We start from the raw sequence: 83,927 nt of genomic DNA, 5'->3' as shown, positions 1-83,927 counted from the left end.
CCTGCGGAAACGATGGTTCGACGACTGCTGGCCCGGATCGACGGCGACGCACTGGACCTGGCGGTCGGCCGCTGGCTCGCCGACCGCCGCAACCGAGCCGAGGGCCAGCTGCGTGGCTTGGCGGTCGACGGCAAGAGCCTTCGAGGAGCGGCCAGGGCCAACGGCCGCAAGATCCACCTGCTCGCAGCCCTGGACCACACCACCGGCCTGGTCCTGGCCCAGCTGGACGTGCAGGAAAAGACGAACGAAATCACCTGCTTCCAGCCGTTGCTGGAGACCATGGCCGACCTGGCCGGGGTGGTCGTCACCAGCGACGCCATGCACACCCAACGCGAGCACGCCGACTACCTCCTCGGCCGCGAAGCCCACTACATCGTGATCGTGAAAGGCAATCAGAAGAAACTCCGGAAGCAGCTCAAATCCCTTCCGTGGACAGAGATCCCGCTGCAGGGCCTCGTGAGGGGCACCGGCCACGGACGCGCGGAGATCCGACGGATCAAGGTGGCCACGGTCAACAGCCTGCTCTTCCCCGGAGCCCGGCAGGCCGTCCAGATCAAGCGCCGCCGCACCGACCGTAAGACCGGCAAGACCACTATCAAGACCGCCTACGCCGTCACCAGCCTCACCCTGAGCAAGCCGACCCCACTCAGCTGGCGACCCTGGTCCGTGATCACTGGCAGATCGAGGCCCTGCACCACGTCAGAGACACCACGTTCACCGAAGACGCCTCGCAGCTGCGAACCGGCAACGCGCCCCGGGCGATGGCCACCAGGCGCAACCTCGCCATCGGCACCCTGCGGCTGGCCGGCGCTACCAACATCGCCGCCGCTCTGCGACACAACGCCCGCAACGCGGACCGCCCGCTCGCCCTGCTCGGGCTCAAGTGATCACAAAACGGACGCCCGTTGACTACGCCGAAGCCCTGTGCGTCGGGCCCGATCGGGATTCAAGACACGCGACTCCCGGCGCGCGGCCCAGCATCAGGAGATTGCCCCAGCGTTAGTGGGGTTGGCCGCCTTCCTCATCTTCGCAGACCCCAGTGACAGGCCAACGGGCACGCTCGACTTGTCCGTTCTACCTCCGGCCGGGCGGTGAGGCATAACCCGGCGTGGTGTGATCCACATACCGCGGCCGTGCAACTGGCTGAGGGCACTCGCCACTGGTTTCCCCAGTTCTGCCGACAGACGCCATGGGAGCTCAACAATACGTATGACGGTCTGGGCAGCTCACTCATACAGAAGTATTCCGGCGGAAGAAATACTCCTCGCAACGCGCCGATCCTGCGTGCGGCGGCGCAGGGAAAATCGGCATTCGGTTCCCCGGGCCAGGTCACTGACTTCACTCAGGTCCTTCTACGCGGGCTGCGCGGCGCCGGGGCGAAGGAGGAGGGCAACACCGACCATTGGTTCGTTCCGTACACAGGTCTCCTCCATGCTCTTCACGTACTGCTTGAGAACGACCCGCCAGCCGGGGTCCGTCGACAGGAATTCAGATGGGGTGGCGATGCGAGCGAGGTGAACCTGACACATCTTCGCAACCCGCCCCGTGTCACCGTACAGATCGACTGTCTCCCCCCGGACACCGCTCAATATGCGACGCTGAAGCTCAGCTCCCAGCTGTGCAATTTCACGCGCTCCCGCCAGCCGTCCGTTGGTCCCTGGCGAGAGAGAGACGTGCCGGTCGACTATGCCTACCAGCTGGCCGCGAAGTACGACAACGGACGCTACCCGGCGTCGGCGCTCAACGTGTCGGTGCTGCCGCCACTACAGCGTTTGCATGTACCGGTGACGCCATGAACAGCCTCAGCATCTACGTCGACGTCCCGGACACACCGCGTGGTGCGGTGGTGCCGGTCGAGCTCGTCCACCTGGAATCCAGGCATACTGTCCGCGCCCTGGCGCGTATGGGTCTTGTAACGCTTGTAGACGCCTTCGCGGGTCCACTGTACGTTCAGGCGATACTCGTCGGCGGGCAGGTACTCAGCGCATTCGCCGACACCGAGGATGCCGAACCCGTCGTCCTTACGCTGGAGAGCGCAGCGTCCGAGGTCGGTGAAGGGTTCCCGATGAACGAGGCCCCACGGGTAGAGGGCGAGGTTCCCTCCCCACCATCCGAGCCGTACCGCGGCGCGTGGGCATGCCTGTGGCGCTCCATGCCGAGCGCGGGCTTGGAGGCGTCCTGGGAGCCCGTGCACTTCGAGCCCCACTCCGTTCGCTTCGAGCCGTCCGGATTGCAGTGGGACATCCAGAACAACTACAGCGACAGAGGATTCGCACTGCAGGTTGGTGGCGAATTCATACCGCAACGCTGTGTGCTGCTCCCCCCTACAAGCATCGTCACCGTGACGCTGACCTACACCGGACGGGGCGTCCATGACTTCGGCGCTGGATACACCCTGACCGCGCGTAGCGACGATGAGCACGCTGAGGCTCTCCTGGCCTACTCCGCAGCAGGCGAGCTCCCGGCTGCGCAGACCATCGCGGACGAGTACCTCGCGACGGAGAGGGACGTTTTCAGGAACGCTCTTGGCGCCATCGTCGGCGGTTACTACCTGCTCCGTACGCGTGCGCTGAGCCCGACGGACGACGGGCCAGGCGATCTTGCCGACGGGTACCCCGAGCTACCCGACGCGGCCGCCGTGCGCATCGGTCAGCTACTGCACTCGCCCAAGCCGGATCCTGAGGAATTGCGCAGCCGGGTCGATGATGCCGTGCACGCCGGCCTTCCCACCTACACTGACGGACTTCGGTTGTTGTACCGAGCCGTCGAACTGCTTGCTATCGACCACGACGACGAGCGGCTACAAACTACGCATGCGTGGCTACGCAGGTACGCGGACTGTACTGATTGGGACGCGGTCCTTACCAGCTTCCGAGGGGATCCGACCAACCCAACCGTTGAACCGCTGGTGGGACGTCTCAGCGAAGAATGCGTCGTGTCACTGACCGAGGAGGCGCACGTGGCTCCTCGCATCACCCGCCGGGAGGCGGTTGTCGTGGCCGGAATCGTGCGCAAGACCTTCGACTCCCCGGATGAGACGCGTCCCTTCGCGGAGGGAACGGGGAGGCTCGACCTCATCTCCACTGAAGGCGGTCCGCCGGTCGGGCGGGCCGTGTTCGAGCCTGGCTGGCAGTGGTCCAAGCACATCAAGCCCATCGCCGGTACTGACAGCTGCCAGTCGCACCATCTGGGCTATGTCCTCACCGGCCGGATGAAGGTCGTCATGAACGACGGTGAGACCGACGAGATAGGCCCCGGCGACTTCATTGACATTCAGCCCGGCCATGACGCCTGGGTGGTGGGCGAGGAGCCCTGTGTCGTACTCGGCTGGGTCGGTTTCGTCGACTACGCCAAGCCTTGAGCGGCCTCGGTTTTTCCGGACAGGCATCTGGCCGTTAATTTCACGCCGCGATTCGCAACCTCTGGTACTCGGCGTGGATTGCCCGAACCCAGGACATCAAGCTCATCGGCAAGACAGGTCTGGGAGACTGGGCCACTTGGGGCGTCCACTTCTCGAAAGTCCTGGACTCCGCGCGACGAGCCGCATGGTGTGACACCCGTCACGTCGACTCTCTCGAAAGAGACACAGCGACCTTGCTGGTTCACCGGACTGCCGAAGCCGCCCCCTGCTGTAAAGCGACACGACACGGGCGGGACACAGCAAGTGTCGGAACAACGTCGGCGAGGCAGGCGCCGAGGCCCAGCGAGGTCATCCGGGCCAGCCAGCGCAGGCCGCGCAGCTGGTAGTCGCGCAGGGTGGCCCGCAGCTGCGGCGGTGCCTCCAGGGCGTCGGGGCCTTCCTGCGGGTCGGCGGCCAGGCGCGCACGCAGTCCTTCCAGCGGACCGGTGGCCTCCACGTCGACCCGCTTGCCGTCGATCTCCGCCGACCCGGTCAGTACGGCGGCCAGCGCGTCGGCGGCCGCGATCTTACGGTCCTGGCGGGCGCGCGCCCGGCGGGCCTCGGCCGGATCGACCAGGACCCACCGGTCCCGCAGCCGGACCAGGGGGCGCTTCGCCTCGGCGAGGCAGTCGAGCTCGGCGCGGGTCAGATCGCCCTGGTCGCCGAGGGCGTGGCGCCAGCTGAAGGAGAGCAGGGCGCCGGGGGACAGCAGACCGGAGGAGCGGGTGTGCACGGCCTTGTCGTCGGGGGAGCCGAGGACGGCGCGGGCGCTCAGGTCGCGCAGGAGCCCGCGCGGCCAGTGCACGTGGACCCCGTCGGCGGCCAGGGCGGCGGCGGCTTCGCCGAGCAGCTCCGTGACCTCCTCGTCGGCGAGCTCGACGGCGTCCGGGACGCCCGTGCCCAGCAGCGGGGCGAGCGGGGGCCACAGCCGGGCGGCGCGGCGCAGGGCGCGGAGGGCGTCCATCCGGGCGCCGGGCGGGAAGGCGGCCGCGGCGGGCCCGGACCCGGCCCACACATCGGCGGCGTCGGCGACGAGGGCGGAGTCGGCGAGGCTGTGCATCTGGAGGACGGCCCGGAAGGCGGGAGCGGCCTCGGCCGGGGCCTCGGCGCCGGTCCAGTCCTCGGCCTCCGCCTCCGCCTCGGCTTGTGCGGCGGCCTCGGGGTCCCGTTCGAGCTCGATCCGCAGGGAGATCCGTACGCCGGCGTCATGGCCGGCGGCCACCTCGGCGGCCCAGCCGCGCAGCTCGGGGTGCATGTGGGCGGGCCGGGCGGCGTAGGCGGGCCCGCCGGCGGCCGCGGTGGCTGCGGGGGAGCGCGGGAGGGTATCGGCGACGGCGTCGAGGAAGGCCCGCAGCAGCGGCTCCGGCGCGGGCAGCCGGGGCGGCCCGTCGGCGTTCAGCGGTACGCAGTGGGCGGCGGGCGGCATCGCGGTGGCCAGTTCCCGGACCTCGTCGAGGTCGGAGGCCTCCAGCGGTCCGATCCGCCAGGCGTCGTGGCCAGCGGGGCTCAGCCCGGGCAGGAGCTGCCCGCGCGCGGCGAACCGCAGGGCGAGCAGCGCGGCGGCTCCCCAGAACGCCGTGGCGCCACTGCCGGCGGCTTCGACCTCGGCCTCGGCCCCGACCGCTGCGGACCGTGCGCGGGTGAGGAGCGGCAGGGCCTCGTCCACGGGCAGCACGAGCGCGACCACGCTGACCCGGTGCAGGTCGGGGGTGATGACCGTGAGCTCTTCATAACGGCCGCTACCACTACCGGCAGCCGAGCCGGTGTCCGCTTCGGTGTCGGCGTCGGGAGCCCGGCCGTCGGCTGGCCACAGGGCGATCCGGCCGCTGCGGGCCGGGTCGGCGGGAAGAAAGACGGCGCAGTGGTGGAGGAGGCCGGAGATCTCGGAGAGCACGCATTCCTCAAACTTGACTACCGGGTACAGGGCGGCCGACAGTACCCCACCGAGGGTGCCCGATGACGGTGGCGCGGCCGTGACCCGGGTCACTTTCCGGACGGTTCGGGTATGGGGGAACGCGCGGTCGGGGCGGCGCGTTGAGGGGGGTAGTGGTCGACGGCAGGAGGAGGTGTCCGCAGATGTCCACGAGCGGAAAAGTCGCGGTTGCCGGAGTGATGGCAGCCATCGTGTTGTTCTGGACCGTCGGGTTCTGGGCGGGGCTGCTGGTTCTGATCGGCGTGCCGGCCGCTGCCTACCTCCTGCTGGACTCCTCGCAGCGGCGTCGCCTGCGGGGTATATCCCGGAAGCAGATCGGCCGCTGACCGCGCTGAAGGCGTAGGACCTGTCCGGGCTCCGTTGGCGGTGCGGAGCCCGGCAGGCATGACCGTGGGACGGGCGCCCCGGGCGCGGTCGCCGGGCGGCGGTGGCGCCGTAGGGGTGTGGCCCACACGGGCGGCGGACGGGTCAGACACCCCATGTCGTTTGGTGTCAAGCGGCTTGGGGGTGGGCGTGGTGGGACCAGGCGGTTGCTTCGTCGTAGAGGGTGCGGGTTTTGAGGCAGCCGTGGAGGATGCCGACGAGGCGGTTGCCGACCTGGCGGAGGGCGGGGTTGTAGCCGACTTCGCGGGCGCGTTGCTTGTCGTAGTACTTGCGGGCTCCGGGTGAGGCCCGCAGGGCGGAGAACGCCTGGGCCTGGAGGGCGTCGGCGAGGCGGTTGTTGCGGACGTAGCGGGCCTGGACGTGGTGGCTCTTGCCGGAGGCCCGGGTGATCGGGCTGGTGCCGGCGTAGTTCTTGCAGGCCTTCGCGCTGGCGTAGCGGATGGGGTCGTCTCCGAACTCGGCAAGCACCCGGGCGCCGGTGATCTCGCCGATGCCGGGCATCGAGAGGTAGATCTCGGCGTCCGGGTGCGCCAGAAAATGCGTCTTCACCTGCCCTTCCAACGCGGCGATCTGCTCGTTCAGCGCGATCAGCAGCCGTGCGTGGGCCTCGGTGGTGGCCGCGTAGGCGGCGGTGACCGGCTCGGGCAGGCCGAGCTGCGGCTCGCGTAGAGCGATGCGGATCGTGGCGGCCTTCGCGTCGCGGTTGTGTCGTCGGTGGCGGGCCAGAACGGCGGTGATCTGGGTGCGGGTCAGTTTCGCCGCCGCTGCCGGTGTGGGTGCCTTGATCAGCAGTTCCAGCGCATCCGTGCTGGTCAGGGTCAGGTCGGCGTAGGCGGTCAGAGCGGCGGGGAAGTACTCGCGCAGCGTGGTGCGCAACCGGTGGAAGGTGCGGGTTCGTTCCCAGATCAGGGTCTGGTGGGCGCGGGCGACGACCTTGACGGCCTGCGCCTATTCGCTGTCTCCGGCCACCGGCCGCAGCTGGGCCCGGTCGAGGCGGACCATGTCGGCCAGCGCGTGGGCGTCGCCCTTGTCGCTCTTCGCGCCGGAGGATGCGTAGCGCTCCTTGAAGCGGACGACCTGGCGGGGGTTGATCGCGTAGACCTGGTAGCCGGAGGCTATCAGGGCCTGCACCCACGATCCGCGGTCGGTTTCGATCCCGACCACCACATCTTCCGGTTCCAGGTCATTGCCGCCGTGGCGGGCGATGAGTTCGTGCAGTCTGGCGATGCCCACCACCCCCTCGGGCAGGTTCGCGGTGGCCAGCCTCCGGCCGGCCTCGTCCTGGAGCTCGACATCGTGGTGATCCTCGGCCCAGTCATCACCGATAAGCAGCAACAGACCCTCCCCAGTCACGTACTTCACACAGCGGTGCAGCCTGCGGAAGGCGCGGCACGCGGCCTAATGGATCCAATGCTCACGCCCCGTGGGGCGGGCACGCCACCCCATCAGCGGTCTGGCCTCCCGGCCGACCAGCAAGGGCACGGTCTGACCCCAGAACTCGAACGGCTCCGGCGGCGATAGTGCTCACCTGCTGGCGGCTACGGAACCGAGCATTCCCCGGTTCCGTAGCTCCCATTAGGCGGCGCCGCTCACGACGGCCGGGGAGAGTTCCGGTGCGAGCAGCATGCCGGACGCGTGGTCCACGAGGTGCCGGAGCGCCCGCAAGTAGGTCTCGTCGCCACCCAGTTCGTCCAGGATGCGGTACGCCTCGGTGCGCAACGCCTCGATCTCCGTCCTGTACCGGTCGAGGGCGATGGATGTCCTCAGCAGGCCCGCGAGTTCGGATCTTGCGTGATGCGAGCGTCCGGCGGCGGCGCACAGGCTCAGGATGTGCTCCCTCGAGCCGGGCGAGGCGTCCTCGATCACCGAGGCGAGGAGATAGGTGACGGTGCCGTTGAGCAGGTCCTCGTGGCGGCCGGAGAGAATGTCTTCCTGGTCGTTGAAAATCTGCCACAGGATGCCGAAGAGGAAGCCGAATTCACGCCACAGTTCGATCTTCTCTTCCGGCGCGCCCGAGAATATCGCGGCCATTGCCGTGATCATTCCGAAGGGTGCGCCGGACTTGCTGCGATAGGTTTCGATCACCGATGTGCGCGAGGCGTCTCGGGCGCCCCCCCGCATGTCGTCGATCTGGCCGTCGACGCTGACGATCCAGCCGTTCAAGATCTCGGTGATGAGCGCGCTGCGTGTCGATGCCGGAAGATCCAGCTCCAGAAGGATCTGAATGGGCATTGCGTTTCCTGTGATGACGGACGCGAGCAGTGTCTCGTTCTCCGTGAGCTCACCGCAGAGGGTCGTCCCGTTGGCGTCCGCCAGGTCGTCGAGGTAGCAGGCCGAGGTCCACCACAGCAGGTGGACGGCGGACAGCGGAATGGCCGGCCTCGGGTTTCCGGTCTCTATGGCGTGGGCGAGCAGCGGCAGCACGGACAGGGGATGTCTCAGTTTGCGGTGGTCCAAGAGCTTGGCCACTGAGTCTCTGGTCGTGTTCGCCAGCGGACCGAGGCGCTCCAATGCCGTTTCGATCTCCGCGTCGATGTCCTGCGCGACTTCCCGATGCAGGTCCAGGTAGGACATGGAATTCAAGAATGGCCTCCGTCATGGAATGGGCCGTCGGGGCGGGGTCGCACCTTTGAGCCGCGTGACTGGCCGATTCGATCATTCCGGAGGGAGGGGATCCAGAGCGATTTCCAGCCCAATTGGCCGGTTCCATCTGGTCGTGGGGTCGAAGTGGCGCGGTGCCCGGAATCCGGGCACCGCAGGGCCGATCAGTAGTAGTCGCGCATCAATGCCGTCGCCCACTCCGGCTGCCGCCGTTCGCCGCGAGGCCCGAACTCGTCCATGTACGGCTTCAGATCGAGGACGGGCGTGCCGTCGACGGCGTCGAGGCCCTCCACGTGGACGTCCAGCCCGTCCACCTTCACCACCCGGCACCGCGAGACGCCCAGCCGGTTGGGCCGGTTCTTGCCGCGCTGCGCGAAGATGCCGACCAGGGGCCAGTCCGGATTGCCGCGGGGGTGCCGCGCGCCCGTCTCGATCTTCTCCACCGGCACCCGGTCGAAGTGGTAGACGACCTCGACGTGCGAGAACTCCTCCAACCCGTACAGCGCCTCCGGGCCGAACAGGCGGCGGTCCATGCGGATCACCGCCGTCTCACGCCCCCAGTCGTCATCGACCGCCTCGGCGCGGGCTCCCACGACCACACCCACCGGCTCGCACTCCACGACTGGCTCCACGACTGACTCCCCCCAGGTTTCGCCGCCCGCGCTCACGACGGGCGGACCGCGATGCGGTCCAGCTCCGCCAGCAGCTGCGGCAGGTCCGGATCCCCCTCGTGGGGGACCGTGAGCACCTCGCTCGGTTCCTCGTCCAGCAGCACGAAGGCCGCCTCGCCGGTACGCGCCACCAGCGACCACCCCGGCCCGTCCACCCGCAGCGTCCGGGCCCCCTCGCCAGCGAACGAGGACCGTACCCGGCCCGGAGGCGGTGGGGTCTTCGTGTACCCCGCGGCCTCCTCCAGAGCCCGCGTGAGCCCGGGGTGCGCGGCGGCCGCCGCCCCACCGTCCGTCGCGACGCGTTCGCGCCAGTCGGCCCACTCCCGCGCGATCTGGTCCGCGCCCATCCGCCGCTGCACCGGCCCCCAAGCCTCCGCCGAGGGCGGCGCGAGCGGAACGCGACCCGTACCGTCCGCGCCCTGCTCCGGATCGTGCGGCTCGGGAATCCCCGACGCGGCCACCGACAGCTCCAGCGGCCAGCCCGCCAGCGACACCACGATGGTCCGCTCGTCGGGGGACAGGTCGTACTCCATCCCGCAGTCCCAGGAGGCGATGGCCGTCGCGACGAGCGAGACATCGTCCACGACGACCGTCCAGCGCGCGCCCTCCTCGTCCTGGCCGAGCACCAGTCCGTACCCGTCCCCGTTCGGAGCCACTCCGAGCAGGGAGCACGCCTCGGGGAAGTCGTTCCCCAGGATGCTGGGGAACTGTGCCGGGGTCAGCAGCACAGCGGTCAGCACGTACAGCGAGCCGCCACCCTCGTCGTCGGACACCTGGCCTCCTGGTAGCTCTCTCGTCGGCGCACCTTAACCAGCGGGTAACCCGCACGTCGAGAGCTTGCGGGGCACGATTTCCAAGCCTGCTACCTGCACGTAGAGTTGGTGACCCGCCACAGAAAGGGACACCCGGTGCAGCGTTACGACCGGCTGAGGGAGATCCTCCGTCTCGACCCCGACAAGGATTTCCTCGCCATCTACCGGCTCACCGCCACCTATGAGTTTCCCTGGGACTTCGCCCGCGCCCTGGAACTCGCCCTGTTCCGGACCTACGCCGTCCCGAGCATCGGTGGCCTGCTGGCCGAGACCGCCGAGTTCACCGACCGGGCCCAGAAGCGCTACGACGACACGGCGTTGCTCCTGGACGCGGTCGTCGAGCACGGCTTCGAGGACGACATCGCGCGCACCGCGATCCGCCGCGTCAACCAGATGCACCGCAGCTACGACATCTCGAACGAGGACATGCGCTATGTCCTGTGCACGTTCGTGGTGATTCCGGCGCGCTGGCTCGACGCCTACGGATGGCGCCCGCTGACCCACCACGAGCGCCGGGCCGGCGCGAACTACTACGCCACCCTCGGCCGCCATCTGGGCATCACAGACATCCCGGGCTCCTACGAGGAGTTCGAAGCCACCCTGAACGCCTACGAGGAGGCGCACTTCGGCTGGGACGCGGGGGCGCGCACGGTCGCCGACTCCACCCTCGACCTGATGGCCTCCTGGTATCCGGCGCGCGTCGCCCCCGCCGTGCGGCGCGCGAGCCTCGCCCTCCTCGACGAGTCGCTGCTGGACGCCTTCCGGTACGAGACCCCGCGCCCGCCGGTCCGGCGGCTGGTCCGGGGTGCCCTGTGGCTGCGCGGTCGCGCGGTACGGCTGCTGCCCCCGCGCCGGGCCCCCCATTACGCCCGCCAGAACCCGGAGATCAAGGGCTACCCCCACGGCTACGACGTGGGTGAGCTCGGCACGTTCCCCGTGCCCGGCTCGGGCGGCTGCCCCGTCCCGCATCCGCGCCGGCCCGCCGGAGCCGAGGCCCAGCCTCCGGCCTGATCCCGGGCACCTCCGCGGACCCCGGGCGAGGGGCCGACGTACAGGTGTGTGTCACGGGTGACCGCGACGAGCGGCCAGGACCAGGAAACGGTCGTCGTCGTCGGCGTACGAGGTCATGTCCCAGCCCGAACCGGACAGCAGCGGGCCGAGGTTGTGCTCGGCCCGCATATCGTCCGCGGTCAGCTCGCGACCGTGGCGGGCGGCCAGTGCCGCTCGCCCGATCGGGTGAAACAGGGCGAGCCGGCCGCCGGGGCGGACCACCCGGGCGAGTTCGCGCAGATTCGCCCCCGGGTCGGGCAGATGGGCGATGAGCCCGGCGGCGAACACCGCGTCGAGCGCTTCGTCGCGCAGGGGCAGCCGGGCCACGTCGGTGAGCAGCAGGGCGCCCTCGGCGTCCCGCCCCGCCCGCCGCGCAGCGGCCAGCATCTGCGGGGTGACGTCCGCGCCGAGCACGATCCCGTCGGGTCCGACGGCGGCCCGCAGTGCGGTCATGGCCCGACCGGTGCCGCAGCCCGCGTCGAGCACGCGGTCCCCGGGCCGCAGTCCGAACGCGGACACGGCGGTGGTGAAGGCGGGCCCGTCCCCGGGAAACTTGCGGTCCCAGTCGGCCGCGCGCGCCCCGAAGAACTCCTGCACGTGCGTGTGGTCGTCGCTCATGTGCCCATGATCCCCCACGGGCGCTCACCCGCGTCCCTGCGGACCGTGCGCAAGCTGGCACGTGGTGTGATCGGAGATGAACGTAGCTCTGTCATATTCCAGCAGTTCCAGCTGCTTTCGAAATGCGCCCCCTGTTCGCGCCCTCACCCGGACTAGCGTTCCGTGGCCATGGGACACCTGGGACATCTGGACCACGCCGCCTATGGGTGGCTGACACCCGCGCTGTCATACGTGATGGCATCGATCGGCGCCGCCCTCGGGCTGCGCTGCACCGTCCGCGCGCTCGCCACGACAGGAGCCTCCCGCCGCAACTGGCTCCTCACCGCGGCCTCCGCCATCGGCACCGGCATCTGGACCATGCACTTCGTCGCGATGCTCGGCTTCGAGGTCACGGGCACCGAAATCCGCTACAACGTGCCGCTCACGATCCTCAGCCTGCTCGTCGCCATGCTGGTCGTCGGCGCCGGAGTCTTCGCCGTCGGCTACGGGAAGGACCGCCGGCGGTCCCTCGTACTGGGCGGCCTCACCACCGGACTCGGCGTCGCCAGCATGCACTACCTGGGCATGGCGGCCCTGCGGCTGCACGGAGAGGTCTCCTACGATCCGCTCGCCGTCGGACTCTCCGTCGCCATCGCCGTGATCGCGGCGACCGCCGCCCTGTGGGCCGCGCTCAACATCAAGTCACCGGTGGCGGTCGCCGTCGCCTCGCTCGTCATGGGCGCCGCCGTCAGCAGCATGCACTACACGGGGATGATGGCCGTCGCCGTCAGCGTGAGCCCCGCGGACTCGGCCCTGCCCGGCGCCACGGCCATGCAGTTCATCTTCCCGCTCGCCGTCGGGCTGGGCTCCTACCTGTTCATCACCGCCGCCTTCGTCGCGCTCTCCCCGACGGTCGGGGAGAGCGCCGCCTCCTCCGCCGTCCGGCATCTGGGGGAGCCCACGGTGACCGCCCACTGAGCGGGCCGGAGCCGCGGCGCCGCACCGCCGCGCGCCCTCCTTCCCCGCAGCCCCTCCCGCCCCCCACGCCCGCCGCGTCCCCGTAGCGCCCCACTCCGTCCCCCCACATCACCGCGTACCGCATCCGTAAGCACCGCCCCGGAACGAGGAGCCCATGCGCACACCCCGCAGAAAACCGGAAGCAGCGGCGCCGCGGCTGCCCGCGCCCCCGGCACGCGGCCGCCGGGCCCACGCCGGGCCGCCGGCCGAGGAACCCGCGGAACTCGGGTCCCACCAGCCCCACCCGGCCGCCGCACGCGCGAGCGGGCCCCGGTTGCGGCTCCGTCCCGCCACCGTCCGCGCGAAGATCGTCTCGCTGCTGATGGTCCCGGTCGTCTCGCTCCTCGCCCTCTGGGCCTTCGCCACCGTCAACACCGCCCAGGACATGGCCCGGCTCAGCCGCATCCACCAGGTCGACGCCGAGATACGCACCCCCGTCGTCGCCGCCGTCACCGAGCTGCAGGCCGAACGGCGCGCCGCCGTCCGCCTCCTCGCCGACCCCGCCACCGCAGACCCGGGCGCCCTGGACCAGCAGGCCCGCCGCACCGACGAGGCCGTCCAGCGGCTGCGGCTGGGCGAGCGCCACACCGTGGCCGACTCCGGTGAGTACCGCTCCGACATCGTGGTCCGGCTGGAGGAGTTCGTCGCGGCGGCCGAGGGCCTCGGTTCCTCGCGCAAGGACATCACCGACCGCCGCGCCTCCCCCGAGGCGGCCTACGCGATCTACACCCGCGTGGTCGACTCCGCCTTCGCCGTCGGCGGCGCCCTGACCGGCGGGGGCGAAGCCGAACTCGGCCCCGACGCGCGGGTCCTGCTCGAATTCGCCCGCGCCGCGGAACTGCTGTCCCGCGAGGACGCGCTGCTCGCCGCCCCGGGCCCGCGCACCGCCGAAACGCTTCGGCAGCTGACCGGCGCCATCGAGTCCCGCCGCGCGCTCACCGACGCCGCGGCCCGCGACCTCCCGGCCGCCCAGCAGGCCGCCTGGGAGTCCGTCGCCAAGAGCGCCGCCTACGCCGACCTCACCGGCGCCGAGGACCGGGCGCTGGCCCTCGGCACCTCCAAGGAGAGCCGCGGGGGGCCCGTCGGATGGGAGGGCGCCCACAACGCCATCGCCTCCTCGATGCGCGAGATCGAGCAGACCGCACACGCCGCGGCCGCCGAGCAGGCCGACCCGTTCACCGAGGGGGCGCTCACCCCGGCGGGGGCCGCCGTACTGCTGGGCCTGGCGGCCGTCGCCGCCTCCCTCGTCATCTCGGTCCGGATCGGCCGGGCCCTGGTCGTCGAACTCGTCTCACTGCGCAACACCGCCCTGGAGATCGCCCGCCGCAAACTGCCGCAGGCGATGGAGCGGCTGCGCGCCGGCGAGGAGATCGACGTCGCCGCCGAGACCCCGCCCGGGCCGCCGGCCGAGGACGAGATCACGCAGGTCGGCGAGGCGCTCGGCACCGTCCACCGAGCCGCGCTCAGCGCGGCCGTCGAGCGGGCGGAACTCGCCAGCGGGATCTCCGGCGTGTTCGTCAACCTCGCCCGCCGCAGCCAGGTCCTCGTGCACAAGCAGCTCACCCTGCTCGACTCGATGGAACGGCGCGCCGACGATCCGAACGAGCTCGGCGACCTCTTCCGCCTCGACCACCTGACCACCCGGATGCGCCGGCACGCGGAAAGCCTGATCATCCTGTCGGGGGCCGCCCCCGGCCGGGCGTGGCGGATGCCGGTCCCCCTCACGAACGTCGTGCGGGCCGCCGTCTCCGAGATCGAGGACTACCCGCGGATCGAGGTCCGCCAGCTCGCCGAAGCCGCCGTCGTCGGGGGCGCCGTCGCCGACCTCACCCACCTGCTCGCCGAACTGATCGAGAACGCCGCACAGTTCTCCCCGCCGCACACCAAGGTCCGGGTCAGCGGCGAACCCGTCGGCGCCGGCTACGTCCTGGAGGTCGAGGACCGCGGACTGGGCATGGGCCGCGAATCCCTCGGCGATGCGAACCGCCGCATCGAGCAGTCCGAGTCGCTCGACCTCTTCGACAGCGACCGGCTCGGGCTCTTCGTGGTCAGCCGCCTCTCGGCCCGCCACGGAGTGAAGGTGCACCTGCGCACCTCGCCCTACGGAGGCACCACCGCGGTGGTGCTGCTGCCGAACGCCTTGCTCCAGGGCGCGATCACGGCCGGCTCCGCCCCCCGGCCGGCCCACGCCGCCGCCTCCGCGACGTCCCCCGAACCCGAGGCGGCGCCCGCGCCGCAGACACCCGCCGAGGCCCTGTCCGCAGCGCCGAAGGCGGCATCGAAGGCGGCATCGAAGCCAGCACCGAAGGCAGCACCGAAGGTGGTCGTCATGGCCGAACAGCCACCCGCCATGAGCGTCGTACGGGAGGACGCGCGCGCCTCCGTACCGACCGCGGCCCCGGCCCCGGACCCCGTACGCGAGGAGCCGCGCCCGGCCCCGGTGGCGTCGCTGCGGCCGCGCACTCCCGGTGGCGCGGCAGCCCGTACCCAGGCGGCCGCGGCGCCCCCGGCCTCGGTGACGGAACTGCCGCGCCGGGTGCGCCAGGCCAGCCTCGTCCCCCAGCTCAGGGAGGCGCCCGCGGCCAAGGATCCGGCCGCGTCCCGCCTCCCCGAGGAGCCGCCGGGCCGCAGCCCCGAGCAGGCCCGGGACCGGATGGCGGCCTACCGGGCCGGCTGGGCCCGCGGCGCGCAGGAGAAATCCCCCCACGCAGGCAGCGAAGGAGAAGTGTGATGATCGAACACCAGAGAATCGACCTCGACGGTGGCCGCAGGTCCGGCGAACTGGACTGGCTGCTCGACGACCTGGTGCACCGGGTCCGCGAGGTCCGGCACGCCGTGGTCCTCTCCAATGACGGCCTGGCGGTCGGTGCCTCCAGCGCACTCAGCCGGGAGGACGCCGAGCACTTGGCGGCGGTGGCATCCGGCTTCCACAGCCTGGCCAAGGGCGCGGGTCGGCACTTCCACGCCGGGGGCGTGCGCCAGACGATGGTCGAGATGGACGAGGGCTTCCTCTTCGTCGCGGCCGCCGGCGACGGCTCCTGCCTGGCCGTGCTCAGCGCCGCCAGCGCCGATATCGGTTTGATCGCCTACGAGATGGCCCGGCTCGTCAAGCGGGTCGGGGAGCACCTCTACACGCCGCCCCGGTTCGCGGCGCGGCCGCCGGCCGCCGGCTGAGCGCGGCGGTCCGGCACATGAACGGCCAGTGGTACGACGCCGAGGCGGGCCCGCTCGTCCGTCCGTACGCCATGACCGGCGGGCGTACCAGGCCGGGACCCCACGGGGTCCGCTTCGACCTGATCGCGCTGGTCGCGGTCGACCCGGGGGGCGCGGACGAGGCGGCCGAGTCCTTGATGGGTCCCGAACACCGGGCGCTGCTCGGGCTCTGCCGGTCCGAGACCCAGTCGGTGGCCGAACTCGCCGCGGACGCCGACCTGCCCGTGGGGGTGGTGAGGGTGCTCCTCGGCGACCTGCTGGAGGGCGGGCACGTCAAGGTCAGCAGGCCGGTACCGCCCGCTCAACTGCCGGACGAGCGGATTCTGCGTGAAGTCATCGAGGGATTGCGAGCGCTTTGATGGGACAGCATGACGACCGATCTGCCGGAGTGGTGCCCGACGCGGACCCCGATGCCGGGGAGGACCCCGAACTGGCCGCCCTCGCGCTGAAGATCCTGGTCGCGGGCGGCTTCGGGGTGGGAAAGACCACCCTGGTGGGCGCGGTCAGCGAGATCCGGCCGCTGCGGACGGAGGAGTTGCTGAGCGAGGCCGGCGAACTGGTCGACGACACGGGCGGCGTGGACCAGAAGACGACCACCACGGTGGCCATGGACTTCGGCCGGATCACCATCCGGTCCGGCTTGTCCCTCTACTTGTTCGGCACCCCGGGGCAGGACCGGTTCTGGTTCCTGTGGGACGAGCTGTCGCAGGGTGCGCTGGGCGCGGTGGTGCTCGCCGACACGCGGCGGCTGGAGGACTGCTTCCCGGCGGTGGACTACTTCGAGCACCGGCGCATCCCGTTCGTCGTGGCCGTCAACTGCTTCACGGACGCCCGGAGCTACGGGGCGCACGACGTGTCGCGGGCGCTGGACCTGGAGCAGGGGACGCCGGTGGTGCTGTGCGACGCGCGGGACCGGGACTCGGGGAAGGAAGTACTGATCAGGCTGGTCGAGTACGCCGGGCGGGTGCACACCGCCCGGCTGCTGGACTCGGTGGATCCGCAGGCCGATTCCGTGTGAACCGGCGCGGTCGGCGGGGGCCCGTGTCAGTCGGCGATGCCGGCGCGCGCGATCACCTTGGCGATCGGGACCCTGACGAGGAGTTCGGTCGGGACGGCGTTGCGGCGGCCGAAGGCCTCGCCCTGGTCCTCGCCCATGTAGCGGGCGCCGATCCGGGTGGCCCAGGTGAGCAGTTCGTCCGCGTCGTCGCTGTACCCGGTGAGTTCGGCGCGGCCCTGGAGGACGACGTAGGAGAAGGGCGGCCGGTCGTCGTCCACGCAGAGCGCGACGCGGCCGTCGCGGGCGAGGTTGCGTCCCTTGACGGTGTCCTTTCCGGTATTGAAAACGAAGGAATCTCCGTCGAGTACGAACCAGATGGGAGCGATGTGAGGGCTCCCGTCCTCGGACACGGTGGAGAGCTTTCCGGTGCGGGTGGAGTGGGAGACGAAAGCCCGCCATTCCTCTTGAGTCATCTTCTTCGCCATGGGGACATCCTCCTTGCCCGAAAGGCGCTGGTGGGGAAGGCTTGCGGCACGAGTACACGGGGCGGGGCGCGGCGGCCGTAGGGCCGCCGTCGACGGGGAGGGCTGGGAATGGCACTGGACAAGCAACTGGACTGGCTGCTCGACGACCTGACACGCAGGGTCCAGCAGGTGCGGCACGCGGTGGTGCTGTCCAATGACGGCCTGGTCACGGGGGCGAGCGCGGGGCTGGCGCGGGAGGACGCGGAACATCTGGCGGCCGTCGCGGCCGGCCTGCAGAGCCTGGCGAAGGGGTCGGGCCGGCACTTCAGGGCCGGCGAGGTGCGCCAGACCATGGTCGAGTACGACGAGGGAGTGCTGTTCGTCATGGCGGCGGGCGCGGGCAGCAGCCTGTGCGTGCTGAGCGCTGCCGAGGCGGACATCGGTCAGGTCGCGTACGAGATGACGCTGCTGGTCAACCGGGTGGGCGAGCACCTGGGAGTCGCGGAGCGGCGCATCACCGGCGGCTGATCGGGCACCGGTTCCTGGTGGCGTTCGGACGCCGTTCGGGAGGTTGTCCACAGGCCTCGCGGGGCGTCGTCGCGTTGAGTTACGGTCTTCACACAGAGTAATCACTGCTCGTGGGGGAGGACCGTGATGATGATGCAGACCGTGAGCGTGACGGTGACCGCGCTGCGGGACGGCGTGGCCGACGCGGCTGCCGGCGCAGCTGCGGAGGTGCTGGTGGGCGGTGTACAGGCCGCCGGTGAACTGGGTTTGAGCCGGAGCGAGTTCGCCAGGGCCGTCCAGTTGGGGATCGTACGGGCCGGGCCGCGGACGCTCGGCGGGGCCGCGCGCTACGCACGGGCCGAGCTGGAACGGGTCAGGTCCGCGGCCGGGCCGCCGCAGGCGCTGCGCGAGCGGGTCGAGACGGTGGCCGGGGCGCAGGCCGCGGCCGAGGTGATGGAGGTCGGCCCGAGCCGCTTCACGCGGCTCGCGCGCTGCGGTCATGTGACCCCGGTCGGCTATCGGATCAACCGGTACCGGGCGGTGGTGTGGCTCTATCTGACCGCGGAGCTACGGGGCTTCGCCGCGCGGGAGCCCGGAATGCTGCGCGGGGTCGCACCCCCGGCGGACCGGGAGCTGATGACGGCCGGGGCGGACCTGCGACCGCGCAAGTGGCGCGGGCGGCATGTGGGCCTCCTGCTGAGACGAACCGCCGACCCCTGGGAGCGGGCCGCCGTACTGGCCTCCGTGCTCCCCGAGGACGAGCTGGGGGAGGCAGTGCCGGATCCGGCGGAGCGGATCGTGCTGGCCGCCCTCGCCCCGCCCCCGCCGTACGGCCATCCGCAGGTCCCGGCAGCCGCGGCGGTGGCGCTGCGGCTGCTGAGGGCCGGGCCGCCGGACGAGGTCCACTGGTACCGCACCAGCCTGGACTTCGCCCTGACGGGGGCGCGCGGTCAGTCGAAGTCGACGGGGGAGAGGGGGCCGACGTAGACCCAGGCCCCGTCCTCGCGGGAGAAGCTGCTCTGCTCGTGCAGCGAGCCCGTGTGGCGCCCCTCGCGGTAGTGCGCCCGGAACTCCACCGAGCCCTCCGTCTCGAACATCCCGCCGCGCTCGGTGGCGAGGATCTCCAGCCGCTCCCAGCGCTGTTCGGGATCCAGGTCCAGGCGGGCGGGACGGGTGGAGGGGTGCCAGGAGCGCAGCAGGTAGGCGGTGTCGCCGACGGCGAAGGCACTGAACCGCGAGCGCATCAGCAGCTCGGCGGTGGGCGCCGATCCGGCACCGGAGTGGAAGCGGCCGCAGCACTCCGGGTAGGCGGCGGGCAGCCCGCAGGGGCAGGGGAGGGCAGGGGTGGGCATGGGTGTGCTCAGTTCTCCGGGGCGGGCTCGGACGGCAGGGCCGGCTGGGCCGACCGGGACGGCTTCGCGGGGTGCGGGCGGAAGAGGCCCTCCTGGACCACGGACACCAGCAGCCTGCCCTCCACGTCGTAGATGCGGCCCCGGGCAAGCCCCCGGCCGCCGTGTGCGATGGGCGACTCCTGGTCGTACAGGAACCACTCGTCCGCCCGGAAGGGCCGGTGGAACCACATGGCGTGGTCCAGCGAGGCCATGTCGAAACCGCGCATGCCCCACAGGGGTTCCACCGGGATGCGCACGGCATCGAGGAGGGTCATGTCACTGGCGTAGGTGAGGGCGCACGTGTGGACGAGCGGGTCGTCGCCCAGCGGGCCGACCGCGCGCATCCACACCGCGCTGCGGGGATCGGATCCCTTGAGCTCCTCGGGAGTCCAGCGGAGCCGGTTGACGTACCGGATGTCGAAGGGCTGGCGGCGGGCCATCCGCTCCAGAGCCTCCGGCAGCGCCCCGAGGTGCTCGCGGATCTCGTCCGCCAGCTTGGGGAGCGTGTCCGGGTGGGGGACGTGGTGAGGAGGCAGCTGGTGCTCGATGCCGCCCTCCTCCGGATGATGGAAGGAGGCGGTGAGATTGAAGATCGTCTTGCCCTGCTGGACCGCGGTGACCCGGCGCGTGGTGAAGGAGCGCCCGTCGCGCACCCGCTCCACCTGGTACACGATCGGCACCCCGGGGATGCCGGGGCGCAGGAAGTACGCGTGCAGCGAGTGGACCGGGCGGTCGCTCTCGAGCGTGCGCCCCGCGGCCACCAGCGCCTGGCCGGCGACCTGGCCGCCGAAGACGCGCTGGAGGGACTCCTGCGGGCTGGCGCCGCGGAAGATGTTGACCTCGATCTGCTCCAGATCGAGCAGATCGACCAGTCTTTCGGCGGGGTTCGTCATCAGAGGATCTCCACTGTGGGGTCCGGCGGATCGGGCGGGTCGGGCGGTTGCGGCGGGCGGCGGCAGAGGGTCAGAGCACCCCGAGCTCGCCGACCGAGGTGACCCGGATGACCGCCCGGCCCTCCTCGTCGGAGGCGGCCAGGTCCACCTCGGCGCTGATGCCCCAGCCATGGTCCCCGTTGGGGTCGGCGAAGGTCTGGCGGACGCGCCACAGGCCGTGCGCCGGGTCCTCCTCGATCTGCAGCAGCTTCGGGCCGCGCGCGTCGGGGCCGGTGCCCAGGTCGTCGTACTCGTCCCAGTACCCGTCCATGGCCTCGCCCCAGGCGTCCGCGTCCCAGCCGGACTCGGAATCCAGCTCGCCCAGCACGTTGACGTGGTCCAGGGCGGCCAGCTCCACGCGGCGGAACATGGCGTTGCGGACCAGGACGCGGAAGGCGCGGGAGTTCGCCGTGACCGGCTTGACCTGGTCGGCCTTCTCCTGGGCCTGCTCCGCCGTCTCCACCTCCGGGTTCGCCAGCTGCTCCCACTCGTCCAGCAGGCTGGAGTCGACCTGGCGGACCAGCTCGCCGAGCCAGGCGATCAGGTCCTCGAGGTCCTCGGACTTGAGGTCGTCGGGGATGGTGTGGTCCAGCGCCTTGAACGCGCCGGCCAGGTAGCGCAGCACGATGCCCTCGGTGCGGGCCAGCTCGTAGAAGGAGGTGAACTCGGTGAAGGTCATCGCGCGTTCGTACATGTCGCGGATGATCGACTTCGGGGAGACCGGGTGGTCGCGCACCCACGGGTGGCTCTTGGCGTACACGTCGTAGGCGTGGGAGAGCAGCTCTTCGAGCGGCTTGGGATAGGTGACGTCCTGGAGCCGCTCCATCCGCTCCTCGTACTCGATCCCGTCGGCCTTCATCTGGCCGACCTGGATGCCGCGTTCCTTGTTCTGCTGGGCGGCCAGGATCTGGCGCGGGTCGTCGAGCGTGGACTCCACGACGGACACCATGTCCAGCGCGTAGGAGGGGGACTCCGGGTCCAGCAGGTCGAAGGAGGCCAGGGCGAAGGTGGACAGCGGCTGGTTCAGTGCGAAGTCCTGCTGGAGATCGACGGTGAGCCGGATGCTGCGGCCCTCCGCGTCCGGCGTGTCGAGCTTCTCCACCACACCGCCGTCGAGCAGCGAGCGGTAGATCGCGATGGCCCGGCGGATGTGCCGCAGCTGCGCCTTGCGGGGCTCGTGGTTGTCCTCAAGCAGGTGGCGCATCGCCTGGAAGGCATCGCCCGGCCGGGCGATGACCGACAGCAGCATGATGTTGGTGACCTTGAAGCGCGAGGTCAGCGCCTCCGGGTCGGCGGCGATGAGCTTCTCGAAGGTGATGTCCGACCAGGCGACGAAGCCCTCGGGAGCCTTCTTGCGCACCACCTTGCGGCGCTTCTTCGGGTCGTCGCCGGCCTTCGCGAGCGCCTTCTCGTTCTCGATGACGTGCTCGGGCGCCTGCGCGACCACATAGCCCGCGGTGTCGAAGCCGGCCCGGCCGGCGCGTCCCGCGATCTGGTGGAACTCGCGGGCGCGCAGCGTGCGCACCCGGCTGCCGTCGTACTTGGTCAGGGCGGTGAACAGCACCGTGCGGATCGGGACGTTGACGCCGACCCCGAGGGTGTCCGTACCGCAGATGACCTTCAGCAGACCGGCCTGGGCGAGCTTCTCGACCAGGCGCCGGTACTTGGGCAGCATGCCGGCGTGGTGAACGCCGATGCCGTGCCGGACGTAGCGGGACAGGTTCTGGCCGAACTTGGTGGTGAAGCGGAAGTTGCCGATCAGTTCGGCGATCTTGTCCTTCTCCTCGCGCGTGCACATGTTGATGCTCATGAGCGACTGCGCCCGCTCGACCGCCTGGGCCTGGGTGAAGTGCACGATGTACACCGGGGCCTGCCGGGTCTCCAGCAGTTCGGTGATCGTGTCGGTGATCGGCGTCGTGACGTACTCGTAGGAGAGCGGGACGGGCCGGGTCGCGGAACGGACCACCGAGGTGGGCCGGCCCGTGCGCCGGGTCATGTCCTCCTCGAACCGCTTCATGTCGCCGAGGGTCGCCGACATCAGGATGAACTGTGCCTGCGGCAGCTCCAGCAGCGGGATCTGCCAGGCCCAGCCGCGGTCCGGCTCGGCATAGAAGTGGAACTCGTCCATCACGACCTGGCCGATGTCGGCGTGCTTGCCGTCGCGCAGGGCGATGGAGGCCAGCACCTCGGCAGTGCAGCAGATCACCGGGGCGTCCGCGTTCACGGAGGCGTCGCCGGTCAGCATGCCGACGTTCTCGGTGCCGAAGAGCTTGCACAGGTCGAAGAACTTCTCCGACACGAGGGCCTTGATCGGGGCGGTGTAGAAGGTGACCTTGTCCTGGGCCAGGGCCGTGAAGTGCGCACCGGCCGCGACCAGGCTCTTGCCGGAGCCGGTCGGGGTGGAAAGGATCACGTTCGCCCCGGAGACGACCTCGATCAGAGCCTCCTCCTGAGCCGGGTACAGGGTGATGCCCTGTTCCTCCACCCACGAGGAGAAAGCCTCGAAGAGGGCGTCGGGGTCGGCGTTCGGCGGGAGCTGATCAATGAGGGTCACACCCCCCATCTTGCCTGGCTTCCCCCCGGATCAGGGAACCGGCGGACGCAATGAAGATCACCAACGGTACGCTGTGCCGTCGATGCGGCCCGAACGAAACAGTCAACCGGGCCCGACCACACACCAGCGGGGCGGGAAACGACCATGATGGGTCCGGCGCACTCACTGTCCGGGGCAGCGGCCTGGCTGGGGGTGGGTGCGGCCACCGCGGCCGCCGGGCACCCCATGCCCTGGCCCGTCCTCGTCGTCGGCGCGCTGATCTGCGCCGGGGCGGCCCTCGCCCCCGACCTCGATCACAAGTCGGCGACGATCTCACGCGCCTTCGGCCCCCTCTCCAAGGGGCTGTGCGAGGTGGTCGACAAGATCTCCTACGCCGTCTACAAGGGGACCCGCTCCACGAAGGACACGCGCCGCACCGGCGGCCACCGCACCCTGACGCACACCTGGCTCTGGGCCGTCGTGATCGGCGGCGGTGCCTCCGTGCTCGCCGTCACCGCCGAGCGCTGGGGCGTGCTGGCACTGCTCTTCGTGCACCTGGTGCTGGCGGTCGAAGGCCTGCTGTGGCGAGCGGCCCGGATGTCCAGCGACGTCCTGGTCTGGCTGCTCGGCGCGACCAGCGCGTGGATCCTGGCCGGCGTACTGGACCAGCCCGGCAACGGAGCGAACTGGCTCTTCACCGCCCCGGGGCAGGAGTACCTGTGGCTCGGCCTGCCGATCGTGCTCGGCGCCCTGGTCCACGACATCGGCGACGCGCTCACGGTCTCCGGCTGCCCGGTCCTGTGGCCGCTGCCGATCGCCGGCAAGCGCTGGTACCCGATCGGACCGCCGAAGGCGATGCGCTTCCGGGCCGGCAGTTGGGTGGAGCTGAAGGTCCTCATGCCGGTCTTCATCCTGCTGGGCGGCTTCGGCGGAGCCTCGGCCCTCGGCTTCTTCTGAAACGGGCCGGGCGGCGGAGGGGACCCGGTCCCCTCCGCCGCCCGGTGCTTCCGCGGCCCCGCTCAGCCGTGCCAGGACCGCCACAGGGCCGCGTAGGCCCCGTCGGCCGCGACCAGCTCGTCGTGCGAGCCGAGTTCGCTGATCCGGCCGCCCTCGACCACCGCGATCACATCCGCGTCGTGCGCGGTGTGCAGCCGGTGCGCGATGGCGATGACCGTACGGCCGTCCAGCACCCGGGCCAGCGAGCGCTCCAAGTGCCGGGCCGCACGCGGGTCCAGCAGCGAGGTGGCCTCGTCGAGCACCAGCGTGTGCGGGTCCGCCAGCACCAGCCGGGCCAGCGCGATCTGCTGGGCCTGCGCCGGGGTCAGCGCCGTGCCGCCGGAGCCGACCTCCGTGTCCAGGCCGGCCTCCATGGCCCGTGCCCAGCCGTCGGCGTCCACCGCGGCCAGGGCCGCCCACAGCTCGGTGTCCCCGGCTTCCGCCCGCGCGAGGCGGAGGTTGTCCCGCAGCGTGCCCACGAAGACGTGGTGCTCCTGGTTGACCAGGGCCACGTGCTCGCGCACCCGGTCCGCGGGCATCCGCGACAGCTGCGCCCCGCCGAGGGTGACCTCGCCGGTCCGGGGTGCGTAAATGCCCGCGAGGAGCCGCCCCAGGGTGGACTTGCCCGCGCCCGAGGGCCCGACCAGCGCCATCCGGGTGCCCGGCGGTACGGACATCGACACCTGGTGCAGGACGTCCACGCCCTCCCGGTAGCCGAAGTGGACCTCCTGCGCCCGCACGTCCCGGCCCTCGGGCGCCACCTTCGCGTCGCCCGCGGCCGTCTCGATCTCCCGTACGCCCACCAGGCGGCCCAGGGAGACCTGGGCGACCTGCAGTTCGTCGTACCAGCGCAGGATCAGACCGATCGGGTCGACCAGCATCTGCGCCAGCAGCGCACCCGTGGTCAGCTGCCCGACCGTCATCCAGCCCCGCAGCACGCAGAAGCCGCCAATGAGCAGCACCGAGCCGAGGATCGTCACGAAGGTGACGTTGATGACGGGGAAGAGGACCGTCCGCAGGAACAGCGTGTACCGCTCCCAGGCGACCCACTGCGAGATCCGCCGCTCCGACAGCGCGATCCGCTCCGGCCCGAGGCGGTGCGCCTCGATCGTGCGCCCCGCGTCCACCGTCTCGGTGAGCACGGCCGCGACCGCCGCGTAGCCGGCCGCCTCCGAGCGGTACGCCGACGGGGCCCGCCGGAAGTACCAGCGGCAGCCGATCACCAGCACCGGCAGCGCCACCAGCGCGGCCAGGGCCAGCGGCGGCGCGGTCACCGCGAGCGCCCCGAACAGCAGCCCCGCCCACACCACGCCGATGGCCAACTGCGGCACGGCCTGGCGCATCGCGTTCGCCAGCCGGTCGATGTCGGTGGTGATCCGCGACAGCAGATCACCGGTACCGGCCCGTTCCAGCACGCCCGGGGGCAGACCCACCGACCGCACGAGGAAGTCCTCGCGCAGATCGGCCAGCATCTCCTCGCCCAGCATCGCCCCGCGCAGCCGGACCAACCGGACGAAGAACGTCTGGACCGTCAGCGCCGCCGCGAACAGCAGCGCCACACGCCCCAGATGCAGCTCGCGCGCGCCCGCCGAGAGATCGTCCACGATCTGCCCCAGCAGGTAGGGGCCGACCATGGAGGCGATCACCGCGGCCGCGTTCACACTCACCAGCACCGCGAAGGCCCGCCGGTGGCGCCGGAACAGTCCGCGCACATAGCCCCGTACGGTCGCCGACGTGCCCACGGGCAGGGTCGCGGCCGACTCGGGAGAGGCCGGATCGTACTCCGGCGGCGCCACGCCGATCATGCGGATTCCTCGATCTCTGTGAGTGCTTCTGTCAGCTCTGTCCGTTCCAGCCCGCCGAGCCGCTGCTCCTCGTCGGTCTCGCGGGTGACCACGGCCCGGTAGCGCGGTTCGCGGTGCAGCAGCTCGCGGTGGGTTCCGACCGCCGCCACCGTGCCCGCGTCGATGAGTACGACCCGGTCCGCCCGGTCCAGTAGCAGTGGCGAGGACGCCAGTACCACCGTGGTCCGCCCGGTGCGCAGGGCCGCGATCCCGTCCGCGATCCGTGCCTCGGTGTGCGAGTCGACCGCAGAGGTCGGCTCGTCGAGCACCAGCACCTCCGGGTCGGTGACCAGGGACCGCGCCAGCGCGAGACGCTGGCGCTGGCCGCCCGACAGGGAGCGGCCGCGCTCGGTGATCCGGGCGTCCATCGCGTCCTTGACCCCGTCCGGCGCCGACTGCAGCAGCGCGTCCAGGACGTCCGCGCACTGGGCCGCGCCCAGAGCGGCAGCCGACTCGACGGCTCCCGAGGCCGGTACGTCGAACAGCTCCCGCAGGGTCCCGGACAGCAGGACCGGATCCTTGTCCTGTACGAGCACCAAGGCGCGCGCGGTGTCCAGTTCGAGCTCGTCCAGCCCGACCCCTCCGAGCAGCACGGACGGCGCCCCGGCCGTGTCGGCCGTCGTACCGGTCCCGGCCTCGGCCCCGGCATCCGACGCCGGTGCCTCGTCCATCGGGTGGCCGCCGAGGCGTTCGGCGAGCCGCCCCGCCAGGTCCGGGTCCCCGCAGACGACGGCGGTGAACCGGCCCGCGGGGGCCAGCAGTCCGGTCTGCGGGTCGTACAGGTCCCCGCCCGGGGCCGGTGCCTTCACCGGCTCGCTGCGCGCGGGAGCCTCGGCGGCTTCCGTCCGGGTCAGCGACAGCACCCGGGCGGCCCGCTTGGCGGAGGGACGCGAGAAGGAGTACGCCATGGCGATCTCCTCGAAGTGCCTGAGGGGATAGAGCAGGGTGGCCACCGCGCTGAACGCGGCGACGAGCTCACCCACCCCGATGCTCCCCTGTGAGACGAGCGTGGCGCCGTACCAGACCACCGTGATCATCAGCGCGCCCGGGAGCACCACCTGGATCGCGGAGATCAGCGCCCACATCCGCGCGCTGCGCACGGCGGCCTTGCGGACCTCCTGCGAAGCCTCGCGGTAGCGGCCGAGGAACAGCTCCTCACCGCCGATGCCGCGCAGCACGCGCAGGCCCGCGACGGTGTCGGAGGCCAGCTCCGTGGCCTTGCCCGCCTTCTCCCGCTGGACGTCGGCGCGCCGGGTGGCGCGCGGCAGCAGCGGCAGCGAGGCCAGAGCGATCAGCGGTACGCCGATGGCCACGACCACACCGAGCTCGGGGGCGAAGAACAGCAGGCCCACGCAGACGAGGACGACGGAGAAGACGGCGGCCAGGAAGCGGGAGACCGCCTCGACGAACCATCCGATCTTCTCCACGTCGCCCGTGGACACCGCGACCACTTCACCCGCGGCGACCCGTCGGGTCAGCGCGGAGCCCAGCTCGGCCGTCTTGCGGGCGAGGAGCTGCTGCACGCGCGCCGCGGCGGTGATCCAGTTGGTGACGGCCGTGCGGTGGAGCATGGCGTCGCCGACCGAGATGGCGACACCGATGACCAGGAGCAGCGCGCCGACGAGCAGCAGGCGCTTCGGCTCGCGGTCGACGACCGCGTCGACGCCGAGGCCCACGGCGTAGGGCAGTCCGGCGATGCCGGAGAAGTGCAGCATCCCCCAGCAGAAGCTCTTGAGCTGTCCGCCGAGTTGACCGCGCCCCAGCCACACCAGGAACCGGGGGCCGGAACGAGCGTCGGGTACCCCTGGATCCGGATACGGAAGATCGCTGATCTGCATGACGCCCCATGACTGGTCGAGTGGTCCAAACCGTGCAAGGTTCGCCTTCCGGTCCAGTGCCGGGCAATCGATTTTACGTGGGCCTCGTGCTCGGGCCAGCAGGTTTGCGGTCCGGGGCGGCGGCGTGGCGGCGACGCGGCGCCTGGTCACGGGGGTCGCACGCCCCGGCGCTCACGGGCGGGTGGCGTGCTCCAGTTCGAGCAGAGCCGAGTAGTAGCTCCGCCCCGTGGCCCGGTCCATGCCCACCTCGCACATCCGGTTCGCCGACAGGTGCGCGTCGAAGGGCCGCGCGGTCACCTCGGCCGCCTCGCGCGCCGTCGCCGAGGCCGTCAGCTCCGGGTGCAGCATGCCCCGGTCGCCCGCGAAGGCGCAGCAGCCCGCGTCGTCGGGGACCACCACCTCCTCGGCGCACGCCTCGGCGACCGCGCGCAGCCGGTCCTCGTCGCCCAAGTGCCGCATCGAACAGGTGGGGTGGAGCACCGCCGAACCGACCGTGCGCCGGATCTCCAGGTGCGGCAGCAGCTCCTCGGCGGCCCACACGATCGAGTCGAGGACCGACAGCTCCGCGTGGAGGGCCCGGTTCTGCGGCGTCAGGTACGGGACCACCTCGCGCGCGATGCCCAGCGTGCAGGAGGAGGCGTCGACGACGAGCGGCAGTCGCCCGCCGGCCGTCCAGCCCCAGGCCGCCTCGACGATCCGGTTGGCCATCACCCGGGCGCCCGCCTCGTAGCCCTTGGACTGCCAGATCGTCGCGCAGCAGGTGCCGCGAACGTCGCCGGGGATCCAGACGGGCCGTCCGGCCCGCTCCGACACGGCCACCACCGCCTCCGGCAGGGAGGGGCCGGGCCGACCCTGCGGGCCGCCGAAGATCCGGTTGACGCAGGCCGGGTAGTACACGGCCGCGGCGCCCACCCGCCGGGTCGGCGGCAGCCGCCGCGCGGCGGCTCCGGGGAGCCGCGCCGACCACCGCGGAACCAGGTCGGGACGTACGGCTCTGCGCGCGGCCCCGGTGACGGCCTCCAGCAACCGGTCGCCGACCTTCGGGGGGAGCAGGCCGGCGGTGGCCACGGCCAGCCGGGCGGCGGACTCCGCGGTCCCGAACCGCCGTGCGGCGAGCGCGGCGGCGGCCTCCTCGCGCGGGCCGTGCCGGCGGTGGCGGAACTCCTTCATCAGAGCCCCGGTGTCGATGCCGACGGGGCAGGCGAGCCCGCAGGTGGAGTCGCCGGCGCAGGTGTCCACCGCGTCGTAGCCGTAGGCGGCGAGCAGCCCGTCCAGCACGGCGGAGCCGGGCTGCTGGCGCAGCATCTCGCGGCGCAGCACGATCCGCTGGCGCGGAGTGGTCGTCAGGTCCTCGCTGGGGCAGGTCGGTTCGCAGAAGCCGCACTCGATGCACGGATCGACCACCGCCTCCACCTGCGGAATCGTCTTCAGGCCGCGTAGATGGGCGCGCGGGTCACGGTCGAGGAGGACGCGCGGGGCGAGCACCCCGTCCGGGTCGACCAGTCGCTTGGTGCGCCACATCAGCCCGGTGGCGACGGGACCCCATTCCAGCTCCAGGAAGGGTGCCATGTTGCGGCCCGTGGAGTGCTCGGCCTTCAGCGAGCCGTCGAACCGCTCCACGGTGAGCCGGCAGAAGGCCTCCATGAAGGCCCCGTACCGCTCGACGTCGGCGGGGTCGGTGGCGTCGAAGGCGAGCATGAAGTGCAGGTTGCCGTGGGCCGCGTGACCGGCGACGGCCGCGTCGAAGCCGTGCTCGGCCTGGAGTGCGAGGAGCGCCTCGCAGGCTTCGGCCAGCCGGGCCGGCGGCACCGCGAAGTCCTCGGTGATCAGGGTGGTGCCGTGGGCGCGGGCTCCGCCGACGGCCGTGACGAAGGCCCTGCGGGCCTGCCAGTAGCCGCCGACCGTCCTCGGGTCGCTGGTGAAGGTGTTGGTGACCGAGGCCACCGGGGCGACGAGGTCGAGTCCGGCGAGGACCCGGGCGGCCCGCCGCGCGCAGGCGTCGCGGCCGGCCGGGTCCGGCGCCCGGAACTCCACGAGCAGGGCTGTCGTCGGCCGGGGCAGGTCCGCCCAGTCGGCGGGCACCCCCGGGACGCTGACCGAGGCGCGCAGGGTGTTGCCGTCCATCAGCTAGCGCACCAGGTCGGAGACCTTCCACAGCACCTTCTCCGCGCCGAGCAGCTCGGCCAGCTCGGTGCGCAGCGGCTCCGGGGTGCCGGCGGCCCGGTGCACGGGGACCCGGTCGGGAGCGGGGCCGCTGATGCTGTGGGGCCGCAGGGCCCCCGGCTTCGGTTCCAGCAGCGGCATGTGGGACCCCTCGCATCGTCCCGGCCCGCGGGCGGACCGGTCAGCAGGCGCGCTCCGCCGGGGCGTCCGACAGTGCGTTCAGCAGACCGCCGAGCACGTCGCGCTGGTCTGCGGTCAACGGAGCCAGGATCTCCTCCGCCGCGTCGGTTCGCGCGTTGCGCAGACGGCGCAGCGTGGCGCGGCCGCCGTCGGTGAGTTCGATCCGGATGACGCGGCGGTTCGCGGGGTCGGGCGCGCGCCGTACGCACCCGGCCGCCTCCAGGCCGTCCACGAGGGTGGTCACCGCGCGGGGGACGACTTCGAGACGGGCGGCGAGATCCGCCATCCGGGGTGCCTGCTCGCCCTCGTAGTGCGAGACGAGGCGCAGCAAACGACCCTGGGCGGGAGTGATCCCGAGCGGCACCATGTGGCGCTTCTGGATCCGGTGGAGCCTGCGCGTCAGGCGCAGGAGCTGTTCGGCGAGGAGGCGATCGCTGTCGGAGGCGGAGCTCATGCGGGAACAATATCAGGATGCCGTTCATTGTGAGCATAGGTAACAATGACCTATGCTCCAATGACCCCGACCGTGCCGAAGGGGACTTCCGTGCCGACCCCGACCGACCCGACCGCCGACTTCCGACCCTGACTCCTGACCCCTGACTCCTGACTCCCGAGAGGGCGCCCATGCGCGACGAACCGAAGTGGATCCCATCGAAAGACCCCCTCGACCCCACCCGCCCCTCCCCGGCCGAGCAGCCGAGGGAGCTGCGCCGCATCGTGGGGCTGTTCCGGCCCTACCGCGGCCGGCTCGCCGTCGTCGGCCTGCTGGTCGGCGCCTCCTCGCTGGTCGGCGTCGCCTCGCCGTTCATGCTCCGCGAGATACTCGACGTCGCGATCCCGCAGGGGCGCACCGGGCTGCTCAGCCTGCTCGCGCTCGGCATGATCCTGACCGCCGTCGTCACCAGCGTCTTCGGCGTGCTCCAGACCCTGATCTCCACCACGGTCGGCCAGCGCGTCATGCACGACCTGCGCACCGCCGTCTATGCCCAGCTCCAGCGGATGCCGCTGGCCTTCTTCACGCGAACCCGCACCGGAGAGGTGCAGTCCCGCATCGCCAACGACATCGGCGGTATGCAGGCCACCGTCACCTCCACGGCGACCTCGCTCGTCTCGAACCTGACGGCCGTCATCGCCTCCGTGGTCGCCATGCTCGCGCTCGACTGGCGGCTCACCCTGGTCTCGCTGCTCCTGCTCCCCGTCTTCGTGTGGATCAGCCGGCGGGTCGGCCGCGAGCGCAAGAAGATCACGATGAACCGGCAGAAGCAGATGGCCGCCATGGCCGCGACCGTCACCGAGTCGCTCTCGGTGAGCGGCATCCTGCTCGGCCGCACCATGGGTCGATCCGAGTCCCTGACCTCCTCGTTCTCCGTGGAGTCCGAGAAGCTCGTCGGCCTGGAGGTGCGCTCCAGCATGGCCGGGCGCTGGCGGATGTCCACCATCGGCATCGTGATGGCCGCGATGCCCGCCCTCATCTACTGGGCGGCCGGCATCGCCCTCCAGACGGGCACCCCCTCGCTCTCCGTCGGCACCCTCGTCGCCTTCGTCACCCTCCAGCAGGGCCTGTTCCGGCCCGCGGTGAGCCTGCTGTCGACCGGCGTGCAGATACAGACCTCGCTCGCCCTGTTCACCCGAATCTTCGAGTACCTCGACCTGCCCGTCGACATCACCGAGCGCGCGGACGCGGTGCGGCTGGACCGGGCCAAGGGCGAGGTCACCCTCGAGGATGTGCACTTCACATACGACGCGAAGAACGGTCCGACCCTCGCGGGGATCGACATCACCGTTCCGGCCGGCGGCTCCCTCGCAGTGGTCGGCCCGACCGGATCGGGCAAGAGCACGCTCAGCTACCTCGTGCCCCGGCTCTACGACGTCACCGGCGGCCGGGTCGCCCTCGACGGGGTCGACGTGCGCGACCTCGACTTCGACTCGCTGGCCCGCTCGATCGGCGTGGTCTCCCAGGAGACGTACCTCTTCCACGCCTCGGTCGCCGACAACCTGCGCTTCGCCAAGCCGGACGCCACCGACGAGGAGATCGCCGACGCGGCCCGGGCGGCCCAAATCCACGACCACATCGCCTCGCTGCCCGACGGGTACGACACCCTCGTCGGAGAGCGCGGCTACCGGTTCTCCGGCGGCGAGAAGCAGCGCCTGGCCATCGCCCGCACCATCCTGCGGGACCCGCCGGTGCTGATCCTGGACGAAGCGACCAGCGCCCTGGACACCCGTACCGAGCACGCCGTCCAGCAGGCCATCGACAATCTCTCCGCGGGCCGCACCACCATCACCATCGCGCACCGCCTCTCCACGGTCCGCGATGCCGACCAGATCGTGGTCCTGGACGCCGGGCGCATCGCCGAGCGCGGCACCCACGAGGAGCTGCTGAAGGCGGACGGCCGGTACGCCGCCCTGGTCCGGCGGGACCGGGACGCCGCGCTGGCGCCCGAGCCGCCCGGTGGTGTCCAGCTGGCTCCGGTAAATGTGTGACCGTATGACCGGCGCGCGGGTCGGGTGCCGCAAATGCGGCACATCGGGGGTTAGCGTGCCCGTATGCGTCATGAGTATCTGCCGCCGCAGTGCCGTTCCCGGCTGACCCGCCGGGGCCGGCTGGCGCTCCTCCTCGGCACGCTGCTCGCGATCGGTGCGGCCGTCCTGATCCCCATACTGCGCGGTGGTGACGTGCCGGAGACGCCGCGCCGGCTGCTGATTCCCGAGGGGTGGCGGGCCCCGCAGGTCTACGCCGCGGTCGACCGCGAGCTGAAACTCCCGCCGGGCTCCACGAAGGCGACCGTGACCACCGCCGGGCTGGCCCTGCCCGCGGAGGCCAAGAACAACCCCGAGGGGTACCTCTTCCCGGCGACGTACCCGGTGACCTCGAAGTCCACCCCGGCCACGCTCCTGACGCACATGGTGCGAACGGCGAACGAGAAGCTCGCCACCAAGGCCGTCGCCGACGGCGGCAAGGCCCACGGGATGACCCCGTACCAGACGGCCACCCTCGCGAGCATCATCGAGGCGGAGGCCGAGAGTCCGCGCGACATGGGCAAGGTCGCCCGGGTCGTGCACAACCGGCTGGCCAAGTCGATGCCGCTCCAGATGGACTCCACGATCAACTACGCGCTGAACCGCAGCACCCTGGACACCAAGCTGAGTGACACGCGGATCGACAGCCCGTTCAACACCTACGAACGCCAGGGGCTGCCGCCCGCGCCGATCGACAGTCCGGGGCTGCGGGCGATGGCGGCCGCGGTCGCCCCGACCCCCGGGGACTGGCTGTTCTTCGTGACCGTCAAGCCGGGGGACACCCGCTTCTCGGCGACGTACGAGGAGCACAAGCGGCACGTGGCCGAGTTCAACCGGCTCCGCGCCGGTGCGGGCGCCCGGACGGGGCAGGCCGGCCCCGCCGAGAAGTGAACGAGGGCGCCTCCGTGGCCGGGTGGATCCCGGCCGAGCGGGAGTCCGCAGAGAATTCGGTTGCGTTGGTGCCACCGTGAAGATATCTCTGAGCTGCTATTTTCTGCGACTTCGGCTCTCTTGACCGCACCCATGGTGTCAATTGGCTCGCCATGGCGCCATAAATGCGCCATGATGGTGCCATGGGTGGCACGCTCATCGGCCTGACCGGCCGTGGGGGTGTTTGGCGGGGTGGGATACAGGGGGGTCGGATCATGGAGACAGCACAGAGTCGGCAGCATGCGGCGCCCGGCGCGGTCACCGCCTTCGCCCGGTTCGTGCTCTGCGGCGGAGGAGTGGGGCTCGCCTCCAGTTTCGCCGTGGCCGTCCTCGCCTCCTGGCTTCCCTGGGTCCTGGCCAACGCCCTGATCACCGTGGCCTCCACGGTCCTCGCCACCGAGCTGCACGCCCGCTTCACCTTCGGTGCCGGCGGGCGCGCGACCCGGCGCCAGCACGTGCAGTCGGCCGGGTCCGCGATGGCGGCGTACGCGATGACCTGCGTGGCGGTGCTCGTCCTCCAGCAGCTGGTGGCGGCGCCCGGCGCGGTCCTCACCCAGGTCGTCTACCTGTCGGCCTCCGCCCTCGCCGGAGTCGCCCGGTTCGCGGTCCTCCGCCTTGTCGTCTTCGCCCGCGGCCGCGCGCAGACCGCGGCCCCGGCACCGGTCCCCGCGGCCCGGCCCGTGCACACGGCCGTGGCCCGTCCCGCGGCGCTGTGCCAGGCCGCCTGACCGGTCCGGCCGCAGCCGGCGACCGGTCAGGGCATCTCGTCCGGGTCGCACGTCGCGCGGCGCAGGCCGATCGTGCGCAGGGCCCGCATCAGCCCCTCCTCGTCACCCGCGCGAACGAGGTGGACGGCCCCGACGGCGGTGACGACATCGAGGTCACCCGTGGCGGTCTCGGCCCTCGTGCGCAGGACCACCCCGCTCGGCGGGTCCAGGGCGCGCACCCCCTGGAAGACGCCGCGCGCGTCCGGGTCCTCGCCGAAGTTGCCGGACACGGTGAGCACGGTGATGTCGGGGAGCAGGACCCGGGCGTGCGCCAGGGCGACATCGGGCGTGTGGGCGTGGGAGATGACCTGGAAGTGGGGGTTGCGCTGGATCCGCGAGCGCAGCAGCTCCAACTCCGCGCCCTCCGGTACGCCGACCACCAGGACCGTCATCACAATGTCCCATTCTCCGTGGTGGCCGCATACCCGTCGAGCGGGGCGCCGCCCCGCGCACCGTGTGAACCGCCGCGCCGTGTGTCGATGAGTACGGGCTCCGCCGCCGGTCTACCCTTCAGACCCATCGCCCGGGAGGAGCGGCAGATGACCGACATGAGGATGCTCGACCTCGGACCGCAGACGCGGATCGTGTCCCGTCTCGCGGCGGCCGTCCCGGACGCCGCACTCGCGGACCGGACGCCCTGCCCCGCCTACACGGTGGGCGACCTGCTGGGTCACCTCGCGGGACTCGCCGTCGCCTTCCGTGACGCCGCCCGCAAGGACCTGGGCCCCACGACGGACACGGATCCCGGCTCGGCCGCGCCCGCCCTGCCCGCGCACTGGCGCGAGGAGCTGCCCGCGGTCCTCGGTGAACTGGCCGAGGCCTGGACGGATCCGGCCGCCTGGACGGGCATGACCCGCGCGGGCGGTGTGGACCTGCCCGGTGAGATCGCGGCCGCGGTGGCCGCCGACGAACTGGTGGTGCACGGATGGGACCTGGCGCGGGCCACCGGCCAGGAGTACGCACCCGACCCGGGCGCGCTCACCGCTTCGCACGCGTTCCTGCTGGCTGCCGCCGAGGAGGACGACCGCGGCGGGGGCATCTTCGGCCCGGTCGTGCCGGTACCGGACGGCGCCCCGCTGCTGGACCGGGCCGTCGGGCTGAGCGGACGCGACCCGGGCTGGGCGCGGCCGACGGCCCCGTGACGCCCGGGCCGGTCCGGCCGGGCGCCGCGGATCCCGGCTCTCAGGTCTGGCACTGCTTCGTGGCCGCCGGGGACCAGCCGCTCCAGGCGGCGCCGTCGGCCCGGGCGTGGACGCGGATCTCCACCTTCACGGGGCCGCAGATCCGAGTCGTGCTTCCCACTTCGAGGGGGCCGATGCTCTCGCCGGCCCTGACGTAGGTCCGCCCGCTGCCGATCTTCTCCCAGTGACCGCCGTCGACGACGCGGAAGAACGCCTCGTAGGTGACGTTCAGCCCCTTCGCCGCCGTGTTGCGCGCCTTGATGTGCGCGGTGATCTCCCGGGTGGGGAACCTTCCGGCCGATCCCCGCTGGGCACTGATGCAGCCGTTGACGGCCACCCGGCCGGTCGAGGTCCCGCCGCCGCAGGCGACCGCCGCGGCGTGCGCGGGAGCCGGGATCGCCAGCAGGGTCAGCGCGGCCGCGCCGAGGACCGTTCCGGTGCGCCTGAGATGCAAGGTCTCATTCCTCTCGTCGAACCGTCGAACCGTCGAGCCGCCGAATCGTCGAGCGGCTGTCTCTGGACAGACCATGGCCCGCGGTCCGGCGCGACGAGCAGGGTTTCAGGGGCTTTTTCCCTCAAATGGGCGCAGTGGGGCCACCGGGGTTGCCGCTCCCTCGCGGGCCAGTAGACGGAGGATCTCGCGGACCGCGGCGCCCCCCGCGCGGTTGGCGCCGATGGTCGACGCCGACGGGCCGTATCCCACCAGGTGGATTCGCTCGTCGCGGACGGCCCGGGTCCCCTCGACCCGGACGCCTCCGCCCGGCTCGCGCAGGCGCAGCGGGGCGAGGTGGTCGACGGCCGCGCGGAATCCGGTGGCCCAGAGGATGACGTCCGCGTCGACCCGGGTCCCGTCCGCCCAGGCGACGCCGGTGGCGGTGATCCGGTCGAAGACGGGCCTGCGCTCGAGCACGCCCGAGGCCAGACCGGCCCGGACGGCGTCGTTCAGGGGGAGTCCCGTCACGCTGACCACACTCTGCGGCGGTAGTCCCCGGCGCACCCGTTCGTCCACCAGCCCCACCGCGGCCCGGCCCTCGGCCTCGCCGAAGCTCCCGTCGCGGAAGACCGGGGGACGCCGGGTCACCCAGGTGGTCTCCGCCGCCACCTCGGCCACCTCCAGCAGGTGCTGCACCGCCGAGGTGCCGCCGCCCACGACGACCAGCCGGGCCCCGGCGAACTCCTGGGGCCCCGGATAGTTCGCGGTGTGCAGCTGGCGGCCCCGGAAGGTCTCCTGACCCGGGTAGCGCGGCCAGAACGGGCGGTCCCAGGTGCCGGTGGCATTGATCAGGGCGCGCGCCGACCAACCCCCGGCCGAGGTCTCCACACGCAGCCGCCCCGCGTCCCCCTCGCGTACGGCGGACACGTCCACGGGGCGGCGTACGCGCAGGTCGAAGCGGTCCTCATAGGCGGCGAAGTACTCCCCGACGACCTGGGACGACGGTCGCAGCGGGTCGGCGTCCACCAGCTCCATACCGGGCAGGGCGTGCATGCCGTGGACCTTGCCGTAGGTGAGCGAGGGCCAGCGGAACTGCCAGGCGCCGCCCGGCCGGGGCGCGTGGTCAAGGACCACGTAATCGAGCCCCGCCCGCGTGAGGTGGTAGGCGCTGGACAGGCCGGCCTGTCCGGCGCCGATGACCACCACGTCGACCTCCGCCGGATCCATCGGCCCTGCCGCGTACCGCACCATTTCGTTCACGGTTCTACCAACTTGTGGCGGGCGCCGGATCTTCCCGGGCTACGGGGCGAGCAGCCCGCGAGAGCCGCCGTGCAGGCCGGCATCCGCTGTTGCTCCACCGGCTCGCCCGCGCCCGGCATCCGGCGGTATTCGGAGCCTCAGGCGGCGCTTGCGTCCAGTGGGTCCCCGCGGTGCGCACCGGCTCGGCGCAGCGTCGCCGGCACCGGGCCGGTCGGCTGGAGGGTGAGCCCCGGGAAGACCCCGACGCGTTCGCTCCCGCTGTCCAGGTGGAACCGCTGTGCCAGCACGGCCAGTACGAGCGCGGCCTCCACCAGTGCGAACCGCGCTCCCAGGCAGGCCCGCGGGCCGCCGCCGAAGGGGAACCAGGCGTGTTCGGGCACCGGGTGCGGGGCGTCCGCGTCCCAGCGCTCGGGAAGGAAGGCCTCCGGGTCCGGGAACCACCGGGCGTCCCGGTGGACCGACCAGGGGCTGGTCCACACTGAGGTTCCTGCCGGTACCGCCCGCCCGCCGAGGGTGGCCCCCGGCGTGGCCACCGCCGAGATCAGCCAGATCGGCGGGTAGATCCGCAGGGCCTCCTTGACCACCTGCTGGGTCCAGGGCAGCCGCGCGTAGTCGTCGTAGGTCGGCAGCCGTCCGCCGAGCACACGGTCCAGTTCCTCCGTCAGCCGGGCGCGCGCCCGGGGTGCCCCCGACAGGAGCTGCCAGGCCCAGGTCAGGGTGGTCGAGGTGGTTTCGTGCCCGCCGATGTAGAGGGTGATCGACTCGTCCCGCAGCTCCTTGCGGGAGAGCGGGCCGCCGTGTTCGTCGCGGGCCGCGAGCAGTCGGCTCAGCAGGTCGTCCCGCTCCGCGCCGGCCGCCGAGGCCGCCTCGTGCTCCCGTATGACGTGCTCGATCTCCCGGTCGAGCACCGCCACGGCCTCCCGCATCCGGCGCCGCCCGGGCGTGCGCACCCAGGGCGGCAGAAAGAGCGTCAGCCCCCGGAACTCCGCCCCCAGTTCCCGCTGCGCCGTGGCCATCGCCGCGCTGATGGGCGCCTCGCGGCCGGCGGCTTCGCTCCCGAACAGCGTCCGCACCGCGATCCGTTGGGTGAGCCCGGTCATCTCCCGGTGTATGTCGATCCGTTCGCCCGCGCGCCATCCGCCCGCCAGGGCGTCCGCGCACTCCACCATGGTGGCGGCGTACGAGCGCACCTGGCGCGGCCGTACGGCGGGCTGCACCAGGGCGCGTTTGCGCCGCCAGTCGTCCCCGGTGGCGACGACCACCCCGTTGCCCAGCAACTGGCGAAAGGCCCAGCCCGGTTCGGTCGGCCGGAAGGTGGATTCGACGGCTCCCAGCAGCTCGCCGGCGTGCTCGGGTCGGGACACCAGGATGTTGCGCTGCGGGCCGAGCGCCCAGGGCACCCAGTCGCCGTAGCCGTCGCGCAGCGACTCGAAGAAGGCCAGTGGATCGCGGGCGAAGGCGGGCAGGTTGCCGAGCAGCGGCCATCGGCGCGGCCCGCCGCCGCGGGCGCCCGGGGTCAGGGTCGCGGTCACGCAGGCATGGTGACAGCCGCCCCCGCGGGGCGCCAGAGAGCGGACGGGGTCTCCTCGGCGGCCCCGCGTCGTTGACGAATAGTCTTCGCGTAGATAATCTCTGGATAGATTATCTACTCAGGGAGACCACCCATGTGGGGCCGGATCCGGGTGGTGTACCGGATGGAGATCACCGGCAGCGGCGCCGACGAGGTCGGCCCGCAGATCGGCCCGGGCATCACCGCCGACTGGCCGGAAACGATGGCCTCGCTGGCCGAACTGGCGCTGCGCTGATGCCGCTCAGTCCCGGCGAGAGCCCCGGGTTCCTGTTGTGGCACGCCACCCTGCGCTGGCAGCGCGACATCGCCGCGGCCCTGGCCCCGCTCGATCTCACCCATGTGCAGTTCGTGCTGCTCGCCTGTACCTGGTGGCTCAACTCCCAGGGCGAGCACCCCAATCAGCTGGCCGTCGCCCGCCAGGCCGGTACCGACGTCAAGATGACCTCCCAGGTCCTGCGCACCCTGGAGAACAAGGGGCTCGTCGAACGTGAGGTCGATCCGGCCGATACCCGCGCCGAGCGGTTGCGCGTCACCGACGTCGGCGCCGACCTCGCGCCGCGGGCGATCGCCGCGGTCGAGCGCGCCGACGCGCAGTTCTTCCGGCCGGTGCCAGTCGGGGACGCGGTGGCCCTGCTCAAGCGCTTGGCCCGCCCCGAAGCCTGAGATCACCGGCCGCGGACCGGCGGGGGCGTCACCCCGGGGTCGCGGTTGCGCGGGTCCCGGGGAGGCCACGGGCGACCAGCCAGCCGTACGCCGCGTCCGCGGTGAACTCCGGCTGCCCGCCCGGGAAGAGGAGCCCGGCGGACGCGAAGGCCGGGTCGTCCGCGATGTCCGGCGTGTACGGGACCGCCACACAGGCCATGCCCGCGGCGTGGGCCGCCCGCGCCCCGGGCGCCGCGTCCTCGAAGACCACGCAGTCGGCGGGCTCGGCGCCCAGCCGGCGGGCCGCCTCCAGGAACACGTCCGGAGCGGGCTTGCCGTGCGCCACCTCCTCGGCGGAGACCGCCGTCGTCAGCAGCGCGTCCAGCCCGGTACCGGCCAGGACGGCGTCGATGGCCTCGCGCGAGGAACCGGAGGCCACCGCCATCGCCGCGCCCTCGGCGTGCAGCCGCTCGACGAGCGCGCGCATCTGCGGGAAGACCCCGGTCCGGGTGCGGGCGAGCTCCAGATAGGCGGCGTTCTGCTCGGCGAGCAGCCGGTCGACCGGCGCCGCGATCGCGTACCGCTCCCGCAGGATCTCCAGCGTCTCCCTGGTGCCGATGCCGATGAAGCGGGAGTGCTGCTCCCACGTGAAATCGGGGACCCCGTGCCGCTCCAGGGTGCGGCGTCCGGACTCGTAGTAGTTCGGCTCGCTGTCCACGAGGGTGCCGTCGAGATCGAATATGACAGAAATCATCTGCTGTACCCGTTCTGCCGCTTGCGTCCTGCCCTGCTCATCCTGTCAGGTTCTGGCGGCATTCCTTCCGACCGCTTCGACCAGCGGCAGCAGCCGGTGCGCCACCCGCTCGCGCAGGGCCACCTCCGTACGGGTGCGGACCACACCCGGGAGCTGGATCAGCCGCTGGATCACGTCCTCCAGGTGCGCGTTGTCCCGGGCCGCCACGCGGGTCAGCAGGTCGCCCCCGCCGGTGATGGAGAAGGCTTCGATGATCTCGGGTACGGCCGCCAGCGCGTCACCCACGTCGTCCAGGTGCCCCTGGGTGACCTCGATGTGAACGAACGCCAGTACCGGATGGCCCAGCGCTGCGGGGGAGAGCACAGGTCCGGTGCCGGTGATCACGCCCGTGCGCTCCAGCCGGTCCAGCCGTGCCTGGAGGGTGCCGCGCGCGACGCCGAGGATGCGGGCGTACTCGCGGACGCTGGTGCGCGGCTGCTCGATCAGCAGGCGCAGGATTCTGGTGTCGAGCTCGTCCACCGCCACGCCCCGACTCTACCAATGGCCCAGTTCACCCCGGCTGTTCCCGGCCGGGGGCCTGGTCGGTGTGCAGCCCGGGCTGGCCCCGGTAGAGCAGGCCCACGACCAGCACCGTCGCGGCGGCCGGCAGCAGCAGCCAGCCCACGGTCCAGCCGGCCCGCAGCAGCAGCGCCCCGAGGAACCCGCCGGCGAACATGGACAGGACGGAGAGGCCGCGCAGCCTCCAGCCCGCCGTCCTGAATCCGTACGTGTTCTCCCGCCCCATGGCCGAGGCACCGATGAAGGCGGTCATGGACCGGGTGACCAGCGTCGTCGGTACGCCCGGCACGTTCGCCCGCATGATCGTGGTGTTGCGCAGGCCCATCGCCATCGCCAGGGCCGCCGTCGCCACCAGATGCCGCGGGGCCGGGGACCCGTACTGCGGAGCCAGCCCCCAGCCGATGACCGCGGCGCTCAGGATCAGTCCCGCCTCGGCGAGGAGGCCGATGACGAACCAGCGCCTCCCGCGGATCTCGGTCACGGACTCCAGATGGGATCCGCAGACCACCCCGACGGCGAACGCGGCCAGCGAGACCCCCGGAGCGAGCGTCTCCAGCCTCCCCGCCCCGGCTGCGCCGAAGGCCAGGAACAGCACGTTGCCCGTCTGCATCGCCGTGAAGGCCGGCCCGAGCACCAGCAGGCTCGCCGCCTCCACCATCCCGGTCACCCCGGTCAGTACGAGCATCAGCGCGGGCATGTGCGGGGGGAGCAGCGGTGAACCGGCCGTTCGCCCGGCCTCCCGGTTCTCGTCCATGACGCCCGACAGTGACACGCCCGCCCGGGTCCTCCGCCACCGACATGCCGGAAGGCATAGGGTCCGGAGGATGAGTGACCTGTTGCTGGTGAGGCACGGCGAGACCGCCTGGAGCGCGAACGGACGGCACACGGGACGCACCGACCTCCCGCTGACCGCCCGCGGGATCGAGGAGGCCATCTCGCTGGCCCCCTTTTTCCGCGACGAGCGGCCCGCCCTGGTGCTGACCAGTCCGCTGCGCCGGGCCGTCGCCACCGCCCGGCTCGCGGGACTCACCGGCGGCGAGCCCGACCCCGACCTGTACGAGTGGGACTACGGCGGCTACGAGGGGATCACCACCGCGGAGATCCAGAAGACGACGCCGGACTGGTCCCTGTGGACCCACGGTGTGCCGCCCGGCGACGCCGACCACCCGGGAGAGAGCGCCGCCCAGGTGGGCGCCCGGGCCGACCGCGCCCTGGCCCGCGTCGCCCCGGTGCTCCGCGCGGACGACGGCAACGTGGTGCTCGCCGCCCACGGCCACTTCCTGCGCGTGCTCACCGCCCGCTACCTGCGCCTGGAACCCGAGCACGGCCGGCTGTTCCTGCTGCGCACCGGCACCGTCAGCACGCTCTCCACGGAGCACGATCTTCCGGTGATCGCGGGCTGGAACACCCGCCCCTGACGGCAGCGCCGACCGCGGCCGCCTCGCCTCGCGCGGCGGTGCGGTGTGCGTGACCATTCGTACATGGGTCACGACTCGTACATGGACCGGGGCGGTGCGGGTGCCGGACCCGAGCCGGAGGATCAGGACGCGGCGCTCAAGGCCAACGCGATCGGATTCCTCGACGCGCTCGTCATCGGACTGAACTCCACCTCGCCCGCCTACTCCCTGGCCGCCGTCCTCGGGCCGATCGTGGCGCTGGCCGGGATCTACGCACCGGGCGTGATGCTGGCGTCCTTCGTCCCGATGCTGCTCATCGCCGCCGCCTTCTACTACCTCAACAAGGTCGACCAGGACTGCGGGACGACCTTCTCGTGGGTCACCCGGGCCATGGGCCCCTGGGCGGGCTGGCTCGGCGGCTGGGCCATCGCCATGACCGGCGTCCTGGTCATCGGCTCGCTCGCCGACGTCGCCGTGAACTTCGGCCTGCTCGCCGTCGGACTCGACAGCTGGGCCGCCAACGAATGGATCACCCAGACCCTCACCGTCGTGGTGATCCTGGCCATGACCGGCATCTGCGTCATCGGTACCGAGCTCTCGGCCCACCTCCAGGACGTGCTCATCCTCGCCCAGGTCCTCTGCCTCCTGGCCTTCGCGGTGGTGGCGATCTACCGCGTCTACGCCGGCACCAGCACCCTCGACGAGATCGAGCCCTCCCTCTCCTGGCTCAACCCCTTCGGCGCCGGCGGCGCCGCCCTCACCGGCGGACTGCTGCTCGGCGTGTTCATCTACTGGGGCTGGGAGTCCGCGGTCAACCTCACCGAGGAGGTCAAGGACTCCGCGACGGCCCCCGGCAAGGCGGGCATCTGGTCGACCGTGATCCTGCTGGTCACCTACCTGTCCGTCGGCTTCGCGGTCGTCGCCTACGCGGGCACCGCCTACCTCGCCGAGAACGCGGGCGAGGAGGAGGCCATCTTCGCGGTGCTGGCCCACGAGGTCATGGGCGGCTGGGACTGGGTGGTGCTCCTCGCCGTCTCCACCTCCGCGCTCGCCTCCACCCAGACCACGATCATCCCCGCCTCGCGCACCGCCCTGTCGATGGCCCGCCGGCACGCGCTGCCGCACAGGCTGGCGCAGATCCATCCGCGGTTCCGGACCCCGGACGTGAGCACGTGGTGGGTGGCCGGCATCGCCATCGGCTGGTACCTGATCGTCAACCAGATCAGCGAGAACGCCCTCCTGGACTCGCTCACCGCGCTGTCCCTGCTCATCGCCTTCTACTACGCGCTCACCGGCCTGGCCTGCGCCATCTACTACCGCCGCCACCTGCTCGAGAACGTGCACAACTTCCTGCTGATCGGACTCGGCCCGCTGGTCGGCGCCGGCCTGCTGGCCTGGCTGCTGGTGGAATCGATCGGCGACATGTCCAACCCGGAGAACTCGGCCGGCGGCGTCTCCTGGTTCGGGCTCGGCCCGCCGCTGGTCATCGGCATCGGCATCGCCCTCGTGGGCGTGGCCGTCATGTGCTTCTGGCGGGTACGCGACGGCAGGTTCTGGCAGGAGCGGCGCACCGTCGCCGACCCGGCCCTCGTCCACGCAGGGAAGAGCCAAGGGGAGTCCTGATGTCCGTGGTCCTCGGGTACGACGAGTCGCCGGGCGCGGAACGGGCCCTGCACGTGGCACTGGAGGTGGCCACCGCCTTCGGCGAGCCCCTCGTCCTCGTCTACGGCGCGGCCGCTCCCGGCCCCGTCGGCGAGGAGTACCGCGCCCACCACCTGGCCGTGATCCAGGCCGGCCGCAGTGCCCTGGCCCACGCCGTGGAAGAAGCCGACGCGGCCGGCGTGCCGACGGCGGTCGAGGTGGCCGACGAGAAACCTGCCCAGGCGCTGCTGGACGCCGCCGAGCGGCACAACGCCCGGGTCATCATCGTCGGCAGCTGGGGCGACAGCCCGATGCGCGGAGCCCTGCTCGGCTCCACCCCTCACAAGCTCCTGCACCTGTCGCCCATCCCGGTGCTGTGCGTACCGACCGGGCCGGAGGACGCCTGAACAGCCGGGGTGCGGCTGCGTCCGACAGCTCCCTCCGACCCGGTCCGGATACCGGTCACTGGCGGTCCGTCAGGGTCCGGAGAGGGCGTTCTCGGGCTCGGCCCGCACCGGGGCGCGCCGGCTCACCTCCTTCCCGGCGCGCAGCCGGGTCAGGGCCGGACCGGTGATCGCCGTCGTCACCAGGGCCATCAGCACCAGCATGGTGAACAGCTGCGGACCGATGACCCCGAGTTCCAGACCGACGTTGAGCACCACCAGCTCGGTCAGCCCCCGGCAGTTCATGAGGGCGCCGATCGACAGGGACTCCCGCCAAGGCCTTCCGCACGCGCGCGCCGCACCCGCCGCGCCGCCCCATTTGCCGAGGAAGGCGACGAAGAGGATGGCGGCCGTCCAGAGCCACAGCCCGGGCGAGGCCGTCAGGCCCCCGATGTCCGTACGCAGCCCCGTGTGCACGAAGAACAGCGGCAGCAGCACGGGCACCGCGAACGCGCGCAGCCGGGCCGCCGAGGCTTCGATGCGCCGCCCGGTCCGCGGGGTGACCACCCCGAACAGGAACGCCCCGAACAGCGCGTGCACCCCGATCAGATCGGTGGCCAGCGCCGACAGGCTGAGCCCGCTGAAGAGCGCCACCAGGACCGCCGCGTCCCCGCCCCGGTCGACACGGTCCGCCCAGCGGGCCAGCAGCGGTCGCACCGCATACATCATGACGAGGGTGAAGGCCACGGCGAGCCCGGCCGTGGTGGCCGCCTCGATCGGGGACCCGGCCGTGGAGAGGGCCACCACCAGGGCCAGCAGGCACCACGCCACGACGTCGTCCACGGCCGCGCAGGCCATGGCGAGGGCGCCGAGAGGGGTCCCGTACAGGCCCCGGTCGATGAGGATCCGGGCGAGGACCGGGAAGGCGGTGATGCTCATGGCCACGGCCATGAACAGGATGAACGGCATCCGGCCCACCCCCTCCGGGGCGAAGGCGCCGTACATCGCGAGGGCGAGGAGCGCTCCCAGCGCCAGCGGCAGCAGCATGCCCGCCTGACTCACGGCCACCGCCACACGGGTGTGACCGCGCAGGCTCCCCAGGTCCAGCTCCAGCCCGACCAGAAACATGAAGGCGAGCAGCCCGAGCTGACCGAGCACCGAGGTGTACGGCAGTACGGACGGCGGGAAGAGCGCGTGCTGCGCCTGCGGCCAGAGCCAGCCCAGCAGCGAGGGGCCCAGCAGGATGCCGGTGGCGATCTCGCCCACCACGGGCGGCTGCCCGAACCGGCGGCAGACGGCCGCCCCCACCTGACTCGCCAGGATCACCACCGGAACGGCGACCAGCAGGGCGGGCAGCGGATCAACGGACGGCACGGGTCCCTCCTTCGGGTGCGGCGGGGCGCAGCGCGGCGGGCATATCGCGGTGCGCGGCCGGCCGCCCGGCCGGCTGCGGGGCCGCGGCCGCCGCCGACCACGGGGCGTACCGGCGCAGCCCGTAGAGCAGCGGCTGACCGTCGTCGCGCACCGTCACCCGGCCGACCTCGGCGAAGACGGCCGTGTGGTCCCCGAAGCCGACGGTTCTGACCACGCCGCAGTCCGCGACGGCGTGCGCGTCCGCCGTCAGGTGCGGGCCGCCCGCCCCCAGCGGCAGCCGCCATTCGACGCGGTCGAAGCGGTCGGGCGCCCCGGAGGCGAACAGGTCCGAGGTGCCGCGGGCCCGCTCGTGCAGCAGGTTCAGGGCGAAGTGCCCCTCGGCGAGCAGCACTGCGAGGGTCGGGCTCGCGGCCCGTATGCACACCACGAGCGTCGCCGGTTCGAGGGCGACGCTCGCGAGGGAGGTGCAGGTCAGGCCGTGCGGCACGGAATCGGAATCCAGTGTGGTGACGACGGACACCCCGGTGGGGAAGGCGGCCATGAAGGGACGGAGGTCCGCGGGCCGGCCCCCGGCCGACTCGTCCGGTGCGGTGGGATGGGGCACGGAGCGATGGGGCATGTCTGACTCCTGAGGTGGCTGAAGCAACTGCGGCCCGGCAGCCGGCGGGTGAGCCGTGCTGCCGGGCCGTGGGAGCGGTGGGCCTTACGCGCCGTGCAGTTGGCGCAGGTAGTCGTAGGCACTGGGCAGGGTCTCCAGCAGGTTCTGCTGCTGGCGCTTGACCGCGTCGAAGAGGGGTTCGGCACCGGCCACCGAGTCCGGGCGGTGCGCCAGGGAGGGCAGCGGGGCGTCCGGCTCCAGGCCGAGGCCGGCGAAGATGCAGTAGTAGCTGCCGTTGGTCCAGAAGTTGCGGAATTCGGCCTCGAAGTTGCCGTAGTACGTCGACTCGTCGGTGATCGGCGAGTTGATGGGCAGGCCGGCCTTGTAGGCGGAGATCTTCTGCTGGATGTTGTCGGGGAGGGTCAGCTTCTTGTTGGCCTGCCAGAACGGCGTGTCGTTGCGCGGCGCGTAGAAGAAGTGCGCCTGGATGAAGTCGCGGGTGTCGTCGAACATCACCTCGATCTCGTGGTTGAAGCTGTCGACCAGGCCCTCGTTGAAGGTCTTGTCCGGGAAGTGCTTGGCCAGCTGGTAGATGGCGGCGGTGATGAAGTAGATGCCGGTCGACTCCAGCGGCTCCAGGAAGCAGGAGGACAGGCCGATGCTGACGACGTTCTTCACCCACGCGCGGCGGTTGCGGCCGACGCGGAAGCGGATGTGGTTGAACTTCGTCTCCTCCACGTCCAGGCCCCACATGTCCGCGAACTCGCGGGTGGCGGTGTCCTGGTCGGCGAACTTGCTGGAGTACACGTAGCCGGTGCCGAAGCGGCCCAGCATGGGGATCTTCCACGCCCAGCCGGAGGACATGGCGATCGCCGACGTGTACGGCTCCACGCCGCCCGCCTCGTCGTCGTGCGGCACGGCCGTCGCCACCGCGCTGTCGCACAGCAGGTGGTCGCTCATGTCGATGAAGGGCTCCTCCAGCGCCTGGTTGATCAGCAGGCCGCGGAAGCCCGAGCAGTCCACGAACAGGTCGGCGTCCAGGGCCAGTCCGCCCTTGGTGTGCAGCGTGGTCACGTAGCCGCGGCCGTCCTGCTCGACCCGCACCATCTCGTCCTGTACGTGGTTCACGCCCTGCTTCTCGGTGCTGAAGCGGCGCAGGAAGTCGGCGACCAGCTGGGCGTCGAAGTGCCAGGCGTACCGGGTCGCCGGCCGGCCGTCGAGCCAGCGCGGGGCCTTCATGGCGTCCATCACCGGGGGCTCGCGGAAGCAGGCGTAGTCGAACGGCTCGGTGGTGCGGCCCTCGTACTTGCGCTTGAACCAGTAGTGCGACAGCGGGGTCTGGTCGTAGTCGGGGAGCAGCCCGAAGGGGTGGTAGAAGTGGTCCGGACCGCCGCCCGGCAGCTCGCGCGCCGTCGAATCGCCCTGTCCCTCGGTCCTCCAGTTGACGAAGCGCACGGCCATCTTGAAGCTCGCGTTGCACTCCCGCATCCACTCGTCCTCGGCGATGCCCAGGTAGTCGAAGAAGGAACGCTGGAGGTTGGGCACGGTGGCCTCGCCGACACCGATGCGCGGGATCGACGGCGCTTCGAGCACGGTGATGTCGACCGTTCCCTGCAGCGCCTTTCCGAGGTATGCGGCCGTCATCCAGCCGGCCGTGCCGCCGCCCAGGATGACGACCTTCTGAAGCCGGGTGTCGCTGCTGGTCATGAAACAGCCCTCATTTCGGATTCGGCGGTTCGGGGGTTCGGGTGGTCGTGCTCATCAGTGTCGAAAGCCGCCCTATCACCGCTCTACACCGATGCGATCCGGCCGTTGTAGGGCCGTCGTAGACCCCCCGGACACACTCCTCGCAGGCAGAGCGGCAGGCTGAAAACCACCGGGAGGACGCGATGACCACCGCAGCGAACGGGCCGGCGGGGCCGGCGGTACGGGTCCGCTTCCTGGGCGACTTCGAGCTGACCGTCAACGGTGCCCCCGTCGAGCGCTGGCGGGCCGGCAAGGCCCGTGGCCTGTTCCAGTACCTCGTCGTCCACCGCGGCCAGATGCTCACCCGCGACCGGCTCTACGCATCCCTGTGGCCCGGCGCCGACTCCGCCGCGGGCAGCTCCCTCAAGGTGGCCGCCCACGCGCTGCGCCGGGTGCTCGACGCCCACCCCGACCGCCCAGGCGACTCCGGGATCAGCCTGGTCTACCGCGACTTCGGCTACGTCCTGCACATCACGGGCCTCTGGTCCGACCTCGACGGCTTCCAGGAACAGGTGCACAGCGGGCTGCGGGCCGCCGCGGCCGGCGACGCCCCGCTCGCCCGGACCCGGCTGCGGGCGGCGCTCGGCCTCTACGGCGGCGAGTTCCTGCGCGGCGAGAGCGCCGACTGGGTCGTCGAACAGCGCGAGTACCTCAGAGCGCTCGCGCTGCGGGCCCTCGGTGTGCTGCGCGCCGACGCCGAGGACCGCGAGGACTTCGTGGAGCTCATCGAGGTGTGCCGGCGCACGCTGGAGATCGACCGCCACCACGAGGAGACCTACCGCGCGCTGATGGCCGCCCACGGCCGGCGCGGTGAACTGGCCTGTGTACGCCGCTGGTACGAGCTGTGCGCCCGCCGGATGCGCGACGAGCTGGCCGTGGCGCCCGAACCGGAGACCCAGCGGCTGCTGGGCACCCTGATCCCGGCCGCCGCCCGCGCCGCCGTTGCCACCGCCTCCGCCGTGACCGGAGCCCCGCCCGCCACCGTCCGCGCGCTGCGGTCCGCGGCCCGCCGGGCCGGGACCCCCGCCTGGAGCGCGGAGGTCCGTACGACCGCCTTGGCCCGCCCCGTACGGCGGGCCAGGCCCGACAACCGGGCCGTGGCCGCCCTGGCCCGCGCGGCCGACCAAGCGACCGCGTGACACCGACCCAGCTGTTCAGCGAGCCCGTGATCCCGTGACCGAGTGAGGACCCCACCGTGACCGTGCTGACCGTGCCGACCGAGCCACAGGACTCCAGAGCGTCCGGGGCCGAGCCCGACGCGGCGGCCCTGCCGCCCCGTTACACCGACCAGTGGATCGGCGGCGCCTGGGTCGCCTCCGACGCCGACGGCCGCCTGGTCGTCACCGACCCCGCCACCGAGCGCGCCCTGGCCACCGTGCCCGCGGGCACCGCCCGGGACGCCGACCTCGCGGCCCGCGCCGCCGCGGCCGCCTTCCCGCGCTGGGCCGCCACCCCGCTGCGAGAACGGACCGCACTGCTGCGCCGGGTCGTCGAGGCCATGGAGGTCCGTGCGGACCGCTTCGCCGCGATCATCACCACCGAGGTCGGGGCGCCCGCCCGGATGGCCCGCCAGACCCATGTCGGGCTCTCCCTCGGCATGGCGGCGCACTGCGTCGAGACCGCCGCCTCCTACACCTTCGAGGAGCGCGTCGGCCATTCGCTCGTCGTGCGCGAGGCCGCCGGAGTGGCCGCGTGCATCACCCCGTGGAACACCCCGCTGCTGCTCACCGTGCAGAAGATCCTCCCCGCGCTCGCGGCCGGCTGCACCGTGGTGCACAAGCCGAGCGAGATCACCCCGCTGCACGCCCGGCTGCTCGCCGAGGCCATCGCCGAGGCCGATCTGCCGCCCGGTGTCTTCAACATGGTGGTCGGAACCGGCGCGGCCGTCGGCACCGCCCTGGTCACCCACCCGCTGGTCGACGTGGTCTCCCTGACCGGTTCCACCCGGGCCGGCCGCGAGGTCTCCGCGCTCGGCGCCGACCGCGTCAAGCGCGTCCACCTCGAACTCGGCGGGAAGAACGCCAGCCTCCTCCTCGACGACGCCGACCTCGCCGCGTCCGTGGCCGCCACCGTCGACCAGATGCTCTTCAACACCGGCCAGACCTGCCTGCAGTGGAGCCGGCTGCTGGTGCCCCGGGAGCGGCAGGAGGAGGCTGTGGCCCTCGCCGGCGAGGCCATGGCCGGTTACGTCACCGGGGACCCGCGCGATCCCGCCACCGACCTCGGTCCGCTGGTGTCCGCCGCCGCGCACGCACGTGTCACCGACTACATCCGGCGGGGCATCGAGGAGGGCGCCGGCCGCCTGGTCCGCGGCGGCCCCGACCGGCCCGCCGGACTGGACACCGGCTACTACGTCCGGCCGACGGTCTTCGCCGACGTGGACCCGCTGAGCACCATAGGCCAGGAGGAGATCTTCGGGCCGGTGCTCTGCGTCATCCCCTACGACGACGAGGACCAGGCCGTCCGGATCGTCAACGGCACCCGCTACGGGCTGCACGGCGCGGTCTGGTCCGGCGACGGCGGCCGCGCCGAGCGGGTCGCACGACGCTTCCGCTCCGGCCTGGTGGACGTGAACGGCGGCCAGTTCAACCCGGCCGCCCCGTTCGGCGGGTTCAAGCAGTCCGGCATCGGGCGCGAGTGCGGCGCCGCCGGACTCGAGGCCTTCCTGGAGACCAAGTCGATGCAGCTCCCGCAGGGTGTGGGGGGCCAGGTGGTCGGGCCGCGCCTGCGGGCCACCGCGGCCGCCCGCCCCGCGGACACCGAGAGGAACGACGGATGACCGACCGGCACGCCGAGTCCGCCGGGGCCACCGCCCCGGGCGTACCGGCCGACGACGCACCGCCCCGCGCGGCCCGGGCGGAACCCGCCCCCGCCGCACCGGCGGACGGCGCACTCCCGCCGCTGTTCGCCCGCCTGGAACGGTGGACGCGCGAACAGCCGAACGAAACCGCCGTCAAGGCCTTCGACGGCACCCTCACCTACGCGGCGCTCACCGCCCGCACCGCCCGGTACGCCACCGCGCTCGCCGGATCCGGAGTCGGCCCCGAGACCGCCGTCGGGCTGCTGCTCGGCCGGTCCCGGGAGAGCGTGCCCGCCCTGCTCGCGGTCTGGAGCCTCGGCGCGACCGCCGTCCCCCTGGACCCCGCGCACCCCGTCGAGCGCCTCGGCCGCGTCCTGGGCGACGCCGGGGCCGCCGTCCTGGTCGCCCCCGAGGTGCCCACCGGCCTGGAGCCCGGCGGGCTCACCCTGCTGGCCCCCGCCGACATCCGCCGCAGCGCCCCCGGGCCGCTCGAGGTGTCCGTACCCGCCCCCGACAGCTGCTCGTACCTCGTCTACACCTCGGGAACCACCGGCCGCCCCAAGGGGGTCGAGGTCACCTACCGGGGCCTGGACACCTTCGTCGACGCCCTCGGCGGACTCGGGCTGCCGCCCGGCGGTCTCGGCCTCAACGCCGTCTCGCCCGCCTTCGACGGCTGGCTCTGGTGCACCCTGCTCTACCTGACGCACGGCCAGGGAGTGGCCCTCGCCGACCTCTCGCTGGACGGGCTGCGCCAAGCCGCCGCCGAGGGCCGCGAGCCCCTGCCCGCCGGCCTGCGCACCGTGTCCCTCACCCCATCGCTGCTCGCCGCCCACGGCGGCGGGATCGACTCCGCCGAGGTGGTCGTGGTCGCCGGGGAGGCCTGCCCGGCCGCCCTGGCCGCACGCTTCGCCCGGGGCCGCCGGCTGCTCAATGTGTACGGGCCGACGGAGGTGACCATCGCCGCGACCTGGGCCGACAGCCGACGAGGGGACGACGTGAGCACCATCGGACGACCGCTGCCCGGCTACCGGGCGTACGTACTGGACGAGGAGCTCCGCCCGGTGCCCGTCGGCGCCGAGGGCGAGCTCCACCTCGGCGGCCCCGCCGTCGCCCGCGGCTACCGGGGCCGGCCCGGACTCACCGCGAGCCGCTTCCTGCCCGACCCCTTCCAGGGCGGCGGCACGCGCATGTACCGCACCGGCGACGTCGTCGTGCGCCGCCCGAGCGGTGAACTCGAGTACCGGGGCCGCCGCGACGACCAGGTGAAGATCCGCGGTCACCGCATCGAACTGGGCGAGGTGGAACGGATCGCCGCCGAGCTGCCCGAGGTCGTCGCCGCCGCCTGCTGTCCGCTCGCCTCCGGACAGACCCTCGGCCTCGCCGTGGTCGCGGCCCCGGGCGCCGACCCGGCGGGCCTCGCCGCCCTGGTCGTGGAGCGCTGCCGCAAGCAGCTGCCCGCGGCGGCGGTGCCCAGCACCGTACGGGTGCTCGACCGGATCCCGACCCTGAGCACCGGAAAGGCCGACCGCGAGGCGCTGGCCGCGGCCCTGGCGGCTCCGGAAGCGGCCCCCGCCGGGCAGGCGGTGGCCCCGGGCGCCGGCCCGACCACGAGCGAGCGCGTCGTGATGACGGTCTGGGCCGATGTGCTCGCCACCGAGATCCCCGGACCCGACGCGGACTTCTTCGATCTGGGCGGCCACTCCCTGGCCGCCGCCCGCGCCGTGTCGGAACTGCGCCGCATCACCGGACTGCGTGTCGGTCTCGGCGCGCTGCTGGCCGAGCCGACGGCAGCGCACTTCGCCGCCGAACTCGACCGGCTCGCCGCCGAGCGGGAGGCCCCCGCAGTCGACCCGGGCGCCGACGACGCCGCCGCCGAAGGGGCCTGAGCCATGGGCGCCTGGATCTCCACCTGGACGAACGACCCCGCCGACCGGACCCTGCCCGTCCTGCTCTGCCTGCCGCCCGCCGGCGCCGGCTGCCAGCAGTTCCGCTCCTGGCAGCCCGCGCTGGCGGGCACCGCTCAGGTGTACGGCGTACAGCTACCGGGCCGGGAGAACCGCTGGCGGGAGCCGATGCCGGAGACCTTCGACGAGGCCGTGGAGGCCATCGCCGCGCAGCTGCGCGACATCGTCGCCGACAGCCGGCCGCTGATCGTTTTCGGCCACAGCTTCGGCGGCCTCCTCGGCTACGAGGTCTCCCGCCGGGTCGCCCCGCGGGCCCTGGTGGTCAGCGGCTGCCGGGCCCCCGGCCACTGGGACGGCGCCGGCCGCGGCATCGTCGACGACGGCGAGGAGCTGGACAAGCTCTTCGACACGGCCGACCTCGACCCCCGCCTCCTCGACGAGGACACCCGCGCCCTGATGGTCGCGATGCTCCGCAAGGACGCCCAGCTGTCCCTGAGTTACGTCCACCAGCCCGGCGTACGGCTCGCCGCGCCCGTCCACGCCTGGGGGGCCGACGGCGACGAGACCGTCAGCTCGCGGGACCTGGACGGCTGGGCCGCGGTCACCACCGCCGCCTTCACCCGGCACACGACCACGGGCGGCCACCACGCCGTACTGCGCCGCCCGCAGCCCGTACTGGACCAGCTGACGGTCCTGCTGCGGGGCGCGGGCGCCGCTTCCGATCCCCCCGCCTCCGCCCGCACCACGACCGGCGCCTGACCGGATATCTGCCTGCCCGACCGCCCGACCGCCCGACTGCCCACAACCGCCCGCCCGCCCGAGCCCGGAGGACACCGTGCCCACCACCCACCAGGTTCTCGTGAACCACGAGGGGCAGTACGCGCTGTACCCCGCCACACGCGAGACACCCGACGGCTGGACGCCGGCCGGGTTCGACGGCACCGAGGACGAGTGCGCCGGCTTCGTGGACGCCCAATGGCCCGACACCCGCCCCCTCAGCCTGCGAGGAGCCTGAGATGGAGATCGACCTGCTCGACCCGGGCCCCTTCGGCCGCAACGACTTCTGGCCGACCTTCACCTGGCTGCGCGCCAACTCGCCCGTCCACTGGCACCCCGAACCCGGCAGCGACGACGGCGGCTTCTGGGCGCTGAGCCGGCACCGCGACATCATGAAGGTGTACGCCGACAGCGACACCTTCAGCTCGGCCCGCGGGATGCGGCTCGGCAGCGACCCGGCGGCCGTCGCAGCCGTCGCCCAGCGCATGCTCATCGTCTCCGACGTGCCCCACCACACCCGCCTCAAGCGGGCGCTCCACCAGGCCTTCGGACCGCAGCAGATGCCGCGGCTGGAGGCGATGGTCGACAAGGTGGTCGGCGAGCTGGTGGCCGAGGCCGTCGAACGCGACGAACTGGACTTCATCGACCTCGCCAAGCAGCTGCCCAACCGGGTCGTCTGCGCCATGATGGGCATCCCGCGCGCCGACTGGGCCTGGATCGGGGCCCTGACCACCGACGCCTTCGACTCCCCGGACGACGAGGTACGCACCAACGCGCACTCGGAGATCTTCCTTTACTTCATCGAGCTGCTCGCCGAGCGCCGGGTCCGCCCGGGCGACGACCTGGTCAGCCAGATCGCCCACGACACCCTCGTGGACGAGGGCGACGGCGTCGAACGGCCGCTCAGCGATCACGAGATCGTCTTCAATCTCAACGGAGTGCTCTCCGGCGCCAACGAGACCACCCGCTACTCGGCCGCCGGTGCGGTCCACATGTTCGCCGAACACCCCGACCAGTGGCGGCTGCTGCGCGGCCTCGGCCAGGACGGCATCGCCCCGGCGGTCGAGGAGATCCTGCGCTGGACCACCCCCGGGGTGCACGCCCTGCGCACCGCCGTCCGCGACACCGAGATCAACGGGATCCCCATCGCCGAGGGAGCCCGGGTGACGCTGTGGAACGTCTCGGCCAACCGCGACGAGGACGTCTTCGCCGACCCGCACTCCTTCCGGGTCGACCGCCGCCCCAACCGGCACGTCGCCTTCGGACACGGCCGCCACCTGTGCCTCGGCGCGCGCCTGGCCCGCTTCGAACTCGGCGCCCTGCTCACCGAGATGCTCGGTGTGCTGGACGGCTTCGAACCGGCCGGACCCGTCACCTTCAACTCGTCCAACTTCACCTGGGGGATCAACAGTCTCCCCGTGCGGCTGCTGCGCAGCCGAGCCTTCGCGAAGTAAGAAAGGGCCCGCACTGTGACCACCGCACTCGTCGACTTCAACCGTTCGGACGCCGCGTTCCCCGCGACCGGGTATCCGCAGCTCCTCGCCGAACAGGCCGCCCGCACCCCTCGGGCCACCGCCCTCGCGCAGGGCGACCGCAGCTGGACCTACGCCGAACTGGAGGCCGCCACCAACCGGCTGGCGCACGCGCTGATCGCCCGCGGAGCCGCAGCCGGCACCCGGGTCGGCCTCTGCTACCCGCGCAGCGCCGAGTACGTCATCGGCTCCCTCGCCATCCTCAAGACGGGCGCCGCGATCGTCGCCCTCGACCCGGTCAACCCCGACGACCGGCTCGCGGCGATGATCGCCGACGCCGCCCCGCTGCTGGTCCTCACCCCGGCCGACCTCGGCCGCCGGATACCCGAGGACGTCCCCCGGGCCGAGGTCGCCACGGCCGGGCAGGGCCTGGCGGACACCGCGCCCGCCGTCGTGACCGGTCCCGACACCGTCAGCCACCTCATCTACACCTCCGGCTCCACCGGCACCCCCAAGGCCGTCCTGGAGCGGCACGGCGCCCTCACCAACCTGGTGCACTGGACCACCCGCGCCTACGGGGTCCGGCCCGGCGACCGGGCCTCCTGGATGTCCACCCCCGGCTTCGCCGTCCAGATCATGGAGTGGCTGGCGTACCTGCCCGCCGGCGCGGCCATCCACATCCCCGAGGCGGGGCAGGCGCAGACCCCGGAGCAGATCCGCGACTGGCTGGTCGGTGAGGGCATCACCCACACCATGCTGGTGGCCGCCCTGGCCGAGCCCGCCTGGGGACTCCAGTGGCCCGTGGGCACCGCGCTGCGGATCCTGGTGACCACCGCCGAGCGCGTACACAGCTGGCCGCCCGTCGACACCCCCTTCCGCGTCGTGATGACCTACGGCACCACCGAGACCACCAACGTCCTGTCCTGCCTCGACCTCGGCGCCGGCATCGACTTCACCAGCCAGGCCACCTCCGACGAGGTCCGCGCCACCCGCCAGGTCCCGGTCGGCGTGCCCATCGCCAACCTCCGCGTCCACCTCCTGGACGAGGACGGCAGCGCGGTGCCCGAGGGCGAGGTCGGCCGCCTGCACGTTTCCGGCGCCGGTGTCGCGGCCGGCTACCACGGCCGTCCCGAGCTCACCGCCGCGAAGTTCCACCCCAACTTGCTTGCCGACGACCCGCACCCGGTGCTCTACGACACCGGCGACCTCGCCCGCCGCCGTGAGGACGGCGCCGTGGAACTCCTGGGCCGGTCCGACTCCCAGGTGAAGATCCGCGGCTTCCGCGTGGAGCTCGGCGAGGTCGAGACGCACATCGCACGGCTCGACGAGATCGCCGAGGCCGTCGTCGTCACCCAGGAGCGCGGCCCCGGCGACAAGCGGCTCATCGCCTACGTCTCCCCGGCCGGCTCGGCCGAACCGGACTCCGCCGCCGTGCGCGCCGAGGTCGCCCGCACCCTGCCCTACTACATGGTCCCCGCCACTGTCGTCGTCCTGCCCGTGCTCCCGCGACTGCCCAACGGCAAGGTCGACCGGCGCAGCCTGCCCGAGCCCCCCGAGGGCCGCGACGCGGTCGGCGCCGGCTACGAGGCCCCCCGCAACGAGGTCGAGGACGGGATCGGCCGACTGTGGGCCGAGGCGTTCCGCACCGACGGCGTCGGCATCCACGACAACTTCTTCGAGCTGGGCGGGCATTCGCTGCTGGCCTTCCAGCTGATCGACGAGATCCGCCGCCGCTACAGCGTCGAGCTCAGCCTCTCCGACCTCTCCACCTGCCCCACGGTCGCCGAGCTCGCCAGCCTCGTCACCACCGAACGCACGGGCGGCCGCGGCTCCTTCGGCGGACTCCCCGCGATCGTCCCGGAGCCCTCTGCCCGCTTCGAGCCCTTCCCCCTCACCGAGAGCCAGCAGGCGCTGTGGATCGGCCGCGGCGGACTCGTCGAGCTCGGCAACGTCGGCTGCCACGGCTACTTCGAGTGGGAGAGCGAGCAGCTGGACGTCGTCCGCTTCGAGGGAGCCTGGCGCCGGCTCGTCGAACGCCACGACGCACTGCGCACCCGCGTCCTGCCCGACGGCACGCAGCAGGTCTTCGAGGAGATCCCGGCCTACGAGATCCCCGTCACCGACCTCGGCGGCCTCGACGAGGAGGCCCGCCGGGCCGAGCTGGCCGAGCTGCGCGAACGGCTGTCCCACCAGGTCCTCGACGGCGACAGCTGGCCGCTGTTCGACGTACGGATCAGCCTGCTCGGCGGCGGCCGGGCCCGGATCCACCTCTGCCTGGACTTCCTCGTCGCCGACGCCTGGAGCTACTTCCAGGTCCTCATCCCGGACCTGGTCACCTACTACGTGGAGCCCGGCGCGGAGCTCGCGCCGCTGGAGCTGACCTTCCGCGACTACGTCCTCGCCGTCGGGAACTCGCTGCGCGACAGCGAGCTCTACCGCCGCTCCGAGTGGTACTGGCGCGACCGCCTCGCCACTCTCCCGCCCGCCCCCGAACTGCCCGACCGCCCGGCCGACGCCCCCGAGCTGCCGGTCCGCTTCGAGCGCCGCAGCCACGTCGTGTCCCCGCAGCTGTGGACCCGGATCCAGGAGCGGGCCCACGCCCGCGAGGTCACCCCGTCCGGGGTACTGGCCGCCGCCTACGCCGAGGTCCTCGGCCGGGCCGCCGGACAGGCCCGGTTCACCATCAACTTCCCGCTGTTCAACCGCCTTCCGCTGCACCCGCAGGTCAACGCCCTGCTCGCGGACACCACGACCACCCTGCTGCTCGCCGTCGAGCAGAGCGAGAACACCTTCGCCGGACGCGCCCAGGCCGTCCAGCGACGGCTCTGGGCCGACCTGGAGCACCGTTACTTCAGCGGTGTGCAGGTGCTGCGCGAGCTGACCAAGCTGCGGGGCTCCCTCGCCCCGGCGATGCCCGTGGTGATGACCAGCCTGGCCGGCCACCCGCCGCAGTACGAGGAGACCGAACTCGGCGCACCCGTCTACGGCATCTCCCAGACCCCGCAGGTCTCCCTCGACTTCCAGGTCTTCGAGAAGCCCGACGGCCTCACCTTCAACTGGGACTTCCTGCCCGCCGTCTACCCCGACGGCCTCATCGACGCCATGTTCGAGGAGTTCACCGGCCTGCTGGAGGCCCTCGGCGAGGACGAGGTCTGGGAGCGCCACTCCCCGCCGCCCGGCGACGAGGGCGCCGCTCCGGGCAAGGCGCAGGAGCGCGACACCGGCGACGCCTGGGAGCGGTACTGGGCCGGGATCCGGCGGACCGGCCGCGGTGGCGACGTCATCTGGGACGCCGACAGCGGCGAGGAGTTCCACTGGCTGCTGGGCCAGGCGCGGCGCCACTTCCGCAGCGGCCTGCCGGTCATCGACCTGGGCTGCGGCAACGGCCGCTACAGCCGCGAACTCGCCCCGCACTACCCCTCGGTCATCGGCGTCGACGTCTCGGCCAGCGCCATCGAGCACGCCAAGCGCGAGGCCGAGGGCGTCGCGAACGTCGACTACCTGGCGATCGACATGACCGACGCCGAGCAGGCCGCCGCCCTGGGGGAGGGGCCGTACAACATCTTCGTCCGCGGTGTCTTCCACGTCCTGGACAGCGAGGCCCGGGCCCGGCTCGCCGCCGTCGCCGACCGCCTGCTGGGAGACGGGGGCACGCTGATCGTCCACGAGCCCGACTACTCCAGCAACTCCTTCGGCTACCTCGGCTTCGTCGGCGGCAAGCGCGGCCGCGCCGAGGACCTGGTCGGCCCGCTGGAGGCGGCCGGTGTCCGGCACTCGCACCGCTTCACCCGGCCCGAACTGGCCGAGGCCTTCGGCGCGGACGCCTGGGAGGTCGTGGAGGACGAGGCGATAGAACTGCACGCGATCGACCCGCAGTCGGACTCCGACGCCCTGCGGCTGCCCGGCTACTACGCGGTGCTGCGCCGCAAGCGCTGATGGCCGCTCCCGCACCGGCCGGCCTCGCGCTGGCCGGGCCGACCGGAGCGGTGCTGGCCGCGGCCGGGGACGTACGGGAGCTGCTGACCCGTACCGAACTGGACCGGGCCGGCGCCCTCCGGTCGGCCGGCGACCGGGACGACTTCCTGGCCGCGCACGCACTGGTCCGGATCTGCGCCGGGCGGCTCCTGGGCCGACCGGCGCAGGGCCTCACCGTCGTTCAGAGCTGCGGGAGCTGCGACCGGCCGCACGGCCGGCCGCGGCTCCTCGAGGCGCCCGGCACCGGCGTCAGCCTCGCCCACGCCCGGGGCTGGGTCGCGGCCGCCGCGGCCCCCGGCCCTGTCGGCGTGGACGTGGAGATACTCGACGGCCACCCGCTGGACCAGCGGGTGGCCGAGGCCGTCTGCAACGAGGAGGAACTGGCCGCCGTACGGGCGGCCGAGGACCCAAGGCGCGCCTTCCTGCGCCAGTGGGTACGAAAGGAGTCCCTGGTCAAGGTCGGGGCGGCCACGCTCGACGGGGCGGCCCGCCTCGACCTTCCCGTGTACGGGCGCCGGCCGCCCCGCTGGCGCGGCTGGCGGCTGCTGGACTGGGGGAACGATCGGGTCGTCGGATGCGTGGCGGCCCGCGAGGAGATGCGGCTTCGGCTGCTCGGCTGAAAGACTGGACACGTGGAACGACCTACGACCGACCGGCTGCTCAGGGCGCGCGCACAGGCGATCGGGGGCGAGGTCCGGGAGGAGTCGGTCGCCGCCGTCCTCGACCGGGTGCTGGCCGTGCAGGCCCAGGACCTGCCCGCGGCGGAGCTCGGGCTCCGGGCGCGGGCCCGCGGACTGACCCTGGAGGCGGTGCGCCGGGCCACCGACACCGAACGCAGCGCCGTCCGCGGCTGGTTCATGCGCGGCACCCTCCACCTGGTGCCGGCCGCCGACGCCCGCTGGCTGCTCGACCTCTTCGGCCCGCTCTACCTGGCGCTCGCCGCCCGGCGGCTGCGCGAACTCGGCCTCGACGAGTCCCTCTGCGTCCGCTCGGAGCGGCTCATCACCGAAGCGATCGCCGACGAGGGGCCGTTGACGCGCGCCCAGCTCACCGAGCGGCTCACCACCCTCGGGGTGGAGCCGAAGGGTCAGTCCGCCTTCCACCTGATCCGCCGGGCCGCCCTGGCCGGCCGGATCTGCCACGGACCGCAGCGCGGCGGCGAGGCCACCTTCGTCCTCCTCGACGACTGGCTGCCCGCCTCCGGGCCCCTGCCCTTCACCGGAGCCGCCGCCGAGCGCGAACTCGTACGCCGCTACCGCTCGGCGTACGGGCCCTGCGACGCCCTGGACTTCGTCCACTGGTCGGGGCTGAAGGCCTCCACGGGCAAGAGCGCGTGGGCCGCCGTACGGGACACCGCGCCCGGGCCGGCGCCCACCCCGGGCGAGCCAGACGTACGCCTGCTGCCGGCCTACGACAACTATCTCGTCGGCTACCGCAGCCGGGACCTGTCCGTGCCCGCCGCCCACGAACGCCGGGTATGGCCCGGCGGCGGGCAGATCCGGGCCACCGTGCTGGTCGACGGCCTGGCCGTCGGCACCTGGTCGGGCGGCCGCCGCGGGGGCCCGGTGACGACCCTGCCCTTCCCCGGGACCGAGCCCCACAGCCCCGCCGTGGCCGCCGGAATCGCCCGCGAGAGCGCCGACATCGCACGGTTCTCCAGCGGAACTCACAGCGTCTCTACAAGCGGTCTATAGTCCCCTAATTCATAACCGGGCCCTAACTCCGGGTCCATAGCTTGAGTGCCGTCCGACAATTCCGTACCCAATCAGAAAAGGACGTCGACATGGCACTCGGTCGGCATTCCGATTTCAATCGCCTGTGGTTCGGGCAGACCGTCAGCAACTTCGGCGACAAGATCTCCCTTCTTGCGTTACCGACCCTCGCGGTCGTGGTGCTGGACGGCGGAGCCTTGGAGGTCGGCGTGCTCGGCGCGCTGCGCTTCCTCCCGTTCCTGCTGCTCGCCCCCTTCGCGGGGCTCGTGGCGGACCGGGTCTCGCGGCGCACCGTAATGATCGTCGCCGACCTCGGGCGCTTCCTGGCACTCGGCACGATTCCGCTGGCGTTCGCCCTCGATTCCGTCAGCATGACCCACGTCTACATCGTGGCCGCCCTCACCGGTGTCCTCACCACCTTCTTCGAGGTCTCGTACCAGTCCTGGCTGCCCCAGCTCATCGGCACCGAGAACCTCATCGAAGGCAATACGAAACTCCAGATCAGCCGCAGCGTCGCGGAAGCGGTCGGGGCCGGCGCCGGTGGCGCGCTCATCCAGGTGCTCGGCGCCGCCCGCGCCATCACCGCCGACGCGTTCACCTTCCTCATCTCGCTGGCCGCCCTCCTCGTCATCCGTCACCGCGACACCCGTGAGCGGACCGAAGAGCGCAAGGTGTCCGCCAAGGCCGAGATGAAGGAGGGCATGCGCACCCTCTTCGGCAACCCGGTACTGCGCGGCCTGTTCACCGCCAACGTCGTGGTCAACCTCGGTGCCGCGATGGGTGACGCCCTGCTGATCGTCTACGCGTACAAGGTGCTGAACCTCAGCCCCGGCCAGGTCGGCATCGCCTTCGCCGTCATGTCGGTCTTCGTCATCGTCGGCGCCGTGCTCTCCGAGGTCGTCTCCAAGAGCCTCTCCGTGGGACGCCTCCTGGTGATCACCGCTGTCGTCCTCGGCGCCGGCTACATCCTGGTCCCGACGGGCGGCGCGGTCGGCGGCTTCATCGGACTGATCGTGGTCCAGGCCGTCATCGGCTTCGTCTCCCCGATGTTCGACATCCACGTCCTGAGCCTCGTCCAGGGGGTCACCCCGAACGAGCAGATGGGCCGCGTCAGCGGCACCGCCCTCTCCGCGGTCTACGGCGCCCTGTCGCTGGGCTACTTCGCCGGTGGCGCGCTCGGCGAGGGCATCGGTCTGACCGGCGGCCTCGCGGTAGCCGGTGCCGTCACCATCGTCGGCGGCCTGACCCTACTCACCGGACCGGTGGCCAAGATCAAGGAAATGCCCGCCGGCGACAAGGCCGAGGAGGGATCTCCGGCCGCCGACGAGGCCAGGATCACCGCCTGATCGACGCACGACGGGGGAGCGGGAGTGGGTGCCGGCCGAACGGCGCCCACTCCGCACCGCGCCCCGCGCCCCACCCCGTACGCCCGTACCCGCACGCGCACCCGCACCCGCACGTCCCCACCCACCCACCCGCACGCCCAGCGCCGCGCACCCCGCGGCGCCACCTCGCCGTATCCCTCTCCCGACTCCCGAAGACGCACGGAGGCTCAAGGTGAGCGAGTCCCTCGCCGAACGCATAGCCGCACTGCCGAAGTCCCGCCGGGCACTGTTCCAGGCCCTGACGGGCCGCACCGGCGGGCGCGCCGCCGTACGGGAGGACCCCGATCCGGCACCCCGTGACCCTGCCGACCCGCCCGTGCTCTCCTTCGCACAGCGCCGCCTCTGGTTCATCGACCAGCTGCAGCCCGGCAGCCCCGCCTACAACGTGCCGGTGGCCACCCGCATCCGCGGCCCGCTCGACGTCCCCGCCCTGCACGCGGCACTCCAGGACATCGTGGACCGTCACGAGGTGCTGCGGACCGTCTACACCTACCAGGAGGGCGCCACCGAGGCCGTCCCCCGCGTGGTGGACGGCTACCGGCTGCCCCTGCCGCTGACCGAACTCGTCGACGAGGACGCGGCCCGGCCGTTCTACGACGCCGACGCGAGTGCCCCCTTCGACCTGGCCGGATCCGTCCCGCTGCGGGCCCGGCTCGGCCGGATCGGCGCCGAGGACCACGTCCTCGTCCTCAACCTGCACCACATCGTCACCGACGGCTGGTCCATGCGCGTCCTCTACACCGAACTGGAGCGCGCCTACGCCGCGCGCACCGGAGCCACCGCCGAGGCCGCGCCCGCGCTCGCCCTCCAGTACGCCGACTTCGCGACCTGGCAGCGCCGCCGCGTCAGCGGGGACCGGCTGGAGGGGCTCACCTCCTTCTGGCGCGAGGAGCTGGCCGGCGCCACCCCGGTGGATCTGCCCACCGACCGGCCCAGACCGCCCGTCTTCGGCCACGCCGGAGCCTCCCGCTACATCGACCTCCCGCCCCGGCTCATCGCCCGGCTGCGGGAGTTCGGCAAGTCCGAGGGCGCCACCCTCTACATGACGATGCTGGCCGGCTTCGCCGCCACCCTGCGCCGCTGGACCGGCCAGGAGGACATCGTCGTCGGCACCTCGGTCTCCGGCCGCGACCACCCGGCCTTCGGCGAACTCATCGGCTTCTTCGTCAACACCCTGCCGCTGCGCATCAGAACGGGCGGCGACCCCGGCTTCGCCGAACTGGTCCGCGCCACCCGCCACACCACGCTCCAGGCGTACGCCCACCAGGAACTGCCCTTCGACCTGATCGTCGACGCCCTCGCACTGCCCCGCGACCCCAGCCGGCCGCCGCTCACCTCCGTGATGTTCCTCCTCGACGAGACCCCCGACACCGCACCGGGCCTCGTGGGCCTCGGCACCGAGCCCATCGACTTCTCCTCGCACGCCACCAAGTACGACCTCATGATCAGCGTGCACGACACCGGCAGCGCGGTCCGCGCCCTCGTCGAGTACCCCACCGCCCTGTTCGACGCCGCGACCGTGGACCGCCTCCTCGGCCACTTCCTCACCACCCTCGAAGGAGCGCTCGACCGCCCGGACGCCCCGCTGTCCGCTCTGCCCCTGCTCACCGAGGACGAGAGCCGGGCCGCCCTGGACGACTGGAACGCCACCCGCGCCCCCTTCCCCCAGGACGCCTGCCTGCACGAGCTGTTCGAGCAGCACGCCGACCGGCGGCCCGAGGCGCCCGCGGTGGTCCTCGGCGGCCTCGGCGGCTGGAACGTCACCTACCGGGAACTGGAGGAGCGCGCCAACCGGCTCGCGCACCGCCTCGTCGAGGCCGGCGCCGGCCCCGACCGGACCGTGGCCCTGTGCCTGCGCCGGGGGCCCGGCCTGGTCACCGCGATCCTCGCCGTCCTCAAGGCCGGCGGGGCCTACGTCCCCCTCGACCCCGACTATCCGGCCGAGCGCCTGGCGCTGCTGCTGCGGGACTCCGCACCGCCCATCGTCGTCTCCGACGCGGAGCTGATCGGGCGCCTGCCCGTCCCGGCCGGCACCGCGCAGGTGCTGCTCGACACCGACCGGGCCGCGCTCGCCGAGCTGCCCGCGACCCGCCCGGCCGTCCCCGTGACCTCGCGGGACCTGGCCTACGTCATCTTCACCTCGGGCTCCACCGGCACGCCCAAGGGCATCGCCCTGGAGCACCGCGGCGTCGTCAACAACATCCTCGACCTCAACCGCTCGTACGGCATCGGGCCAGGCGACTGCGTCCTCGCGCTGTCCTCGCCCAGCTTCGACATGAGCGTGTACGAGACCCTCGGCATCCTCGCGGCGGGCGGCACGCTCGTCCTGCCCGACCCGGCCGCGGCCAAGGACCCGGCCCACTGGGCCGACCTGGTCGACCGGCACGGCGTCACCGTGTGGAACTCCGCCCCCGCCCTCCTCGGCCTCCTGGCCGACCAGCTCGAACACGCCGGCGGGCCCCGACTGCCGAAGCTGCGCACCGCGTTCCTCGGCGGCGACTGGATCCCCGTCACCCAGCCCGACCGGATCCGCGCCTTCGCGCCCGGCCTGTCCTTCGTGGCGCTCGGCGGAGCGACCGAGGCCTCCATCCACTCGGTGGAGTTCCCCGTCGGCCGGGTCGATCCCGAGTGGACCAAGCTCCCGTACGGGCGGCCCATGGCCAACCAGCTCGCCTACATCCTCGACCCGAAGGACCGCCTGGTCCCCGTGGGCGTGCCCGGCGAGCTCCACCTCGGCGGGGTCGGACTGGCCCGCGGCTACCTGGGCCGGCCCGAACTGACCGAGGAGAAGTTCGTCCGGGTCGAACTGGAGCCCGGCCGCACCGAGCGGCTCTACCGCACCGGCGACCTGGCCCGCTACGGCGCCGACGGCACCATCGAACTCCTCGGCCGCACCGACTTCCGGATCAAGCTCAACGGGCTCCGCATCGAGCCCGGCGAGGTGGAGAGCGCGCTGCGCGAGCGCCCCGGGGTCCGCGAGGCCGTGGTGGCCGCCCGCCGCACCGCCGGCTCCGACCGGCTCGTCGGCTACGTGGTGCCCGAGGAGGGCGCCGACCTGGACACCGCCGCCCTGCGCACGGCCCTCTGCGCCGTCCTGCCCCCGCACTGCGTGCCCGCCGAACTGGTCCTGCTGGAGCGGCTGCCGCTGAGCCCCAACGGCAAGGTGGACCGGGGCGCCCTGCCCGACCCGCGCCCGACCGCCCCCGCGGCAGGCCCGAGCGCCGCCCCGCCCGCGGACGGGGACCCGGTCGCCCTGCGGATCGCCGCCGTCTGGGCCGAGGTGCTCGGCGTGCCCGAGGTGGCGCCCGACGACGACTTCTTCGCCCTCGGTGGGGACTCCTTCGCCGCCGTGCGCGCGGTCCGCGCCGTCGCCACCGCCCTGCCGGACGGCGGTGCCGGCGACCTGCGCGTCGTCGACCTCTTCAGCAACCCGACCCCGGCCGGGCTCGCCGCCCGCACCGCCGAACTCACCGGAACCGGAGGCGGCACCGGAGGCGCGGCGGGGGCCGGAGCGCGGCAGCACCGGCTGCTGCACCGGCTCACCCCCGAACGCCCCGCCGGCACCGCCACGCTGACCCTCGTCTGCTTCCCGCACGGCGGCGGCGACGCCATCGCCTACCAGCCGCTCGCGGCCCAGCTCCCGCCGCACATCGAGCTGCTGGCCGTCTCCCCGCCCGGACACGACCCGCTGCGCCCCGGCCCGATGCTGCCGGTCCCGGAGTTTTCCGAACTCGCCGCCGAGGAGATCGCCCGCACCGTGCGGGGACCGTACGCGGTCTACGGCCACTGCGCCGGCGTCGTCACCGCGCTGGCGACCACCCACGTACTGGAACGGCTGGGGCAGCGCCCGATCGCCCTGGACCTGGCCGCGGCCCTCCCGGAGGAGGACCCCGAGTACGCCCTCGAGATGGAACGCGTCTCCGGCGACGACGACCTCGTCGCGTACCTCACCACGATGGACGGCTTCGACGGCGTCCTCGACGACAGCGACCTGACCGCGGTCCTGCGGATGGTCCGCCACGACATGACCGAGGCCGCCCGCTTCTTCGCCCGCACCCCGGGCGGCTACGACCGACCCCTGGCCACGCCCCTCACCTGCATCATCGGCGACGCCGACGACGCGACCGAGGGGTACGAGGACGGCTACCGCGCCTGGGGCCGGTACGCGGCCGACGTGCGGCTCGCCGTGATCCCCGGGGGCCGCCACTACTTCGCCAAGCACCTGCCCGACGTTCTCGCCGCTCTCCTCGCCGACCTGCACCGCAACGGAGGAACCCATGTCTGACCTCGCCGAACGGCTCGGCCGTCTGCCCCAGGGACAGCGCTCCCGGCTGCTGGGCCGGATGCGCAACCAGATGACTGCCGGCGTGGGCCGCCGCGTCGAACTGAAGCGCGCCGACCACGGACCGCGGTCCCGCTCCTCCTTCCAGCAGGAGCAGATGTGGTTCGTCGACAAGCTCGGCGCCGGCAAGGCCCGCAACAACATAGCCCTGGCCATAGGCCTGGGCGGCCCCCTCGACCGGGCCGCCCTGCACGAGGCGCTCAACGCCGTCGTCGCCCGCCACCAGGTACTGCACAGCAAACTCGTCGAGATCGACGGAGTCCCCTGGCAGGAGCCCGTCCCCTCCTTCGTGCTCGGAGTCCAGAGCACCGACCTGTCGGGCAGCGAGGACGCGGACCGCGAACTCGCCGAGCTCACCGCCACCTGCGCCGCCGCCCCCTTCGACCTGGCCGCCGCCCCGCCCGTCCGCGCCCACCTGGTGCGGCTCGCCGCGGACCGGCACATCCTGCTCTGGGTCGTCCACCACATCGCCTGGGACCCTGGCTCGACCCGGATCTTCACCGAGGAGCTGACCGCCAGCTACGCGGCCGCCGCCGCCGGCAAGCGCCCCGAGGCCCCGCGGCTCGCCGTCGAGTACGCGGACTTCGCGGCCTGGCAGCGCGCCAAGCTGGAGAACGACGAGCACGGCCGGGCGCTGGCGGGCAAGTGGCGCCAGATCCTGGCCGGCGCCGTGGCCACCGAGGTCCTGCCCGACCACCCGCGCGGCCCGGAGACCCGCGGTGACGGCCGCGGTCTGAAACTGACCCTGGACCAGAAGCTGCTGGACCGGCTCACCGAACTCGCCGACGCCAACAGCACCACCGTCTTCACCACCCTGCTCGCCGCGTTCAACGCCCTGCTGCGGCACTGGACCCGTACCGAGGACGTCGTCGTCGGCACGGCCAGCGCCTCCCGGCCGCACCCCGACCTGGAGCAGGTCATCGGCTGCTTCGTCCAGATGATCACCCTGCGGACCGAGGTCACCGACCAGCTCACCTTCCGCGAGCTGGTCACCCGTACCGCGGCCTCCGTCATGGACTCCTTCACCAACAGCGAGCTGCCCTTCGAGCAGGTCGTCGAGGCCGTCCGCCCGGTGCGCGACCCGCTGCGGCACCCGCTGTTCCAGATCGAATTCACCTCGCTCGGCCGCTGGGGAACCCACCGGGCGCAGGCCGCGGACATCGAGTTCAGCATGGACCAACTGCACGACGGTGCGGCCAAATTCGACATGAGCTTCCTGGTCGGCGAGAACGACGGCCTGGAGCTCTCCCTCGAGTACAACACCTCGCTCTACCGGCACGGCACGGCCGGCGCCCTGCTCGCCGCCTTCCGCCAGGTGCTGGAGCAGGTCGCCGAGAACCCCGACCTCCAGGTCGGCGACATCAGCCTGGTCGAGGAGCCGGCCGCCTCCCGGCACGCCCGCGAGCTGTCCCGCGGCGGCCCGATCGACGAGGCCGCCTGGACCACCACCCTGGACCGCGCCTTCCGCGAGCGGGCCACCATCCACCCCGACGCCGTCGCCGTCCGCCACGGCTCCACCCGGCTCGACTACGCCGCCCTCGACCGCTGGTCCGAGGCCATCGCCCACCGGCTGCGCGACCGCAGCGTCCGGCACGGCGACCCCGTCGCCGTATGCGTGGCCCGCGGCCCGGCCGCCGTCGCCGCAGTCCTCGGCGTGCTCAAGGCGGGGGCCCACTACATCCCGGTCGACCCGGCCGCCCCGGCCGAGCGGACCCGCACCGTCCTGTCCGACGCCAAGGTCAAGCACGCCCTCGTCGACGAATCCGCGCAACTGCCCGTCCCGCTGGAGCTGGTGACCACCGGAACGGCGGCCCCCGTCCGGGAGGTCCCCTCCCTGGCGCCGACCTCCCACCCCGGCGACCTGGCCTACGTGCTCTACACCTCGGGCAGCAGCGGAACCCCCAAGGGGGTCATGATCGAGCACCGCTCGGTCACCCACTTCTCCCGCACCATCGCCAAGGCCTACGAGATCCGGGCCGAGGACCGGGTCCTGCAGTTCGCCCCGCTCACCTTCGACGTCTCCGTCTTCGAGATCTTCACCACGCTGCTCGCCGGCGGCTCGCTCGTCATCGCCACCGACGACGAGCGGCGCGATCCGGCCCTGCTCCAGAGTCGGATGCGCGAGGACGCGGTCACCGTCGCGGAACTCCCGCCCGCACTCCTGCCGTTGCTCGACCAGGCCGGCCTGCCCGACCTGCGGCTGGTCTCGGTGGGCGGTGAGGCCTTCCCCGGCCGGCTCGTCGCCGAATGGACTGCGGGGGAGCGCCGGTTCGTCAACGGGTACGGCCCCACCGAGGCGACCGTAGCCGTCACGCTCATGGACTGCACCGGCAGCTACGACCGCAACCCGCCGATCGGCCGCCCCATGCCGGGCCACCAGGCCTTCGTCCTCGACGAGCGGCTGCGCCCGGTCCCGCCCGGGGTACCCGGTGAACTCTGCGTCGCCGGCCCCGGCGTGGCCCGCGGCTACCTGGGCCGTCCCGACCTGACCGCCGACCGCTTCGCCGACAACCCCTACGCCGACGGCCCCGAGACCGAGCGCCTCTACCGCACCGGCGACCTGGTCCGCTGGCTGCCCGGCGGCAACCTGGACTTCCTCGGCCGCACCGACCGCCAGCTCAAGGTGCGCGGCCACCGCATCGAGCCCGGCGAGGTCGAGTCCGTGCTCACCGGCCACCCCTCGGTGCAGCAGGCCGTCGTCGTGGCCCAGCCCGCGGCGGGCGGCGAGCGCATGCTGGCCGCGTACGTCACCGTCGAACAGGTGGGCTCGTACGCCTCCGAGGTCGCCGACGCCGAGGGCCTGCGGGCCTACGCGGCCGGCCGGCTGCCCGGCTACATGGTGCCGGTCGTCGTCGTCCTCGACGAGCTGCCCCTCACCCCGCACGGCAAGGTCGACACCGCCGCACTGCCCCAGCCGGCCGAACTGTCGGCCCAGGGCGGTACCGCGCCGCGCGACGCCGTCGAGGAGCAGATCTGCCGGGACATCCTCACCCCGCTGCTGGAATGGCAGAACCCGGACGTGGAGGGGGACTTCTTCGCCCTGGGCGGCAGCTCCCTGCAGGCCACCATCGTGGTCTCCCGGGTCCGCGCCCTCTTCGGCATCGACATCGCCCTCGCCGATTTCTTCGGCCGCCCGACCGTCTCGGGACTGGCCGAACTCGTCCGCACCGCCAAGGCCGAGGCCGCCGGCGAACAGGACCGGCTGCTCGCCGTCTTCGAGCAGATCGAGAACATGAGCGACGACGAGGCCGCCGCCCTCCTCGGCTCCCTCCAGCACCCGGAAGGTCCCTGATGGCCGACCCGGCCGGGTTCGACGGAGCGCTCGCCGCGCTCCCCGAGGCGAAGCGCGAACTCGCCCGCCTGATGCTGGCCGCCCGGCAGTCCGTACCCGCCCACCCGGTCCCGCGCTCCGGCGCGGGGCCGGTGCCCCCCACCGCGCTCCAGTCCCGGCTGTGGCGCCGCGAGCGCACCCACCCGGCCGTCGCCACCGGCTCCCACGCCCTGCGGCTGACCGGCCCGCTCGATCCGAGGCGGCTCGTGGACGCCCTCAGCGGGGTGCTGCGCCGTCACGAGGCGCTGCGTACCCGGCTCACCGTCTCCACGACCGGGCAGCCCCGGCTGCACGTGGACGAGGAACCGGTCCTGCGGCTCACCCGGGCCGACCTCTCGGGCTTCACCCCGCAGGCCGCGGCCGAACGCGTGGCCCTGCAGAGCACCGAGAGCGCCTCCACCGTCCTCGACCTGGAGAGCGGCCGCACCAGCGCGTTCCGGCTGCTGCGCCTCGCCCCCGACGAGCACGTCCTGATCCTCGCCTCCCACCTCGCGGTCTTCGACGGCTGGTCCTCCGGGGTCTTCCTCGCGGACCTGGCGGCCGGCTACCGCGAGGGCACGGCGGGCCCGGCCGCGCCCGACCTCCAGTTCCCCGACTACGCCGACTGGCAGCACCGGTGGCTGGCCGGACCCGACGGCTGCGCCGAACTCGCCCGCCGTCGGGCGGTGTTCGCCGCCGAGCCGCCCGCACCCCGGGCGCCCGGCGGGTTCGAACGCGGTCATGTGCCCGTACGGCTCGCCCGCGGGCCGGTCGGCGCCGGGCTGGAACTGGGCGCTGCCGAAGGGGCCACCCCGTTCATGACGCTGCTCGCCGCACTGGCCGTGGTACTGGCCCGCAAGGAGGGCCGCACCTCCCTGGTGATCGGCACCCCGGCGGCCGGCCGCTTCGCCGGAGCGCTCGAGGGCGCCGTCGGGCAGTTCACCACCGTGGTGCCCATCCGGCTCGACCTCGCGGGCGGCCCCACCTTCCGCGAGCTGCTGCGCCGCACCCGGGCCGCGGTGGCCGACGCGCTGGCCCACCAACGCCTGCCCGTGGACGTCCTGTTCGGCGACGGAACACCGCCGCCCTACAACGTCCTGTTCGCCCTCCACAACTACCCGGCGGTTGCCCTGGACCTGCCGGGCATCGAGGTCGGCCAGCTGCCGGGGCCGCCCGCCCGGCACCTGGAGCTCTACAGTCCCGACCCGGCCGCCGCCCTCGCCTGCATCGGCCTCGTGGAACGGGACGGCGAGATCGGCGGCACCGCCGAGTACAACCGCCACGCGGCCACGCCCGAGGACGTGCGAGGGCTGCTCACCGGAATCGAGGACGTGCTGGACCGGGCCGCCGTCGCGCCCGCATCCCCGCTCACCACCTAGGGAGTTGCCCGTGCTCACCACCGAGTTCTACCGTGCGCCCGCGGACTGCGGGCTGCTGCGGAGCGGAGCCGACGTGCCCCGCACCCCCATGCGGGCCCTGCGCGAGGACGTCCACGACATCCTGGTCTCCGCCCCCGTGGCCGAGGCCCGGCGCACCCGTGACCCCCGGCCCATCCACCGGGCCCTGGGCGAACAGGGCCTCCTCGCGCCCCAGTGGCCCGAGGAGTACGGCGGCCGCGGCATCAGCCAGGTCGCGGCCGCCGTCCTGGTCGAGGAACTGGCCATGCACGACGTACCGGATCTGCTGCACACCCTCACCGTGCAGATCGTCGGATCCACCCTGCTCAACGTCGCGAGCCCGGCGATGAAGGCCCGGCACCTGCCGGGTTTCGCGGCCGGCACGGCCTTCGGCTGCGTCCTGTTCAGCGAACCCCAGGCCGGCTCGGACCTCAACATCCTCTCCACCCGGGCCGTTTCCGACGGCAAGGGCGGCTACAAGCTGTACGGCACCAAGGTCCACTCGCTCTTCGCCGGGCTCGCCGACTACGGGCTGTGCCTGGCCCGCGGCGAGGACGACGCCTTCAGCCTGTTCCTCGTCCCCCTGGCCCAGCCGGGCGTCACCATCCGGCAGATCCCCGGGATGGGCGACGACGCCTTCCACGAGGTCACCCTCGACGGCGTGGCCGTGACCGCGCAGGACGTGGTCGGCGAGACCGGCCAGGGCTGGGCGATCGTCGTCAAGACCCTCGCCTTCGAGCGCACCGGACTCGACTACTACGTGAAGGCGCTGCGCTGGTACCGGGCGGCCGTGGAACGGCTGGAGGTCCACACCGACCGGCTGGAGGCCGGCCAGCACGACCAGATCGGCCTGGCCAAGCTCAACGCCCGGCTGCTCGCGGCCGGCACGCTGGTCCGCCGCGTCCTGACCCGCCTCGACCGGGGCGAACTCAACGAGGACGAGGCCGCCGCCGCCAAGTGGTACACCACCGAGCTCGCCGCCGAAGTGGCCTGGTGGGCCGCGGAACTCGACGGCGACCGCAGCATGACCCTCGACGACCCCGAGGTCGACGGGGTGGCACACCCACTCGATTCGGCGTTGCGCGAAGCCCCGGGGATGCGGATATCCGGCGGCACCGCCGAAATGATGCTGGAGACGCTGGCCCGGCTGCGTCTCGACTCAGGTGCGGAGGTACGGCCGTGACATCACAGGCGGTCAACGGGAACGGGACGGGCGCCACGGGCGGCCGGGGCGCGGCGGCGGCGCCCGAGCGGTGGCGGGAGCGGGAGGACGAGGACTCCCTCTTCCGGCAGCTCCGACTCACCGTCCGCCAGGGCCTGGAGGTCGATGGGGACACCCCCGCCGGCGCCTGGGAGGCGCTGACCCAGGTGGGCGCATGGGAGTTCGCCCTCCCCATCGGCAAGGACGGCCTCGACCTCGGCCAGGCGGTCATCGCCATGGTGTGCGAGGAGGCGGGCAACGCGATGCAGCCCGTCCCGCTCACCGACACCCTGCTCGCCCTGGACCTGATATCCGGCCTCGGCCCCCTCGCCCCCGAGGCCGCCGACGGCCTCCTGGACCGGGTGCGGACCGGGGAGCTGGAGATCGCCGTACCGGGGCGGCTGCCCGATCCGCGCGGCACCGTACCACCCGGCATCACCTGGAAACCGGACGGGGACACCGGCGCGGTCGTCCTCACCGGCACCGGCGGCCCCTTCGCCGCCGGCGTCGGACCGGGCGCCCTGCTGGTCCTGGCGAGCGGCCCCGACGGCCCGTGCGTGGCGCTCGTGGAGCTGCCCGCACGGGGCCTGACGGTACGCCCGCTGCGCGACCACGGCGGCGGAGCCGTCGCCGGCGCCGTCTTCGACGAGGTACGGCTGCCGGCCGAGGCGGTCCTGCTGCGCGGCCTCGCCGCCGAACAGGCCCTCGCCCGCGTGGGGCTGCGCGCCGCCGTCCACCAGGCCTCGCTGCTGGCCGGGATCACGGCGGCCGCCCTGACCGCGGTCGTCTCCCGGATCCGGGGCCGTCGGCAGTTCGGCCAGGCCCTGGTCAAACACCAGGGCCCCCGGCTGCGCGTGGCCGGCCTGCTGGCCCGCCTCGACGCCGTGCGCTGGGCCGTGGGCGACGCCGCCCGGGACCTCGACGAGGACCGGCTCAGCGTGGGGGAGGCCGCCGGACTGATCGCCCTCACCGCGGAGACCACCCTCGACGTGACACGTGACGCCGTCCATCTGCACGGTGCCTCGGGTCTGGTACGGGACGGCCTGGTGGCGGGCTGCTACCGGCGGGCGGCCTGGGAGGCCATGCGCTGCGGGCGCCCGGCCCAGCTGTGGGACACCGCGGCGCACACTCCCTGACCGGCGCCGCACGAGGGACACGAGGGAAGGGGCTCCCGCACCGCGGGAGCCCCTTCTGCGCATGGCCGAGGCCGTCAGACCAGGTCGCGGCGCATGACCCAGCGGTGGCGCTTGTCGCTCTTGGCCTCGGTGCGCCGGATCCGGCGGAAGCCGGCCCGCTCGAACATGTCCATCGTTCCGACATAGGCGAGGGTCGGATTGACCCGGCCGCCCTCCGGGTCCACCGGATACCCCTCGACGGCGGGCGCGCCGTTGGCCCGCGCGTGTTCCACGGCCCCCTCCAGCAGGCCCGAGGCGACCCCCTTGCCGCGGTACTCCTTGCGTACGACGAAGCAGGTCACCGACCACACGGGCAGATCGTCCACCGGTGTGATCGTCTTCGAGGAGGTCAGCCGGTCCAGCTGGCGGCGCGGCGCCACATTGCACCAGCCGGCCACCTCGCCGTCCAGGAACCCCAGCACCCCGGGCGGCGGATCGGCCTTGTCCATGAGGCCGCGCAGGTGCTCGCCGCGCTCGTCGGCGGTGAGCCGCCCGTAATCGCCGGTGGACAGCCGCCACGCCATGCACCAGCACGTGTGCGCGCTCCTCTTCGGCTGGAGCACCTGCTGGATGTCGTCCCACAGATCCGCCGTGGCGGGCCGTACTTCTAAGCTCATGCTGCTACTTCGCTCTCTTCCGCTTCTTACAGGTGTCCCGCGGGCGCGGTGCTCCGCGCCCCGGTGACGGCATCGGTCATCACGGCGACCAGCACCTCGAGGGCCCGCCGGCACGCCTTGTGTCCTGCGTCCAGATGAGTGACCAGCCGGACCGTCTCCGGTCCGGGCGCGGTCACCAGCACTCCTTTCTGCGCGGCCCTGGCGACGACCCTGTCGGCGCCGGGGACCTCGATGAGGACGATGTTGGTCTCCGGCGGGCGCACGGTGAAGCCCGCGTCCCGCAACCCTGCGGCCAGCAGCCCGGCGTGGGCGTGGTCCTCGGCGATCCGCTCCACGTGGTGGTCCAGGGCGTACAGTCCCGCAGCCGCCAGAATGCCCGACTGCCGCATGCCTCCGCCCAGGCCGTGCCGCAACTTCCGTGCCTGCGGCAGCTGTTCGACCGGCAGCAGGAGTACGGAGCCGACGGGCGCGCCCAGCCCCTTCGACAGGCACACGGACAGCGAGTCGGCCGTCCGGCCGTACTCCCGTGCCGATGTGCCCGTCGCGGCCATCGCGTTCCAGATCCGGGCCCCGTCCATGTGCACCGCCAGGCCGGCGCCGGCCGTCAGTTCCCGTACGGCGCGCAGCGTCTCCAGCGGGTGGACCGTGCCTCCGGCCCGGGTGTGGGTCTGCTCCACCTCCACCGCACGGGTGCCGAGCGTGTACGGGTTCCCCCGCCGGATCACCCCGGCCAGCAGCTCCGCGGTGATCACCCCACGCTCGGCCGTCACCGTGCGCGTCTGGATCCCCCCGTAGCGGGCCAAAGAGGCCTCCTCGTGCGCCAGTATGTGCGCCTCGGCATCGCACACCAGCTCCTCGCCGGGACCGACGAGGAGCTGGAGGGCGATCTGGTTGGCCATCACCCCGGACGGTGTGAACAGGGCGCCGGAGAAGCCGAAGAGCCCGGCGAGCCGGTCCTCCAGCGCGCGGACGGTCGGATCCTCCCCGAACAGGTCGTCGCCGACCTCCGCGGCGGCCATCGCGGCCCGCATGCCGGGACCCGGCCGGGTCACCGTGTCGCTGCGCAGGTCAGCGGTCTCGGAACTCCCGATGGTCATGACGGTACGTCAACTCCTCGCTCGCGGGGCTGTGGGGTGAGTTCGCGGGCCGCCATCCAGTCCAGCAGGGGGAGCACCGACTGCCAGGTCTCCCGCACCAGTTCCCCGGCGCGTGCCGTGTGCAGGCCCGCGTCCGGCCCGTAGCGGCGCCCCGCGTCGATCTTGCGGTGGCGCAGCAGCTCCAGCCGCGGGTGGTCCGCCGGGACCCCCCGCGGCCGGGACGTGAGCCGGTCGCCGCCCAGCACGAACCCCTGGTCCTCCAGCCGGCCCGCGATCGCGGCCAGCTCCGCGCCGCCGTCCTCCTGCTCGACGGCGGCGCGGTAGCGGGCGACCTCGGCGCCGGCGTACGGGTACCAGCGGCCGGAGGCGTACAGGCCGTGCCGGTCCAGGTGCACCCACAGGCCCAGAGCAGGCAGCAGATCCAGATAGGCGCCCTGGTAGGTCTTGTACGGGGACTTGTCGTGGGACATCCGGGTGTCCCGGACCGGGCCGAGCACCTGCACCCCGCCCGACCCGGCGGAACCGGCCGATCCGATCGACTCCCGGAAGGACGCGCTGAGTTCAGCGGCCAGCTCGTCCATCGGCGCACGTACGTCACGCTCGTACCGCTCGCGGTGGCGCAGACGCCACGCCTCCTTGCTGTTGTCGGCCGCGAGGTCCTCGTACAGGCGCAGAGCCGAGGGCGGGAAGCCGCTGAAGGTCACGGCAGATAGCCCGGCAGGGGGTGGGCGGCGCACAGCTCGCAGACCCGGGTGCGCACCCGGTCGCGCAGCGCGTCCGGGAGTACGCCGCCCTGCGCGCGCAGCGCGGTGAGGACGTCGGCGACCAGGTCGGCGCACTCTGCGGCCACCACGTGGTCCATCCCGCGCGCGGCCAGTGTGTTGGTGCCGAGCCGCAGCCCGCCGGTCACCCGGACCGGTGTGGTGTCGCCCGGGACCCGGTTGCGGTTGACGACGATCCCGCAGGACTCCAGGGCCTGCTCGGCCACGTCCCCGGTGACGCCGGTGCCGCGCAGGTCGAGCAGCACCATGTGGGTGTCCGTACCGCCCGTGACCAGCCGGAAGCCCCGGTCCGAAAGGCGCTCGGCGATGGCCTGCGCACCGTCGGCGAGCCGCTTGGCGAGCTCGGCGAAGTCGGGGCTGGCGACGAAGTCCAGGGCGCGCGCCTTGGCCGCCACCGATGCCAGGTCGGGGGTGCCCTGGGTGAAGGGGAACACGGCGCGGCGCAGGGTCGCGGCCAGGGTGCCGCGCTCCGGACCGGCCTTGCGGGCCTCGCGGCCGAGCAGGATCAGCCCGCCGCGCGGGCCGTACAGCTGCTTGTAGGTGCTGGTGGTCGTCACATGGGCATGGTCGACGGGGCTCTGGTGGAGGCCGGCCGCGACCAGCCCGGCGATGTGCGAGATATCGGCCAGCAGGTAGGCGTTGGCCTCGTCCGCGATCTCCCGGAAGCGGGCGAAGTCGATACTGCGGGGGTAGGCGCTGGCCCCGCAGATGATCAGCTTCGGCCGGTGCTCCAGGGCCAGCTCGCGGATCTGGTCGTAGTCGAGCAGCCCCTCCGGAGTCACCCGGTAGCCGTGGGCGCGGTAGTAGCGGCCGGTCACCGAGGCGGGGGAGCCGTGGGTGAGGTGGCCGCCGCAGTCCAGGTCCAGCCCGAGCAGGCTGTCACCCGGGCTCAGCAGCGCCGTGATCACGGCGAGGTTCGCGGAGGAACCGGAGTGCGGCTGCACGATCGCGTCCTGCGCTCCGAACGCCGCGCACGCCCGCTCGATCGCGAGGCGCTCTATCTCGTCGGCGACCCCGCATCCGGCGTGGTAGCGGTTCCCGGGGAAGCCCTCGGCGGTCAGATTGCCGAGCGTGCTGCCCTCGCATGCCAGCACGGAGGGGTCCGCGACGCTGGACGCCGCGACCATCATCAGGGTGTCGCGCTGGCGCGCCGACTCCCGGGCCAGCAGGGAGTACAGGGCGCCGTCGCGCTCTCTGAGCCGCGTCGCCGCGTGCCCGGCGAAATCGACCAGGTCGGGGTCGGGGCCGGGGCCGGGCGCCGTGGGCAGCTCCGGCTCGGTGACGGGCGCGGGCAGGGTGAGACTCATGACTGTCCCCTCTCGGAATCATCCGTGATGACCGTGCTGTCCGTGCTGTCCGCGCAGCTCCGGACCGCGTTCGGTGCGTCCGTCCCGTCCGCCTCCAGCTCGCCGAAGGCCTCCGCGGCGGCGACCGCCTCCGCCCCGTGCTGCTCGTCCGCGGCGATCTTCTCGGCCAGCTCGGCGAGCAGCGGGTTCTGGAACACGGTCTTGACGGGCACCGGTACGCCCAGCAGCTCCTTGAGCAGGCCGGCCAGCCGGGTGCCGCTGAGCGAATCGCCGCCCAGGCTGAAGAAGTTGTCGCCGGGCGCCACTGCGTCCAGGCCGAGGATGTCGGCGACCGCCGCGCACAGCACCAGCTCCAGCGCGCTGCCCGGCCCGTCCCCGGCGTCCCGCACGGCCGCCTCGTCGGCGGACTGCGCCCGCCCCGCGGAGGAGGCCAGCAGCAGTCGGTCGACCTTGCCGTTGCGGGTCAGCGGCAGCTCGTCCAGGACGGTGAGCGCGGCCGGCACCATGTAGCCCGGAAGCCGGGCGGCGAGCCGCTCCAGTACCGGCCGGGCCGCGTCGTCGTCGGCCACGACGAAGGCGTGCAGCCGGCGCACCCCGTGGGCGCTGGCCGGGGCCACCACCACGGCCGCCTCGACGTCGGAGTCCTGGCGCAGCACGGCCTCGATCTCGCCCAGCTCGATCCGGTGGCCCTGGATCTTCACCTGGAAGTCGTCGCGGCCGAGGATCTCGATGCTGCCGTCGGGCAGGTAGCGGCCCAGGTCGCCGGTCAGATAGGCGCGTTCGCCGCTCTCCGGCAGGTGCACGAAGCGGTTCGCGGTGCGCTCCGCGTCATTCCAGTAGCCGAGCGCGAGCCCGACGTCGCTGGCCACGGCCATCTCGCCGACCACCCCGAGCGGGCGCTCGTAGGCGGCCGGGTCGACGATGTAGTAGCGCTGGTTGGTGATCGGCCTGCCGTACGGGATGCTCGTCCAGGACGGATCGACCTCGCCGATCGGCTGGAACAGCGACCAGCAGATCGTCTCCGTCGGACCGCCCGAACCCACCACCTGGATCCGGGGGCTCTGCGCCCGCAGCCGGTCCGGCAGCGTCAGTGGGATCCAGTCCCCGGAGAGCACGGACAGCCGCAGCGACTCCAGCGGCCGGCCGCCGCCGCGGCGCTCGCGCACCTCGGCCTCGCCGACGAGCAGTTCCATCAGGACGGGCACGGAGTTCCACAGGGTGACCTGCTCCGCCCGCACCAGATCGGCCCACACATCGGGCTCGGCGTGCTCGAACGGCGGCGGCAGTACGACGGTCCCGCCCTGCGTCAGCACCCCGAACACGTCGTAGACCGAGGCGTCGAAGTGCAGCCCGGAGATGGCGAGCAGCCGGTCCCGGGCACCGACGTCGAAGCGCTCGGCGACATCGCGGATCAGGTTGACCACACCGATGTGGTCGACCATCACGCCCTTGGGCTCACCCGTCGAGCCCGAGGTGAAGATCGTGTACGCGAGGTCCGCCGGGGTCTGCGCGGTGTCGGGCCGGGTGTCGGGGCCGGACTCGAAGTCCTTGTCCACCCGGTAGCGGCGGGCCGTGGGGGGCCAGCTGATCCGGGAGTCCAAGGAGGACTGGGTGAGGATCCGGTCGACCTTGGCCTCGGCGAGCAGCCGGCGCAGCCGCTCCGCCGGCACGGACGGGTCCAGCGGCAGGTAGGCGGCCCCGGAGGCGAGTACCCCGTACACCGCGGCGTACTGCTCCCAGCCCTTCTCCATCACGACGGCGACCAGCTCGCCCGGAGCGGCTCCGTGCTCCCGCAGCGTGTGCCCGATCCGCCAGGCGTACGAGGCCAGTTCGGCGTAGCTCAGGCGCCGCCCGCCGGCGTCCACGACGGCCTCGGCCCCGGGCGTGCGCTCGACCTGCCGGGCGAACAGCTCGTGCAGGGTGGTGTACGGGATCTGCCCGGCGGTGTCGTTGACCCGGCGGCGCAGCGTCCGCTCGGCCGCCGGGATCAGGTCGAAGCGCCGGGTGTGCAGGGACTCCGGGTCCTCGGTGATCCGCGCCAGCAGGTCCACGTACACGCCGAAGGCGGCGTCGATGAAACCGGGGGCGAACGCACCGTCGACGAAGTCCCAGATGACGCGCAGCTCGCCGGCCAGTTCGCGCAGCTGCACATCGAGGGAGACCTGCGGGGTCTGGGAGATCGAGTACACCTCCCGTCCCAGGTCGGTGACGGGCCTGCGCACCGGGTAGTCGAGCAGGCTGGTGACGACGACCGGCATCCCGGCCTGCGCGCCCACTCCGTGCAGCCGGGTCAGCTCGCGCAGCACCCGCACACCGTTGAAGGCGCCGTGCTCCGCGTCGCGGGCGAGCTGGTCGCGCAGGGCGTGCGCGCGGTCCAGGAAGGTCGCGCCCGAACCGTCGGCGACGAGCATCACGGCGTTGGTGAAGTCGCCGAGCACGCCCGTGATGTCCGGGTGTACCGCCGGGCGCTGGAAGATCGGGTAGTTGATGGTGAAGTCGGACTCCTCCGCCCAGCACCGGACCACCTCGGCGAACGCGGCGGTGAGCAGCAGGGACGGGGTCAGCCCCGCTTCGTGGGCCCGCGCCGAGAAGCGCTGCCGGTCCGCGGGGGAGAGGCGGTGCTCGCGGCGGTCGAAGCGCACCCCCTTCGCGCCGTCGGCGGAGCCGCCCGTGGGCAGCGAGGGGGCCGGCGGGAGCGTCGGCACCCGCTCCACCCAGTAGTCGCGGGCGCTGCGGAAGGCCTCGGTGTGCGGCAGGGCGTCGGCGCGCCAGCGGGCGTACTCGGCGAAGCCGATGCCGGGCTCCGGGAGTTCGGCGTCCGGGTTCTCGTAGAGGTCGACCAGCTCGGGGAAGAGCACCTGGAAGGCACTGGAGGCGTCCAGCACCTGGAGGTCGATCCCCAGGTGGACCCGGCTGAGGTCCTCCGGGCCGCCCAACCGGATGATCCGCAGGTCGAACAGCGGCCAGCTGCCCACCGGGAAGAGCACGTGGCTCATCTCGTCCCGCAGCGCGGCGAGCCGCTCCGCGGTGGCGCCCTCGGACAGGTCGCGCAGATCCTCGACCGGTATGTCGAAGGGCAGAGGGTCGGCGGGCACCCACTGGGTGCCGTCCGTACGGCCGATCGCGCGGAGCATGTCGTGCCGGGCGACCACCTTGCGCCAGGCCGCGGCGAAACGCTCGGGATCGAGGTCCGCGCGCTCCCATTCGAAGTATCCGTAGCAGCCGATACCGCCCAGTTCGACGGCCTCACCTCGCCCGATCATCAGTGCCTGCTGCGTCTCGGTCATCGGGAAGGACGCGGCACTGTCCGCGCGAGCGGGCAGGAGCTCGGTCATGGTCCAACTCCATTCGGTGTTACGGGCCGGTGGCTTGTGCTTGCCCGGGGTCGATACGGGCCGGAGCGCCCTGCTGCGGGGCAGGGCGAGGCTAGGGGCGGTGAGTTAGCCGCCGGTTATGTTCCGTCCGCACGGCGGGTCCGCAGTCGGGCGCGGGACCCTCGGCCAGGGAGAGCGCGAAGAGCCGTACGAGCGGGTGGAACAGGTAGCAGGGCTGACCCCACTCGTCCGCGCCGCTGACCTCCAGCAGGGCCGCGTCGGCCAGCGCCTCGAGCAGCCGCTCCGCCTCCGCCTCCGGCAGGCTCAGCGACATCGCCGCGTCCGCCGCGGGGAACGGCCGCGGCCCGAGCGCGGCCAGGGCCGGGAACACCGCCCGCACCTCGGGGGCGAGCGCCCGCCAGGACGGGAGCAGCGAGGTGTGCACGTCCAGATCCCCCGAGTGCAGCTCCCGCAGTCTGGTCACGGGATCGGCCAGCCTGCGGGCGAGCCGGTCCGGGGTGGAGTGCGGCCGGGCGGCGATCCGGGTCCCGACGATGCGCAGGGCCAGAGGCAGCCCCGCGCAGTGCTCGACGATCGAGGTCGCCGCATGCGGCGCGGCGGCCACCCGGGCGGGACCGGCCGCGGCCGAGAGCAGTTCCAGCGAGTCCCGGGGTGCCAGGGGCGCGAGGGCCACGGTGTGCGCCCCCGCCACGGTGGGCAGCGCCGTCCGCCCGGTCACCAGGACCGCCGGCTCCGGGGTGTTGGGCAGCAGCGGCCCCAGCTGGGCGGCTCCGGAGGCGTTGTCCAGCACGATCAGCAGCTGCCGGCCCCGGGTCCGCTCCCGGTAGAGCCGTACCAGCTGGTCCTGGTCCGCGGTGGCCGGTACCTCCTCTGCCGGGCCCAGCGCGCTCAGCAGCCGGCGAAGCACCCGGGTCGGGTGCCGGGGAGTGCCGTCGGGCGCGCGCAGGTCGGCGTACAACTGCCCGTCGGGGAAGTGCCGCTGGCAGCGGTGGGCGGCGTGGACGGCGAGGGCCGTCTTGCCGAGCCCGGCCATCCCGGTGACCAGGACCCGGCGGGGCCGTCCCGCGCCCTGCCCGTCGGGGGCCAGCGCCCGGCACAGCAGCTCCAGTTCGGGCTCCCGGCCGGTGAAGTCCACGGTGTCGGGCGGCAGCATGGCCGGGGCGCCGGCCGTACGGTCCGGGGCCTCCCGCCGGGTGCCGCTCACCACGGCGGGGGCGGAGCGCGGCTGCCGGTCGAGCGTGCCCTCCAGCAGCGCCCGGTAGGTGGCCTGGAGCTCCTCGCCGGGGTTCACGCCCAGTTCGTCGGCGAGCACCGCCCGGCCGTGGTGGTAGAGGTGGATGGCGTCGGCCTGCCGCCCGGACCGGCACAGGGCGGTCATCAGCTGGCTCCGGATGCGCTCGCGCAGCGGGAATTCGGCGACGAGGCCGGTCAGCTCACCGGTGAGCTGCTCGTGCCGGCCCAGCGCGAGATCCGCGGCGATGCGGTGCTCCAGGGTGGCCGCCCGGGCCTCGGTCAGCCGCGGCGCCTCGGCGTCGGCCAGGTATTCCGTGGCGTTGGCGAAGGGGAGGCCGTTCCACCGGGCCAGGGCGCCGCGCAGCAGCTCACCGGCCTTTTCGAAGTCCTCGGCGATCAATGCCTCACGACCGCTGAGTGCCAACTTCTCGAATTCCGTCAGGTCGAGGGTCGCATTACCGATGCTCATGGCATATCCGGGTGGCCTGCGATCGATCAGAACATCGTCGCCGAGAATCTTGCGCAAGCGGGAAACATAGGTGTAGAGCTGTGCGCTGACGGTGGCCGGCGGAGCCCAGCCCCACACCAGCCGGCACAGCCGTTCGTCGGAGATCACCTCTTCACGTGCCACGAGGAGCGCCGCGAGCACGGTGTGCAGCTTCGCCCCGGAGAACGCGACCCGGCGGCCGTCCCGCCGTACCTCGACTGGCCCGAGCACTCGGAATTCCATGTACCGCCCCGTCCGTGATTCATGGAGAAGAATCTCTGAACGAAGCTAGTGGAGTGCGTTGTCTCCTCGATATCGTGGCGATTTCGGGGGCGGCCGGGGTCACGAAATCGATGGAACACAGAAGAAAAAGGAGGCGTCCCTACTGTTCCATTCATGCCGCAGCGAGCGGCAGCGATGATCCACCGAGAGGGGATTCCCAGATGCGCAGCACGCGGACGGCGAAGACGGCGAACACGACGGCGGCGGCCTGCCTGGTCGTTCTTGCGGGAGTGTTCGTGGGTACGGGGGGAGCGTCGGCCGTCCTGGCGGACACGAGGACCACCACGCAGGCGGACGACATGCCCTGGGGCATCGTCAAGCCGGTGGACCCCCCGCGCCCCGGCTCCGCCGGCACGAACGGCGACATGCCCTGGGGCTGACCCACCCCGGTACACCGGACGGCGAGCGGCCCCGGGCCGCCTACTCCTCCGGACGCGTCAGCAGTACGGTCAACTCCGCCGCGGTGAAGGAACGATGCGGCAGCTCACCGGCGTCCCCGGTGCCCCCGGCGCCCGGCCGGCCCCCGCCGCCCGGCTCGCCCGCCGAACCCGCCGCGCCCTGGACCGCCGCCAGCAGCCGGGCCGCCTGAGCCCGCCAGGGCTGCGCGCCGACCTCACCGAAGGCGGCCCGCGCCCGACGGAACCTGTCCGCCGCCTCCGCCAGGCGGCCGCCGATCGCCTCCACACATCCGAGATCGGTCTCCACCCGGGCGTACAGGAACCGGTCCGCCAGCTCCTCCGTGATCTCCAGGGCCTGCTTCAGCGTTCCCCCCGCCGCTGACAGCAGGCCCTGGCTCCACTGCGTCTGGCCCAGTCCCCGCAGCGCGTGCGCCTCCCCGACCCGGTCGCCCTCGCCCCGGGTCAGCCGCAGTACCGCCCCGAAGGCCTCCGCCGCCTCGCCCAGGTCCCCGGCGCGCAGCCGCACCTCGGCCAGCCGGTACACGCTCTGCGCCTCCGCCCGTACCGATCCGGTACGCCGACTCAGCGCCACCGCCTCCTCCGCGAGCGGCAGCGCGCCGCCCACGTTGCCCCGGTCCAGCTCGATCTGCGCCTGGAAACCCAGCAGATGGGCCTCGTTCCCGATGTCTCCCGAGGCGTGGAAACCGCCGAGCGCCGCCTCGCAGAACTCCAGGGCCCGCTCCCAGTCGCCCTGGAACCGCGCGCACATGGCCAGGTTCCGCTGGGCGAGCGCCGCCCCGCCCACGTCACCGGTGTGGCGCAGCAGCCGCAGCGCGGCCATGTTCCACCCCTCGGCCTGCTCGTAGCGCCGCTGGTAGATGGCCAGCGAGCCCAGCAGCCGCAGCATCGTGGCCTCGCCCGGCTGGTCGCCGGTGCGCCGCGCCGAGGCCAGCGCCAGCTCGGCGCAGCGCTGCCAGTCCTCCAGGTAGTTCTTCGTCTCGAAGTGCGGTACCGCGCTCTCGGTCAGCGTCCACGCGTACCGGGCGCGCCCGGTCTCCGCCGCGTGGCCCACCAGGTCCGCCACCGCCGTGCGCTCCGACTCGAACCAGTCCATCGGCGCGGCCAGCAGTTCGTCGGCCGGCTCCAGCAGGAAGGGGGGTGCCGGTGCGGGGTCCCGGCCCACAGGGAACTCCCGGCCGTCGATCCGGCGGTGCGCCTCCTCCGCCAGCCAGACCCAGGCCGCGAAGACCCGGTCCAGCGCGGCGTCGGTCTCCCCCTCGGGCTCGTCGGACTCCGCCCGCTCACGGGCGAACAGCCGCAGCAGGTCCTGGAACCGGTACCGGGTGGCCCGCCCCGGCTCCGCGTCGGCGACCTCCAGCAGCTGCGCGTCGACCAGGTGGTCGATCAGCTCCTCCGCGTGCCACACGTCGGTGTCCAGTACGGCCGCTCCCGCCCACGCGGCGAAGTCCACCGTGCGCAGCAGCCCGAGCCTGCGGTACATCCGCGCCGCCTCGGGGGCCAGGTCCCGGTAGGTGAGCCGGAAGCCGGCCCGCACCCCGCCCTCGCCGGGGCTCAGCACATCGAGCCGGGAACGGTGGTCGCGCAGCCGGGCCACCAGGCTCCGTACGCTCAGACCCGGTTTGGCCGCCAGGCGCGCACCGG

67 protein-coding genes and 3 pseudogenes (1 of these 70 running past the window's edge) are annotated in these 83,927 nt (G+C 72.7%); 38 read left to right on the top strand and 32 right to left on the bottom strand.

Annotated features, from left to right (window positions below; all coding sequences use genetic code 11):
* Positions 1-12 precede the first annotated feature (12 nt).
* From ACIQZO_RS17935 to ACIQZO_RS17925, 3 genes and pseudogenes are all read left to right on the top strand, one after another.
* Positions 13-576, top strand: a pseudogene (locus tag ACIQZO_RS17935) (ISAs1 family transposase); the annotation flags it as partial.
* Positions 577-1,133: 557 nt separating this feature from the next.
* Positions 1,134-1,796, top strand: coding sequence for a hypothetical protein (locus ACIQZO_RS17930; RefSeq protein WP_403627003.1), 663 nt, complete (start codon positions 1,134-1,136; stop codon positions 1,794-1,796).
* Complete coding sequence (locus tag ACIQZO_RS17925; RefSeq protein ID WP_403627000.1) at positions 1,793-3,361, top strand: cupin domain-containing protein; 1,569 nt, start codon at positions 1,793-1,795, stop codon at positions 3,359-3,361. The genes ACIQZO_RS17930 and ACIQZO_RS17925 overlap by 4 nt, the downstream gene beginning before the upstream one ends.
* A 241-nt stretch (positions 3,362-3,602) precedes the next feature.
* Here the strand turns inward: ACIQZO_RS17925 and ACIQZO_RS17920 are convergent, their stop codons facing one another.
* Positions 3,603-5,294, bottom strand: coding sequence for an SNF2 helicase-associated domain-containing protein (locus ACIQZO_RS17920; RefSeq protein WP_403626997.1), 1,692 nt, complete (start codon positions 5,292-5,294; stop codon positions 3,603-3,605).
* A 182-nt stretch (positions 5,295-5,476) separates the two neighbouring features.
* On the opposite strand from ACIQZO_RS17920, the gene ACIQZO_RS17915 reads away from it, so the two are divergent.
* On the top strand, positions 5,477-5,659 hold the full coding sequence (locus ACIQZO_RS17915) for a hypothetical protein (protein WP_403626994.1): 183 nt from the start codon (positions 5,477-5,479) through the stop codon (positions 5,657-5,659).
* Between the two features lie 166 nt (positions 5,660-5,825).
* On the opposite strand, the pseudogene ACIQZO_RS17910 reads toward ACIQZO_RS17915, so the two are convergent.
* The 4 genes and pseudogenes from ACIQZO_RS17910 to ACIQZO_RS17895 form a co-directional block, all read right to left on the bottom strand.
* A pseudogene (locus ACIQZO_RS17910) lies at positions 5,826-7,052 on the bottom strand (IS110 family transposase).
* A gap of 240 nt (positions 7,053-7,292) precedes the next feature.
* Positions 7,293-8,291: a polyprenyl synthetase family protein gene (locus ACIQZO_RS17905; protein ID WP_403626990.1), complete on the bottom strand. Its 999-nt coding sequence runs from the start codon at positions 8,289-8,291 to the stop codon at positions 7,293-7,295.
* Between the two features lie 191 nt (positions 8,292-8,482).
* Positions 8,483-8,938 (bottom strand): SAM-dependent methyltransferase, encoded by a 456-nt coding sequence (locus ACIQZO_RS17900; protein WP_403627045.1) that lies wholly within the window; start codon positions 8,936-8,938, stop codon positions 8,483-8,485.
* A 44-nt stretch (positions 8,939-8,982) separates the two neighbouring features.
* Positions 8,983-9,762, bottom strand: a complete 780-nt coding sequence (locus ACIQZO_RS17895) for a hypothetical protein (RefSeq protein WP_403626987.1) — start codon at positions 9,760-9,762, stop codon at positions 8,983-8,985.
* Between the two features lie 135 nt (positions 9,763-9,897).
* On the opposite strand from ACIQZO_RS17895, the gene ACIQZO_RS17890 reads away from it, so the two are divergent.
* Complete coding sequence (locus tag ACIQZO_RS17890) at positions 9,898-10,812, top strand: oxygenase MpaB family protein (RefSeq protein WP_403626984.1); 915 nt, start codon at positions 9,898-9,900, stop codon at positions 10,810-10,812.
* A 51-nt stretch (positions 10,813-10,863) separates the two neighbouring features.
* Here the strand turns inward: ACIQZO_RS17890 and ACIQZO_RS17885 are convergent, their stop codons facing one another.
* Positions 10,864-11,469, bottom strand: coding sequence for a methyltransferase domain-containing protein (locus ACIQZO_RS17885; RefSeq protein ID WP_403626981.1), 606 nt, complete (start codon positions 11,467-11,469; stop codon positions 10,864-10,866).
* 177 nt (positions 11,470-11,646) lie between these two features.
* On the opposite strand from ACIQZO_RS17885, the gene ACIQZO_RS17880 reads away from it, so the two are divergent.
* The 5 genes from ACIQZO_RS17880 (at position 11,647) to ACIQZO_RS17860 (ending at position 16,696) form a co-directional block, all read left to right on the top strand.
* The gene (locus ACIQZO_RS17880) at positions 11,647-12,426 is read left to right on the top strand and encodes an MHYT domain-containing protein (RefSeq protein WP_403627043.1); all 780 of its coding nucleotides are present in this window, start codon (positions 11,647-11,649) and stop codon (positions 12,424-12,426) included.
* Between the two features lie 154 nt (positions 12,427-12,580).
* Positions 12,581-15,196: a nitrate- and nitrite sensing domain-containing protein gene (locus tag ACIQZO_RS17875; protein WP_403626979.1), complete on the top strand. Its 2,616-nt coding sequence runs from the start codon at positions 12,581-12,583 to the stop codon at positions 15,194-15,196.
* Positions 15,196-15,639, top strand: a complete 444-nt coding sequence (locus tag ACIQZO_RS17870) for a roadblock/LC7 domain-containing protein (RefSeq protein ID WP_189966426.1) — start codon at positions 15,196-15,198, stop codon at positions 15,637-15,639. Before ACIQZO_RS17875 ends, ACIQZO_RS17870 begins: the two co-directional genes overlap by 1 nt.
* A gap of 17 nt (positions 15,640-15,656) precedes the next feature.
* Positions 15,657-16,037, top strand: a complete 381-nt coding sequence (locus ACIQZO_RS17865; protein WP_403626975.1) for a DUF742 domain-containing protein — start codon at positions 15,657-15,659, stop codon at positions 16,035-16,037.
* Positions 16,034-16,696 (top strand): GTP-binding protein, encoded by a 663-nt coding sequence (locus tag ACIQZO_RS17860; protein ID WP_403626972.1) that lies wholly within the window; start codon positions 16,034-16,036, stop codon positions 16,694-16,696. The genes ACIQZO_RS17865 and ACIQZO_RS17860 overlap by 4 nt, the downstream gene beginning before the upstream one ends.
* 26 nt (positions 16,697-16,722) lie before the next feature.
* On the opposite strand, the gene ACIQZO_RS17855 is transcribed toward ACIQZO_RS17860, so the two are convergent.
* Entirely contained in the window at positions 16,723-17,160 is a 438-nt protein-coding gene (locus tag ACIQZO_RS17855; RefSeq protein ID WP_403626970.1) for a PPOX class F420-dependent oxidoreductase, read from the bottom strand.
* A 108-nt stretch (positions 17,161-17,268) separates the two neighbouring features.
* Here ACIQZO_RS17855 and ACIQZO_RS17850 point away from each other — a divergent pair, with 108 nt between their 5' ends.
* Together ACIQZO_RS17850 and ACIQZO_RS17845 are read left to right on the top strand one after the other, a co-directional pair.
* The gene (locus ACIQZO_RS17850; RefSeq protein WP_030384197.1) at positions 17,269-17,667 is read left to right on the top strand and encodes a roadblock/LC7 domain-containing protein; all 399 of its coding nucleotides are present in this window, start codon (positions 17,269-17,271) and stop codon (positions 17,665-17,667) included.
* Between the two features lie 126 nt (positions 17,668-17,793).
* The gene (locus tag ACIQZO_RS17845; protein WP_403626966.1) at positions 17,794-18,633 is read left to right on the top strand and encodes a DUF6397 family protein; all 840 of its coding nucleotides are present in this window, start codon (positions 17,794-17,796) and stop codon (positions 18,631-18,633) included.
* Here ACIQZO_RS17845 and ACIQZO_RS17840 read toward each other — a convergent pair.
* From ACIQZO_RS17840 to ACIQZO_RS17830, 3 genes are all read right to left on the bottom strand, one after another.
* On the bottom strand, positions 18,597-18,998 hold the full coding sequence (locus ACIQZO_RS17840) for a YchJ family protein (RefSeq protein WP_403626963.1): 402 nt from the start codon (positions 18,996-18,998) through the stop codon (positions 18,597-18,599). The genes ACIQZO_RS17845 and ACIQZO_RS17840 overlap by 37 nt on opposite strands.
* Positions 18,999-19,006: 8 nt before the next feature.
* Positions 19,007-19,930, bottom strand: coding sequence for an acyl-CoA thioesterase (locus ACIQZO_RS17835; protein ID WP_403626960.1), 924 nt, complete (start codon positions 19,928-19,930; stop codon positions 19,007-19,009).
* A gap of 70 nt (positions 19,931-20,000) precedes the next feature.
* Complete coding sequence (locus tag ACIQZO_RS17830; RefSeq protein ID WP_403626958.1) at positions 20,001-22,523, bottom strand: DEAD/DEAH box helicase; 2,523 nt, start codon at positions 22,521-22,523, stop codon at positions 20,001-20,003.
* A gap of 144 nt (positions 22,524-22,667) precedes the next feature.
* On the opposite strand from ACIQZO_RS17830, the gene ACIQZO_RS17825 reads away from it, so the two are divergent.
* A complete protein-coding gene (locus ACIQZO_RS17825) occupies positions 22,668-23,459 on the top strand; it encodes a metal-dependent hydrolase (protein ID WP_403626955.1) in 792 nt (263 codons plus the stop codon).
* A gap of 62 nt (positions 23,460-23,521) precedes the next feature.
* On the opposite strand, the gene ACIQZO_RS17820 is transcribed toward ACIQZO_RS17825, so the two are convergent.
* The 5 genes and pseudogenes from ACIQZO_RS17820 to ACIQZO_RS17800 all read right to left on the bottom strand — a co-directional run bounded on the left by ACIQZO_RS17820 (position 23,522) and on the right by ACIQZO_RS17800 (position 29,977).
* Positions 23,522-25,303 carry an ABC transporter ATP-binding protein gene (locus tag ACIQZO_RS17820; RefSeq protein WP_403626952.1) on the bottom strand — a complete coding sequence of 594 codons (1,782 nt, stop codon included), beginning with the start codon at positions 25,301-25,303 and terminating at the stop codon, positions 23,522-23,524.
* On the bottom strand, positions 25,300-27,180 hold the full coding sequence (locus ACIQZO_RS17815) for an ABC transporter transmembrane domain-containing protein (protein WP_403626949.1): 1,881 nt from the start codon (positions 27,178-27,180) through the stop codon (positions 25,300-25,302). Before ACIQZO_RS17815 ends, ACIQZO_RS17820 begins: the two co-directional genes overlap by 4 nt.
* Before the next feature lie 171 nt (positions 27,181-27,351).
* Positions 27,352-29,307, bottom strand: a pseudogene (locus ACIQZO_RS17810) (FAD-linked oxidase C-terminal domain-containing protein); the annotation flags it as partial.
* Complete coding sequence (locus tag ACIQZO_RS17805) at positions 29,308-29,484, bottom strand: hypothetical protein (RefSeq protein WP_403626946.1); 177 nt, start codon at positions 29,482-29,484, stop codon at positions 29,308-29,310.
* 40 nt (positions 29,485-29,524) lie between these two features.
* A complete protein-coding gene (locus ACIQZO_RS17800) occupies positions 29,525-29,977 on the bottom strand; it encodes a MarR family winged helix-turn-helix transcriptional regulator (RefSeq protein ID WP_403626943.1) in 453 nt (150 codons plus the stop codon).
* A gap of 170 nt (positions 29,978-30,147) precedes the next feature.
* Between ACIQZO_RS17800 and ACIQZO_RS17795 the strand changes: the two genes are divergently transcribed.
* The 3 genes from ACIQZO_RS17795 to ACIQZO_RS17785 all read left to right on the top strand — a co-directional run bounded on the left by ACIQZO_RS17795 (position 30,148) and on the right by ACIQZO_RS17785 (position 33,701).
* Positions 30,148-32,007 (top strand): ABC transporter ATP-binding protein, encoded by a 1,860-nt coding sequence (locus ACIQZO_RS17795; RefSeq protein WP_403626940.1) that lies wholly within the window; start codon positions 30,148-30,150, stop codon positions 32,005-32,007.
* Between the two features lie 63 nt (positions 32,008-32,070).
* Complete coding sequence (mltG, locus tag ACIQZO_RS17790) at positions 32,071-32,934, top strand: endolytic transglycosylase MltG (protein WP_403626937.1); 864 nt, start codon at positions 32,071-32,073, stop codon at positions 32,932-32,934.
* Positions 32,935-33,188: 254 nt separating this feature from the next.
* Complete coding sequence (locus ACIQZO_RS17785; RefSeq protein WP_403626934.1) at positions 33,189-33,701, top strand: hypothetical protein; 513 nt, start codon at positions 33,189-33,191, stop codon at positions 33,699-33,701.
* A gap of 26 nt (positions 33,702-33,727) precedes the next feature.
* Here ACIQZO_RS17785 and ACIQZO_RS17780 read toward each other — a convergent pair whose 3' ends face one another.
* Positions 33,728-34,132, bottom strand: coding sequence for a hypothetical protein (locus tag ACIQZO_RS17780; protein WP_403626931.1), 405 nt, complete (start codon positions 34,130-34,132; stop codon positions 33,728-33,730).
* A gap of 147 nt (positions 34,133-34,279) precedes the next feature.
* Here ACIQZO_RS17780 and ACIQZO_RS17775 point away from each other — a divergent pair, with 147 nt between their 5' ends.
* Positions 34,280-34,882: a TIGR03086 family metal-binding protein gene (locus ACIQZO_RS17775; RefSeq protein WP_403626928.1), complete on the top strand. Its 603-nt coding sequence runs from the start codon at positions 34,280-34,282 to the stop codon at positions 34,880-34,882.
* Positions 34,883-34,922: 40 nt separating this feature from the next.
* On the opposite strand, the gene ACIQZO_RS17770 is transcribed toward ACIQZO_RS17775, so the two are convergent.
* From ACIQZO_RS17770 to ACIQZO_RS17760, 3 genes are all read right to left on the bottom strand, one after another.
* The gene (locus tag ACIQZO_RS17770) at positions 34,923-35,375 is read right to left on the bottom strand and encodes a hypothetical protein (protein ID WP_403626925.1); all 453 of its coding nucleotides are present in this window, start codon (positions 35,373-35,375) and stop codon (positions 34,923-34,925) included.
* Positions 35,376-35,480: 105 nt separating this feature from the next.
* The gene (locus tag ACIQZO_RS17765; RefSeq protein WP_403627041.1) at positions 35,481-36,605 is read right to left on the bottom strand and encodes an FAD-dependent oxidoreductase; all 1,125 of its coding nucleotides are present in this window, start codon (positions 36,603-36,605) and stop codon (positions 35,481-35,483) included.
* Positions 36,606-36,751: 146 nt separating this feature from the next.
* Positions 36,752-38,146 (bottom strand): cytochrome P450, encoded by a 1,395-nt coding sequence (locus tag ACIQZO_RS17760; RefSeq protein WP_403626922.1) that lies wholly within the window; start codon positions 38,144-38,146, stop codon positions 36,752-36,754.
* Between the two features lie 132 nt (positions 38,147-38,278).
* Here ACIQZO_RS17760 and ACIQZO_RS17755 point away from each other — a divergent pair, with 132 nt between their 5' ends.
* Both ACIQZO_RS17755 and ACIQZO_RS17750 read left to right on the top strand, forming a co-directional pair.
* A complete protein-coding gene (locus tag ACIQZO_RS17755) occupies positions 38,279-38,419 on the top strand; it encodes a hypothetical protein (RefSeq protein ID WP_403626919.1) in 141 nt (46 codons plus the stop codon).
* Entirely contained in the window at positions 38,419-38,847 is a 429-nt protein-coding gene (locus ACIQZO_RS17750; protein ID WP_403626916.1) for a MarR family winged helix-turn-helix transcriptional regulator, read from the top strand. Before ACIQZO_RS17755 ends, ACIQZO_RS17750 begins: the two co-directional genes overlap by 1 nt.
* Before the next feature lie 28 nt (positions 38,848-38,875).
* Here ACIQZO_RS17750 and ACIQZO_RS17745 read toward each other — a convergent pair whose 3' ends face one another.
* From ACIQZO_RS17745 to ACIQZO_RS17735, 3 genes are read right to left on the bottom strand one after another with little or no spacing between them, the layout of a single operon-like run.
* Positions 38,876-39,580: an HAD family hydrolase gene (locus ACIQZO_RS17745; protein WP_403626913.1), complete on the bottom strand. Its 705-nt coding sequence runs from the start codon at positions 39,578-39,580 to the stop codon at positions 38,876-38,878.
* 45 nt (positions 39,581-39,625) lie between these two features.
* Positions 39,626-40,105, bottom strand: coding sequence for an Lrp/AsnC family transcriptional regulator (locus ACIQZO_RS17740; RefSeq protein WP_403626910.1), 480 nt, complete (start codon positions 40,103-40,105; stop codon positions 39,626-39,628).
* A 25-nt stretch (positions 40,106-40,130) separates the two neighbouring features.
* Positions 40,131-40,892 (bottom strand): YoaK family protein, encoded by a 762-nt coding sequence (locus ACIQZO_RS17735; RefSeq protein ID WP_403626906.1) that lies wholly within the window; start codon positions 40,890-40,892, stop codon positions 40,131-40,133.
* A 70-nt stretch (positions 40,893-40,962) separates the two neighbouring features.
* Here ACIQZO_RS17735 and ACIQZO_RS17730 point away from each other — a divergent pair, with 70 nt between their 5' ends.
* From ACIQZO_RS17730 to ACIQZO_RS17720, 3 genes are all read left to right on the top strand, one after another.
* Entirely contained in the window at positions 40,963-41,556 is a 594-nt protein-coding gene (locus ACIQZO_RS17730; protein ID WP_403626903.1) for a histidine phosphatase family protein, read from the top strand.
* A 63-nt stretch (positions 41,557-41,619) separates the two neighbouring features.
* On the top strand, positions 41,620-43,158 hold the full coding sequence (locus tag ACIQZO_RS17725) for an APC family permease (RefSeq protein WP_403626900.1): 1,539 nt from the start codon (positions 41,620-41,622) through the stop codon (positions 43,156-43,158).
* Positions 43,158-43,583: a universal stress protein gene (locus tag ACIQZO_RS17720; RefSeq protein ID WP_403626897.1), complete on the top strand. Its 426-nt coding sequence runs from the start codon at positions 43,158-43,160 to the stop codon at positions 43,581-43,583. The genes ACIQZO_RS17725 and ACIQZO_RS17720 overlap by 1 nt, the downstream gene beginning before the upstream one ends.
* A 69-nt stretch (positions 43,584-43,652) precedes the next feature.
* Here ACIQZO_RS17720 and ACIQZO_RS17715 read toward each other — a convergent pair whose 3' ends face one another.
* The 3 genes from ACIQZO_RS17715 to ACIQZO_RS17705 all read right to left on the bottom strand — a co-directional run bounded on the left by ACIQZO_RS17715 (position 43,653) and on the right by ACIQZO_RS17705 (position 47,238).
* Positions 43,653-44,933: a cation:proton antiporter gene (locus tag ACIQZO_RS17715; protein ID WP_403626894.1), complete on the bottom strand. Its 1,281-nt coding sequence runs from the start codon at positions 44,931-44,933 to the stop codon at positions 43,653-43,655.
* Positions 44,920-45,552, bottom strand: coding sequence for a flavin reductase family protein (locus ACIQZO_RS17710; protein WP_403626891.1), 633 nt, complete (start codon positions 45,550-45,552; stop codon positions 44,920-44,922). Before ACIQZO_RS17710 ends, ACIQZO_RS17715 begins: the two co-directional genes overlap by 14 nt.
* Positions 45,553-45,636: 84 nt before the next feature.
* Positions 45,637-47,238, bottom strand: a complete 1,602-nt coding sequence (locus tag ACIQZO_RS17705) for a tryptophan halogenase family protein (protein ID WP_403626888.1) — start codon at positions 47,236-47,238, stop codon at positions 45,637-45,639.
* A 182-nt stretch (positions 47,239-47,420) separates the two neighbouring features.
* On the opposite strand from ACIQZO_RS17705, the gene ACIQZO_RS17700 reads away from it, so the two are divergent.
* From ACIQZO_RS17700 to ACIQZO_RS17630, 15 genes are all read left to right on the top strand, one after another.
* Positions 47,421-48,416 carry a BTAD domain-containing putative transcriptional regulator gene (locus tag ACIQZO_RS17700; RefSeq protein WP_403626885.1) on the top strand — a complete coding sequence of 332 codons (996 nt, stop codon included), beginning with the start codon at positions 47,421-47,423 and terminating at the stop codon, positions 48,414-48,416.
* A gap of 128 nt (positions 48,417-48,544) precedes the next feature.
* On the top strand, positions 48,545-50,056 hold the full coding sequence (locus ACIQZO_RS17695; protein WP_403627040.1) for an aldehyde dehydrogenase family protein: 1,512 nt from the start codon (positions 48,545-48,547) through the stop codon (positions 50,054-50,056).
* On the top strand, positions 50,053-51,963 hold the full coding sequence (locus ACIQZO_RS17690; protein WP_403626882.1) for a non-ribosomal peptide synthetase: 1,911 nt from the start codon (positions 50,053-50,055) through the stop codon (positions 51,961-51,963). Before ACIQZO_RS17695 ends, ACIQZO_RS17690 begins: the two co-directional genes overlap by 4 nt.
* Positions 51,964-51,966: 3 nt before the next feature.
* The gene (locus ACIQZO_RS17685) at positions 51,967-52,740 is read left to right on the top strand and encodes a thioesterase II family protein (RefSeq protein WP_403626879.1); all 774 of its coding nucleotides are present in this window, start codon (positions 51,967-51,969) and stop codon (positions 52,738-52,740) included.
* Positions 52,703-52,996, top strand: a complete 294-nt coding sequence (locus ACIQZO_RS17680) for an MbtH family protein (protein ID WP_403627038.1) — start codon at positions 52,703-52,705, stop codon at positions 52,994-52,996. Before ACIQZO_RS17685 ends, ACIQZO_RS17680 begins: the two co-directional genes overlap by 38 nt.
* A gap of 1 nt (position 52,997) precedes the next feature.
* On the top strand, positions 52,998-54,212 hold the full coding sequence (locus ACIQZO_RS17675) for a cytochrome P450 (protein ID WP_403626876.1): 1,215 nt from the start codon (positions 52,998-53,000) through the stop codon (positions 54,210-54,212).
* Between the two features lie 15 nt (positions 54,213-54,227).
* On the top strand, positions 54,228-58,166 hold the full coding sequence (locus ACIQZO_RS17670) for an amino acid adenylation domain-containing protein (protein ID WP_403626873.1): 3,939 nt from the start codon (positions 54,228-54,230) through the stop codon (positions 58,164-58,166).
* On the top strand, positions 58,166-58,825 hold the full coding sequence (locus ACIQZO_RS17665) for a 4'-phosphopantetheinyl transferase family protein (RefSeq protein WP_403626870.1): 660 nt from the start codon (positions 58,166-58,168) through the stop codon (positions 58,823-58,825). Before ACIQZO_RS17670 ends, ACIQZO_RS17665 begins: the two co-directional genes overlap by 1 nt.
* 12 nt (positions 58,826-58,837) lie before the next feature.
* Complete coding sequence (locus ACIQZO_RS17660; protein ID WP_403626867.1) at positions 58,838-59,899, top strand: winged helix DNA-binding domain-containing protein; 1,062 nt, start codon at positions 58,838-58,840, stop codon at positions 59,897-59,899.
* Positions 59,900-59,988: 89 nt separating this feature from the next.
* On the top strand, positions 59,989-61,263 hold the full coding sequence (locus tag ACIQZO_RS17655; protein ID WP_403626864.1) for an MFS transporter: 1,275 nt from the start codon (positions 59,989-59,991) through the stop codon (positions 61,261-61,263).
* Positions 61,264-61,474: 211 nt separating this feature from the next.
* Positions 61,475-65,587, top strand: coding sequence for an amino acid adenylation domain-containing protein (locus ACIQZO_RS17650; protein WP_403626861.1), 4,113 nt, complete (start codon positions 61,475-61,477; stop codon positions 65,585-65,587).
* Entirely contained in the window at positions 65,580-68,936 is a 3,357-nt protein-coding gene (locus ACIQZO_RS17645) for an amino acid adenylation domain-containing protein (protein ID WP_403626859.1), read from the top strand. Before ACIQZO_RS17650 ends, ACIQZO_RS17645 begins: the two co-directional genes overlap by 8 nt.
* On the top strand, positions 68,936-70,333 hold the full coding sequence (locus ACIQZO_RS17640) for a condensation domain-containing protein (protein WP_403626856.1): 1,398 nt from the start codon (positions 68,936-68,938) through the stop codon (positions 70,331-70,333). The genes ACIQZO_RS17645 and ACIQZO_RS17640 overlap by 1 nt, the downstream gene beginning before the upstream one ends.
* 10 nt (positions 70,334-70,343) lie before the next feature.
* Positions 70,344-71,534, top strand: coding sequence for an acyl-CoA dehydrogenase family protein (locus ACIQZO_RS17635; RefSeq protein WP_403626854.1), 1,191 nt, complete (start codon positions 70,344-70,346; stop codon positions 71,532-71,534).
* Positions 71,531-72,688, top strand: coding sequence for an acyl-CoA dehydrogenase family protein (locus ACIQZO_RS17630; protein WP_403626851.1), 1,158 nt, complete (start codon positions 71,531-71,533; stop codon positions 72,686-72,688). The genes ACIQZO_RS17635 and ACIQZO_RS17630 overlap by 4 nt, the downstream gene beginning before the upstream one ends.
* A gap of 74 nt (positions 72,689-72,762) precedes the next feature.
* Here ACIQZO_RS17630 and ACIQZO_RS17625 read toward each other — a convergent pair whose 3' ends face one another.
* From ACIQZO_RS17625 to ACIQZO_RS17600, 6 genes are all read right to left on the bottom strand, one after another.
* The gene (locus ACIQZO_RS17625; protein ID WP_403626848.1) at positions 72,763-73,344 is read right to left on the bottom strand and encodes a GNAT family N-acetyltransferase; all 582 of its coding nucleotides are present in this window, start codon (positions 73,342-73,344) and stop codon (positions 72,763-72,765) included.
* A 26-nt stretch (positions 73,345-73,370) separates the two neighbouring features.
* Positions 73,371-74,441: a threonine aldolase family protein gene (locus ACIQZO_RS17620; RefSeq protein ID WP_403626845.1), complete on the bottom strand. Its 1,071-nt coding sequence runs from the start codon at positions 74,439-74,441 to the stop codon at positions 73,371-73,373.
* Positions 74,438-75,145, bottom strand: a complete 708-nt coding sequence (locus tag ACIQZO_RS17615; protein WP_403626842.1) for a DUF2461 family protein — start codon at positions 75,143-75,145, stop codon at positions 74,438-74,440. Before ACIQZO_RS17615 ends, ACIQZO_RS17620 begins: the two co-directional genes overlap by 4 nt.
* A complete protein-coding gene (gene glyA / locus ACIQZO_RS17610) occupies positions 75,142-76,530 on the bottom strand; it encodes a serine hydroxymethyltransferase (protein ID WP_403626839.1) in 1,389 nt (462 codons plus the stop codon). The genes ACIQZO_RS17615 and glyA overlap by 4 nt, the downstream gene beginning before the upstream one ends.
* Positions 76,527-79,865, bottom strand: coding sequence for an amino acid adenylation domain-containing protein (locus ACIQZO_RS17605; protein WP_403626836.1), 3,339 nt, complete (start codon positions 79,863-79,865; stop codon positions 76,527-76,529). Before ACIQZO_RS17605 ends, glyA begins: the two co-directional genes overlap by 4 nt.
* 91 nt (positions 79,866-79,956) lie before the next feature.
* Positions 79,957-81,828 carry a BTAD domain-containing putative transcriptional regulator gene (locus tag ACIQZO_RS17600; protein ID WP_403626833.1) on the bottom strand — a complete coding sequence of 624 codons (1,872 nt, stop codon included), beginning with the start codon at positions 81,826-81,828 and terminating at the stop codon, positions 79,957-79,959.
* 200 nt (positions 81,829-82,028) lie between these two features.
* On the opposite strand from ACIQZO_RS17600, the gene ACIQZO_RS17595 reads away from it, so the two are divergent.
* The gene (locus ACIQZO_RS17595) at positions 82,029-82,247 is read left to right on the top strand and encodes a hypothetical protein (RefSeq protein ID WP_403626830.1); all 219 of its coding nucleotides are present in this window, start codon (positions 82,029-82,031) and stop codon (positions 82,245-82,247) included.
* 40 nt (positions 82,248-82,287) lie between these two features.
* Here the strand turns inward: ACIQZO_RS17595 and ACIQZO_RS17590 are convergent, their stop codons facing one another.
* A protein-coding gene (locus ACIQZO_RS17590) for a BTAD domain-containing putative transcriptional regulator (protein WP_403626827.1) crosses the window boundary here: on the bottom strand, positions 82,288-83,927 show its 3' portion. It continues 1,420 nt past the right edge of the window; the window shows 1,640 of its 3,060 coding nt (coding positions 1,421-3,060); the start codon falls outside the window, past its right edge; the stop codon is at positions 82,288-82,290.

Source organism: Streptomyces sp. NPDC097617 (assembly GCF_044761485.1).
Taxonomy (GTDB): Bacteria; Actinomycetota; Actinomycetes; order Streptomycetales; family Streptomycetaceae; genus Streptomyces.
The sequence above is the reverse complement of the archived record's forward strand: the minus strand, read 5'-3'. Positions and strand labels throughout refer to the sequence as shown.

Bases quoted from the DNA above. Each gene is read 5' to 3' on its own strand.
- ACIQZO_RS17925 (WP_403627000.1), top strand. From the start codon at position 1,793: ATGAACAGCCTCAGCATCTACGTCGACGTCCCGGACACACCGCGTGGT.
- ACIQZO_RS17915 (WP_403626994.1), top strand. From the start codon at position 5,477: ATGTCCACGAGCGGAAAAGTCGCGGTTGCCGGAGTGATGGCAGCCATC.
- ACIQZO_RS17905 (WP_403626990.1), bottom strand. From the start codon at position 8,291: ATGTCCTACCTGGACCTGCATCGGGAAGTCGCGCAGGACATCGACGCG.
- ACIQZO_RS17885 (WP_403626981.1), bottom strand. From the start codon at position 11,469: ATGAGCGACGACCACACGCACGTGCAGGAGTTCTTCGGGGCGCGCGCG.
- ACIQZO_RS17875 (WP_403626979.1), top strand. From the start codon at position 12,581: ATGCGCACACCCCGCAGAAAACCGGAAGCAGCGGCGCCGCGGCTGCCC.
- ACIQZO_RS17870 (WP_189966426.1), top strand. From the start codon at position 15,196: ATGATCGAACACCAGAGAATCGACCTCGACGGTGGCCGCAGGTCCGGC.
- ACIQZO_RS17865 (WP_403626975.1), top strand. From the start codon at position 15,657: ATGAACGGCCAGTGGTACGACGCCGAGGCGGGCCCGCTCGTCCGTCCG.
- ACIQZO_RS17855 (WP_403626970.1), bottom strand. From the start codon at position 17,160: ATGGCGAAGAAGATGACTCAAGAGGAATGGCGGGCTTTCGTCTCCCAC.
- ACIQZO_RS17850 (WP_030384197.1), top strand. From the start codon at position 17,269: ATGGCACTGGACAAGCAACTGGACTGGCTGCTCGACGACCTGACACGC.
- ACIQZO_RS17845 (WP_403626966.1), top strand. From the start codon at position 17,794: ATGATGATGCAGACCGTGAGCGTGACGGTGACCGCGCTGCGGGACGGC.
- ACIQZO_RS17840 (WP_403626963.1), bottom strand. From the start codon at position 18,998: ATGCCCACCCCTGCCCTCCCCTGCCCCTGCGGGCTGCCCGCCGCCTAC.
- ACIQZO_RS17835 (WP_403626960.1), bottom strand. From the start codon at position 19,930: ATGACGAACCCCGCCGAAAGACTGGTCGATCTGCTCGATCTGGAGCAG.
- ACIQZO_RS17825 (WP_403626955.1), top strand. From the start codon at position 22,668: ATGATGGGTCCGGCGCACTCACTGTCCGGGGCAGCGGCCTGGCTGGGG.
- ACIQZO_RS17820 (WP_403626952.1), bottom strand. From the start codon at position 25,303: ATGATCGGCGTGGCGCCGCCGGAGTACGATCCGGCCTCTCCCGAGTCG.
- ACIQZO_RS17815 (WP_403626949.1), bottom strand. From the start codon at position 27,180: ATGCAGATCAGCGATCTTCCGTATCCGGATCCAGGGGTACCCGACGCT.
- ACIQZO_RS17805 (WP_403626946.1), bottom strand. From the start codon at position 29,484: ATGCCGCTGCTGGAACCGAAGCCGGGGGCCCTGCGGCCCCACAGCATC.
- ACIQZO_RS17800 (WP_403626943.1), bottom strand. From the start codon at position 29,977: ATGAGCTCCGCCTCCGACAGCGATCGCCTCCTCGCCGAACAGCTCCTG.
- ACIQZO_RS17795 (WP_403626940.1), top strand. From the start codon at position 30,148: ATGCGCGACGAACCGAAGTGGATCCCATCGAAAGACCCCCTCGACCCC.
- mltG (WP_403626937.1), top strand. From the start codon at position 32,071: ATGCGTCATGAGTATCTGCCGCCGCAGTGCCGTTCCCGGCTGACCCGC.
- ACIQZO_RS17785 (WP_403626934.1), top strand. From the start codon at position 33,189: ATGGAGACAGCACAGAGTCGGCAGCATGCGGCGCCCGGCGCGGTCACC.
- ACIQZO_RS17780 (WP_403626931.1), bottom strand. From the start codon at position 34,132: ATGACGGTCCTGGTGGTCGGCGTACCGGAGGGCGCGGAGTTGGAGCTG.
- ACIQZO_RS17775 (WP_403626928.1), top strand. From the start codon at position 34,280: ATGACCGACATGAGGATGCTCGACCTCGGACCGCAGACGCGGATCGTG.
- ACIQZO_RS17765 (WP_403627041.1), bottom strand. From the start codon at position 36,605: ATGGTGCGGTACGCGGCAGGGCCGATGGATCCGGCGGAGGTCGACGTG.
- ACIQZO_RS17755 (WP_403626919.1), top strand. From the start codon at position 38,279: ATGTGGGGCCGGATCCGGGTGGTGTACCGGATGGAGATCACCGGCAGC.
- ACIQZO_RS17750 (WP_403626916.1), top strand. From the start codon at position 38,419: ATGCCGCTCAGTCCCGGCGAGAGCCCCGGGTTCCTGTTGTGGCACGCC.
- ACIQZO_RS17745 (WP_403626913.1), bottom strand. From the start codon at position 39,580: ATGATTTCTGTCATATTCGATCTCGACGGCACCCTCGTGGACAGCGAG.
- ACIQZO_RS17735 (WP_403626906.1), bottom strand. From the start codon at position 40,892: ATGGACGAGAACCGGGAGGCCGGGCGAACGGCCGGTTCACCGCTGCTC.
- ACIQZO_RS17730 (WP_403626903.1), top strand. From the start codon at position 40,963: ATGAGTGACCTGTTGCTGGTGAGGCACGGCGAGACCGCCTGGAGCGCG.
- ACIQZO_RS17725 (WP_403626900.1), top strand. From the start codon at position 41,620: ATGGGTCACGACTCGTACATGGACCGGGGCGGTGCGGGTGCCGGACCC.
- ACIQZO_RS17720 (WP_403626897.1), top strand. From the start codon at position 43,158: ATGTCCGTGGTCCTCGGGTACGACGAGTCGCCGGGCGCGGAACGGGCC.
- ACIQZO_RS17710 (WP_403626891.1), bottom strand. From the start codon at position 45,552: ATGCCCCATCGCTCCGTGCCCCATCCCACCGCACCGGACGAGTCGGCC.
- ACIQZO_RS17705 (WP_403626888.1), bottom strand. From the start codon at position 47,238: ATGACCAGCAGCGACACCCGGCTTCAGAAGGTCGTCATCCTGGGCGGC.
- ACIQZO_RS17700 (WP_403626885.1), top strand. From the start codon at position 47,421: ATGACCACCGCAGCGAACGGGCCGGCGGGGCCGGCGGTACGGGTCCGC.
- ACIQZO_RS17690 (WP_403626882.1), top strand. From the start codon at position 50,053: ATGACCGACCGGCACGCCGAGTCCGCCGGGGCCACCGCCCCGGGCGTA.
- ACIQZO_RS17685 (WP_403626879.1), top strand. From the start codon at position 51,967: ATGGGCGCCTGGATCTCCACCTGGACGAACGACCCCGCCGACCGGACC.
- ACIQZO_RS17675 (WP_403626876.1), top strand. From the start codon at position 52,998: ATGGAGATCGACCTGCTCGACCCGGGCCCCTTCGGCCGCAACGACTTC.
- ACIQZO_RS17665 (WP_403626870.1), top strand. From the start codon at position 58,166: ATGGCCGCTCCCGCACCGGCCGGCCTCGCGCTGGCCGGGCCGACCGGA.
- ACIQZO_RS17655 (WP_403626864.1), top strand. From the start codon at position 59,989: ATGGCACTCGGTCGGCATTCCGATTTCAATCGCCTGTGGTTCGGGCAG.
- ACIQZO_RS17645 (WP_403626859.1), top strand. From the start codon at position 65,580: ATGTCTGACCTCGCCGAACGGCTCGGCCGTCTGCCCCAGGGACAGCGC.
- ACIQZO_RS17640 (WP_403626856.1), top strand. From the start codon at position 68,936: ATGGCCGACCCGGCCGGGTTCGACGGAGCGCTCGCCGCGCTCCCCGAG.
- ACIQZO_RS17625 (WP_403626848.1), bottom strand. From the start codon at position 73,344: ATGAGCTTAGAAGTACGGCCCGCCACGGCGGATCTGTGGGACGACATC.
- ACIQZO_RS17620 (WP_403626845.1), bottom strand. From the start codon at position 74,441: ATGACCATCGGGAGTTCCGAGACCGCTGACCTGCGCAGCGACACGGTG.
- glyA (WP_403626839.1), bottom strand. From the start codon at position 76,530: ATGAGTCTCACCCTGCCCGCGCCCGTCACCGAGCCGGAGCTGCCCACG.
- ACIQZO_RS17605 (WP_403626836.1), bottom strand. From the start codon at position 79,865: ATGACCGAGCTCCTGCCCGCTCGCGCGGACAGTGCCGCGTCCTTCCCG.
- ACIQZO_RS17600 (WP_403626833.1), bottom strand. From the start codon at position 81,828: ATGGAATTCCGAGTGCTCGGGCCAGTCGAGGTACGGCGGGACGGCCGC.
- ACIQZO_RS17595 (WP_403626830.1), top strand. From the start codon at position 82,029: ATGCGCAGCACGCGGACGGCGAAGACGGCGAACACGACGGCGGCGGCC.